General features: G+C 63.0%; 103 protein-coding genes and 1 other RNA gene (1 of these 104 running past the window's edge). 49 read left to right on the forward strand and 55 right to left on the reverse strand.

Annotation, left to right across the window (positions count from 1 at the left end; all coding sequences use genetic code 11):
• Positions 1 to 22: 22 nt before the first annotated feature.
• The 5 genes from KHO33_RS09335 (at position 23) to fumC (ending at position 6,406) form a co-directional block, all read left to right on the forward strand.
• On the forward strand, positions 23 to 241 hold the full coding sequence (locus KHO33_RS09335) for an RNA-binding S4 domain-containing protein (protein ID WP_054036168.1): 219 nt from the start codon (positions 23 to 25) through the stop codon (positions 239 to 241).
• Positions 242 to 486: 245 nt separating this feature from the next.
• Positions 487 to 1,899: an MATE family efflux transporter gene (locus tag KHO33_RS09340; protein WP_054036166.1), complete on the forward strand. Its 1,413-nt coding sequence runs from the start codon at positions 487 to 489 to the stop codon at positions 1,897 to 1,899.
• A gap of 304 nt (positions 1,900 to 2,203) precedes the next feature.
• A complete protein-coding gene (gene panS, locus KHO33_RS09345; RefSeq protein WP_054036162.1) occupies positions 2,204 to 3,163 on the forward strand; it encodes a ketopantoate/pantoate/pantothenate transporter PanS in 960 nt (319 codons plus the stop codon).
• 143 nt (positions 3,164 to 3,306) lie between these two features.
• Positions 3,307 to 4,989 (forward strand): phospholipase D family protein, encoded by a 1,683-nt coding sequence (locus tag KHO33_RS09350; protein ID WP_200564628.1) that lies wholly within the window; start codon positions 3,307 to 3,309, stop codon positions 4,987 to 4,989.
• A 16-nt stretch (positions 4,990 to 5,005) separates the two neighbouring features.
• A complete protein-coding gene (fumC, locus tag KHO33_RS09355; RefSeq protein ID WP_200564629.1) occupies positions 5,006 to 6,406 on the forward strand; it encodes a class II fumarate hydratase in 1,401 nt (466 codons plus the stop codon).
• A 165-nt stretch (positions 6,407 to 6,571) separates the two neighbouring features.
• On the opposite strand, the gene KHO33_RS09360 is transcribed toward fumC, so the two are convergent.
• The 4 genes from KHO33_RS09360 to KHO33_RS09375 form a co-directional block, all read right to left on the reverse strand.
• Positions 6,572 to 7,078 carry an acyl-CoA thioesterase gene (locus KHO33_RS09360; RefSeq protein WP_097390047.1) on the reverse strand — a complete coding sequence of 169 codons (507 nt, stop codon included), beginning with the start codon at positions 7,076 to 7,078 and terminating at the stop codon, positions 6,572 to 6,574.
• A 146-nt stretch (positions 7,079 to 7,224) separates the two neighbouring features.
• Entirely contained in the window at positions 7,225 to 8,286 is a 1,062-nt protein-coding gene (locus tag KHO33_RS09365) for a GlxA family transcriptional regulator (RefSeq protein ID WP_200564630.1), read from the reverse strand.
• Entirely contained in the window at positions 8,286 to 9,566 is a 1,281-nt protein-coding gene (locus tag KHO33_RS09370; protein ID WP_200564631.1) for an MFS transporter, read from the reverse strand. The genes KHO33_RS09365 and KHO33_RS09370 overlap by 1 nt, the downstream gene beginning before the upstream one ends.
• Positions 9,567 to 9,703: 137 nt before the next feature.
• On the reverse strand, positions 9,704 to 9,847 hold the full coding sequence (locus tag KHO33_RS09375; protein WP_172737683.1) for a hypothetical protein: 144 nt from the start codon (positions 9,845 to 9,847) through the stop codon (positions 9,704 to 9,706).
• A 222-nt stretch (positions 9,848 to 10,069) separates the two neighbouring features.
• Between KHO33_RS09375 and KHO33_RS09380 the strand changes: the two genes are divergently transcribed.
• Together KHO33_RS09380 and KHO33_RS09385 are read left to right on the forward strand one after the other, a co-directional pair.
• The gene (locus KHO33_RS09380) at positions 10,070 to 10,783 is read left to right on the forward strand and encodes an ArsR/SmtB family transcription factor (RefSeq protein WP_200564632.1); all 714 of its coding nucleotides are present in this window, start codon (positions 10,070 to 10,072) and stop codon (positions 10,781 to 10,783) included.
• Between the two features lie 182 nt (positions 10,784 to 10,965).
• Positions 10,966 to 13,464 (forward strand): DUF6600 domain-containing protein, encoded by a 2,499-nt coding sequence (locus KHO33_RS09385; RefSeq protein ID WP_200564633.1) that lies wholly within the window; start codon positions 10,966 to 10,968, stop codon positions 13,462 to 13,464.
• A 124-nt stretch (positions 13,465 to 13,588) separates the two neighbouring features.
• Here the strand turns inward: KHO33_RS09385 and KHO33_RS09390 are convergent, their stop codons facing one another.
• Both KHO33_RS09390 and KHO33_RS09395 read right to left on the reverse strand, forming a co-directional pair.
• Positions 13,589 to 14,560, reverse strand: coding sequence for a thymidylate synthase (locus KHO33_RS09390; protein WP_200564634.1), 972 nt, complete (start codon positions 14,558 to 14,560; stop codon positions 13,589 to 13,591).
• A gap of 151 nt (positions 14,561 to 14,711) precedes the next feature.
• Positions 14,712 to 16,106, reverse strand: a complete 1,395-nt coding sequence (locus tag KHO33_RS09395) for a sigma-54 dependent transcriptional regulator (RefSeq protein ID WP_054036150.1) — start codon at positions 16,104 to 16,106, stop codon at positions 14,712 to 14,714.
• Between the two features lie 536 nt (positions 16,107 to 16,642).
• On the opposite strand from KHO33_RS09395, the gene KHO33_RS09400 reads away from it, so the two are divergent.
• From KHO33_RS09400 to KHO33_RS09440, 9 genes are all read left to right on the forward strand, one after another.
• On the forward strand, positions 16,643 to 17,203 hold the full coding sequence (locus KHO33_RS09400) for a RodZ family helix-turn-helix domain-containing protein (RefSeq protein ID WP_200564635.1): 561 nt from the start codon (positions 16,643 to 16,645) through the stop codon (positions 17,201 to 17,203).
• Between the two features lie 62 nt (positions 17,204 to 17,265).
• On the forward strand, positions 17,266 to 17,757 hold the full coding sequence (locus tag KHO33_RS09405; protein ID WP_054036147.1) for a hypothetical protein: 492 nt from the start codon (positions 17,266 to 17,268) through the stop codon (positions 17,755 to 17,757).
• On the forward strand, positions 17,754 to 18,401 hold the full coding sequence (locus tag KHO33_RS09410) for a hypothetical protein (protein WP_054036145.1): 648 nt from the start codon (positions 17,754 to 17,756) through the stop codon (positions 18,399 to 18,401). Before KHO33_RS09405 ends, KHO33_RS09410 begins: the two co-directional genes overlap by 4 nt.
• 29 nt (positions 18,402 to 18,430) lie before the next feature.
• A complete protein-coding gene (locus KHO33_RS09415; protein WP_200564636.1) occupies positions 18,431 to 19,828 on the forward strand; it encodes a hypothetical protein in 1,398 nt (465 codons plus the stop codon).
• Positions 19,829 to 19,997: 169 nt separating this feature from the next.
• On the forward strand, positions 19,998 to 20,612 hold the full coding sequence (locus KHO33_RS09420; protein ID WP_234475438.1) for a C39 family peptidase: 615 nt from the start codon (positions 19,998 to 20,000) through the stop codon (positions 20,610 to 20,612).
• Between the two features lie 6 nt (positions 20,613 to 20,618).
• Positions 20,619 to 21,419, forward strand: coding sequence for a peptidase C39 (locus tag KHO33_RS09425; protein WP_054036137.1), 801 nt, complete (start codon positions 20,619 to 20,621; stop codon positions 21,417 to 21,419).
• A gap of 101 nt (positions 21,420 to 21,520) precedes the next feature.
• A complete protein-coding gene (locus KHO33_RS09430; RefSeq protein ID WP_054036135.1) occupies positions 21,521 to 22,963 on the forward strand; it encodes a hypothetical protein in 1,443 nt (480 codons plus the stop codon).
• Positions 22,964 to 23,149: 186 nt separating this feature from the next.
• On the forward strand, positions 23,150 to 24,595 hold the full coding sequence (locus KHO33_RS09435; RefSeq protein WP_407946170.1) for a sigma-54 dependent transcriptional regulator: 1,446 nt from the start codon (positions 23,150 to 23,152) through the stop codon (positions 24,593 to 24,595).
• Between the two features lie 193 nt (positions 24,596 to 24,788).
• On the forward strand, positions 24,789 to 25,289 hold the full coding sequence (locus KHO33_RS09440) for a dihydrofolate reductase (RefSeq protein WP_074282597.1): 501 nt from the start codon (positions 24,789 to 24,791) through the stop codon (positions 25,287 to 25,289).
• A gap of 148 nt (positions 25,290 to 25,437) precedes the next feature.
• Here the strand turns inward: KHO33_RS09440 and pmbA are convergent, their stop codons facing one another.
• Entirely contained in the window at positions 25,438 to 26,808 is a 1,371-nt protein-coding gene (gene pmbA / locus KHO33_RS09445) for a metalloprotease PmbA (protein ID WP_200564638.1), read from the reverse strand.
• A 234-nt stretch (positions 26,809 to 27,042) separates the two neighbouring features.
• Here pmbA and yjgA point away from each other — a divergent pair, with 234 nt between their 5' ends.
• Both yjgA and mog read left to right on the forward strand, forming a co-directional pair.
• A complete protein-coding gene (yjgA, locus tag KHO33_RS09450) occupies positions 27,043 to 27,654 on the forward strand; it encodes a ribosome biogenesis factor YjgA (protein WP_054036130.1) in 612 nt (203 codons plus the stop codon).
• Positions 27,635 to 28,285, forward strand: coding sequence for a molybdopterin adenylyltransferase (gene mog / locus KHO33_RS09455; RefSeq protein ID WP_200564639.1), 651 nt, complete (start codon positions 27,635 to 27,637; stop codon positions 28,283 to 28,285). Before yjgA ends, mog begins: the two co-directional genes overlap by 20 nt.
• Before the next feature lie 64 nt (positions 28,286 to 28,349).
• On the opposite strand, the gene orn is transcribed toward mog, so the two are convergent.
• Entirely contained in the window at positions 28,350 to 28,958 is a 609-nt protein-coding gene (orn, locus tag KHO33_RS09460) for an oligoribonuclease (RefSeq protein ID WP_200564640.1), read from the reverse strand.
• 159 nt (positions 28,959 to 29,117) lie between these two features.
• Here orn and KHO33_RS09465 point away from each other — a divergent pair, with 159 nt between their 5' ends.
• The 3 genes from KHO33_RS09465 to KHO33_RS09475 are packed head-to-tail and all read left to right on the forward strand — an operon-like array spanning position 29,118 to position 31,666.
• Positions 29,118 to 30,377 carry a M48 family metallopeptidase gene (locus tag KHO33_RS09465; protein WP_200564641.1) on the forward strand — a complete coding sequence of 420 codons (1,260 nt, stop codon included), beginning with the start codon at positions 29,118 to 29,120 and terminating at the stop codon, positions 30,375 to 30,377.
• A complete protein-coding gene (rsgA, locus tag KHO33_RS09470; RefSeq protein WP_054036126.1) occupies positions 30,374 to 31,315 on the forward strand; it encodes a ribosome small subunit-dependent GTPase A in 942 nt (313 codons plus the stop codon). Before KHO33_RS09465 ends, rsgA begins: the two co-directional genes overlap by 4 nt.
• A 30-nt stretch (positions 31,316 to 31,345) precedes the next feature.
• Positions 31,346 to 31,666: a putative signal transducing protein gene (locus tag KHO33_RS09475; RefSeq protein ID WP_054036124.1), complete on the forward strand. Its 321-nt coding sequence runs from the start codon at positions 31,346 to 31,348 to the stop codon at positions 31,664 to 31,666.
• Positions 31,667 to 31,794: 128 nt separating this feature from the next.
• Here the strand turns inward: KHO33_RS09475 and KHO33_RS09480 are convergent, their stop codons facing one another.
• The 6 genes from KHO33_RS09480 to rpsP form a co-directional block, all read right to left on the reverse strand.
• Positions 31,795 to 32,733, reverse strand: a complete 939-nt coding sequence (locus KHO33_RS09480) for a CobD/CbiB family protein (protein ID WP_093640616.1) — start codon at positions 32,731 to 32,733, stop codon at positions 31,795 to 31,797.
• A gap of 115 nt (positions 32,734 to 32,848) precedes the next feature.
• Positions 32,849 to 33,565 (reverse strand): CoA pyrophosphatase, encoded by a 717-nt coding sequence (locus KHO33_RS09485; protein ID WP_054036122.1) that lies wholly within the window; start codon positions 33,563 to 33,565, stop codon positions 32,849 to 32,851.
• Positions 33,566 to 33,658: 93 nt separating this feature from the next.
• Positions 33,659 to 34,048 carry a 50S ribosomal protein L19 gene (gene rplS / locus KHO33_RS09490; RefSeq protein ID WP_012433948.1) on the reverse strand — a complete coding sequence of 130 codons (390 nt, stop codon included), beginning with the start codon at positions 34,046 to 34,048 and terminating at the stop codon, positions 33,659 to 33,661.
• Between the two features lie 155 nt (positions 34,049 to 34,203).
• Positions 34,204 to 34,971 (reverse strand): tRNA (guanosine(37)-N1)-methyltransferase TrmD, encoded by a 768-nt coding sequence (gene trmD, locus KHO33_RS09495; RefSeq protein WP_054036120.1) that lies wholly within the window; start codon positions 34,969 to 34,971, stop codon positions 34,204 to 34,206.
• Positions 34,972 to 34,995: 24 nt separating this feature from the next.
• Positions 34,996 to 35,730, reverse strand: a complete 735-nt coding sequence (gene rimM / locus KHO33_RS09500) for a ribosome maturation factor RimM (protein WP_200564642.1) — start codon at positions 35,728 to 35,730, stop codon at positions 34,996 to 34,998.
• Positions 35,731 to 35,847: 117 nt separating this feature from the next.
• On the reverse strand, positions 35,848 to 36,102 hold the full coding sequence (rpsP, locus tag KHO33_RS09505) for a 30S ribosomal protein S16 (RefSeq protein WP_006476550.1): 255 nt from the start codon (positions 36,100 to 36,102) through the stop codon (positions 35,848 to 35,850).
• 247 nt (positions 36,103 to 36,349) lie between these two features.
• Here rpsP and KHO33_RS09510 point away from each other — a divergent pair, with 247 nt between their 5' ends.
• On the forward strand, positions 36,350 to 37,477 hold the full coding sequence (locus KHO33_RS09510; protein ID WP_407946171.1) for a PQQ-dependent sugar dehydrogenase: 1,128 nt from the start codon (positions 36,350 to 36,352) through the stop codon (positions 37,475 to 37,477).
• Positions 37,478 to 37,680: 203 nt separating this feature from the next.
• Complete coding sequence (locus tag KHO33_RS09515; protein WP_200564643.1) at positions 37,681 to 38,148, forward strand: NINE protein; 468 nt, start codon at positions 37,681 to 37,683, stop codon at positions 38,146 to 38,148.
• A 16-nt stretch (positions 38,149 to 38,164) separates the two neighbouring features.
• On the opposite strand, the gene KHO33_RS09520 is transcribed toward KHO33_RS09515, so the two are convergent.
• Together KHO33_RS09520 and KHO33_RS09525 are read right to left on the reverse strand one after the other, a co-directional pair.
• A complete protein-coding gene (locus KHO33_RS09520) occupies positions 38,165 to 39,310 on the reverse strand; it encodes a PA0069 family radical SAM protein (protein WP_200564644.1) in 1,146 nt (381 codons plus the stop codon).
• 110 nt (positions 39,311 to 39,420) lie between these two features.
• Positions 39,421 to 39,909, reverse strand: coding sequence for an Lrp/AsnC ligand binding domain-containing protein (locus KHO33_RS09525; RefSeq protein WP_054036112.1), 489 nt, complete (start codon positions 39,907 to 39,909; stop codon positions 39,421 to 39,423).
• Between the two features lie 169 nt (positions 39,910 to 40,078).
• Here KHO33_RS09525 and KHO33_RS09530 point away from each other — a divergent pair, with 169 nt between their 5' ends.
• On the forward strand, positions 40,079 to 41,365 hold the full coding sequence (locus tag KHO33_RS09530) for a D-amino acid dehydrogenase (protein ID WP_200564645.1): 1,287 nt from the start codon (positions 40,079 to 40,081) through the stop codon (positions 41,363 to 41,365).
• A 147-nt stretch (positions 41,366 to 41,512) separates the two neighbouring features.
• On the opposite strand, the gene KHO33_RS09535 is transcribed toward KHO33_RS09530, so the two are convergent.
• From KHO33_RS09535 to KHO33_RS09560, 6 genes are all read right to left on the reverse strand, one after another.
• On the reverse strand, positions 41,513 to 43,303 hold the full coding sequence (locus KHO33_RS09535) for an acyl-CoA dehydrogenase (protein ID WP_200564646.1): 1,791 nt from the start codon (positions 43,301 to 43,303) through the stop codon (positions 41,513 to 41,515).
• A 103-nt stretch (positions 43,304 to 43,406) separates the two neighbouring features.
• Complete coding sequence (locus tag KHO33_RS09540; protein WP_093640641.1) at positions 43,407 to 44,342, reverse strand: electron transfer flavoprotein subunit alpha/FixB family protein; 936 nt, start codon at positions 44,340 to 44,342, stop codon at positions 43,407 to 43,409.
• A gap of 13 nt (positions 44,343 to 44,355) precedes the next feature.
• Positions 44,356 to 45,105: an electron transfer flavoprotein subunit beta/FixA family protein gene (locus KHO33_RS09545; RefSeq protein ID WP_200564647.1), complete on the reverse strand. Its 750-nt coding sequence runs from the start codon at positions 45,103 to 45,105 to the stop codon at positions 44,356 to 44,358.
• A 249-nt stretch (positions 45,106 to 45,354) separates the two neighbouring features.
• Entirely contained in the window at positions 45,355 to 46,155 is an 801-nt protein-coding gene (locus KHO33_RS09550; protein WP_200564648.1) for a MetQ/NlpA family ABC transporter substrate-binding protein, read from the reverse strand.
• A 33-nt stretch (positions 46,156 to 46,188) separates the two neighbouring features.
• Positions 46,189 to 46,842: a methionine ABC transporter permease gene (locus KHO33_RS09555; RefSeq protein WP_054037200.1), complete on the reverse strand. Its 654-nt coding sequence runs from the start codon at positions 46,840 to 46,842 to the stop codon at positions 46,189 to 46,191.
• Positions 46,832 to 47,866 (reverse strand): methionine ABC transporter ATP-binding protein, encoded by a 1,035-nt coding sequence (locus tag KHO33_RS09560; protein ID WP_200564649.1) that lies wholly within the window; start codon positions 47,864 to 47,866, stop codon positions 46,832 to 46,834. Before KHO33_RS09560 ends, KHO33_RS09555 begins: the two co-directional genes overlap by 11 nt.
• 251 nt (positions 47,867 to 48,117) lie before the next feature.
• On the opposite strand from KHO33_RS09560, the gene KHO33_RS09565 reads away from it, so the two are divergent.
• The gene (locus KHO33_RS09565; protein ID WP_200564650.1) at positions 48,118 to 49,020 is read left to right on the forward strand and encodes an alpha/beta hydrolase; all 903 of its coding nucleotides are present in this window, start codon (positions 48,118 to 48,120) and stop codon (positions 49,018 to 49,020) included.
• Positions 49,021 to 49,068: 48 nt separating this feature from the next.
• On the opposite strand, the gene KHO33_RS09570 is transcribed toward KHO33_RS09565, so the two are convergent.
• The gene (locus KHO33_RS09570) at positions 49,069 to 49,869 is read right to left on the reverse strand and encodes an enoyl-CoA hydratase (RefSeq protein WP_200564651.1); all 801 of its coding nucleotides are present in this window, start codon (positions 49,867 to 49,869) and stop codon (positions 49,069 to 49,071) included.
• A gap of 63 nt (positions 49,870 to 49,932) precedes the next feature.
• On the reverse strand, positions 49,933 to 50,856 hold the full coding sequence (locus KHO33_RS09575; RefSeq protein WP_200564652.1) for a histone deacetylase family protein: 924 nt from the start codon (positions 50,854 to 50,856) through the stop codon (positions 49,933 to 49,935).
• A gap of 200 nt (positions 50,857 to 51,056) precedes the next feature.
• Between KHO33_RS09575 and mltB the strand changes: the two genes are divergently transcribed.
• Positions 51,057 to 52,286 carry a lytic murein transglycosylase B gene (mltB, locus tag KHO33_RS09580; protein ID WP_200564653.1) on the forward strand — a complete coding sequence of 410 codons (1,230 nt, stop codon included), beginning with the start codon at positions 51,057 to 51,059 and terminating at the stop codon, positions 52,284 to 52,286.
• Positions 52,287 to 52,421: 135 nt separating this feature from the next.
• Here mltB and cysM read toward each other — a convergent pair whose 3' ends face one another.
• From cysM to gyrA, 17 genes are all read right to left on the reverse strand, one after another.
• Positions 52,422 to 53,324: a cysteine synthase CysM gene (cysM, locus tag KHO33_RS09585; protein ID WP_200564654.1), complete on the reverse strand. Its 903-nt coding sequence runs from the start codon at positions 53,322 to 53,324 to the stop codon at positions 52,422 to 52,424.
• Positions 53,325 to 53,598: 274 nt separating this feature from the next.
• Complete coding sequence (locus KHO33_RS09590; RefSeq protein WP_054037207.1) at positions 53,599 to 54,000, reverse strand: ComEA family DNA-binding protein; 402 nt, start codon at positions 53,998 to 54,000, stop codon at positions 53,599 to 53,601.
• A gap of 77 nt (positions 54,001 to 54,077) precedes the next feature.
• Positions 54,078 to 55,070, reverse strand: coding sequence for an ADP-glyceromanno-heptose 6-epimerase (rfaD, locus tag KHO33_RS09595; protein WP_200564655.1), 993 nt, complete (start codon positions 55,068 to 55,070; stop codon positions 54,078 to 54,080).
• 144 nt (positions 55,071 to 55,214) lie between these two features.
• Positions 55,215 to 56,222 (reverse strand): D-glycero-beta-D-manno-heptose-7-phosphate kinase, encoded by a 1,008-nt coding sequence (gene rfaE1, locus KHO33_RS09600; RefSeq protein WP_093639303.1) that lies wholly within the window; start codon positions 56,220 to 56,222, stop codon positions 55,215 to 55,217.
• Complete coding sequence (locus KHO33_RS09605) at positions 56,176 to 57,591, reverse strand: UDP-glucose dehydrogenase family protein (RefSeq protein WP_200564656.1); 1,416 nt, start codon at positions 57,589 to 57,591, stop codon at positions 56,176 to 56,178. Before KHO33_RS09605 ends, rfaE1 begins: the two co-directional genes overlap by 47 nt.
• A gap of 126 nt (positions 57,592 to 57,717) precedes the next feature.
• Positions 57,718 to 58,893, reverse strand: a complete 1,176-nt coding sequence (gene lapB, locus KHO33_RS09610; RefSeq protein ID WP_200564657.1) for a lipopolysaccharide assembly protein LapB — start codon at positions 58,891 to 58,893, stop codon at positions 57,718 to 57,720.
• A gap of 69 nt (positions 58,894 to 58,962) precedes the next feature.
• Positions 58,963 to 59,256, reverse strand: coding sequence for a LapA family protein (locus tag KHO33_RS09615; protein WP_054037219.1), 294 nt, complete (start codon positions 59,254 to 59,256; stop codon positions 58,963 to 58,965).
• 360 nt (positions 59,257 to 59,616) lie between these two features.
• Positions 59,617 to 59,943, reverse strand: a complete 327-nt coding sequence (locus tag KHO33_RS09620; protein ID WP_028200079.1) for an integration host factor subunit beta — start codon at positions 59,941 to 59,943, stop codon at positions 59,617 to 59,619.
• 104 nt (positions 59,944 to 60,047) lie between these two features.
• Positions 60,048 to 61,781, reverse strand: coding sequence for a 30S ribosomal protein S1 (gene rpsA / locus KHO33_RS09625; RefSeq protein ID WP_028200080.1), 1,734 nt, complete (start codon positions 61,779 to 61,781; stop codon positions 60,048 to 60,050).
• A gap of 171 nt (positions 61,782 to 61,952) precedes the next feature.
• On the reverse strand, positions 61,953 to 62,639 hold the full coding sequence (gene cmk / locus KHO33_RS09630) for a (d)CMP kinase (protein ID WP_200564658.1): 687 nt from the start codon (positions 62,637 to 62,639) through the stop codon (positions 61,953 to 61,955).
• A 34-nt stretch (positions 62,640 to 62,673) separates the two neighbouring features.
• Entirely contained in the window at positions 62,674 to 63,978 is a 1,305-nt protein-coding gene (gene aroA, locus KHO33_RS09635) for a 3-phosphoshikimate 1-carboxyvinyltransferase (RefSeq protein WP_200564659.1), read from the reverse strand.
• Between the two features lie 18 nt (positions 63,979 to 63,996).
• A complete protein-coding gene (locus tag KHO33_RS09640; RefSeq protein ID WP_200564660.1) occupies positions 63,997 to 64,938 on the reverse strand; it encodes a prephenate dehydrogenase in 942 nt (313 codons plus the stop codon).
• A gap of 50 nt (positions 64,939 to 64,988) precedes the next feature.
• A complete protein-coding gene (gene hisC, locus KHO33_RS09645; protein ID WP_200564661.1) occupies positions 64,989 to 66,101 on the reverse strand; it encodes a histidinol-phosphate transaminase in 1,113 nt (370 codons plus the stop codon).
• Between the two features lie 62 nt (positions 66,102 to 66,163).
• Positions 66,164 to 67,246, reverse strand: coding sequence for a prephenate dehydratase (gene pheA, locus KHO33_RS09650; protein WP_097393415.1), 1,083 nt, complete (start codon positions 67,244 to 67,246; stop codon positions 66,164 to 66,166).
• 78 nt (positions 67,247 to 67,324) lie between these two features.
• Positions 67,325 to 68,407: a 3-phosphoserine/phosphohydroxythreonine transaminase gene (gene serC / locus KHO33_RS09655; RefSeq protein ID WP_200564662.1), complete on the reverse strand. Its 1,083-nt coding sequence runs from the start codon at positions 68,405 to 68,407 to the stop codon at positions 67,325 to 67,327.
• A gap of 342 nt (positions 68,408 to 68,749) precedes the next feature.
• Complete coding sequence (locus tag KHO33_RS09660) at positions 68,750 to 69,352, reverse strand: DUF2059 domain-containing protein (protein ID WP_054037403.1); 603 nt, start codon at positions 69,350 to 69,352, stop codon at positions 68,750 to 68,752.
• Positions 69,353 to 69,475: 123 nt separating this feature from the next.
• Positions 69,476 to 72,112, reverse strand: coding sequence for a DNA gyrase subunit A (gene gyrA / locus KHO33_RS09665; RefSeq protein WP_128576492.1), 2,637 nt, complete (start codon positions 72,110 to 72,112; stop codon positions 69,476 to 69,478).
• A gap of 492 nt (positions 72,113 to 72,604) precedes the next feature.
• Between gyrA and ompA the strand changes: the two genes are divergently transcribed.
• The 5 genes from ompA (at position 72,605) to KHO33_RS09690 (ending at position 76,080) form a co-directional block, all read left to right on the forward strand.
• Positions 72,605 to 73,252: an outer membrane protein OmpA gene (gene ompA / locus KHO33_RS09670; protein ID WP_054037229.1), complete on the forward strand. Its 648-nt coding sequence runs from the start codon at positions 72,605 to 72,607 to the stop codon at positions 73,250 to 73,252.
• A 219-nt stretch (positions 73,253 to 73,471) separates the two neighbouring features.
• Positions 73,472 to 74,170, forward strand: a complete 699-nt coding sequence (ubiG, locus tag KHO33_RS09675; RefSeq protein ID WP_054037231.1) for a bifunctional 2-polyprenyl-6-hydroxyphenol methylase/3-demethylubiquinol 3-O-methyltransferase UbiG — start codon at positions 73,472 to 73,474, stop codon at positions 74,168 to 74,170.
• 33 nt (positions 74,171 to 74,203) lie between these two features.
• Positions 74,204 to 74,917 (forward strand): HAD family hydrolase, encoded by a 714-nt coding sequence (locus KHO33_RS09680; RefSeq protein WP_054037233.1) that lies wholly within the window; start codon positions 74,204 to 74,206, stop codon positions 74,915 to 74,917.
• Between the two features lie 166 nt (positions 74,918 to 75,083).
• Positions 75,084 to 75,453: a transfer-messenger RNA gene (gene ssrA, locus KHO33_RS09685) on the forward strand.
• Between the two features lie 258 nt (positions 75,454 to 75,711).
• Positions 75,712 to 76,080, forward strand: coding sequence for a COG4315 family predicted lipoprotein (locus KHO33_RS09690; protein WP_054037235.1), 369 nt, complete (start codon positions 75,712 to 75,714; stop codon positions 76,078 to 76,080).
• A 114-nt stretch (positions 76,081 to 76,194) separates the two neighbouring features.
• Here KHO33_RS09690 and KHO33_RS09695 read toward each other — a convergent pair whose 3' ends face one another.
• Together KHO33_RS09695 and KHO33_RS09700 are read right to left on the reverse strand one after the other, a co-directional pair.
• Entirely contained in the window at positions 76,195 to 76,461 is a 267-nt protein-coding gene (locus KHO33_RS09695; protein ID WP_054037237.1) for a hypothetical protein, read from the reverse strand.
• A 109-nt stretch (positions 76,462 to 76,570) separates the two neighbouring features.
• Entirely contained in the window at positions 76,571 to 77,650 is a 1,080-nt protein-coding gene (locus KHO33_RS09700; RefSeq protein ID WP_200564663.1) for a substrate-binding domain-containing protein, read from the reverse strand.
• A 134-nt stretch (positions 77,651 to 77,784) separates the two neighbouring features.
• On the opposite strand from KHO33_RS09700, the gene KHO33_RS09705 reads away from it, so the two are divergent.
• From KHO33_RS09705 to KHO33_RS09720, 4 genes are read left to right on the forward strand one after another with little or no spacing between them, the layout of a single operon-like run.
• Positions 77,785 to 78,270 carry an NAD(P)H-dependent oxidoreductase subunit E gene (locus KHO33_RS09705; protein WP_093639199.1) on the forward strand — a complete coding sequence of 162 codons (486 nt, stop codon included), beginning with the start codon at positions 77,785 to 77,787 and terminating at the stop codon, positions 78,268 to 78,270.
• A complete protein-coding gene (locus KHO33_RS09710) occupies positions 78,267 to 79,838 on the forward strand; it encodes a formate dehydrogenase beta subunit (RefSeq protein ID WP_200564664.1) in 1,572 nt (523 codons plus the stop codon). The genes KHO33_RS09705 and KHO33_RS09710 overlap by 4 nt, the downstream gene beginning before the upstream one ends.
• 14 nt (positions 79,839 to 79,852) lie before the next feature.
• Positions 79,853 to 82,828: a formate dehydrogenase subunit alpha gene (fdhF, locus tag KHO33_RS09715; protein WP_200564665.1), complete on the forward strand. Its 2,976-nt coding sequence runs from the start codon at positions 79,853 to 79,855 to the stop codon at positions 82,826 to 82,828.
• Between the two features lie 8 nt (positions 82,829 to 82,836).
• Positions 82,837 to 83,088, forward strand: coding sequence for a formate dehydrogenase subunit delta (locus KHO33_RS09720; RefSeq protein ID WP_054037242.1), 252 nt, complete (start codon positions 82,837 to 82,839; stop codon positions 83,086 to 83,088).
• Positions 83,089 to 83,161: 73 nt separating this feature from the next.
• Here the strand turns inward: KHO33_RS09720 and KHO33_RS09725 are convergent, their stop codons facing one another.
• From KHO33_RS09725 to KHO33_RS09735, 3 genes are all read right to left on the reverse strand, one after another.
• The gene (locus tag KHO33_RS09725) at positions 83,162 to 84,886 is read right to left on the reverse strand and encodes an FAD-dependent monooxygenase (RefSeq protein WP_200564666.1); all 1,725 of its coding nucleotides are present in this window, start codon (positions 84,884 to 84,886) and stop codon (positions 83,162 to 83,164) included.
• A gap of 68 nt (positions 84,887 to 84,954) precedes the next feature.
• A complete protein-coding gene (locus KHO33_RS09730; protein ID WP_234480524.1) occupies positions 84,955 to 86,283 on the reverse strand; it encodes a cation diffusion facilitator family transporter in 1,329 nt (442 codons plus the stop codon).
• Complete coding sequence (locus KHO33_RS09735) at positions 86,280 to 86,627, reverse strand: ArsR/SmtB family transcription factor (protein WP_128576493.1); 348 nt, start codon at positions 86,625 to 86,627, stop codon at positions 86,280 to 86,282. The genes KHO33_RS09730 and KHO33_RS09735 overlap by 4 nt, the downstream gene beginning before the upstream one ends.
• A 138-nt stretch (positions 86,628 to 86,765) precedes the next feature.
• Between KHO33_RS09735 and KHO33_RS09740 the strand changes: the two genes are divergently transcribed.
• Positions 86,766 to 88,613 (forward strand): tetratricopeptide repeat protein, encoded by a 1,848-nt coding sequence (locus KHO33_RS09740; protein WP_200564667.1) that lies wholly within the window; start codon positions 86,766 to 86,768, stop codon positions 88,611 to 88,613.
• A gap of 103 nt (positions 88,614 to 88,716) precedes the next feature.
• Here KHO33_RS09740 and tcuC read toward each other — a convergent pair whose 3' ends face one another.
• The gene (tcuC, locus tag KHO33_RS09745; RefSeq protein ID WP_054037244.1) at positions 88,717 to 90,018 is read right to left on the reverse strand and encodes an MFS transporter; all 1,302 of its coding nucleotides are present in this window, start codon (positions 90,016 to 90,018) and stop codon (positions 88,717 to 88,719) included.
• Between the two features lie 310 nt (positions 90,019 to 90,328).
• On the opposite strand from tcuC, the gene KHO33_RS09750 reads away from it, so the two are divergent.
• Both KHO33_RS09750 and KHO33_RS09755 read left to right on the forward strand, forming a co-directional pair.
• Complete coding sequence (locus tag KHO33_RS09750) at positions 90,329 to 90,853, forward strand: GNAT family N-acetyltransferase (protein ID WP_200564668.1); 525 nt, start codon at positions 90,329 to 90,331, stop codon at positions 90,851 to 90,853.
• A gap of 280 nt (positions 90,854 to 91,133) precedes the next feature.
• Complete coding sequence (locus KHO33_RS09755) at positions 91,134 to 92,180, forward strand: hypothetical protein (protein ID WP_200564669.1); 1,047 nt, start codon at positions 91,134 to 91,136, stop codon at positions 92,178 to 92,180.
• 134 nt (positions 92,181 to 92,314) lie between these two features.
• On the opposite strand, the gene KHO33_RS09760 is transcribed toward KHO33_RS09755, so the two are convergent.
• From KHO33_RS09760 to KHO33_RS09770, 3 genes are all read right to left on the reverse strand, one after another.
• Positions 92,315 to 93,031, reverse strand: coding sequence for a DUF2968 domain-containing protein (locus KHO33_RS09760; RefSeq protein ID WP_200564670.1), 717 nt, complete (start codon positions 93,029 to 93,031; stop codon positions 92,315 to 92,317).
• A gap of 466 nt (positions 93,032 to 93,497) precedes the next feature.
• Positions 93,498 to 95,009, reverse strand: coding sequence for a gamma-glutamyl-gamma-aminobutyrate hydrolase family protein (locus KHO33_RS09765; RefSeq protein ID WP_200564671.1), 1,512 nt, complete (start codon positions 95,007 to 95,009; stop codon positions 93,498 to 93,500).
• A 127-nt stretch (positions 95,010 to 95,136) separates the two neighbouring features.
• Positions 95,137 to 96,894, reverse strand: a complete 1,758-nt coding sequence (locus KHO33_RS09770; RefSeq protein ID WP_200564672.1) for a cation:proton antiporter — start codon at positions 96,892 to 96,894, stop codon at positions 95,137 to 95,139.
• A 207-nt stretch (positions 96,895 to 97,101) separates the two neighbouring features.
• On the opposite strand from KHO33_RS09770, the gene KHO33_RS09775 reads away from it, so the two are divergent.
• The 10 genes from KHO33_RS09775 to guaD all read left to right on the forward strand — a co-directional run bounded on the left by KHO33_RS09775 (position 97,102) and on the right by guaD (position 110,274).
• The gene (locus KHO33_RS09775; protein WP_054037254.1) at positions 97,102 to 97,788 is read left to right on the forward strand and encodes a DUF2848 domain-containing protein; all 687 of its coding nucleotides are present in this window, start codon (positions 97,102 to 97,104) and stop codon (positions 97,786 to 97,788) included.
• A 7-nt stretch (positions 97,789 to 97,795) separates the two neighbouring features.
• Positions 97,796 to 99,148, forward strand: a complete 1,353-nt coding sequence (locus tag KHO33_RS09780; protein WP_054037256.1) for an MFS transporter — start codon at positions 97,796 to 97,798, stop codon at positions 99,146 to 99,148.
• Positions 99,149 to 99,295: 147 nt separating this feature from the next.
• Positions 99,296 to 99,976, forward strand: a complete 681-nt coding sequence (locus KHO33_RS09785; RefSeq protein ID WP_054037259.1) for a GntR family transcriptional regulator — start codon at positions 99,296 to 99,298, stop codon at positions 99,974 to 99,976.
• Positions 99,977 to 100,085: 109 nt separating this feature from the next.
• Entirely contained in the window at positions 100,086 to 101,465 is a 1,380-nt protein-coding gene (locus KHO33_RS09790) for an amidase (protein WP_200564673.1), read from the forward strand.
• A 136-nt stretch (positions 101,466 to 101,601) separates the two neighbouring features.
• Positions 101,602 to 102,111, forward strand: a complete 510-nt coding sequence (locus KHO33_RS09795) for a disulfide bond formation protein B (protein WP_097390115.1) — start codon at positions 101,602 to 101,604, stop codon at positions 102,109 to 102,111.
• 412 nt (positions 102,112 to 102,523) lie between these two features.
• Positions 102,524 to 104,071 carry a xanthine dehydrogenase small subunit gene (gene xdhA, locus KHO33_RS09800; RefSeq protein ID WP_200564674.1) on the forward strand — a complete coding sequence of 516 codons (1,548 nt, stop codon included), beginning with the start codon at positions 102,524 to 102,526 and terminating at the stop codon, positions 104,069 to 104,071.
• Positions 104,071 to 106,530 carry a xanthine dehydrogenase molybdopterin binding subunit gene (xdhB, locus tag KHO33_RS09805; RefSeq protein ID WP_200564675.1) on the forward strand — a complete coding sequence of 820 codons (2,460 nt, stop codon included), beginning with the start codon at positions 104,071 to 104,073 and terminating at the stop codon, positions 106,528 to 106,530. Before xdhA ends, xdhB begins: the two co-directional genes overlap by 1 nt.
• A 127-nt stretch (positions 106,531 to 106,657) precedes the next feature.
• On the forward strand, positions 106,658 to 107,671 hold the full coding sequence (gene xdhC / locus KHO33_RS09810; RefSeq protein ID WP_054037406.1) for a xanthine dehydrogenase accessory protein XdhC: 1,014 nt from the start codon (positions 106,658 to 106,660) through the stop codon (positions 107,669 to 107,671).
• A 97-nt stretch (positions 107,672 to 107,768) separates the two neighbouring features.
• The gene (locus KHO33_RS09815) at positions 107,769 to 108,821 is read left to right on the forward strand and encodes an adenosine deaminase (RefSeq protein WP_054037269.1); all 1,053 of its coding nucleotides are present in this window, start codon (positions 107,769 to 107,771) and stop codon (positions 108,819 to 108,821) included.
• A gap of 106 nt (positions 108,822 to 108,927) precedes the next feature.
• The gene (gene guaD / locus KHO33_RS09820) at positions 108,928 to 110,274 is read left to right on the forward strand and encodes a guanine deaminase (protein WP_200564676.1); all 1,347 of its coding nucleotides are present in this window, start codon (positions 108,928 to 108,930) and stop codon (positions 110,272 to 110,274) included.
• A gap of 117 nt (positions 110,275 to 110,391) precedes the next feature.
• Here the strand turns inward: guaD and KHO33_RS09825 are convergent, their stop codons facing one another.
• On the reverse strand, positions 110,392 to 111,645 hold the full coding sequence (locus KHO33_RS09825; RefSeq protein WP_200564677.1) for an NAD(P)/FAD-dependent oxidoreductase: 1,254 nt from the start codon (positions 111,643 to 111,645) through the stop codon (positions 110,392 to 110,394).
• A gap of 103 nt (positions 111,646 to 111,748) precedes the next feature.
• Here KHO33_RS09825 and KHO33_RS09830 point away from each other — a divergent pair, with 103 nt between their 5' ends.
• A complete protein-coding gene (locus KHO33_RS09830; protein ID WP_054037271.1) occupies positions 111,749 to 112,477 on the forward strand; it encodes a class I SAM-dependent methyltransferase in 729 nt (242 codons plus the stop codon).
• Between the two features lie 89 nt (positions 112,478 to 112,566).
• Here the strand turns inward: KHO33_RS09830 and KHO33_RS09835 are convergent, their stop codons facing one another.
• The 4 genes in view from KHO33_RS09835 to KHO33_RS09850 are tightly spaced (at most 53 nt apart) and all read right to left on the reverse strand, a layout consistent with a single transcriptional unit that may run on beyond the window.
• Entirely contained in the window at positions 112,567 to 113,010 is a 444-nt protein-coding gene (locus KHO33_RS09835) for an excinuclease ABC subunit A (RefSeq protein ID WP_054037274.1), read from the reverse strand.
• A gap of 53 nt (positions 113,011 to 113,063) precedes the next feature.
• Entirely contained in the window at positions 113,064 to 113,486 is a 423-nt protein-coding gene (locus KHO33_RS09840) for a signal peptidase (protein WP_054037276.1), read from the reverse strand.
• 35 nt (positions 113,487 to 113,521) lie between these two features.
• Positions 113,522 to 114,751, reverse strand: coding sequence for a beta-ketoacyl synthase N-terminal-like domain-containing protein (locus KHO33_RS09845; protein ID WP_200564678.1), 1,230 nt, complete (start codon positions 114,749 to 114,751; stop codon positions 113,522 to 113,524).
• On the reverse strand, positions 114,748 to 115,343 hold the 3' portion of the coding sequence (locus KHO33_RS09850) for a beta-ketoacyl-ACP synthase (protein ID WP_200564679.1). Its footprint extends 631 nt past the window's final position; the window shows 596 of its 1,227 coding nt (coding positions 632-1,227); its start codon lies off the right edge, out of view — the gene reads right to left on this strand; it ends in the stop codon at positions 114,748 to 114,750. Before KHO33_RS09850 ends, KHO33_RS09845 begins: the two co-directional genes overlap by 4 nt.

A 115,343-nucleotide genomic window follows, 5' to 3' on the forward strand; every position in this document is an offset into this window, starting at 1 on the left:
TTTGCTTCAAGGCGCAAACGCCATGCCCAACCTCGATTTCACACTGACCGGCGACTACGTCGAACTGCACAATCTCCTGAAGATAACGGGGCTTGCGGACAGCGGCGGCCAGGCAAAAATGATGGTCGCTGACGGTGCGGTGACCGTCGACGGCCGGGTCGAAACGCGTAAAACCTGCAAAATCCGCGCGGGCCAGGTCGTGCTGCTAGGCGATACGCGCATCGCGGTGCACGAGGCCTGACGCGCCAAGTCCGAAAACTCGGGGGACCGCGCGCACCAAAATCGTGCTTCCTCCATCGACATCCCCACGCCTAAGCAATAAGCTGTCAGTTTCGACAGACAAACAATCGGCTGACAGCCGCCCTACGCTCCGGTGAGCCCGCGCATTTCGTCGCATCGCCGCCTCACCGGCAGCACGCACGCCCCGCGAATCGGCCGGGCTGCGCCCTCCGCCACGCTGTCGCCCCTTCCGCTTCCAAGCGCTCCATGACTCAATCCGGCTTCACCCGGGTGGCTGCCCGGCCGCCGACCCTGACCCGCCACGCTGCCGACACCGCCCGGCTCGCCGCGCCGCTCGCCATCGCGCAACTGTCGCAAATGGCGATGGGTGTCACCGACACGATCCTGCTCGGCTCGCTCGGCCCCGACGCGCTCGCCGCCGGCGGCCTCGGCGCCAACCTGTTCTTCGTCGTGGTCACGCTGCTGCAGGGCGTGCTTACCTCCGTCAGCGTGAGCGTGTCGCATGCGCGCGGCGCGCAGGACGAAGGCCGCGTACCGCATATCTACTGGACCGGCCTCGTGTTGTCGGTGCTGCTGTCGGTGCCCGCGTTCTTCCTGCTGTCGTTCGCCACGCCGATCCTGCTGGCCTTCGGCGAACCCGCGCTGCTCGCGCACAACGTCGGCGAATACGCGGCGGTGCTGCGCTGGGGCTCGCTCGGCAGTCTGATCGGTGTCGGCCTGATGCGCTCGTTCCTGCCGGCCATCGGCGCGGCCAAGCGGCTCCTGTGGGTGTCGCTCGTCAGCGTGTTCGTCAACGGCTTTCTCAACTACGGGCTGATTCACGGCGTCTACGGACTACCCCGCCTAGGCTTTCTCGGTTCGGCGGCGGCCACCTCGATCACCGTCTGGCTGAGTGCGCTCGTGCTGATGGCCTTGTTGCATCTGCGGCCACGCTATAAGCATTTCGTCGTCGCGACGCGGCCGAACGTGCCCTTGATGGGCGAGCTGTTCGGCATCGGCTGGCCGGTCGCGATCACCTATGGCGTTGAATCGACGCTGTTCCTTGCCACCGGCCTGATGGTCGGCCTGCTCGGCGAATCGCAACTGGCCGCGCATCAGATCGCGTTGAACGTCGCCTCGGTGGCCTTCATGGTGCCGCTCGCGATCGGTCAGGCAGCCAATGTGCGGGTCGGCTACTGGTCCGGCGCAGGGCAACCGCTCGCCGCGCGCCACGCGGGGTTCGTCGCGCTCGCGCTCGGCGTCGGCTTCATGACGCTGTCGGGCATCGTGCTGATCGCCGCGCCGCACTGGATCGTCGGCTTGTACCTGCATCTTGACGATCCGGCCAATGCGGCCACGGTGACGTTGGCGAGTTCGCTGCTCGGTGTGGCCGCGATCTTCCAGATCGTCGACGGCATGCAGACGGTCGGCTCAGGCTGCCTGCGCGGCCTGAAGGACACGCGCGTGCCGATGATCGCCGCGACGTTCGGCTACTGGGTCATCGGCTTTCCGACCGGTTACGTAATGGCATTTCACTTCGGGCTGGGCGCGCGTGGTTTGTGGTGGGGACTCGCGGCCGGCCTCGCGAGCGTCGCGCTTCTGATGACGCTGCGCTTTCACAAACTGAGCTTGCGGCGCGTGCCGGTTATGCCCGGCACGCCACCTGCCCCTTCGGCCTGAAGTCACCTGAGTCCGACCTGCGGTCGGCCTCAACCCGGTATTTCGCGGATGGTTGCGCCCGCAACCATCGTTTCCCGGCAAGCGCGCCGCGAACGGTAAAATGCGCCCTCTGGCAAAACCGTGCGCACCCGCGCGATGCCACGCGCGCGCCTCACGAAGGCCCGCGCCGCCTGGCGGCCCGACACCCGCCGCCAGCATCCGCCGCTCCTCGCGAGCAGCGCCCCGAGCATGCACCGCGCCTCGCGTCATGCCACCCGACCGACCGCCGAATCTCGCTATAAAACATAACCAAGGACCACCCGTCATGCTTGCCCGCGTCACCCGTTTATTCCCGCTCTGGGCCGTGCTCGTTTCGATTGCCGCGTACTTCTCGCCCGCCTCGTTCTCCGGCATTGCGCCGCACGTCACCACGCTCCTGACGATCATCATGCTGGCCATGGGCGTCACGCTCTCGGTGGCCGATTTCCAGCGCGTCTTCACGCGACCCGCACCGGTAGTTGCCGGCATCGTGCTGCATTACCTCGTGATGCCGCTCGCCGCATGGGTCATCGCCAAGGCACTGCGCATGCCGCCGGATCTGACCGCCGGCATGGTGCTGGTGGGCAGCGTGGCGAGCGGCACGGCGTCGAACGTGATGATCTATCTGGCGCGCGGCGACGTAGCGTTGTCAGTGACGATCAGCGCGTTGTCGACACTGGTCGGCGTGTTCGCGACGCCGCTGCTCACGCGTCTTTATGTGGACGCATCGATTGCCGTCGACGTGCACGGCATGCTGATGAGCATCCTGCAGATCGTCGCGCTGCCGATCGTGGTCGGCCTCGCCGTCAACCAGTTGTTCAACAAGGCGGTGCGCAAGATCGAACCTATCCTGCCGCTGATCTCGATGGTCGCGATCGTGCTGATCATCGGCGCGGTGGTGGGCGGCACGCAGAAGAGCATCGCGTCGGTGGGCCTCGTGGTCATGCTGGGCGTGGTGCTGCACAACGGTATCGGTTTGCTCGGCGGCTACTGGGGCGGCCGTCTGCTCGGCTTCGACGAAGCCGTCTGCCGCACGCTCGCTATCGAAGTGGGTATGCAGAACTCGGGACTCGCGGCAACTCTCGGCAAGCTGTATTTCACGCCGATCGCGGCATTGCCGGGCGCGTTGTTTTCGGTGTGGCATAACCTGTCCGGTTCGCTGCTCGCGGGTTATTGGGCAGGACGTCCCGCGAAAGGATCGACGCATCCGGATGGCGAGCGCGCCTTGAACGTCGAACGCGGATAATCACGAACCTGCGAAGCGCGTCGTAGCCACACGGAAGATCGAAAGCCCGCACGCCTGATTCCCCTTAGAATGCATTTCTCGACAGCGTAAGCGTGCTACCCACGCTGCCGCGATGAGAAGCGTGCAAACCAGGGAGAGCCAGCGTGTCGTGGCATCAAAATCAAGATCAAGATCAGACCGCATCGCACCGCACGTGCGCGTTCAGCGCGCCCAGCAGGAAGACCTCTTGGGAGACGACGAGACATTTCTTCCTGCTTTGTTGCGCAACGGCATTTCTGACCGCCTGCGCGACCAAGCCACCCGCCACGGCGTTCGACCGTCCGGTCACCCACGCACTGCCCGCCACTGAAACAACGCCGCTTCACACGGCCCTCGCGCCGTTCGAAGCCGCGCATCCGGATCAGACCGGTTTCCGGGTGCTCTCTAGCGGCACCGACGCCTTGCAGATGCGCATTGCGCTCGCACGCGCGGCGACGAAAACCCTCGACATGCAGTACTACATCGCCAACGAGGACACCACCGGCAAGCTGCTGCTCGGCGCCGCGCTCTATGCGGCCGATCACGGTGTGAGAGTGCGCATGCTGGTCGACGATCTGAACTTCAAGGACATCGACCAGACGATGGCGGGGCTGAACTCGCACGACAACATCGAGATCCGTGTTTTCAATCCGTTCGGCAGCGCACAGGAAGGCGTATTCGAACGCACGACGAACGTGTTCACGCAGATCGGCCATTTCACGCGCCGCATGCACAACAAGTCGATGATCACCGACAACCAGTTGGCCATTGTCGGTGGCCGCAATCTCGGCGACGAATATTTCAGCGCGAGCGAAACCTTGCAGTTCCGCGACCTCGACGTGCTGGCCGCCGGCCCGGTGGTCGCCGACGTCTCCGCCAGTTTCGACGACTACTGGAACAGCAGCATCGCCTATCCGCTGCGGGCGCTGAACAAGCAGAAGTTCGACGCGAAGGAACTCGACCAGACGCGCGACGATTTACGCCAGCACTGGCGCACCAACGCCGACCCGTACAACGCGAAACCGCTGAACGCTACGCCGCTCGCCACGCAGATTGCCCAGGATCAACTTGGCTTGACGTGGGCGCCGGCCGAATTCAAGGCGGACCTGCCGGAGAAAATCGAACATCCATCGCCGGATTATGTCAGTCCGCCGATGCAGCGGCTGGGCGAGCTGATGCACGACGCGCAGAAGGATTTTCTGATTATTTCGCCGTACTTCGTACCGCACGAGAGCGGCGTCAAGGCTGCCGGCGAACTGACGCATCGTGGCGTACGCATCGCCGTGCTGACCAACTCGCTTGCCGCGACCGATGCGGTAGCGGTACAAGCCGGCTATAACCCCTTCCGCGTGCCGCTGCTGCAACAGGGCGTGGAATTGTATGAATTCAAACCGCAGCAGAAGGAGCGGCGCGTTGGTTTCGGCGGATCCAGCTCGCGAGCCAGCCTGCACGCAAAGACCTATGTCATCGACCACAAGATTCTGGTGATCGGCTCGATGAATCTCGATCCGCGCTCGGCCAATCTGAACACCGAGCAGACGCTGGTCATCCATAGCCCGGCGCTCGCCGAGCAGGTTGCGCAGATCTTCGAACATGCCATTGCGCCCGAAGCCAGCTACCACGTCACGCTCGCCGACGCGGCGCAACTCGCCTATCTGCGCTCAATCGGTGCGCCCCTCTCGCCGCTCGTCTGGACCGACGTCGAAGACGGCACGCGCCGCACCTATATCTTCGACCCCCAAGCGGGTTTTTACCGGAACGCGCTAACGGGTCTATTCTCCTTATTGCCTGTCAACGCAGAACTTTGAGAAGCGGAGTTGAACCATGACTGAAGACGTACGAATGGAGCACGACACGTTCGGTGAAATCGCCGTACCGAACGCTCGTCTATGGGGCGCGCAGACTCAGCGCTCGCTGCAAAATTTCCGCATTTCGTCTGAAAAACAATCGCCCGAGCTGATCACCGCGCTGGCCGTCATCAAGCGCGCCGCCGCCGAGGTCAACCAGGGTCTGGGTGTGCTCGACGAGAACAAGGCCAAGGCGATCATGCAGGCGGCCGACGAGATCATCGACGGCAAGCACCCTGAAGAATTTCCGCTCGCGGTCTGGCAAACCGGCTCGGGCACGCAGACCAACATGAACCTCAACGAGGTGATCGCGAATCGCGCGAGCGAGCTGCTCGGTGGCGAGCGCGGCGAAGCGCGCAAGGTGCATCCGAACGACGATGTGAATCGCGGCCAGTCCTCGAACGACGTGTTTCCGACTGCCATGCACGTGGCCGCCGCGTATGCGATCGTCAAGCATCTGCTGCCCGCGCTGAAGACGCTGCGCGAGACGCTCGACGGCAAGGCAAAAGCCTTCGCCGATGTCGTCAAGATCGGCCGCACGCATCTGCAGGACGCCACGCCGCTGACGCTCGGCCAGGAGTTTTCAGGCTACGTCGCACAACTCGATCACGGCATCCGTCACGTGGAATCGGCGCTGCCGCATCTGTACGAACTCGCCCAGGGCGGCACGGCGGTCGGCACCGGTTTGAACGCGCATCCGCAGTTCGCCGACAAAGTGGCGGCAGCGATCGGCAAACTGACCGGCTTGCCGTTCGTCTCCGCGCCGAACAAATTCGAAGTGATGGCCGCGGCCGATGCGCTGGTGTTCGCGCATGGCGCGTTGAAGACGGTGGCAGCGAGCCTGAACAAGATCGCCAACGATATCCGCTGGCTCGCAAGCGGCCCGCGTTGCGGCCTCGGCGAACTGTCGATTCCGGAGAACGAACCGGGCAGCTCGATCATGCCCGGCAAGGTCAATCCGACTCAGTCCGAAGCCTTGACGATGCTGTGCGCGCAAGTGTTCGGCAACGACGTCGCGGTGAATATCGGCGGTGCGAGCGGCAACTTCGAGTTGAATGTGTTCCGGCCGATGATTGCGCACAACGTGCTGCAATCGGTCCGTTTGCTCGCCGACGGCGCGCATAGTTTCAACGACAACTGTGCAGTGGGCATCGAGCCGAATCGCGAGCGCATCGATACGTTGCTGAACGAATCGCTGATGCTGGTGACGGCGCTCAATCCGCACATCGGTTACGACAAGGCCGCGCAGATCGCGAAGAAGGCGCACAAGGAAGGCACGACGCTGAAGGCGTCAGCGCTCAAGCTCGGCTATGTCACCGAGCAGCAGTTCGACGAATGGGTACAGCCGAAGGATATGGTCGGGCATTCGGCGGGATGATCGCCGATCGGATCGGCCGGAGCCTGGCCGGTCCGGCAGATTGGCTGACTTGATTGAAAATAGCAGGCCGCGCGGACGCAATGATCGCGCGGCCTGTTGTGCGTGCCGCTGGCAAGCGGCGGCACGTCCCTACAAAAGACGTGCCGATGCCGCCCGAGGCGCCGCTTAAACCTTCCCCTGCGCCACTTCTTCCGGCTTCAGTTCGACGATCGCGTCGAGCGCGTCTTTCACGTCCATCGCGTACTTGGCAAGGCGCTTCTGTTCATCCGTTTCGGGGACGAACGCCGGCACCGGCACCGGGTGGCCGTTCTCATTGACCGCGACCATCACCACCAGGCAGTCCGTGGTTTGCAACAGCTCGCCGCCCTTCGGATCGCCTGCCTGCACCGAGACGTGGATGTGCATGCTGGTACGCCCCGTCGCCACAACACGCGCGCGCAGTTCAACCAGGTTGCCGACGAGGATCGGCCGGCGAAAGCGGATATTGCCGACGCTGACCGTCACGCAGTAGCGCCCCGACCACACCGCCGAGCACGCGTACGCGGTTTCGTCGATCCACTTCATCAACGCGCCGCCATGCACCTTGCCGCCGAAGTTGACCGAGCTGGGCTCGGCGAGAAAGCGGAAGGTGGTTTCGGAACGGTCCAGGGGCGCTAAGGCAGGGGTGCTCATTTTGACTCCGGTCAATCGGACGCATTTAAAGGAGGCGATTATACGAGCGCAATATTGGCTCCGTCGCGGATCGGATGGGGTTAAGTAGCCGAATTTCGATCTGGACGAGCGCAATGCTTTCGTCGCGCTTTCGGTTTGGGACCCACTTAACTCGCCACCGCAACCGCAGAAACCGCCGCGCGCTGCGGCACGACCGCCGACTCGAATCGCTCCCGATACTCCAGCGGCAATACGCCGAAGCGCCGCACGAAGGCTCGCCTCAAATTCTGCTCGCTGCCGAAGCCACAATCGAGCGCAATCCGCTTAAGCGGCCGGCGCGACTCCGCCAGTGCCCGCGCGGCCGCCTCCAGCCGCAGGGCCGACACCGTTTTAGCCGGCGTGCGGCCCACCTCGTCGACATAGCGTCGCGCGAACGTCCGTGGACTCATCTGCGCACGCTCGGCCAGCCGCTCAACCGATAGGTCGTCGCGCAAATGGCCCGCCATCCAGCTATGCAGCGCCTCGAACGGGCCACCCGCCGAAGCCTGTGCAGCCAACGCTGCGCTGAATTGCGATTGACCGCCAGGCCGCTTCATGAACACCACCAGCCGCCGCGCCGCCTGCATCGCGACAGCGTGGCCGACATCTTCTTCGATCAGCGCAAGCGCCAGATCGATGCCCGCCGTCACGCCCGCCGATGTCCAGACGACGCGCTTTCCCTCGCCATGGCCCACGTCGCGGATAAAGATCGGATCAGCGTCGACCTGTACGTTGGGAAAGCGCTGCGCGAGATGCGGCGCTTCCCGCCAATGCGTAGTCGCCCGGCGGCCGTCGAGCAGGCCCGCCGCCGCCAGATAGAAGGCGCCCGTGCAGACCGAGCAGACGCGCCGCGCCTCCGGCGCACGTCGCCTGATCCACGCGACGAGCTCCGGCTGCAACGTGCAATGTTCGTCGATCGGGACGCCAGGGACGATCAGCGTGTCGATCGGCTGGTCGTCGAGCGAATCGAGCCGCTCGGTGACGACGGGTAGGCCTGGAAAGGTTTGCAGCACGCCGCCGTCGATCGACGCGACGGTCGTGCGATAGGCGACCGGCTCGGCGGCGTTGCCGGACTTGCCCGCCGCAGCCGCCATCGTCAACTCCGCGCGCCAAAACGCCTCAAGCGGCCCGCACGCATCGAGCAGCACGAGATCAGGAGCGACCGCGAAAACAACATGACGTGCAGCCATCAGGACACCTCCGCCGCAAGTTGCCGCTTCCGCGACCACGCATACGCCAGCGTGGCCAACGCCGCCATTCCCAGCAGCGGGAAGATCGCGGCATTGATCGTCGCCCAGCCGAAGCGCGCCAGCAATTGCCCGGCGAACAGCGAGCCCAGCGCGGAAAACGCAAACGTCGTGAATTCGCTGGTCGCCTGCGTCTTGGCCCGCTCGGACGGCCGGTACGATTGTGCGAGCAGCGTCGAGCCGCCGACAAACATGAAATTCCACCCCACGCCGAGGCAGGCGAGCGCCGCGTAGAAGTGAGGCAGATCGGTCGAGCGCAGCGCCAACACGCCGCACAGCGCCGACAGCACGATCCCCGCACCGATCACCGGCAACACGCCGAAGCGCCTGATCAGCCGCGCGGAAAAGAGCGACGGCGCGAACATGCCGACGAGGTGCCATTGAATGATCGCCGCGCCGTCGCCGATCGTATGGCCGCAGGCAACAGCCGCAATCGGCGTCGCGGTCATGACGAACATCATCACGGCGTAGCCGAGCGCGTTATTGGCGAGCGCCGCGGCAAAGATCGGCTGCCGCACGATTTCGCCGAGCGGCCGCGCCGGTTCGTGCGTCACGGCCGCGCTCGCGGACGGCGCAGCATCGCGATACAGCAGCGCCAGCATGGCAATCGATACGAGCCCGAAGCCGGTGACCAGCGCATAGGAGCCGGCGAACGCGACCGGCGCAAGCCAGTCCTTGCTCCATGCGGCGAGCAGTGGTCCGCAGACGGCGGCCACCACGCCGCCGGTGAGCACCGTCGAAATCGCGCGGCTTTTGCCTTCGATTCCGACGGCGTCCGCGGCCGCCAGCCGGTAGTACTGCGCGAACGCCTGGAACACGCCGACGGTCGCCGTGCCGGCGCAGAACGCCCAGAAACTGTGATGAAAGATCGCCCACACGGAGACGGCCCCGCCCAGCGCGCCAACGCCCGCGCCGAGCATGAAGCCCGCGCGCCGTCCGATGCGCGCCATCAGGAACGACGCGAAGATGGTGGTCAGTGCGGCGGCGACGGTAATCAGTGAAAACGGCAGCGTCGCGAGCGCCTTGTCGTCGGCAAGCGTGTAGCCGACCAGACCGGTCAAGGTCAGATCGATCGAGACCGATGAGGTATAGAGCGCCTGGCAGACCGCCAGCAAGCGCGCGGCGCGCCGGCTATGAGGGTCGGAGTGGCCGGAACCGGTTTGCGTGGCGGCAAAGGATGAAACGGCGGAAGAAGCGGCAGAGGGAGCAGCAGGTGGCGGCATCGGTAGGCCTCGGACGGCGAAAGTGGCGATGCCTGGATCGTCACACGGCCGGAGGTGGCAGGAATGACAATGATGCATCAATTCCAGCCAGTCGCCGCACTCGTCCACCTGAAAATGTGGCCGCGCGCACCTCGCGCTTACTTGCGGACCGTCACGCCTTCGTCGATCGTGCCGTACATCGTGATGCTGCCCGTGCCCGCACCCGAACTTGAGCCGGAACCGCTCTGCGCACACGCGCTGAATAACAGAACCGCGGCCGCGGCGGCAAAAAGAAATTTCATGACAGCGTGTTCCGGCAAAGACAGGCTTCGATTCTAGCCTGGCGACCCAACGCGACGCCGAAGTGGCATCGCCGCACCGAAGCACCCACCAGCCTGACCTTCCCGCCGGATTTTCGTAGCCACTGCATTCGACGATTCACGCTAAGCTGAAACATCGAATACAGCAGCCAGATACAGTGGACTGCACGGCGCCCTGCCCGCGCCGCCAACCGGAGACGCCTGATGCCCACCATCCTCACAGACGAACAGAATCACTTCCCCGGCTTGAGCCGCATCGGTGCGCTGCTCGCCGATCCCGGCCGCGCCGCGATGCTGTGGTCGCTGATGGACGGCAGCGCCCGTCCGGCCGGTGAACTGACGATGATCGCCGGGCTCTCGCCGTCGGCAGCCAGCGCTCATCTGGCGCGTCTTACCGACGGTGGCCTGCTCGCGCTCGAAGTGCGCGGCCGGCATCGCTATTTCCGGATCGCCTCGCCGGATATCGCTGCCTCCATCGAAGCGCTCGCCAACGTCGCGCAGATCAGCGCGCCGCAACGGGCCGTGCCGCGTCCGGTGCGCACCGTGCCGGTCGACATGCGCTACGCCCGCACCTGCTACGACCATATGGCGGGAGAACTGTCGGTGCGGGTGTTCGAGCGGCTGGTCGAGCGCGGGCTGCTGACGCTGCACGGCTCGTCGCTTGAAGCCACTACCGACGGCGCGGCCCGCTTCGCCGAGTGGGGCATCGACATGTCCACCCAGAAGAGCCGCCGGCGCCGCTTTGCCTGCACCTGTCCCGACTGGAGCGAACGGCGTCCGCACCTGGGTGGCGCGCTCGGCGCCGCACTGCTCGATTCGTGGTCGGCGCATGGCTGGGTCGAACGTACTGAGCGGCCGCGGATTTTGCGGATTACCCCGGCGGGCCATCGCCATTTCGACACGTTCCTGGCCGCTTGAAACACGCTTAACTGGTTGACGCGATTACAGAATTTGCGCATTCAGCTTACGAAATGCCTTATCGAGACCTTTTGTTACACGCTCGTAGGGGAGCCTTACAAAAGTGGGGGCCTTGAAACAAACCGCACGGGTAGAGTGACTCTCACGGATGCCGCACAATGCGCGTCCGTCGGAGAGAAATCATGAGAACAGTGACCACACCCCAACAATCGAAACGCCGGATCACCGGCTACACGCTGATCGCCGCCGCAGCGTTCCTCTTCGCGGCGCAAGCCACCCTCGCGCAGGAAGCCGAACAGGCGCCGCCAGGGGCGGCTTCACAACAGAACACCGATCCGCCTGGGCGTGTTGCGCGTCTGAACTACACGGCCGGCGCCGTGACTACCGAGCCGGCCGGCGCAACCGACTGGTCATACGCACAGATCAATCGCCCGCTCACCACCGGCGATCAACTGTGGAACGATCAGAACGCGCGCTCCGAACTGCACATCGGTTCGACAGCGGTGCGCCTCGACCAGTCCACCAGCCTCGACATCCTCAATCTCGACGACAACAGCGCGCAGTTGAAAGTCGCGCAAGGCACGTTGTCGGCGCGGGTACGCGAACTGGCGCCGGGCTCCTCCTATGAAATCGACACGCCGAATGTGGCGCTCGGCCTGAACGGCCCCGGCGACTATCGCGTCGACGTCGCACCGGACGGCAGCAGCACCACCGTCACCGTGCGCAGCGGCAGCGCGACCGTGTACGGCGACAGCGGCCAGGTGCCGGTCGCGGCCGGCCAGCAGATCCGCTTTGCCGGCACCAACCTGCAACAGGTCGCCGACAACGGCGCGCCTGGTCTCGACGGCTTCGATCAATGGGCAGCAAGCCGCGACGCAGCGGAAGACCGCTCGGTGTCGGCGCGCTATGTGTCGCGCGACATTCCCGGCTATCAGGACCTCGACGCCAACGGTACGTGGCGCAGCAGCCCGCAGTACGGTGAAGTGTGGGTGCCGCGTGCAACCCCCGCAGGGTGGGCGCCTTATCACGACGGCCATTGGGTATGGCAAGCGCCTTGGGGCTGGACCTGGGTCGACGACGCGCCGTGGGGCTTCGCGCCCTACCACTACGGCCGCTGGGCCTACGTCGACGACTCGTGGGCATGGGTGCCGGGACCGGTCGTGGTCAGCGAACCGCCAGTCTACGCACCTGCGCTGGTTGCCTTCGTGGGCGGCGGGGGCGGCGGAGTCGACTGGGGCGTGAGTCTAGCGATTGGCGGCGCGGTCGCGGCCGGCGTCGCGTGGTTCCCGCTGGGCCCGGGCGAACCGTGGCACCCGCACTGGGGCGATCACGATCATTGGAGCCCGGGTTACTACAACCGCGTCAACAACACGACGGTCGTCAACAACTACAACCGCAACGTGACGAACGTGAATGTGACCAACATTCACAACACGTACATCAACTATCGCGCGCCGGGCGGCGTGACCGCGGTGCCGGCGACGGCCTTCGTGCATGGTCAATCGGTGGGCCGCTTCGCGCAGAAGGTTGACCCGCAGCAGTGGCGCAACGCGCGGATCAATCCGGGCGGTCCGGGGATCGCGCCGGTGAAGGAAAGCTTCGGACCGGGCCTGCGTAACGCGAATTACCGTCCGCCGGCCGGCGCGATGGCGCGCCCGGTCGTGGCTACCCGCAGTCCGGCCGTGCCGGCGGCGTATCACGACAGTCTGGCGCAACGTTTTGCGCAGAGCGGCGGACGGGTGCCGGGTGCGGGTGCGCCGATCGTGCGAACCTCGGTGCCGGCTCATATGGCAGGCGGTCCGGGAGCCATGCCGGTGCAGAACGTGCGGGTCGTGCAGTCACATATGGCCGGACGGACACCGGGTGCGGCACCGGGTGCGCCAGGTGTGGCGGGTGCGCCTAATGGCACGCAACAGGCCGGTCAGCGGCCGGGCGAGGCACCGGTCAACGGTCAACCGCAACGTGGCGGCGAACCCCAAGCGCGGCCAGGCATGCCGCCGCAAGTGGCCAACGTGCATCAGCAACCCGCCGAGGCAGCTCATCCGTCCAATGGCGTGCCCCGTCCGCCGCAAGCGAACGGCGCCAATCCGAACGCTTTCGCGCAGCAGCACGGCGCGCCGGTGCAAGCGGGGCAGCAACCGGGCGCAGAAGGACGACACGAGCCGGCATGGACGCAGCCGCATACGCCGATGGCCCAGCAGGCGCAGCAGCACGGTGCCCCGCAGGAACAGGCTCGCCCGGAGCAGCAACAACAGGCGGCTCAGCGCCAGCAGGAAGCGCAGCCGCAGCGCGCGCCTGAAGTGCGTGCACAGCCGCAGGAACCCCGGCCGCAACCTGCGCAGGAGGCGCAGCAACAACCACGTCAGGAAAATCGTCCGCAGCCGCAACAGGAACAGCAGCCGCGTGCGCAGCAAGTGCAGCAGCCACGTCCTGAACCGCGTCCGCAGCAGGTGCAGCAGCCGCGTCCTGAACCGCGTCCGCAACAGGTGCAGCAGCCGCGTCCTGAACCACGTCCGCAACAGGTGCAGCAGCCGCGTCCTGAACCGCGTCCGCAACAGGTTCAGCAGCCGCGTCCTCAGCAGCAACCGCAGCGTGCGGAACAGCCGCATCCCCAGCCGCAACCGCAGCACGCCGAGCAACACTCGGGCGGCGGCAATCGTGACGAGCATCACAAAGGCTAACGGTTACGCCCGCAGCCAGTGTGCTGACCACCTGACGCCCGGAAGCCGGCAAGAAAAAACCCCCGCGATTCGCATCGCGGGGGTTTTTCTTTGAGCAGGCTGCGAGCAGATGCTCAGAGCACGGTCAGACCGCCATCGGCGCTGTGAGCGGCTCGTGATGCCGGTAGCCGATCAGCGAGAAGTCCGAGGGTTCGATCTTCTCCAGCCATTCCGGTTCGTACACGCCGGTTTTCGCATAGTCCGGCACACGGTCCGAGATCGCGAAGGCCGGGCTTTCATATGGCTCGCGCGTGAGCTGTTGCTTCAGCATGTCGAGCTGGTTCTCGTAGATGTGCGCGTCGCCGATGAAGTAGGTGAACCAGCGCGGCGTATAACCCGTCAGCCGGCCGACCAGATGCAGCAACGCAGCGCCTTCGGTCAGATTGAACGGCGTGCCGAGGCCAACGTCGTTGCTGCGAATGTACAAACACAGCGAGATTTCCCGCCGCGCAACATTCGGCAGGAACTGATAAAGCAAGTGACAAGCCGGCAGCGCGATCTGGTCCAGCACGGCGGGGTTCCAGGCATGAAACAAAATTCGCCGGTCGGCCGGGTTCTGCATGATCGTGTCGAGACACTGCCGCAACTGGTCGATTGCCTTGTACAGCAGCACCTTAGGGCTGCCGTCTTCCTCGAATTCCGTCACCACCTGGAAGCCACGAGCCGTGGCGTCGGCCAGCTGCGCGGCGGCGTCTGCGTCCAGCACCTTGTAGGCCGGCCACTGGCGCCACTGCACGCCATACACGTCACCGAGATCGTCCGGGCCCTGGCGATACGGATTGGCGAGCCATTGCGGATTCTGGTTGGCGTTCGCGTCCCACACCTTGCAGCCCAGATCGCGGAAATCCGCGGCGCTGCGCGAGGCGCGCAGAAAGCCGACCAGCTCGCCCACCGCCGACTTGAACGCCAGTTTTTTCGTGGTGACGGCGGGAAAGCCCTGCTGGAGGTCGAAGCGCAACATGGCGCCCGGCATGCTGATGGTGCGGATGCCGGTGCGGTTCTCCTGCCACGTGCCGGTGTCGAGAATCGTGCGGACGAGGTCGAGGTATTGTTTCATGCGGGTTCCTTCGACGCAGCGCGCGCCTGGTCAGGCACACGCGCCACGGAGATTGAGCGGAAAACCCGATTTTAACAAGCGCAGGCGAGCGACGCCCGGTCGAAGCGCGCCGCGGAGAAAATATCGCTGGCTAAGTGGACAACTACGCCCGTCAGAGATGCGGTACCGAGGCCGGCAATTCGCCGTGCGGCGTGACCAACGGTTCGCCTTCCATATGGCGCATGCCGTGCGAGCACAGCAGGCGATACAGCGTCACGCGCGAAATGCCGAGTTCCTGCGCGGCGTCGCCGAGACGGCCGCGATGACGCAGCAGCGCGAGCTCGATGGCCTGGCGTTCGGCCGCTTCGCGCGCCTGGGCGAGCGAGACGGGCACGATCTCCACATACTCGGCCAACTCGAGATCACGTGCCGTGATCGCGCGCCCTTCCGACATCACGATGGCGCGCCGCACGCGATTGATCAACTCGCGCACGTTGCCCGGCCAGCCGTAGTTATGCAGGGCGGCGATGGCGTCGGGCGCGAAACCACGCAGACGGCGGCTTGCATCTTTCTTGAAACGTTCCAGCATGTGCCGCGCAAGCAGTTCGATATCCTTACCACGTGCACGCAACGGCGGTTCGTCGATTTGCAGCACGCACAGACGGTGATACAGATCGGAGCGGAACCGCCCTTCGATCATCGCGGCCGTCATATCTACGTGGGTCGCCGAAATGATGCGCACGTCGACGTCGATTGAACCGTGGCCGCCGAGCCGCTCCACCTTGCGTTCCTGCAGGAAGCGCAGCAGGCTCGCCTGGCTTTCGAGCGGTAGATCGCCGATTTCGTCGAGAAACAGCGTGCCGCCGTTGGCCGCTTCCACGCGGCCGATCTTGCGCTGATTGGCGCCGGTGAACGCGCCGCGTTCATAGCCGAATAGTTCGGATTGCAACAGATGTGGGGGAATCGCGCCGCAGTTGATCGGCACAAAAGGCGCATTGCGGCGCGCCGAGCGTTCGTGGATCGCGACCGCGGTCAGCTCCTTGCCGGTGCCCGATTCGCCTGAGATAAACACCGGCGCGTCGGTCATGGCCACTTTGCGGATCGAGCGGAACAGCGCGAGCATCGCGTCGCACGAACCGACCATTTCGCCTTCGGCGCCAGGCGAACCGTCGTTCGAGGCCGGCTCGCCAAGCGAGATCATGCCGTATGCATGACCGACCGAATCGACGATCCTGTCGCCCGAGTAAGGCACCGTTACATAGTCGAAACAATAGTCCCGCACGAGCCGGCGCAATGCCGCGTCCTGCAACTGTCCAGGCGTGGTTGCCGCGACCCAGCCGACGTTCGGCATGGTCAGGCAGGACTCGAAGGCGGCGATTTCGTGTGGCTGAAAATCACTAGACAGATCGAGCAAGCCGCCCGCCGCCATTCCGGCGCGAACAGCACGGCGCACATCGCGCGCCGACCCCACGACTTCGACATGCCAGCCGCGCTGATGGAAGCGAGTATTCAGTTCCGCGCTCGGATCGCGTGAAACGTAAATCAGTTGCCGCGTTGCGGGTTCCATTATTCAGATCCTCTCGTCAACGAACGTTAAGGATGACGCACGCACCTGAACTTCAGTTCAGACACGCTGACTCGTTCGGGATTCGCGATATAGCAAAAACCGAACGGCCATTCCATTCCGTGCGGACAGCTGATCCCCAAGAAAGCGGCGTGTGTGTTTGAGACGGCCCGTTAGCGGGCTTTTTTAAATCTGAAGCTGTTTTCGAGAGCTTACTATACACGCGCCGCTTGGAAAACAATTATGCGAATTTAATCGGGGACTCCTTGCCCAGCAAGGCCAAGCGGCCGATAAATAGTTATTCAGCTTATGAATAAAAGCATTGTGGAAGCGCTTTTCCTAGCGTTGACCCCAAGGTACTTCATACCGTCGGATTTAACGAATTACAGGTATTTTCTGCCTGCCGTTTCAGTGCTGAAACGTTTTTGTCCGATTTCTTCCCTGTTACTCCGCGGTATGCGGGTCACATCCAGACGCACCAATGGATTGCGACTCATGGCACACGTTTCGCTAAATGCTGTGCACCAAGGAGACACATCATGCGACTCGCTTTCCGCATCGACCTGAGCAGCATTGCACCTTGCACTGCACTATGCGCCGCCGCGGTGACCTTGACCGTGCTGTCCGCTGGCGTCAATGCACAGGAATTCGCACAGCCTCAATCCGCCACGATGGCCGAAACCGCCGATGCCGGTTCCGCCACCCTCGCGAGCACGACGCTCGCAGCGGTGGCCTCGCCGAACCCGACGGTTACGGATGTCACGAATACGGCGAACGTCGCCGCGGTGGACAACACCGTGGCCGCCACGAACGACAGCGCCGCGCCCCGCAGCGATCTGGCCGGCAACGCGCTGAGCATTTCCGCCGACGCCGCGTCTGTGACCGATCTCGTGCTGGACGATCAGGCGCTGTCCCACCAACGCGGCGGCTTTGGCGGCATGTTGATGGTCTCCGCGACGCCGCAACTGATGCGCGGCTTTAACAACAGTGGCAACGGCGTGACGCTGTGGGACGAAATCGCCCCGCCGTCGCAGTTGCCGGTTCCCGTCGACGTCGCCCGCTCCGCTCAAGGCAACGTCACGAGCTACCAGAGAAATTAGCGCAACGAGCCGCTCGCTGCCCAAGACCGCACCGACCGATCGTCCGCCCGCAAGGAACTGACATGAACGCCTCAACCCAGAAGCCGAGCAGCAGCCGCCCCTGCGCAGCCGTGCTGTGCGCGCTGCTCGGCGTGTTCGCTGCCGGCGCCGTGACGAGTGCCACCGCGCAGCAGTTGACCCAGCCGGGCAACCTCGTCATCGAGCGCGACATCACGCCACGCGATGCGTTCGTGCCGGTGCCGAAGAACCAGGACCCGATCGCAGTTCAGGTCCAGACGTTCCCGAGGGCGACCTTCGATGGCGCGATCGGCACGATGGCGAGCGATCTCGACCTGAACGGCGCGCACGGCACGGCCGGTATCGCCGGCAACGGCTACATGCCTGCACTGGTCGGCACCAACGGCATCACACACATGCTGGCAGGCGCCGGCAACAACGTTCCGGTCGGCGCGGGCGCCAGCTTCGGCGGCGCAGGTGGGATCGGCAGCTCGATTGCCCAGTCGGTCAGTGGTGCACTCGCCCCCTTGGGCGCAGCTCTAGGAGCCATGAAATGACAACGTCACGCGCACCGGCCAAGCGCCTTCCGTCACGCAAACAGTCGCGCTGGCCCCTGCTTGCCTGGGCAGTGCTTGGCTGTGCGAGCTTCGCGGTCCATGCCCAATCGCTGCCGGCCCAGATCGACGCGGAGTCGCTGATCGGCAAAGGCGCGGTCAGCGGCAGCCTCGGGGTCATCGCCATCAACGAGACCTCCGGACTCGACAACGCACAAGCGAATCAGGGCGTGTTCACCAACGGACCCACGCCTCTCAACCTGATCGGCAGCTTGCAGGGCGCGGCCACCAACGCCAAGACGGCGGCGGCGAAAAGCACGATCAGCAGTAACGCATTTTCAAACACCTCTGGCCTTATCGAAGTGAATCAGTCGGCGGGTGTAGGGAATCTCCAGCGGAACAGCGCCGTAGTTGGTTCTGGACCGATTGGAGCGGAGATCGTAGCGGATGGGGTGCTATCCGCTACGACCGCCAAGGGCGGTGGCCTGGGAAGGTCTGGCGAAAACCACGACGTACGTGAGGTATCCATCGGTACGGATGCGCTCAAAAACGTCAGTGGGATCGTTCAGATCAACCAGACAGCCGGCTCAGGTAACGTCAGTTCAAACAGTTTTGTGCTCCGTCCCCCGGCGGGCACCTTTTTCTAACGAGCCACACTCTTTATCGGAGCGTCATCATGAAGCGCACTCTCATTGCAGCGGCTGTCCTGTCGACGTTGGCAGCAAGCTCGGCTTACGCCGAATGCACGGCCGGCTGCGACCCGGCTGAGCTCTTTACGGCAACGAATGTCTACACCGACATTGGCGAATTCGGCTTCATCACCCTGCGCGGCCACGTCGATGTGTCGAGCAGCTCCGGCGCCACGGTCAACAACACGCAGAATGTAGACATCGGTGGCGTCAACATGAAGACGCCGCCGCAGAGCTACACCAGCGGCCACGTGACCACGACTATCGACGCGACCAAAGCCTGGTTCAACGGCAGCGGCGGTGGCTCGAACTACGCGGTTCACTCGTCGTACAGCGCGGGCGCGTTTGCTGAAGGCTCGCAAGAACAATCGGCTGCAGCTTACGCACAAGGCCAGAGCTTCGGCGAAAGCAGCGGCTTCTCGCAAGGCTATCAAGCGTCGGTTGCCGGCGGCAGCCACGTCAACACCCACAACAGCGCGAACGGCTATCTGGCAGCCGGCTTCATCGCCGGCATCGGCGGCGGCCATGGCGTGATCTTCGGCGGAGTAGCGGCAGGTTTCGCCGCCGCGCTGAACACGCACTCCTCGGATAACTTCGGCGGCTACTTCGCCGAGCAGTCCTCGGGACACCAGGCCGCATGGGGACAGGAACATTCGTCCGGCTACTTCGCGCAAGCTGCAGAACAAAGCGCCTCCGGCTACTACCAGGCCGGCCATGTCTCAGCGGATGCCAACGCATGGGGCTGGAGCGCGCATGACAACATCAGCGCAGGCACAGTGACTGTCACCGGCAGCATCACCCAGCACATCAACACCGAAAAACCGACGGTGATGTCTGCGGCGATCGGCGACGGCGCATTGCAAACCGCGAACGGCAACATCGGCGTCAACATGGCCACCGGTGTCGACAACGCGCAATCCAATGATGCCGCCCTGTCCAACATGGACGTCGGCCCCGTGTTCGGCACTGCGCAGATCTACTCGACGCAATCGTCGGACGGCAAGGCGAAGATCGGTGACTTCAACTTCACCGCCAGCGTCGGATCCGACGTGCTGAAGGGCGCAACCGGCAACATCGGCGTGAACGTGGCCTCGGGAGTCGGCAACGTGCAAAACAACAGCCTCGCTGCCTCGGCCACGACGGATAGCAGCAGCAGCGGCATGGGCTGGGGTCGTAAGGGCGGCAAGGACGGCGGCGAAGTCATCGCAACCGACCAGAACTGCCAGACCGCAGAAGCAAGCGTCAGCGGCAACTTCACCGGTTCGTCGATGCTCGGTGCAGGCGCCCTGTCTAACGCAAGCGGCAACATCGGGGTGAATATCGCGTCGGGTGTAGGCAACCTGCAACACAACGGCCTTGCAGTCGCCAGCGTGTCGCATCAGTAATTAGAGCTGTATCGCAGGAAGACACCGGTCAGCCTCGTGCTGGCCGGCTGTTTCCGCAGGGGGGGGACATACCATGTTCGGGGTGAGCAGGGTAACGCACGGCTTTTTCCTGACACTCTTCGCTGGACTCGTGCTTTCGCAGACGGGTCACGCGCAGAGTGCTCTTTCCATGAACGCAGCAGCGGGCGTGCCGTTCGACGTGAACGTGCGTTCGATCCGCGAGATCCGCTACAACCACATCGTTTCGCAGCGTTACGACTACAGCTGCGGCTCGGCCGCTCTGGCCACGTTGCTGAAGTACGGCTACGGCATCGACATTCCCGAACCCGAAATGATCCAACGCATGATGGTGTTTTCGACACCAGAGGTGGTGGTCAAGAACGGTTTCTCCATGCTTGACATGAAGAAGTTCGTCGAAACGATCGGTCTGCGTGGCCGCGGTTTTCGCGTGACGCCTGAAGCGCTCTATCACCTGCAGATTCCTGTGCTCGTGCTGATGAACAGCGACGGCTACGAGCACTTCGTGATCGTCAAGCATGCGGAAGACGGCCGCGTCTTCATCGCCGACCCAGCGCTCGGCAACCGCATCGTCATGGAAGACGACTTCGTCAAGAAATGGAACGGCCTCGTGTTCGCGGTCATCGGCAAGCCATTTATGGAGGATTCTCCGCTCTTGCAAGGCAACGAGTCGCTCGCGCTCAAGCTGCGCGAACGTGCACTGGAAAACGGCACGGCTGCGACTCCCTTTGTTGAATACGGTTTGATCAAGGCAGAGTTGTTCTGACTCATCATGGACCGAAACTTACTCACCATCGGCTGTGCGTTGTGTTTCACAACGTGCGGCCTCGCATCAGTCGCACACGCTGCCGAGCAGACATCCACAGTGTTTGAAGACGGCGGCGCCCTCAAGCTGCAACCTGTCGACGACGCCATTCTCGCCAATCAGACCGGCAAAGGCGTTGTCGGGGACGTCATTTCGGGCGTCGTTATCACCCTGCTGTCGCAGTGGCAGTTGCCGAACGGCGCCACCGCTGTCGCCTCGGGCTCGCTCGCCATCGGTACAAACACGTCCAGCCAGCCGAACGTCCAGTTCAATTCAACGGCCTCCGTGACCGGTCCGACCATGAGCGGAGGCAGCGGCGCCAACCGCAACGCCAGCGCGACCGGCGGGCAGAACGTCAACGTCAACGGCATCTCGCAGATTACCCAGGTGGCCGGCAACGGCAACCTCGGCACGAACCAGGCGCTGATCGACTTCGACGCCTCGCCAGCGAGCCTCGCGGGCGGGTCCTATAACAACGCAACGGCGGCCGCCGCAAGCAATGCAAACGGCTCGGTGAAAGCCTCCGTCAGTCTCGCCAACGGCGGCATTTCGATTTCATTGCAGACACCAGGCGGTATCGCCACCCAAACCATCGCGCCGTCCAGTGCTCAACAGGCCGGCATGATCGCTCAACTCTTGCAGATCGCGGGCAATAACCAGCAAGTCGCCAACCAGTTGCAACTGCATTTGCAGACGCAGCCGATGTCGGCCTCGATGCTGCGCCAGATTGGCGTCCTACAAGCCCTGCAAAACACCGTAAGGAGATAACACGGGCCGCCACCCGACCAGGAAGGAGACCGAAGTACCAAACGACCGCGTGCTGCACAAGGAGACATGCGACGCGCAGTCAGAATACCGGGGGAACAAAAATGATCAGATTCTCAAAGACCGGGGCGCCGCGCATGGCGTTAGCGGCTATTCCAGCCGCCGTCATGCTGTTTGCGCTATCGCAGGGGGCCAGCGCGCAGGCGCTCGCCGATCAATCGGTTGAAGAACGGCTGAACACGCTTATGCGTGTCGTCAGCGAGCAGCAAAAGCAGATCATCTCACTCGAACGGCAGGTCACGAACCTCGAAATGTCGCAGCGCGGCCGCGGCGCACCGGGTTACGGTGAGCCGGCCGGCAACGCAGCGGTCGCCGAGCAGCCTGGCGCAGACGGCCTGCCTGTGCCGTTGCCGCCGCTTGCCCAGGTGAACCCAGGTACTCCCGCGCCGGGGGGCGCGACGGGTACCGCGACAGGCGTGCCGGTCACGCCGCCCGTGCCGGAAGGCAGCGGTGGTGGTGGCGGACTGCCTGCCGCGACCGACGGCAGCGGTGCGGTCGGCCAGACGCAGAAGGCCGCGCAACCGGTGCGCACCCAATCGGAAGACGCGGTGGTGCAAAGCCAGCAGCACACGCCTCTGTTCGAGCACAAGCTGACCCTCGACTGGGGTATCAACGATACCTACTACGACCGCCGCCAGTTGCAACTGTCCGGCTTCCTCGCGCTCGATGCGATTTTCCTCGGCAATATCAACCTGGGCGAGACCAAGTCGCACCAGGTGATGGCCGACCTCGACACGCGCTACGGTCTGACCGACCGCATCAGCGTCGACGTCGACGTGCCCTATATCTACCGGCACAGCAACTTCATCGTCGGTGGCGCCGGCGGAGCGGCCAATACGGTCTCGGACGCCTCGGCGAATTCGAGCGACATCGGCGACGTCAACTTTGGGATCTACTACCAGTTCCTGAAGGAAACCAACAATCTGCCGGACGTGGTCGGCAGCCTGCGCATCAAGGCGCCGACGGGTTCGTCGCCGTTCGGCATCAAGCTGGCGCAGGTCGATGCCAACAACACCAACCTCGTCGCCCCCACCAAGCTGCCCACGGGCACCGGCTTCTGGAACATCACGGCGGGCCTGTCGTTGTTGAAGACCTACGATCCGGTCGTGCTGTTCGGCAGCGTTTCGTACACCTACAACATTGCCCGCTCGTTCCAGGACATCTCGTCGGTCATCGGTCAGACCGAACCGGCGACGGTCAAGATCGGCGACGTCGTGCAGTTCGGCGGCGGCGTGGCGCTCGCGTTCTCAGACAAGGATTCCGCCAGCATTTCGTACACCATGGCGCTGGAACCCGAGTCGCAGACCAAGTCGCCAGGCGGAACCTATTCGAAGGTGCCGGGCAGCGAGACCACCGCTGCCGCCTTGACCTTCGGCTTGAATCACGTAGTGAACAAGCACTTGACGATCAACGGTTCGGTATCGGTCGGCCTCACGCCCGACACGCCGAACTTCGTGATCGGTGTGCGCTTTCCCTACACTTTTTGACGTGTCAACGATACGAGGTTGATCGTGCGCGAATCACCCCATTTGAGCAGCGTTACACCGCCCTCCGGCACTCATCTGTCGATTGCCCGAGCGTCGGACGTTTCTGTGACACGGGCAGCGGAAGTCCTCGTGGGGCGGCCGTCGGAAGTTTCTTTGGCGCGACCTCAGGAGGCAGCCGTGGGACGCTTGCACGAGGCCTCCCCCGCCGCGAATGGGAGCGGCCTGCTGCACGCGCGGACCGACCGGTCGCTACTGTATGTGGCGCGCACGCCGGACGAGGCGCTCGCCGCTCATCTGAAGAGCCGCGGCTGGCACGTGATGGTGGCCCGCTCGGCGCACGAGGTCTCGCGCATGCTCAAGCCCGACGTGATATGCGCCGGCATCGTCGACCTGGCCAGCTTTGCGCCACGCGATCTTGGCGGGCTCGAAGCGAGCCTGCGTCAACAGCAGATCGGCTGGATTGCGCTCGCCACTTCGGAACGCCTCGCCGACGCCAACGTGCGGCGCCTGATCCGCCACTACTGCTTCGACTACGTCAAGACACCGGTGGCCAACGCCACGGTCGACTACCTCGCCAGTCACGCATTCGGCATGGTGACGTTGTGCGATGCCGATGAGATTCCGCCTGCCGCGCCCGCTGCCGACGACGAAGATGAAATGGTCGGCACCTGCGAAGCGATGCAGCAACTCTTCCGCACGATTCGCAAAGTCGCCAACACCGACGCCAGCGTGTTCATCTCAGGGGAATCCGGCACCGGCAAGGAACTCACTGCGCTGGCGATCCACGAACGCTCGCCGCGCCGCAAGGCGCCGTTCATCGCCATCAACTGCGGCGCGATTCCGCACCATCTGCTGCAATCCGAACTATTCGGTTACGAACGCGGTGCGTTCACCGGCGCGAACCAGCGCAAGATCGGCCGGGTCGAGGCTGCGGACGGCGGCACCCTGCTGCTCGACGAAATCGGTGACCTGCCGATGGAAAGCCAGGCGAGCCTGCTGCGCTTCTTGCAGGAAGGCAAGATCGACCGGCTCGGCGGCCGCGAATCGATCCCGGTGGATGTGCGAATCATCTCGGCGACCCACGTGGATCTCGAGATCGCGATGCGCGACGGACGGTTCCGCGCCGACCTGTTCCACCGCCTGTGCGTGCTGCGTGTCGACGAGCCGCCGCTGCGCGCCCGCGGCAAGGACATCGAGATTCTTGCGCATCACATCATGCACAAGTTCAAGACCGACAGCGCGCGCAAGATCCGCGGCTTTACGCCGTCGGCGATCGAGGCGATGTACAACTACGGCTGGCCCGGCAATGTCCGCGAGCTGATCAACCGGGTGCGCCGCGCGATCGTGATGGCGGAAAACAAGCTGATTTCCGCCGAGGACCTCGACCTCGCGCAGTTCACCGCGCAGGAGACCATGAGTCTCTCGCAGGCCCGCGACGCCGCCGAGAAACGCGCGATCGAAGCTGCGCTGTTGCGGCATCGTCATCGGCTGAACGAGGCGGCGATCGATCTGAATATTTCGCGCGTCACGCTGTACCGGCTGATGGGTCACCATGGACTGCGCGAATTGGTCGCCGTTGATGACAAAGCGTCGTTCGAACCGAGCGTCGCCGACGAGGCTGCTCACGAATGATGGGGCGCCTGGCGGCGGGGTACCGGCTGCCAGGCCGGTGCCCCGCTGCTCCGTCACGATGCAAGCGTCAACCGGTCAACCGCTTAGGCGGGCGCCCGTGTAGCCGCACGTCGGGACTCCGGTCCGACTTGCATAGCGGTACCCTGTTGCGCCTCAGGTAGAATCATCCTGGTTACGTTCCCCTTTCCATTCGATGACGACGCTCACCCTGATCGTCGCTCGCGCCAATAACGGCGTGATCGGCCGCGACAACCAGTTGCCCTGGCGACTTCCCGAAGACCTCGCGTTCTTCAAGCGCACCACGATGGGCGCGCCCATCATCATGGGCCGCAAGACGCATGAATCGATCGGCCGGCCGTTGCCGGGACGCCGCAACATTGTCGTGACACGGGATGCAGCACGGCGCTTTCAGGGCTGCGACGCGGCCACCACGCTGGAAGACGCGCTGAAGCTGGCCGCCCAGGATCAGGCGCCGGAAGCGTTTCTGATCGGCGGCGCGCAGCTGTACGCGGAAGGTTTGCGTCAGGCGGACAAGCTGATCATCACCGAGATCTCCGCCGACTTCGAAGGCGACGCCACCTTCCCCGAACTCGACGAAAGCGAGTGGGAAGAAGTAGCGCATGAAACGCATCGCGCGGACGCGCCGAATGACTTCGATTACGCGTTCGTGACGTATAAGCGTAAGGGTGCTTGAGGGTGTTGTAGCGCGGGTGGCTGACGGTCTGCGGTTCGCGCATTCGCCGTCAGCCACCACGCACGCATAAAAAAACGCCACGCTTTGCATGCGTGGCGTTTCTGTTTGCAGCGCCGTTGTGCAGCCGGCCAGCGCTTGATCGACCTACTTACTGCCCGGCGATCGTCATCCGTTCGATCAGCACCGAGCCCGTTTCCTTGGTGCCGCGCGTAATCGTATCCGCGCCGATCGCGACGATATGGCGGAACATCTCCTGCAAGGTGCTAGCCACGGTGATTTCCTCGACCGGATACTGGATCTTGCCGTTCTCGACCCAGAAGCCCGACGCGCCGCGCGAATAGTCGCCCGTCACGTAGTTCACGCCCTGCCCCATCAGTTCGGTCAGCAACAGGCCCGTGCCGAGCTTTTTCAGCATTTCTTCGAAGTCGTCTCCCGGGCGCGTCTTCGAGCTGCGCAGCGACAGATTGTGCGAGCCGCCGGCGTTACCGGTTGTCTGCATGCCGAGCTTGCGCGCCGAGTAGGTGGACAGGAAGTAGCCTTCCACCACGCCGTCCTTCACCACCGAACGTTGTTTCGTGCGCACGCCTTCTTCGTCGAACGGCGCGCTGCCCATCGCACGCGCGACGTGCGGATCTTCGACCACCTGGACGTGCGGCGCGAACACCGGCTTGCCGAGGCTATCGACGAGGAACGAGGTCTTGCGGTACAGCGCGCCGCCGCTCGTGGCCTGGACGAACGCGCCGAGAATGCCGGCGGCGAGCGGCGCTTCGAACAGCACCGGCACCTTGCGGGTGTCGAGCCCGCGCGCGCCGATGCGCGACAGCGCCCGTTGCGCGGCGTAGCGGCCCACCGCTTCCGGATCGGCGAGGTCGGCCGCGCTGCGGGTCGACGTGTACCAGTCGTCGCGCTGCATGTTGCGCGCGCTGCCGGCGATCGGAGCGCAAGCGATGTAGTGGCGCGAGTACGGATAGCCGGCAAGGAAGCCGCGCGACGTAGCCAGCACGAATTGCGAGTGCTGCGCCGAGACGCTCGCGCCTTCCGAGTTCTTGATCTGCGGATCGGTGGCGAACGCGGCGTCTTCAGAGCGGCGAGCGATTTCCACCGCTTCGTCGGCCGTCAGATTCCACGGGTGATACAGATCGAGATCGCGCGGCGCGGTTTCGAGCAGGTCTGCTTCGGCGAGGCCCGCGCAGTCGTCTTCCGCGGTGAAGCGGGCGATGTTGTACGCCGCCGCGACCGTGTCCTTCAAAGCTTGCGACGAAAAGTCCGAGGTGCTCGCGTTGCCGCGCTTGTTACCGATGAACACCGTCACGCCGACCATCTTGTCGCGGTTGTGTTCGATCGTCTCGACTTCGCCGCGCCGCACGGAGACGGACAGGCCGTCGCCTTCGGAGATCTCGGTCGCCGCGTCGGTGCCGCCGAGCGACATCGCGTGACGAAGGATGTCCGAGGCGATTTCCTTCAGTTCATCCTGGGTATGCGGAAAAAAGCGCTGCTTGACGTCCATGTCTGCTGCCATTGTCGTTGCCGTCCTGTTCGGGGCCGAGCGGCCCTGTGTGTTCGCCCATGCCACGCACCTGCGTGCGCATTTGCAAGTGCATTTGCGGGCGCGTTTGCGTAGTCACGCATCCCGCGATCATAGCAAGGGTTGCGAAGCCGTACCTGGCATTCGCCGCGTCCGCCGGAGCCGGCGAGTGCACTTGTGCACAGCAGCACGGCGGGTCCGGCGTGCGCGGCACGCTACAATATCGGTATGACACGCAAAACCCGCATTCAACCCATCGAATCCGCCGAGCCGGAAGTCGACGAGAACGGCTACGACCGTCCCAGCAAGTCCCAGCTCAAGCGCGAAATGCACGAGCTGCAGGAACTGGGCTCGGCGCTGATCGCCCTGCCGAAAGACGCGCTCAAGCGCATGCCGATGCCCGAAAAGCTCGACGACGCCGTGCGCGAAGCGCGCCGCATCACCGATCACGAGGGCAAGCGCCGCCAGGTGCAGTACGTCGGGCGCGTAATGCGCTCGCTGCTGGACGAGGAAACCGCCGCCCTGCGCACCGCGCTCGACACCTATAACGGCGTCAACAAGGCGGAAACGGCCAAGCTGCACTGGATCGAACGCACCCGCGAGAAACTGCTCGCCGACGACGCCGCGCTGACCGAATTCATCCGCCAGCACCCGAACGCCGACCCGCAGCAAGGCCGCACGCTGATCCGCAACGCCCGCAAGGAAGCGCAGCAAAGCAAGCCGCCGCGCTACTTCCGCGAGCTGTTCCAGTGGATCAAGAACGCCGACGGCCCGTCTGCCGCCACCGATTCCGATGCAGAAGACGCGCTGGAAGACGACGATGACGACCGCGACGAATAAGGCAACACGTAATCTGGTGCGTGAGCATCCGGACGAAATCGTGATCGGCCTCGTGTCGATCAGCGATCGCGCGTCGACAGGCGTCTACGAGGACAAAGGCATTCCGGCGCTGCAGGAATGGCTCGGCGCCGCCCTGAGCTCGCCGTTCCAGGTGGTCACCCGCCTGATTCAGGACGATGCGCCGACCATTTCCGCCACGCTGATCGAACTGGTCGACGAAGTGGCTTGCGATCTGGTGCTGACCACCGGCGGCACCGGCCCGTCGCGCCGTGACGTGACGCCGGAAGCGACTTTGGCGGTGGCGACCAAGGAAATGCCGGGTTTCGGCGAGCAGATGCGGCAAATCAGCCTGAATTTCGTGCCGACCGCGATTCTGTCGCGCCAGGTGGCGGTGATCCGCGAAACCGCGGATCACGCGGCGCTGATCATCAACCTGCCGGGGCAGCCGAAGTCGATCAAGGAAACGCTGGAAGGCTTGCGTGACGCGGACGGCGCCGTGAAGGTGCCGGGGATTTTCGCCGCGGTGCCTTACTGCATCGACCTGGTCGGCGGCCCGTATGTGGAAACGAACGCCGACGTGGTGAAGGCGTTCCGGCCGAAGAACGCGGTGCGCGCGCCCCGGCAGGGTTGAGTTCAAAGCCGCGGCGACGTTACTCCATTACAGCGCAACCGCTGCCGCAGCAGCCGCAGCTGCGTTACTCCGCCGCCGGCGCTTCCGTCGCCGTCGGAATCAGGAAGTGCTCGCGGTAGTACTTCAGCTCGTCGATCGATTCATGGATGTCGGCCAGCGCCGTGTGCATGGCGCGTTTCTGGAAGCCCTTGTAGATCGCCGGCTGCCAGCGCCGGCACAATTCCTTCAGCGTGCTGACGTCGAGATTGCGGTAATGGAAGAAGCGTTCCAGATCCGGCATCCAGCGCGCCATGAAGCGGCGGTCCTGGCAGATCGAATTGCCGCACATCGGCGATTTGCCCGGCGGCACATATTGTGCGAGAAAGTCGCGAATCTGTTCGGTGGCGTCGGCCTCGCTCACCGTCGACGCCTTCACGCGGTCGATCAGCCCAGAGCGGCCATGCGTGTTCTGGTTCCACTGATCCATTTTGGCAAGCGTTTCGTCGCTCTGATGAATCGCCAGCACCGGCCCTTCGACCAGGCGGTCGAGCGTCGAATTCGTCACGACCACCGCGATTTCGATGATGCGGTCGGTGTCCGGCTCGAGCCCGGTCATTTCCATGTCCAGCCAGACGAGATTCATATCGCTGCGCACGAGCGGCGGCTGTTCGGTGGAGGCGAGGATGTCAGTCATGAAGGCAGCCCTGATGGCCGCGCAGACGGCTTCTCCGGAAGCGCGCTTGCTGCGGCGAATGTTCGTATGAGATTGGTTAAAGCCGGGTTTGATCTTATCCCCCCGCCGCCAGGCGGGAAGAAACATATAATTCTCGCATAGATACCACGGAATCCCCGGATGCCTACCCTGTACTTCACTGTTCTGTTCGTCGTCGCCGTCGTGGCGATGGTCGGCACCAAGCTATGGCTCGCGTCGCGGCAGATCCGCTTCGTCGCCGGCCATCGCGAGCAGGTGCCGAGCCAGTTTGCCGGCACCATCGCGCTCACCGCGCACCAGCGCGCCGCCGACTACACCGTCGAACGCACACGCCTCACCATGATCGAGATCGTCGTCGGCGCGGCTGTGCTGATCGGGCTGACGCTGCTGGGCGGCGTGCAGGCGCTCGATCTGGCGATCTCCGACTGGTTGGGCCGCGGCTACGCCGGCCAGATCGCGCTGGTCGCGGCGGTGATCGTGATCACCAGCGTGATCGATCTGCCGTTCGAGTACTACCGGCAATTCGTGGTCGAGCAACGTTTCGGCTTCAACCGCATGAGCAAGGGCATTTTCTTTCTCGACCGTCTCAAGGGCGTCCTGCTCGGCGCCGCGTTCGGCCTGCCGCTGCTGTTCGTCGTGCTGTGGCTGATGAACCAGGCAGGCAGCCTGTGGTGGCTGTGGACGTGGATCGTCTGGGTCGCGTTCCAGTTGCTCGTGCTGGTGCTCTATCCGTCGTTTATCGCGCCGCTCTTCAACAAGTTCGAGCCGCTCAAGGACGAAGCGCTGAAAAGCCGCATCGAAGCGCTGATGAAGCGCTGCGGTTTCGCCGCCAAAGGCCTGTTCGTGATGGACGGCAGCCGCCGTTCGGCACACGGCAATGCGTATTTCACCGGCTTCGGCGCGGCCAAGCGGATCGTCTTCTTCGACACGCTGCTCGCGCGCCTGTCCGGCAACGAGATCGAAGCGGTGCTCGCGCACGAACTCGGCCACTTCAAGCGCCGTCACGTGATCAAACGGATGGTCGTCATGTTCGCGATCAGCCTCGTGATGCTCGCCCTGCTCGGCTGGCTGACGCAATGCGTGTGGTTCTATGAGGGACTGGGCGTGCGGCCGTCGCTGATCGGCGGCAATAGCGGCCTCGCGCTGGTGCTGTTCTTCCTCGCGCTGCCGGTGTTCCTGTTCTTCGTCACGCCGCTCGGCAGCTTGAGCTCGCGCAAGCACGAGTTCGAGGCCGATGCCTTCGCCGCGACGCAAACCGATGCGCAAGACCTCGTCAACGCGCTCGTCAAGCTGTACGAGGACAACGCGTCGACCCTGACGCCCGATCCGCTCTACACCGCGTTCTATTACTCGCATCCGCCGGCGTCGCAGCGGATCGACCGCCTGCTGCGGCACGCATGACCGGCCGCTCCCCGAAAGCGCCGCGCGCGCCGTCCAGCACGCGCGTAGGCGGCCTGGTGATTGCCGCTCACGGGCGGCACTATCTGGTCGCGCCGGAAGACGGCAGTCCGATGCTTCAATGCTTCCCGCGCGGCAAGCGCAGCGAAGTGGCGGTTGGCGACCGCGTGATTTACGAACCGACTTCGGCGGATCAGGGTGTGATCGTCGAGATCGGCGAGCGGCGCAATCTGCTGTATCGCTCGGATCAGTACAAGTCGAAACTCTTTGCCGCGAATCTCGATCAGTTGCTGATCGTGCTCGCAACCGAGCCGCATTTCAGCGAGGACCTGCTCGGTCGCGCGCTGGTCGCCGCTGAGGCAAACGAGTTGAAGCCGTTGATCGTGCTGAACAAGATCGACGTGACCGGCGCGCTGGAGGGTGCGCGCAAGCGGCTCGAGCCGTACCGCGCGCTCGGCTACACCGTGGTTGAAGTGTCGATCAAGACGCAGCCTGAGGCCGCACGACCCGCTTTGCTCGAGCATCTGCAAGGTCACTCGACGCTGCTGCTCGGCCAGTCGGGCATGGGCAAATCGACGTTGGTGAATCTGCTGATTCCCGATGCCGAAGTCGCGACGCGCGAGATTTCGACCGCGTTGAACAGCGGCCGGCATACCACCACCTTCACGCGGCTCTACCCTTTGCCTGGCGCCGACGGCGGTGCGTTGATCGATTCGCCGGGCTTCCAGGAATTCGGCCTGCATCATCTGACCGAAGGCCGGCTCGAACGCGCGTTTCCCGAGTTCCGGCCGTTGCTGCCGAACTGCCGCTTCTACAACTGCCATCACTTGCAGGAGCCGGGTTGCGCGATTCTCGAAGCGGTCGCCGATGGCCGCATCCGGCGCGAACGGCATGCCCTGTACGCGCAACTGGTGCACGAAGCCAGCCAGATCGTGCGCTAACGCGCGCCGCTGTCAAACCATGGATTCACGATGAAATTGATGCGCGCGCCGAATCTGATCATCGGACAGCATTGGGTCAATGTGCTGGAGACGGCGGGCATCGCTTGCGAGTTGCACAACCGTTATCTGAACGGCGCGCTCGGCGATATTCCGGCGGATCAGTGTGCGCCGGAACTGTGGCTTGTAGATGAGCGCGATGAAGCGATGGCGCGGCGGTTGATCGATGCGGCTTCGCATGGACCGGCGGCGGGGTCGCCTTCGTGGCGGTGCCGTCAGTGCGGGGAAACGCTCGAGGCGCAGTTCACTGTGTGCTGGCAGTGTGGGACGGCGCGGGATCCGCTGGATGGGTGAATGGTTTGGGACTCAGTTACTAAGCGGTAAGGCCACTGCCGCGTGGCCCATGAAAAAAGCCGGGTTCATTCATGACCCGGCTTTTTTTCTGCGTTGCGTTATTGGCGCGCTGACTCAAGCGATCCGCATCAGGCAAGCCACACCGCGATCGTCAGCATCAACAGCAAAATCATCCATAGCACCACCGCACGCCACACGAGACCCACCGCCGATTGCAGCGTGCGTGGCGTGCAGTCGTCGCCGACTTGCATCGGCCCGCCGTCGCCGGTGGTCAGTGCATCGAGGCTCGAGGGTTCGGCAAGCGGCCCGCTCAAGCGCGCGCCCAACGCACCGCTACCCGCAGCCAGCAACACGCCATCGTTCGCATCCGGCCACTGACGCGCATGGTTGCGCCATGCATAAATCGCGTCTTCGAAATTGCCGACAATTGCAAAGCCCAGCGACGTGAGCCGTGCCGGCACCCAGTCGATCACGAAGAAAGCACGTTGCGCGAAGCTCGAAAACGCCGCGGTGCGATCGTCGACCGGCCGTGCCCACGTACGCGCCAGATACTCGGCGATGCGATACAGCACCGCACCCGCCGGCCCGACCGGAATCAAAAACCAGAAGAACACGCCGAACACATGGCGATGCGAGGCGACCACCGCGTGAATCAGCGTATGACGCACGATTTCGCTGACGGGCATATCCACGGTATCGAGCCCGGTCCATTCATTCAGGATTTCACGCGCGCGCGGGACATCGTCGTTGTTCAACGCGAGGTGGATATCCGTGAAGTAATGGCTGAACTGCCGGAAACCGAGTGTGAAGTACAGCACCGCGACGTTCCACAGGAACGCCAGCGCGAAGTGAATGTGATACAGCACGTAGTAGATGAGTGCGACGGCCAGCGTCCAGGGCACTACCACCACCAGCCACGCGAGCAAGCCATGCTTGGGCTTGCCGGCATCGAATCCGTGCGCCGCCGACTCCGCATGGTATTGAAGCAATGCCGCCACCGGATTGTTCAGCGACAGCGCGCGGACCTGTTCAATAATCAGAGCCAGCAATACGGAGAAAAAAGTCATGCGATGCGCCGTGCTTTTCGAGTTTTTACGATTGTTTTATAACGATAGCACAGGGTCGGATGCCACTGAGCACGGACGTTGACAAACACCCAACAAGTGCACAACCCGGGGCGATTCAAGCCGCGAGAAAGCGATAAAAGTTGCGCAGCATTGCCGCCGTCGCCCCCCAGATGAAATAGTGGCCACCCACCTGCCCCTCGCGTTCCGCAGCTTCCGCCGACTCGGCCCGCGGATAAGGCATGGCGAAAAAGCGGCGCTGGCCGCCTTCGTAACGAAACACGCGCTCTTCGTGATGCGCGGGGTTCATCAGGAAAGCGAGCGGCACTTCGAAGACTTCGGCCACTTCGAATGCATCTGCTTTCAACGTGAAGGGTGGATGCACCAGACCGATCACGGGCGTCACCCGAAAACCGGTGCCCGTCAGATAGTCGGGCAACGCACCGAGAATTTCAACGCGCGACGGGTCGAGACCAACCTCTTCCTGCGCCTCGCGCAACGCCGTGGCGGTTGCATCCGCGTCGAACGGTTCATGACGGCCGCCGGGAAAGCTCACCTGGCCGGCGTGGTCGTTCAGGTGGTCGGCACGTTGAGTCAGGAGGACGGTGAGGCCGTTGTCGCGCACGACCAGCGGCACCAGCACGGCGGCAACGCGCGGATCGACGTGCGTATCGCGCCACGGTGCTTCGATAATCGGCTCAGGCGTCCAGCTCAGACGCTGCTCGAAGCGCGCACGCAGACCGTCGGGCGTCAGGCGCCCGGCAACCACCGGTGGCAGATCGGCACCCGTCGCTTCGACAGGCAGAGTTTCAGGCTCAAAGGCGGGGCGGATCAACGGGTCTCTCGGAATGAGCGGTTAGGGGACATTCCGCTATTTTGACCTGGCAAACAAAAAAGCACCCGCGAGGGGTGCTTTTTCTTACAGCTTTTACGCTTCCGGAGCAGCGCGGTCTTTCTTGGCGACCAGCTTTTCCTTGATCCGAGCCGACTTGCCCGAACGGTCGCGCAGGTAGTACAGCTTCGCACGACGCACATCGCCACGACGCTTCACGACGATGCTTGCCAGCAGCGGCGAGTACGTCTGGAACGTACGCTCGACGCCTTCGCCCGACGAAATCTTGCGGACGATGAACGACGAATTCAGACCACGGTTACGCTTGGCGATCACGACGCCTTCGTAAGCCTGAACACGCTTACGCGTACCTTCAACCACGTTCACGCTGACGATCACCGTATCGCCGGGGGCGAATTCGGGAATGGTCTTCTCGCCGAGAGCGCGGCCGATTTCTTCCTGCTCGAGTATTGCAATCAGATTCATCACTGACTCCTAGGTCCATCTTGTCGGCGTTCGTACCTGCCGCGCGCTGGTTTTACCTGTTGCGCTTGGCTACGGCCCCGATAGAGGATGGGTTCACATCTGGCGCCGTACACGCATGTGCGGCACCGCCTATGCCCGCTCGAAAGCCCAAGGCTTCACGCCTTCGACACTTCCTTCGCGAGACTCGTAAGCCATGCCTCGTCGGCACGGCTCAACATCTTGTTCTTTCTGGCCTTCACGATCAGATCGGGCCGTTTGTTCAACGTGTTGCGCAAGGCTTCACGCCGACGCCATGCCTCGATTTCCGCGTGATGGCCGCCAAGCAGCACATCAGGCACACGCACGCCATCGTATTCCTCCGGACGCGTGTAATGCGGACAATCCAGCAGCACGTCAACGAAACTATCCTGCACCGCCGATTGCGAGTCGTTCAGCACGCCGGGCAACTGACGCACCACGGCATCCATCAACGCCATCGCCGGCAATTCGCCGCCTGACAGCACGAAGTCGCCGAGACTGACCTCTTCGTCAACGACACGGTCGAGCAAACGCTGATCGATCGCTTCATAGCGCCCGCACAACAGGATCAGACCGGGCTCGGCCGCGAACTGCATGACACGATCGTGATTCAGCGTGGCGCCTTGCGGCGACATCATCACGACGCGCGACGCGCCGATGCCCTGCTCCGCCTGCGCCGCTTTCGCCGCGCCGATCGCGTCTTCGAGAGGCTTGGCCAGCATGACCATGCCGGGGCCGCCGCCGTATGGGCGATCGTCGATTGTGCGGTAGTTGTCGGTAGTGAAATCGCGTGGATTCCACGTGCGCAACCCGTAGCGCTCCTGCTTCGCCGCACGGCTGGTGATACCCCAGTCGGTCAGCGCACGAAACATGTCAGGAAAGAGCGTCACGACATCGAACTGCATCGCTCTCTCCAGTCAGCGAGTTATTTAGTAATCGGTTTCCCAGTCGACGATGATCTGCTTCGCCGCCTGATCCACCGTTTTGACAAAGACGCCGACGAACGGGATCAAACGCTCGCCGGTGACCGGCTTACCGCTTTTGTCGGTATCCGGATATTCGATGCGCAACACCGAGTGCGCACCGTTGTCGATCATGTCTGCAACCTTGCCGAGGTGGACCCCGGCAACGTTCACCACATCCAGGCCGAGCAGGTCGACCCAGTAGAATTCGTCGGCCCCGAGGGCCGGAAATTCGCTGCGGCTGATATAGACGCGCGTGCCGCGCAGTGCCAGTGCCACATCGCGGTCAGCTACGCCGCCCAGATGGGCAACGATACTGTCGCTATGCGTTTTTGCCTGTAATGACGGCGCCGACTTGCGCTCGTGGCCTTTCAGCAACCACCAGCGCTTCGCGCTTAGCAATGCGTCTCCGCCATGGCCGGCATCCGCATGCGCGGCCACCTTGACCCAACCTTTGAGGCCGTAAGCGTCGACGATTGCACCGACCTCGACCGCATCGGCCGGCCAGCTTTCCACCGTTTCCGCTCGCATTTCTGCTGCGCTGGAAGCGGCGTTCGCAACTTTGGCTTTCGCCTGCCCTTCGGCCGCTTCGACCGGCTTGCGGACGAATGCACCGAACGGCGCCTGACCAGACGTCTTCGCGCGCGGGGCCGCCGCTTTTGCCTTTACGCGACCTGAATTGCCGGAATCACGTTCAGACATAAGAGAACCTCGCTGCCAACTTTGACGTCTGCTTCAGCAAAACTCGCGTATCGGACTGCTCACACAAGCTGCGCGAGCCGCCGGCCGAACCGACGACGATACGCATGCTAGCTACCATTAAGCAGCCGGCTGCGCCTTTTGCGCTTCTTTCACGAGACGCTGAACGGTCGGCGACAGTTGTGCGCCAACACCTTGCCAGTACGTCAGGCGATCTTGAGCGATACGCAGCGACTCACCCTTCGTAGCGACCGGGTTGTAGAAGCCAACGCGTTCGATGAAGCGGCCGTCACGACGGTTACGCGAATCGGTTGCGACGATGTTGTAGAACGGGCGCTTCTTGGAGCCGCCACGAGCCAAGCGGATGATGACCATACTAGAATCCTTGAAAACCGGGGTTCGGAACGACTGAAACACGCGATTATAGCGGGAAACCGACGCCATAACAAACACTTACCGGGATAAACTGCACGACGGGGTTGTGCCCGCCATACAGGCCAAGGCCTCGAAACACGCCGGAACGCCCGAATTACCTGACGGAACGCCCTTGAAACTCCTGCCGCCACCTGCGTTTTTTCTCGCTTCATGCGCCGTCTTTCGGCGAGTTGCCGGCTTTTCGCCGATTACAGGCTTTTTGCGCGCCGCCCGTGTTCAGACCCTGCGAGCGGGCGCAACGTTGTTGCTCGCCGCCACGGCGCTGCCGGTGCTGGCCGCGCTGCCGCTCGAGCGCATCAAACTACCACCCGGCTTCCACATCGAGGTCCTCTCGGACGCCGTACCGAGCGCGCGGGCCATGGCGCTCTCGCCGAAGGGCATTCTTTATATAGGTAGCCTCGACGGCCACGTCTACGCGCTCGAATTGCAGAATGGGCGTGTTACGGCCCGCCACGTAATCGCCTCCGGCCTGGAAACGCCGGCGGGCCTGGCATGGCGGGACGGCAAGCTGTACGTCTCCGCAGTGTCGAAAATTCTACGCTTCGACGCGATCGACGCCCACCTGAATGACCCGCCCAAGCCCGTCGTGGTCACCGACACACTGCCGGCAGAGACCCATCATGGCTGGAAATTCATCGCTTTCGGCCCGGATGGCAAGCTGTACATGCCACAAGGCGCGCCCTGCAACGTCTGCCTGAAAGACCGCGACCGCTTTGGGATGATCGGTCGCATGGACCCGGACGGCAGCCACTATGAAGTCGTGGCGCGCGGCATTCGCAACTCCGTCGGCTTCGCGTGGCATCCGGCGACGCATGAGTTGTGGTTCACCGACAACGGCCGCGACCTGATGGGCGACGATGTACCGGACGACAAACTCAACCGCGCGCCGCGCGCCGGCATGGATTTCGGCTTTCCGTACTGCCATGGCGGCGACACACCCGATCCGGAGTTCGGCAAAGACCATCCATGCAGCGCCTTCACACCGCCAGTTGTCAAACTCGGCGCGCATGTCGCCGCGCTCGGTATGCGCTTTTACAGCGGCTCGATGTTCCCGGCCGCCTATCGCGACAATATTTTTATTGCCGAACACGGCTCGTGGAATCGCAGCAGAAAGGTCGGCTACCGCGTCGTGCGAGTGATCACCAACCCGGACGGCGGAAATGCGCGGCAGGAGGTCTTTGCCGAAGGCTGGCTCCAGCCGGGCGAAGCGGTATGGGGCCGCCCTGCCGACGTGCAACCGATGCCCGACGGCTCACTCCTGATCAGCGACGACTACGCCGGCGCGGTCTATCGCGTGACCTATTCCGCGCCTTAGCCATAACCGCTGTATAGCTGCGCGTGCAGGCCGGCAACACCAGGTTGCATGCATCCAACCTACGACGAACACACGCAGCCGCGACCTCCATGTGGTCTTTCACCGCATGACCGGCACCATGCCGCGTGGCGTAGAATGCGCGTCGGCCCACGCCCACCGACGCCCCGCTCCTTTCGATAGTCAGTCACTCTGCCCTCGCCCACATGTCCACCCTTGCTTCGACTTCCTCGTATTTCAGATCCAAGACGATTACCTCCGCGCTGGCCTTCTTCTTCGGCAGCCTCGGCGCCCACCGCTTCTATCTGTACGGCATGCGTGACATCTACGGCTGGGCGCACCTGCTCGGCACGCTGATCGGGATTCCGGGCGCCATGCTGGTGGTGGCGAGCGAACGGGCCTCGATGCTCGGCTGGGTGCTCGCGTTTTTCGGCGCCGTTTCGCTGCTCTCCGCCTTTCTGGCCGCGATCGTCTACGGCCTGCGTCCGGATGAAAAATGGGACGCGCAGTTCAACGCGCAAGCCCAACGCAAAAGCCGCTCTGGCTGGACCGTCATTTTTATCGTGATCTTTTCACTGCTGATCGGCGCGTTCCTGCTGATGACGGGCCTCGCGATCTCGTTCCAGACTTACTTCGAAGGCCAGGTTCAGGCCGCCAAAGCGCTGTCGCAATGACCCGCTGCGCGCCGCGCTAAAAAAGCCTCAATTGGGGATTGTCGCGCGGCGACGGTTCAGTGCGCACCGGCTCAACCCGGCGAAAATGCGACATATCGAGAATGCCGCGATCACGCCGGTTTAGCCCGAGGCGGCGCGCAGCATTGTGGAAGCGCTGCTTCAGCAGGTCCGCCCACAAGCCTTCTCCCTTCATTCGAGTGGCGAAGTTCGAGTCATAGTCCTTCCCGCCTCGCATATCGCGCACGCGGCTCATCACCCGGTCAGCTCGATCGGGAAAATGCGCCGCGAGCCAATCCTTGAATAGCGGCGCAACTTCCCACGGCAAACGCAGCACGATGTAGCTCGCATTGCTTGCGCCTGCCTCTGCACACGCTTCCAGCACGCGCTCCATATCTGGCTCGGTGACGAACGGAATCACCGGCGCGATGCTGACGCCAACCGGAATACCCGCTTCGCTCAACGTACGGATCGTGCGCAATCGACGCGACGGCGTGGCGGCACGCGGCTCGAGCGTGCGCGCGATATCGGTGTCCAGCGTGGTGATGGTGATCGCCGCCATGAACTGCCCCCGCGCCGCCATAGGCGCGAGCAGATCGATATCCCGCTCGATCAGCGACGATTTGGTGATAGCCGCGAACGGATGGCCGCGCTCGCTGAGCACCTCGACCACGCGCCGCGTAAGGCGCAAATCGCGTTCGACGGGTTGCCAGGCGTCGGTGTTGACGCCAAGCGCGATCGGCTCCGGCACATAAGACTTCTTCGACAACTCTCGCTCGAGCAACTCCGGCGCGTTGACCTTCGCGTAGATACGGCTTTCGAAGTCGAGCCCCGGCGACAGTCCCAGATAACTATGCGTGGGCCGCGCGAAGCAGTAGATGCAACCATGTTCGCAGCCCCGATACGGGTTCAGCGACACGCTGAACGGAATATCCGGCGACGCGTTGCGCGTAAGAATGGTCTTGGCCCGCTCTTCGAAAACCTGCGTGCGCAAGACCTTGGGCTCGCTGTCTTCCTCCGGCGACGCAAGCCAGCCGTCGTCCACCACTTCACGCTGGTCGACTTCGTAACGGCCTTGCAGATTCGTCACCGCGCCGCGCCCCTTGCGAGGCGCGGGCGGAGCAATCAGAAATTCGTTGGCGGAGTGAGTGTCGGAGTCGGTCACGGCTGGAGCACGCAAAAAGCAAAACGGCGAGCAAAACGGCGCAAAATACCTGTATAAATATACAGTGTTTACGCCGTTTGTCGAGCCCAGCTACACAGCTCCCGTGCGAGCTAATCGCCGACCGCAATCGTCAGCGTTTCCTTGATCTCTTCCATCACCACGTAGCTCTTCGACTGCACCGCGCCGGGTAGTTGCAGCAGGATGTCCCCCAGCAGCTTCCGGTAGTCGGCCATTTCGCCGATGCGCGCCTTGATCAGATAGTCGAAGTCGCCCGAGACGAGGTGGCACTCCAGCACCTCGGGGATCTTCTGCACCTCGCGGCGGAACTGGTCGAACATGTTGCCGCTCTTGTGATCGAGCGTGATCTCGACAAATACCAGCAGCGCCGCGCCCAGCTCAGCCGGGTTCACGCGCGCGTGGTAGCCGGTGATCACGCCGTCGCGCTCCATCCGTTTGACGCGTTCGATGCACGGCGTGACGGACAGCCCGACCTGCTCGGCGAGGTCTTTCATCGCCATCCGGCCGTCCTGCTGCAGGAGCCGCAGAATCTTGTGATCGAGTTTGTCGAGAGCCCGGATCGGTTGGCGCTGTGTACGCATGGTGTTTTTGCTGAAAATCTTGAAAATACAATAACAAAACCTACCTGACTGTTAATAGTATAGCGGTTATCACTGGGCGAACAGCGTTACACCTCGTTAATCGAACGAATTCAAACGAATCGACGAGCGCACCGTCCTCAGACCTCTTATTGAACATCCTGGAGCAGCTATGCGAGTCGTCGTTTTGGGCAGTGGCGTTGTCGGTGTGACGAGTGCTTACTACCTCGCGCGCGCCGGTCATGAAGTGACCGTCATCGACCGCGAGGCCGGCCCGGCGCTCGAAACCAGCTTTGCCAATGCCGGCCAGATCTCGCCAGGCTACGCGTCGCCGTGGGCTGCGCCTGGCGTGCCGCTGAAGGCCGTCAAGTGGATGTTCCAGAAACACGCGCCGCTCGCGATCCGTCTCGACGGCACGCAATTCCAGTTGCAGTGGATGTGGCAGATGCTGCAGAACTGCACGTCGGCGCGTTATGCGGTGAACAAGGGCCGCATGGTCCGCCTCGCCGAATACAGCCGCGATTGTTTGCAAGCGCTGCGCGCCGAAACGGGCATCCAGTACGAAGGCCGCACCGGCGGCACGCTGCAGGTGTTCCGCACGCAACAGCAGTTCGACGGCGCCGCGAAAGACATCGCCGTGCTGCAGGAAGCCAACGTGCCTTATGAACTTCTGTCGGCGGCCGAACTCGCGCAAGCCGAACCGGCGCTCGCCGCGGTTTCGCACAAGCTGACGGGCGGCCTGCGCCTGCCGGGCGACGAAACCGGCGACTGCCAGATGTTCACCACGCGCCTTGCCGCGATGGCCGAGCAACTGGGCGTCAAATTCCGCTACAACACGCCGATTGACTCCCTCACCATGGCGGGCGACCGCATCGCCGGCGTCCAGTGCGGCGATGAACTGGTGCGCGCTGACTCGTTTGTCGTCGCGCTCGGTTCGTATTCGACGAAATTCCTGTCCGGTCTCGTGAAGATTCCGGTCTATCCGCTCAAGGGTTATTCGATCACTGCGCCGATCGTCAACGAAGCATCCGCGCCGATTTCGACCGTGCTCGACGAAACCTACAAGATCGCGATCACGCGCTTCGACGACCGGATTCGTGTCGGCGGCATGGCGGAGATCGTCGGCTTCGACAAATCGTTGCGTGAGGCGCGCCGCGAAACGCTGGAACTGTGCGTGAACGATCTGTTCCCGGGCGGCGGCGATACGTCGAAGGCCACCTTCTGGACCGGCCTGCGCCCGATGACGCCGGACGGCACGCCGATCGTCGGCCGCACTCCCGTGCCGAACCTGTTCCTGAACACGGGGCACGGCACGCTGGGCTGGACGATGTCGTGTGGCTCGGGTCAACTGCTGGCTGACGTGATGTCGAGCAAGCAGCCGGCGATCAAGGTGGACGATCTGTCGGTGCATCGCTATCTCGGCGAGACCGGCGGTGCGCATCGTCCGGCTTATGCCTAAGGTTTAATCTTTTAACGCTTCGCGAGCGGTTACGCCGGTTCGTCATCGCAGACAGACCGGCCTGACAAAGACAAACGGCGCCCCACAGGGCGCCGTTTGTCTTTCTACGCGCGAACCCTCACTACCTGGCTCGACAGAAAGGCAACATCAGAACTGATCGTCCGACAACGCCAGCACACTCTCTCCACCCTTCGCGCTAACGATCGAAGCTTCCAACGCCGAAGCCAGCGGCAGCACATGCTCAGCATAGAACTGCGCGGTGGCGATCTTCGCGCCATAGAACGACGGATCTTCAGCGCGCTTTTCAGCCGCCACGAGCAACGCACGCGCCATCTGCCAGCCGCCCAGGACAACGCCCGCCAGCTTCAGATACGGCACGCTGCCGGCGAACACCGCGTTCGGATCACTCTTCGTGTTAGCGACAACGAAATCGACCGCCGCGGCGAGCGAGCGATGACCCTGCGTCAGATACTTCTTCATCGATTCGAACGCAGCACCTTGCTGTGCGCCAAGCGCTTCGATCGTTTCAGCCACGCCGGCCAGCAGCGCCTTCGCCACCTTGCCGCCGTCGCGCACGGTCTTGCGGCCGATCAGGTCGTTAGCCTGGATCGCGGTCGTCCCTTCGTAGATCGGCAGAATGCGCGCGTCGCGGTAGTACTGCGCGGCGCCCGTTTCTTCGATGAAACCCATGCCGCCATGCACCTGCACGCCGAGGCTCGTCACGTCGATCGACAGCTCCGTGCTCCAGCCCTTCACGATCGGCACCAGGTATTCGTAGATCGCTTGATGCTCAGCACGTTTTGCTTCGTCAGGATGACGATGCGCGATATCGCAGTGAGCCGCGGCGACATACGCCAACGCGCGCGACGCTTCGGTGAGACCACGCATCGTGGCGAGCATGCGGCGCACGTCCGGGTGCTGAATGATCGCCACCGATTGCTTCGCGGAGCCATCCACCGGCCGGCTTTGCACGCGATCCTTCGCATACGCCACCGCTTGCTGATACGCACGGTCCGACACGGCAACACCTTGCATGCCCACCGCGAAACGCGCTGCGTTCATCATGATGAACATGTACTCGAGGCCGCGATTTTCTTCGCCGATCAGATGACCGATTGCGCCGCCGTGATCGCCGAATTGCAGCACCGCGGTCGGGCTCGCCTTGATGCCGAGCTTGTGCTCGATCGACACGCAATGCACGTCGTTACGCTCGCCAAGCGAGCCGTCTTCGTTGATAAGAAACTTCGGCACGATGAAGAGCGAAATGCCCTTCACGCCTTCGGGTGCATTCGGCGTGCGCGCCAGCACGAGATGGGCGATATTCTTCGCCATATCGTGCTCGCCCCACGTGATGAAAATCTTGGTGCCGAACAGCTTGAACGAACCATCGCCCTGCGGCTCGGCGCGCGTGCGCACCAGCGCGAGATCGGAGCCGGCCTGCGGCTCGGTCAGGTTCATCGTGCCGGTCCACTCGCCGGAAATCAGCTTGGGCACGTACGTTTGCTTCTGCTCTTCGCTGCCCGCCGTGAGCAGCGCCTCGATGGCGCCGTCCGTGAGCAGCGGGCACAGCGCGAACGACAGGTTCGACGCGTTCAGCATCTCGATACAGGCCGTGGCGATCAGCTTGGGCAGGCCCTGGCCTTCGTAGTCGACCGGATGTTGCACGCCTTGCCAGCCGCCTTCGCCGAACTGGCGGAATGCGTCCTTGAAACCGGGCGTCGCTGTGACCACACCGTCTTTCCAGCTGCTCGGATTGCGATCGCCTTCCACATTCAGCGGCGCCAGCACTTCGCCGCACAGTTTCGCTGACTCGTCGAGGACGGCTTGCGCCGTGTCGAGGTTCGCATCTTCGAAGCCTGGCAGCGTCGCGATATCTTCGAGACCGGCCAGTTCTTTCATCACGAACAGCATGTCCTTGATGGGCGCCGTATAGCTCATTTCAGTTCTCCTCCTGCCTGTCGATATGAAAAAGGGCGTCGGACTTGATAGGTCCCACGCCCTTTGTGTGCTGCCAGACGCCTTTTACACGGCGCTGTGGCTGTTAGCCGAGCTCGCTAACGAGTTCCGGCACGACCGTGAACAGATCGCCCACCAGACCATAATCGGCGACGCTGAAAATCGGCGCTTCCGGGTCCTTGTTGATCGCCACGATGACCTTCGAGTCTTTCATCCCGGCCAGATGCTGGATCGCACCCGAGATGCCGACCGCCACATACAGTTGCGGCGCAACGATCTTGCCGGTCTGGCCGACCTGATAGTCGTTCGGTACGAAGCCCGCATCCACTGCCGCGCGCGATGCGCCCAGCGCTGCGTTCAGCTTGTCCGCCAGCGGCTCCAGAACCTTCGTGTAGTTCTCGCCATTGCCGAGACCACGGCCACCCGAGACGATGATCTTCGCCGAGGTCAGCTCCGGACGGTCCAGCTTCGTCACTTCACGGCTCACGAACTGCGAGAGGCCCGTGTCGGCTGCCGCTTCGATCTTCTCAACCGTTGCGCTGCCGCCTTCTGCTGCCACCGGGTCGAAGCCGGTCGTGCGAACCGTGATGACCTTGATCGGATCTTGAGATTGAACCGTGGCGATAGCATTGCCTGCATAGATCGGGCGCTCGAACGTATCGGCGCTGTCCACTGCGGTGATGTCGCTGATCTGCGCGACGTCGAGCTTCGCGGCGATACGCGGCGCGATGTTCTTGCCGTAGGCAGTCGCCGGCGTGAGGATGTGCGTGTAGTCCTTCGCGATGTTCATCACGGTTGCCTGAACGTTTTCCGCCAGACCCGCTTCGAGTTGCGCGGCGTCGGCCAGCAGGACCTTCGAAACACCTGCAATCTTCGCGGCGGCGTCCGCTGCGGCCTGCGCGTTGTGACCTGCCACCAGCACGTGGATATCGCCACCAATCTTCTGCGCGGCTGCAATCGTGTTCAGCGTCGCGGCCTTGATCGACGCGTTGTCGTGTTCAGCAATTACCAGATTCGTCATTTCGTCCGTCTCCTCACAGCACCTTGGCTTCGGTCTTCAGCTTCTCGACCAGCGTCTTCACATCCGGCACCTTCACACCGGCGGAGCGCTTCGGCGGCTCAACGACTTTCAGCGTCTTCAGGCGCGGCGTCACATCAACACCGAGGTCTTCCGGCTTGATGATTTCCAGCGGCTTCTTCTTCGCCTTCATGATGTTCGGCAATGTGACGTAGCGCGGCTCGTTCAGGCGCAGGTCGGTGGTGATCACGGCCGGCAGGCTCAGCGACAGCGTTTCAGCACCACCGTCGACTTCGCGCGACACCGTAGCCTTGCCGTCAGCGACGACAACCTTCGAGGCAAACGTAGCTTGCGGCAGGTTCGCCAGTGCCGCCAGCATCTGACCAGTCTGGTTCGAATCGTCGTCGATGGCCTGCTTGCCGAGGATCACCAGCCCAGGCTGTTCCTTGTCGACCAGCGCCTTGAGCAGCTTGGCGACGGCCAGCGGCTGCAGGTCCTCGCCCGACTCGATCAGGATCGCACGGTCCGCGCCGATTGCCAGCGCCGTGCGCAGCGTTTCCTGCGCTTGCGTGACACCCGCCGACACGGCGATCACTTCGGTCGCCACGCCCGCTTCGCGCAGACGAACGGCTTCTTCAACCGCGATTTCGTCGAACGGATTCATCGACATCTTCACGTTCGCGATGTCGACGCCCGTGCCGTCCGATTTGACCCGGACCTTCACGTTGTAATCGACCACTCTCTTGACTGGCACCAGGATTTTCATGCACACGCTCCAAAGTTACGAATACGTCAACCCAACGGACATTATAGCGACTGCCCTCATGGCAGCCTGGTCGCGGGCGCTCTAGCAGAAGGATATCGCTCCTCAGCGGCGTGACGGCAATAACGAACGATCGTTCTATTTTAATCTCGAAAAAACCCGGGAGACAACCCCGGGTTAAGACCTACGACTCTAATTTTGCATTGCCGTCGTGTCTTGTCAGGCGAAACGGCCGATAAATCGGCCGCCAACTCACCAGGCGGTGATCACCGCCCCACCAAACTTGCTTTCGACAAACTGCTTCACTTCCGGCGAATGATACGCCGCGACCAGCTTCGCAACCCACGGCTTGCTCTTGTCAGCTTCGCGGATTGCGATGATGTTCACGTACGGACCCTTCGGGTCTTCGATCGCGATGGCGTCCTGCTTGGGCTTCAAACCCGCTTCCATCGCAAAGTTCGTATTGATCGCGGCGGCGTCCACGTCATTCAGCGAGCGCGGGATCTGCGCGGCGTCGAGTTCGACGATCTTCAGCTTTTTCGGGTTGTCGACGACATCGAGCGGTGTCGCCTTGAGACCCGCGTCCGGGCGCAGCTTCAGCAGACCCTGCTTCTGCAGCAACAGGAGTGCCCGGCCGCCATTGGTCGGATCGTTCGGCACCGCGATCTTCGCGCCCGGCTGCAATTCAGCCAGCGTCTTCACCTTCTTCGAATAGATGCCCATCGGGTACGTGACCGTATCGGCGATGCGAATCAGCTTGTAGCCGCGGTCCTTCACCTGGGCCTGCAAGTACGGGTCATGCTGGTAGCTGTTCGCGTCCAGGTCGCCGCCGGCGAGCGCCGCATTCGGCTGCACGTAGTCGGAGAACTCGACGATCTTGATGTTCAGACCGTTCTTCGCCGCGACCGTCTTCACGACTTCCATGATCTGCGCGTGCGGGCCGCCGGTGACGCCGACCTTGATCGTGTCTTCAGCGTGAGCCATGGTGGCGGCAGAGAACAGCGACGCGGCGCCAAGTGTGGCGGCCAGCTTGAGAATGAAACGACGTTGCATGATGGACCTTTCCGAACCTATCGATTCTGTTGTTTACTTATGGCTCAAACGACGCACGAGCCAATCCCCGAACGACTGCACCAGTTGCACGAAGACGATCAGGATCACCACGACCGTCACCATCACTTCCGGCAGAAAACGCTGATACCCGTAACGAATGCCCAGATCGCCAAGCCCGCCGCCGCCGATCGCACCGGCCATCGCCGAATAGCCGACCAGCGAGACGAAGGTGATCGTCAAACCGGCGACCACACCCGGCAGCGATTCCGGCAACAGCACCTTGAAAACGATCTGACTGGTAGTCGCGCCCATCGCCTGCGCTGCTTCGATCAGACCGCGATCGACTTCCCGCAGAGCCGTCTCGACCAGACGCGCAATGAACGGCGCCGCGGCGATCGTCAGCGGCACCACGGCCGCAGCCGTGCCGATCGACGAACCCACCACGAGGCGCGTGAACGGAATCACGGCAACCAGCAAGATGATGAACGGTGTGGAACGCACGGCATTGACGATCACGCCCATCACGCGATTCACGGCGATGTTCTGCAGCACGCCTTGACGGTCCGTCAGATACAGCAGCACGCCAAGCGGCAAACCGACCGCCGCGCCGACCAGTCCGGAGATGCCCACCATCACGAGCGTTTCCCAGAACGACTGGACGAACATATCGAACATTTCACTCAACATACGACAGCTCCTCTACCACCACACCCTGTTCGCGCAGATAGGTCAGCGCCTGTGCGACCTTCGCCGGTTGGCCCCCCGCGAGCACCGCGAGCGAGCCGAACGCCTGCCCCTGGATCTCGTCGATCTGGCCGTGCAGGATGTTGAAGTCGAGTTCGTAGCGGCGAATCGTTTCCGACAGGATCGGCTGATCGACACCCGAACCGGTGAACGCGAGGCGCAGCAAGTGGCCGCTGCCGGTCTTCAGGCGTTCGGCCACGCGCGCCTTCATCGCGGGCGGCAGTTCCTGCGCGATCACGTCGCCGATCAGCGCGCGCGTCACTTCATGATGCGGTTGCAGGAAGACGTCGATGACCTTGCCCTCTTCGACCACACGGCCGGCGTCGAGCACCGCGACGCGGTCGCAGACCTGCTTGATCACGTCCATCTGGTGCGTGATCAGCACGATCGTCAGGTTGAGTTCGCGATTGATACGCTTGAGCAGATCGAGGATCGAGCGCGTGGTTTCGGGATCGAGCGCGGAAGTCGCTTCGTCGGAAAGCAGCACCTTTGGCTTGCTCGCCAACGCACGCGCGATGCCCACACGCTGCTTCTGTCCGCCGCTGATCTGCGCCGGATAACGATCCTTCTGCGCCGACAGGCCGACCAGTTCGAGCAGCGGCAGCACGTTCGCCTCGATCTCGTCGCGCTTCATGCCGGCGAGTTCGAGCGGCAACGCCACGTTCTCGTACACCGTGCGCGACGACAGCAGGTTGAAGTGCTGGAAGATCATGCCGATTTCGCGACGCGCCTCGCGCAATTGCGCGGCGGGCAGCGTCGTCAGATCACGGCCGTTGACAACAATATTGCCTTCGCTCGGACGCGTCAGCAGATTGATGGTGCGCACGAGCGTACTCTTGCCCGCACCGCTGCGGCCGATGATGCCGAACACCTCACCCGCCGGAATCGACAGATTGACGTTGTGCAGCGCTTCGACCCAGCCCCGGGGTCCGGCGAACCGCTGAGAGATATTGCGTATTTCGATCATGGAAAAACGAAACGGCGGAGTTTGCCAACGAGCGTTGTGCGCTCCCGACAAGCGGCCGCCGTTGCTTTTATTGGGATTTGAGGCCGCAATTCTACCGCAGCGTCGTCATTCCCTTTAATAATCAATTTCGATCTTTTCATAACCACAGAGCATTAGAGGCGTGCCCGGCGCGAGATGCTCGCGCGTGCGCGCCCGCTGCGACTATGATCGGGCGAATCGAAATCAGGACCCATCCAGGATAAACGGCCACTATGGAAACAACCCGATCCGGCAATGTGCGTCCCGCAGCGGCCGCTCCGAAAGGCGCCCCCGCGCTGCGCTCCACGGTCACGACGAGCGACGGCGTCGAACTGCCGTTGTATCGCTGGCCCGCCACGACACCTCTGCGCGGCACGGTCGCGCTGGTACACGGGCTCGCGGAGCACGCCGGGCGTTACGCGGCACTGGCGGATCGGCTGAACTCGGCCGGCATCGAACTCGTCGCTATCGATTTGCGCGGACATGGGCATGCGCCGGGCAAACGCGTGTGGGTCGACCGGTTCGACGACTATCTGCTCGACGCCCAGGCCTTGCTCGATGAGGCGGCAACCAGTTGCGCTCCGCTGTTCCTGATGGGCCACAGCATGGGTGGCGCAGTTGCTGCGCTTTACGCAATCGAGCGGCTCGAGGCAAGCGGGCGTCGGTTGAGCGGTCTGATCCTGTCGAGCCCCGCGCTCGCGCCCGGCCGCGATGTGCCGCGCTGGATGCTCAAGGTAAGCCAGGTGATCAGCCGCATCTGGCCGACCTTCCCGGCGATGAAAATCGACGCGGCCTTACTGTCGCGCCTTCAGCCCGTGGTGAACGCCAATCGCAATGACCCGCTGGTTCATCACGGCGCGATTCCCGCGCGTACAGGTGCGGAGTTGTTGCTGGCGATGGCGCGCATCGAACGTGGCCGTGCTGGCCTGCGCGTACCGCTGCTGGTGTATCACGGCACCGCCGACAAGCTCACCGAGCCCGACGGCAGCCGCGATTTCGGCGCGCACGCAGGATCGCCCGACAAGACGCTCACGATGCACGAAGACAGCTATCACGAGACGATGAGCGATCTCGACCGGGACCGGGTGATCGGCGCGCTGATCGACTGGATCGAGAAACGGCTGCCTAAAGTCTGAGTAAGGCCTGAGCGCCGCACGGCGCGCAGAAGGCCAGGAACGGCCCGGCTAGCGCTTCCAGTCGGGCGGTCGTTTGTCGATGAACGCCTGCACGCCTTCGAGCGCGGAGTCGTCCATCATGTTGCAAGCCATGGTCTGGCCGGCTAACTGATACGCCGCTTCGATCCCCATTTCGAGCTGGCGATAAAACAGGCCCTTGCCGGCGCTCACCGCTTCGACGGGTTTCGCGCAGATGCTCTTCGCGAGGCGCGCGACCTCTGCATCGAGCGCGTCCGCCGGCGCAATGCGATTCACGAGCCCTTGCTGCTTCGCCTGGAGAGCGTCGATAAAATCGCCGGTGAGCAGCATTTCGAGCGCCGCCTTGCGCGAGAGATTGCGCGACAGCGGCACCGAAGGCGTCGCGCAGAAAAGACCCAGGTTGACACCCGAGACGGCAAAGCGCGCCGTGTCGGCAGCAACTGCCAGATCGCACATCGCGACCAGCTGACAGCCGGCCGCCGTGGCGATGCCGTGCACACGCGCGATCACCGGTTGCGGCAAGCGCTGGATCGTCAGCATTAGTTTCGTGCAGCGCGCGAACAACGCCTGGTAATACGCAAGCGAGGGCTCCGCGCGCATTTCCTTCAGATCGTGTCCCGCGCAGAACGCGCGGCCCGCGCCGGCGATCACTACCACCCGCGCGTCGGACTCCGCCAGCGCCGTCAGCGCCGACTGCAACGCGTCGAGCAGAGCCTCGGAGAGCGCGTTGAAGGCATCGGGCCGGTTCATCGTCAAACGGACGACGCCCGGCACGCCGTAGGCGTCGTGTTCGATTTCGACCAGCGACGCACTGCGCACCTCGGCATTCATGGCTCGCTCCTCGTTGAATTCGTGCATTTCGCGACGTTGGTGCAGCCTTTGTCGCGTGACAACTCAGATTCCGGCCAGCGAGCGCACGTGCGCCACCACGCTGCGCCCCAATGCCGACAGGTTGTACCCGCCCTCGAGACAACTGACGATCCGTCCCTGCGCATAGCGCTTCGCGATCTCGCGCATCTGATCGGTGATCCATGCGTAGTCGTCTTCGACCAGACCCATGTTGCCGAGATCGTCCTCGCGATGCGCGTCGAAGCCGGCCGAGATGAAGATCATCTCCGGCTTGAAATCATGCAGGCGCGGCAGCCACATCATGTCGACCGCCTCGCGTACCGCCATGCCTTTCGAGCGTGCCGGCATCGGCACATTGCACATGTTGGGCGCCTGATTGTCGGCGCCGCTGAACGGATAAAACGGATGCTGGAAGATGCTGCACATCAGTACGCGCGAGTCGCCCGAAAAGGCTGCTTCGGTGCCGTTACCGTGATGGACGTCGAAATCGATGATCGCCACGCGCTGCAAGCCGTGCACTTCAAGCGCATGACGCGCGGCGATCGCGACGTTGTTGAAGAAGCAGAAGCCCATTGCACGCGCCGGCTCCGCATGGTGGCCAGGCGGGCGCACGCTGCAGAACGCGTTGTCGTAGCGGCCTTCGATCACGGCGTCGGTCGCGGCCACCGCGGCGCCGGCCGCGCGCAACGCGGCCTGCAAGGTGTACGGGTTCATCGACGTATCGGGATCGATTTCGGTGAGACCCTCCACGGGCGAGCGGCTGCGGACGTAATCGACGTGGGCTTGCGTATGCACGCGCAACAGCGCGGCGTCATCGGCGAGCGGCGGCGACTCGCGCTCGATCAGCGAGTCGATGCGGCTCGCGATCAATTGATCTTCGATTGCCTGCAGGCGCGCCGGGCATTCGGGATGCCATTGCCCCATATCGTGCAGCAAACAATCGGCGTGGGAATAGAAGCCTGTTGCCATGATTCTCATCTGCGGCGCGGCGCTTTCAAGGCGCGCGCGGCGTGTCTCCGTCCATGGGCGCACACACTGGGCACGCCAACATTTGCCAAGTTACCACACCATGCGACTGTGACGCGCCAGGCACAGTTTTGCAGAAAGCGTCGGGTATACTGCCCTGTCCGTTTCCCCCTGTCTCTTTCGCACTGCGCCCCCAGCTCACTATGACCGTCAAGCTTGCTCTGTCTGCACGAAACCGGCTACGCATGAAGACCGCAACCGCCGCACTGTCCGTCGCATCGTGCATGTTCATGGCAACCAGTCCGGCGATGGCGCAAAGCGCCGCGAAAAAGCCGCCGGTGCTGCTCGCGCAAAGCCAACCGCAACCGGCGGTGCCGCAAGGGCAAACCTTCGAAGAAGAGATCATTCCGCAGCGCTACGCGAACAACCCGAATGTCGACGCGTTCATCAGCGACATGTCCGCGCGCTATGACTTCGACGAAGCCGCATTGCATGCGTTGTTCGCTCGCGTGAGCTATTCGGCCACCGCGGTCAAGCTCGTCACGCCCGCACCCTCCCCGTCGGTCAAGAACTGGCGCGTATATCAGTCGCGCTTTCTAGACCAGGTGCGCATCAACGCCGGCGTGCGTTTCTGGCGCGCCAACCAGGCCACGCTGCAGCGCGCCTACGAAGAGTTTGGCGTGCCGCCGGAAGTGGTCGTCGGCATCATCGGCGTGGAGACGATCTATGGGCGCTTCATGGGCAACTTCCGCGTGCTCGACGCGCTGACCACGCTCAGTTTCGACTACCCGAACACCGCCAATCGCGCGGATCGCCAGGCGACCTTCCGCAAGAATCTTGAAGATTACCTGGTCTGGACGTGCGATTCGCAAATCGATCCGACCACCGTGCTCGGTTCCTACACTGGCGCGATCGGCATTCCGCAGTTTCTGCCGAGCAGCATCGTGCAATACGCGGTGAGCTACGACGGCAATAAACAGATCGATCTGCGCACAAGCCAGGCGGATGCGATCGGCAGCGTGGCGAATTATCTGCGCCAGAACGGCTGGGAAAACGGCCGGCCGGTGGTGTGGAAGATCGGTACGGACGCCGGCAGCCTGGGCGTGGCGCAAGCGGCCGCCGACGGCAAGCCGGAGCCGCACTGGCCGCTGGACCAGTTGCTGCGTGCCGGACTGCTGCTGAACGAGCCGGGTGTCGATATCGCGTCGGAAGCCGGCACGCCGGTCACCGTAGTGGATCTGCCGTCGCCGGGGCGTGGTACCGAGTTCATGCTGGGCTTGAAGAACTTCTACGTGCTGACGCGCTATAACCGCAGTTTCTTCTATGCGCTCGCGGTTTATCAATTGGGCGAGCGGGTCAAGGCTCAGATGGAAGCAAGCGATGCGGCGAACGCCAGCAGCAATGCTGCGCCGCCGGTTGCCGCGTCGCAATGAGCTGAGCGGCGGCGGTCGTCAGACTCTCACTGCATCACGAGCGGGTAGCAAGCGACATAAAAAAAGCGCCGGTTAAACCGGCGCTTTTTTATTGGCCATCTCGTTCTGAGGGCCACTCAATACGCCGCAGCGCGATCAAGCCGGGAACACACCCGTCGACAGATACCGGTCGCCCCGATCGCAGACGATAAACACAATCGTCGCGTTCTCGACCTGGCGCGCGACGCGCAACGCCACCTCACAGGCGCCGCCCGACGAGATGCCGGCGAAGATCCCTTCGACCGAGGCCATGCGCCGCGCCATCGCTTCGGCTGCGGCCTGGCTCACGTTCTCGACGCGGTCTACACGGCTGCGATCGAAAATCTTCGGCAGATAGGCTTCCGGCCATTTGCGAATGCCCGGAATGCGCGAGCCCTCTTCCGGCTGCGCGCCGATGATCTCGATCGCCTGATTCTGTTCCTTCAGATAGCTGGACACGCCCATGATCGTGCCGGTCGTGCCCATCGACGAGACGAAGTGCGTGATGCGCCCTTCAGTGTCGCGCCAGATTTCCGGACCGGTGCCTTCGACGTGCGCGGCCGGATTGTCCGGGTTCGCGAACTGATCGAGGATGATGCCCTTGCCTTCGCGCTGCATCTGCTCAGCCAGATCGCGCGCGTATTCCATGCCGCCCGTGACCGGCGTCAGTATGATCTGCGCGCCGTAGGCCGCCATGCTCTGACGGCGCTCCACCGACAGGTCTTCCGGCATGATCAGCACCATCTTGTAGCCGCGAATCGCCGCAGCCATGGCCAAGGCGATGCCGGTGTTGCCACTGGTCGATTCGATCAGCGTGTCGCCCGGCTTGATGCGCCCGCGTGCTTCCGCTTTCTTGATCATCGACAGCGCCGGACGGTCCTTCACCGAACCCGCAGGATTGTTACCCTCGAGCTTTGCAAGAATCACGTTATTGCGGCTGCGGATCTCGTCGTCAGGGAGCCGGACGAGTTGCACGAGCGGCGTATTGCCGATCGTATCTTCAATCGTTTTGTAAGCCATATCGGGTCTGGTGCTGTCGATGCGCGGAGTCTTCAATCCATCGATTCTAAACCACCGTGCGCACGGCTGCCGTGCGGCCCTTCTAGCCGCATGGATGCAGGTGCTGACCGACGTGCGCGCATAACGCAAAAAGCCCGCGGCTGAGAACCGCGGGAGCCAGTCATCTGCATGACAGCTGAAGGAGTGTTCTTAACCACTCCGACCATGAAGGGTAACGACGGTAACAGGCCATACGCGCGAGGTGACCCGCCTCACGCGCACGGCCCGCGTCAGGCTATTTCTTCACCGCCACAGTGGCGTTGCTCTTTTGGGTAGTGGCCGCGCTAGTCGAGTTGGCCGCGTTGGCGCCATTACCCGCAGCGGCCGCGCCTTTGCTCTGTGCAGACGCCGCAGCCTGCGGGTTAGCAGCCGCGCCAGCCGGACCGACAGCGAGACCCTCCGCCTGCAGGCGCTCGACGGTATGCCCGCCCATGCCTTTGACGCGCTTGCCGAGATCGGCCGGGTCCTTGAACGGACCATGCGCTGCACGCTCGTCGAGAATGGCTTTCGCTTTGGCAGGACCGATGCCCTTGATGCCGCGCAGCGCATCCTCGTTAGCCGTGTTGACGTCGACCGCCGCGTACGCGTGGCCAAAAGCGGCCAGCATGGCCGCGGTAACCAGAATTTTTCGAAACATATGGAATCTCCCTCGTACAACCGGTTGGCGACCATCACCAACCGGGAGATTCCAGTTTAAAGAGGTATCCGAAAGATTTACACCTGGCCGAATAGCCAACGTACGTAGCGATCGACACCTTCCTGCACGCTCAAGAACGGTGCGTCGTAACCGGCGGCACGCAGCCTGGTCTGGTCGGCCTGCGTGAAGCACTGGTATTTGCCGCGCAATGCATCGGGGAACGGAATGTATTCGATCAAGCCGCGTTGCACCTGTTCCGCGAGCGACAACGGCGGTTCGTTGTTCAACGTGCGCAGCGTGTTGACCACCGTGCTCGCGATGTCGTTGAACGGCTGCGCACGGCCACTGCCCAGGTTGAAGATGCCCGACTTGTCCGGATTGTCGAAGAAGAACAGGTTCACTTTCACCACGTCTTCGACGGAGACGAAATCGCGCGTCTGCTCGCCCGCGGCGTAACCGTTGTATTCGCCAAACAGCTTGACCTTGCCCTCGGCGCGGAACTGGTTGAAGTTGTGAAACGCTACCGACGCCATGCGCGCCTTGTGCGTCTCGCGCGGCCCGTAGACGTTGAAATAGCGGAAGCCGGCAATCTGGCTCTTCGCGGTGGGCAGCACTCGGCGAATCACCTGATCGAACAGGAACTTCGAATAGCCGTACACGTTCAGCGGCTGCTCGACTTCGCGCTCTTCGACGAAGCGGCTGGAGCCGCCATACGTCGCGGCCGAAGACGCATACAGAAACTGGATATTCTGCGCGAGGCAGACATCGAGCACTTCACGGCTATAGCGAAAGTTGTTGTCCATCATGTAGCGGCCGTCGGTTTCCATCGTGTCCGAACAGGCGCCTTCGTGGAAAATCGCGCGCACTTTGCCGAAGTCGCCCCGCTTGAAGCGCTCGACGAATTCGGTCTTGTCGAGATAGTCGTCGATCTCGCAATCGACGAGATTCTTGAACTTGTCCGCGCGCGTGAGGTTATCGACAGCGACGATGCGTTGTTCACCGCGCTCGTTGAGCGCCTTCACGAGATTGCTGCCGATAAAGCCGGCCGCGCCGGTGACGATGAGGGTCATGATGATCCTGCGGTAATGGGCTTTGCATGGGATCGGAGTAAGTGTTTTGCACCAACTCCGATCTACAGCTCAGTTGACGCCTCGCGGGGTCCTCTTATGCGCCGTCGAAACTGGAGCACAAGGCGAGGAACCCGGCGGGCTGCATCAATGAAAAAGTTCGTCGTAGGTGACGGTGGCGGTACCGAGTTTGCCGACCACGATGCCGGCCGCGCGATTCGCGAGCCCGACCGCCTCGACCAGCGTAAGACCCGCGCCGAGCATGGCGGCGAGCGTGGCGATCACGGTGTCGCCCGCGCCCGATACATCATACACTTCACGTGCAACGGCCGATGTATGCAGGATGCCGTCGTCGGCGAAGAGCGTCATACCCTCTTCCGAACGCGTCAGCAGCAAGGCCTTGAACTCGAGATCGGCGCGCAGTTTGGTCACGCGCGCGATCAGATCCTCTTCGGATTTCCACTGTCCGACCACCTCGCGCAACTCGGCGCGATTCGGTGTGATCAGCGTGGCGCCGCGATAGCGCTCCCAGTCGTCGCCCTTCGGATCGACCAGCACCGGCTTACCCGCCGCATGCGCCTTGGCGATCATCTGGGTGACGTGCGTGAGACCACCCTTCGCGTAATCGGACATCAGGATCACGTCGTGCGACGGCAGCAGATCGTCGAAACGCGCGAGCCCCGCGAGCAGCACTTCGTGCGCCGGCGAGTTTTCGAAGTCGACGCGCAGCAACTGCTGCTGACGCGACAACACGCGCAGTTTGATCGTGGTGAGCAAATCCGGATCGCGTTCCAGATGCGGCGCCACGCCACTTTCGGCGAGGAGTTGCACGATGCGCTCGCCGGGCTCGTCATGGCCGACCACGCACAGCAAACCCGCTTGCGCGCCGAGCGCCACCGCATTGCGCGCCACGTTCGCGGCACCGCCAAGACGGTCTTCCTGGCGCTGCACATGCACGACCGGCACCGGCGCTTCCGGCGAAATACGGTTCACGTCGCCAAACCAGTAGCGATCGAGCATCACGTCGCCGACCACCAGCACGCGCGCCGCGCCAAGGCGTTCGCGCGGCACTACGGTCAGTGCGGACGTGGGTGTGGACTGAGCGGCTTCAGGCATTGCTGGAGACATCGGCCGGAAATTCAGAGGGCTGGGCATAAGGTCGTCCAATCGAGTGATAGTCGATGCCGAGTTCGGTCATCGCGTCCGGCTCGTACAGATTGCGGCCGTCGAAAATCAGCGGTGACTTGAGCACCGATTTCAGGTGCACGAAATCCGGGCTCTTGAATTCCTTCCATTCGGTGACGACCACCAGCGCGTCGGCGCCGGTGAGCGTTTCGTCCTGGGTGCTCGTGAACGTGAGACGCGCAAGCTGGTCCGGCGCATCGTGCAGATCTATGGCGAACACACGGCGCGCTTCGGCAACCGCGACCGGATCGTACGCGCGAACCTGCGCGCCACGCGCCAGCAATTCAGCGATCACGCGACGGCTCGGCGCTTCGCGCATGTCGTCGGTATTCGGCTTGAATGCAAGACCCCACACGGCGAACGTGCGGCCGCTCAGATCTTCACCGAGCTTGGCCGTGATCTTGTTCACCAGCACGTCTTTCTGCTTGTAGTTCACTTCCTCGACGGCTTCGAGGATGCGCAGATTGTGGCCGGTTTCGGCGGCGGTGCGGATCAGCGCCTGCACGTCTTTCGGAAAGCACGAGCCGCCGTAGCCCGCGCCGGCATACAGGAAGTGATAGCCGATGCGCGGGTCCGAGCCAATGCCGCGACGCACCGCTTCGATATCCGCGCCGACCCGGTCGGCCAGATTCGACATCTCGTTCATGAACGAGATGCGCGTGGCCAACATCGCATTGGCGGCGTATTTCGTAAACTCAGCCGAGCGCACATCCATGTACAGCGTGCGTTCGTGATTGCGGTTAAACGGCGCGTACAGACGCTTCATCAGCTCGCGCGCACGCAGGCCGGCCTCATCCTCGTCGCTGCCGAGCACGATGCGATCGGGACGCATGAAGTCGTCGACCGCCGCGCCTTCCTTCAGAAACTCCGGGTTCGACACCACCGAGAAGCGGTGCTGTTCGCTATTGGCGAGCCCGCGCTTGGCCAGTTCCTCTTCGACCACCGCGCGCACACGTTGCGCGGTGCCGACCGGCACCGTCGACTTGTCGACGATCACCTTGAAGCCGTTCATCGTGCGGCCGATGTTGCGCGCCGCTTCGAGCACGTATTGCAGATCGGCCGAGCCGTCTTCGTCGGGCGGCGTGCCGACAGCGATGAACTGCACCTCGCCGTGCGCCACGCTCGCTTCGATATCCGTCGAAAACGTGATGCGGCGCGCCGCACGCGTACGGGCGATGATCTCCAGCAAACCCGGCTCGTGGATCGGCACGCCGCCGTTGTTGAGGATTTCGATTTTGCGCGGATCGACGTCGAGACAGAAGACGTCATGGCCGATTTCGGCGAGGCACGCGCCGGTGACGAGACCAACATAGCCCGTGCCGATAATGGTGATTTTCATACGCTTTCCGGTAGAGGGTTCCGGTGAGGGTTTCTCGTAGTGAACAAGGCCGTCATGATCCCACCCGGCCTAATTCGCCTGGCGGGCCGCCGTCGTTGCGGCGCGGCTATGCAATTCCATTCGCTATCAGTTCGACGCCGTGATCGGTTCGACGCGACGCGGCGCATAGGTTTCCCAACCGCTGCAACCCGGACACTGCCAGTAGAACAGCCGCGCCCTGAAACCACAATTCTGGCACGTATACCGTGGCAGATTTTTGGTGCGCTGGCGAATCAGCGTACGCATCAGCTCGAGCTCGCTCTTGCGCGGCTCTTCCGCGACAGCTTCCTGCGCTTCCAGGAGACGCGTCATGCCCGCCAGATTCGGCGACTTCTGCATCTGCGAGCGTGCCAGCGCGTGAGCGGCGTCGGGCCCGCGCACCGCTGCAATGTACTGATAGATCACGTCGAGCAGATCATTCGACGGATAGCGGTCCACCCATGTGATGAGCAGATCGGCGCCATCCTGCGGACGGCCGAGCGCCTCATAGGCCTTCATCAGCTTTTCAGCGACGAGCGGCAGATAGGCGGGATTCTGTTCCTCCACACGCCGCCATTGGACGATCGCGGCCTCTTGTGAACCGGCCGTCGCGTCAACGTCGCCGAACAGTATCGTGGCGCGTACGTTGGTTGGGTTCGCCTTCAATGCAAAGCCAAGCTGCCGGCGCGCCTCGTCTGCGTTTTTCTGCTGAAGCGCTTCCTGCGCGAGCTCGCAATGAAACTGCGCGATGTCCTTGTCGAGCGACTCGGCGCCCATTGTTTCCAGATGGCGCGCGATATCTATCGACTTAACCCAGTCTTTCTCGATCTGGTAGATGGTGAGCAGCGCACGCTGCGCACCCAACGCGTAATTGCCGGTTTCGAGCGAGCGGAAGGTTTCCTCGGCACGATCGAGCAAACCGGCCTTCAGAAAGTCCTGGCCCAGTTCGAACAGCGCGTGATCCCGCTCGGTGACCGGCAGATCGGTGCGGCTCAGCAGGTTCTGATGCACGCGGATCGCACGGTCCGTCTCACCGCGGCGGCGGAACAGGTTACCCAGTGCAAAATGCAACTCGATCGTTTCCGGGTCGAGCTTGACGACTTCGATAAACGCGTCGATCGCCTGGTCGGGCTGCTCATTGAGCAGGAAATTCAGGCCGCGGAAGTACGAACGCGGCAGGTTGGCGCTTTCGGACAGCAGCGTCTTGAGGTCGTAGCGCGCGGCCATCCAGCCGAACGCAAAAGCGACGGGTATGACAAGCAGCCACCAGAAGTCTAGATCCATGCGATTAATGCAAATGTGCGGGAAAGCGGAAGCGGAAAGCCGCGCTTCAGAAGCGCGGCAGAAGACAACTTAGATCAACGGCGGCATGGGCGGTTGTTCGACCACCACCGGAGCTTCGCGCGCCACACGCAACTCACGCTTGAGCCGGCCGTTCTCCATGCGCAGGCGCACCATGCCCGGCATGGACGACACCAGCCCGGCCAGCAGCCCCACCACGAAGAACGCGAGGCCGATCAGAATCAAAGGCGCCGACCACGCGTAACCCGCGAGGAAATTCAGCGTAGCAGTTTGTGTATTGGAGAGTGCGAGCACCAGCAGGAGCACGAACACCAGCACACGGATCAGCCAGACGATAAATTTCATGAATAGGTCTCTTGACGGCAGTTGCGGGGTGACGCCGGCTTGATGACGCGTCGCGCCACGGTGTTGCCCGCGCCGAAGTGACCCGTATTGTAATGGATGCCCTCGCGGCTGGGCAGGAACTGGCTGATAGAGGACTTACGCGAGGTTTACCTTGCCGCAAGCGGATGCATGGGCAGGTGTGTTCGATTGGGGAATGTGCCGGGCTTCAGGAACGAAAAAGCGGACGAAAAAACGGAGAAAAGACGGAGAAAAGATGTGGACGAAAAAAAAGCGCCCGAAGGCGCTTTTTCTGGTCTTTTGCCGTCTGGCTTTGGCCGCTGACGCTACCAATGCCATGCTGCGAACCGCACAGCGAAGCATTTACAGGTCGTCGTCATCCGGCTCGTCGGCCTTCAACGGCTCGCCCGAACGTCGATCTACCCGTTCGCGCAATTCCTTGCCCGGCTTGAAATGCGGTACGTACTTCTCAGGTACCAGCACCTTCTCGCCCGACTTCGGATTACGCCCGACGCGGGAGGGACGACGATTAAGGCCGAAGCTGCCGAAGCCGCGAATTTCAATGCGATGGCCGTTGGCAAGCGCCTCCGACATCGCATCAAGCATCGTCTTCACCGCGAAATCCGCATCTTTAAGTACAAGCTGCGGAAATCGCGTAGCCAGCTGGGCGACCAATTCCGATTTGGTCATACTGCAGCAGACCTCGCAAGAAAACGCCGGGCCGCCCCCATGTTGTTATGCTCCCCCTCGCGGGGGACCTGCCGCTGAGCGACAGGTTTGGGGGCGTTCCTCAATTACTGGTTCTGACCGTCGAGCTTGGCCTTCAGCAGCGCGCCAAGGTTCGTCGTGCCGGTAGCAGCAGAGCTCGAATCCGACGAAGCCAGGCCGCGGATCGCTTCCTGTTGCTCAGCCGAATCCTTGGCCTTGACCGACAGGTTGATACCACGCGACTTGCGATCGATGTTGATGATCATCGCGTTGACCTTGTCGCCTTCCTTCAGCACGTTGCGAGCATCTTCCACGCGGTCTTGTGCGATTTCCGAAGCACGCAGATAGCCTTCGACTTCCGCCGACAGCTGAACCACTGCACCCTTCGCATCTACCGTCTTGACCACGCCGTCGACGATCGAACCCTTGTCGTTCATTGCAACGAAGTTGCTGAACGGGTCGCCTTCGAGCTGCTTGATACCCAGCGAAATGCGTTCCTTCTCGACGTCGATGCCGAGAACGATCGCTTCCACTTCGTCGCCCTTCTTGTACTTGCGAACTGCTTCTTCGCCCGTTTCCGACCACGACAGGTCCGACAGGTGAACCAGACCGTCGATGCCGCCAGGCAGACCGATGAAGACGCCGAAGTCGGTGATCGACTTGATTGCGCCTTGCAGCTTGTCGCCCTTCTTGAAGTTGCGGCTGAAGTCGTCCCACGGGTTCGGCTTGCATTGCTTCATGCCGAGGCTAATACGGCGGCGGTCTTCGTCGATTTCGAGAACCATGACTTCGACTTCGTCGCCCAGCTGAACAACCTTCGACGGTGCAACGTTCTTGTTCGTCCAGTCCATTTCCGACACGTGAACCAGGCCTTCGATGCCCGATTCGACTTCGACGAATGCGCCGTAGTCGGTGATGTTGGTGACCTTACCGAACAGGCGCGTGCCCGACGGGTAACGGCGGGAAATGCCTTCCCACGGATCGTCGCCCAGTTGCTTGATACCCAGCGAAACGCGGTTCTTTTCTTGATCGAACTTGAGGATCTTCGCGGTGACTTCCTGGCCAACCGACAGAACTTCGCTCGGGTGACGCACACGACGCCATGCGATGTCGGTGATGTGCAGCAGGCCGTCGATACCGCCGAGGTCCACGAACGCGCCGTAATCGGTGATGTTCTTCACCACGCCTTCCACGATCGCGCCTTCCTTCAGCGTTTCGAGCAGCTTTGCGCGCTCTTCGCCTTGGGTCGCTTCGATCACAGCACGGCGCGACAGCACGACGTTGTTACGCTTGCGGTCGAGCTTGATGACGCGGAATTCCAGCGTCTTGCCTTCGTACGGGGTCGTGTCCTTGACCGGACGCGTGTCAACCAGCGAACCCGGCAGGAACGCGCGGATGCCGTTGACCATGACGGTCATGCCGCCCTTGACCTTGCCCGTGATCGTGCCGGTCACGAGTTCGTTGTTGTCGAGAGCCTTTTCCAGCGACAGCCACGAAGCCAGGCGCTTCGCCTTGTCGCGCGACAGGATCGTGTCGCCATAGCCGTTTTCCAGCGCGTCGATCGCGACGGAAACGAAGTCGCCCGCCTGCACTTCTACCTCGCCCGCGTCGTTCAGGAACTCTTCGAGCGGGATGTAGGCTTCGGACTTGAGACCAGCGTTGACGACCACGAAGTTGTGGTCAACACGCACGACTTCGGCGGAGATCACCTCGCCAGCGCGCATGTCTTGCTTGGTCAGCGACTCTTCGAACAGAGCCGCAAAAGATTCGGTATTCGGGTTGGAAGTTTGCAGGTCGGACATAAAAATCAAAATTTGCATGGTTCTCGCGGTGCCCGGCTGGCCGGATGGTCAGCAACTTCGGCAAGAAAGCGAATGCCACGCGGGGTTAAGGGGTTAATACACGCTCCACAACACACGCGGAGCACCTACTGACAACGTTACTTCTCACTACTTTTCTACTGCGCCCACTGCTCAGACGCCACTCGGACATCAGGCATGCGGGACCCATGCTTCATACCACTGCACCACCTGTTCGACCGCCTGGTCGACCGACAATGCTGAAGTATCAAGCAGCTTTGCATCCGCTGCGGGCTTGAGCGGCGCGGCCGTGCGCTGACTGTCACGCTCGTCGCGCTCACGCAAATCCCGGAGCAAGTCATCTATATTAGCAGAAAATCCTTTTTGGATCAATTGCTTATGCCGGCGTGCCGCACGGGCCTCGACGCTGGCGGTCATGAACACCTTCAGCACGGCGTCCTGGAAGATCACCGTGCCCATGTCGCGGCCGTCGGCGACCAGCCCCGGTTCCTTACGGAAAGCCCGCTGACGGGCTACCAGCGCGGTTCGCACGGGCGCGTGCACGGCAATCGCCGAGGCCCGGCTGCCGACTTCTTCGGCACGAATGTCGGCGGATACGTCGGCGCCGTCGAGCTGCGCCAGCCCCTCGCGAAAGGTGATGTGCAGGTCGTCGATCAGCTTTACCAGCGCCTCGACGTCATCCGCCACGATGTTGTAGCGCATGCTGGCCAGCGCGGCGAGCCGGTACAACGCGCCGCTATCCAGCAAATGGAAGCCGAGATTCGCGGCAACCAGCGCGGCCACGGTGCCTTTGCCCGAGGCGCTGGGGCCGTCGATCGTAATGACGGGCGTTTGGTGAAAGGGACGGATCGGTTTCATCGAAAAAGTCGCACGTCAGTCGATTCAGAGCGAATCAGGGTTGAGCGAGCGCGGTGAAGCGCTCGAAATAGTCAGGGAACGTCTTGCCGACGCACTTCGGGTCGTTGATCCGGACCGGCACGCCGCCCAGGCTCACGAGCGAGAAGCACATCGCCATGCGGTGATCGTCGTAGGTGTCGATCGAAGCGTTCGGAATCAGCTTTTCAGGCGGCGTGACGACGAGGAAATCCTCGCCCTCCTGCACTTTCGCGCCGACCTTGCGCAGTTCGATGGCCATCGCGGCGATCCGGTCGGTTTCCTTCACCCGCCAGCTCGCGATGTTGCGCAGCGTGGTCGTGCCGTCCGCAAACAGCGCGGCGACGGCGATCGTCATCGCGGCGTCCGGAATCAGGTTGAAGTCCATGTCGATCGGATCGAGCTTGCCGTTATCGTTGCCGACACCGCGCACTTCGATCCAGTCGTCGCCCATCTGCAGGTTCGCGCCCATCTTGATGAGCGCATCGGCGAAACCGACGTCGCCCTGGATGCTGGAGCGGCCCACTCCTTCCACCCGCAGCGGGCCGCCGCCGAGCGCGCCCGCCGCGAGGAAATATGATGCCGACGACGCGTCGCCTTCCACCATGATCGTGCCCGGCGACTGATAACGCTGCCCCGCCGGCACGATGAACCGGTGCCATTCATGGCGCTCGACCTTGATGCCGAAACGCTCCATCAGCTTGATCGTGATCTCGATGTACGGTTTCGAGATCAGCTCACCGTCCACCTGTACGGTCGTTACGCCGCTTTCGGTACGCAACAGCGGCAACGTCATCAGCAGTGAAGTCAGGAACTGGCTCGACACATCGCCGCGTACGCGGATCGGCGCATCAGCCGTGATTTGCGCCGGGCGAATCCGCAGCGGCGGATAGCCTTCGTTCTCTTCGTAGTCGATCTTCGCACCGATCTGCCGCAAACCGTCGACCAGATCACCGATCGGCCGCTCGTGCATACGCGGCACGCCGTGGATACGATAGTCGCCGCCATTCACGGCGAGCGCCGCGGTCAGCGGACGCACCGCCGTGCCGGCATTGCCGAGGAACAGATCGGCCGTGCGCGCCGTGAACGCGCCACGCGTGCCGCTCACGACACAGGTGTCGCCTTCGCGCTTCAGACGCACACCGAGCTTTTCGAGCGCGTCGAGCATCACGCGGGTGTCGTCGGAGTCGAGCAGGTTCGTGATCGTCGTTTCGCCTTCGGCGAGCGCCGCGAGCAGCAGCACGCGATTCGAAATGCTTTTCGAGCCGGGCAAACGAACCGTGCCGGACGCACGAGAAAATGGTCCGAGATCGAGGAATTCCATGATTGAGTCCAGTTCCGGTTATTTCGAAGCGTCGCCGAGGGCGGCCCCTGCACTGCGCTGTTCCTGCCATTCGCTGCGCGCGACGCGCGAGCGCGCGAACACGGCTTCGAGCGCCGCGCCGTCGCCGGCTTCGATCGCCGCGCGCAAGCGCGCGAGCACCGCCGTGTAGGCATCCAATTCGTCGAGCAACGCGGCGCGATTCGCCACGCACACATCGCGCCACATTTCCGGGCTCGACGCGGCGATGCGCGTGAAGTCACGGAAGCCGCCGGCAGCGAATGAAAATTTCAGCGCGGCGTCGGGCGAATTGAGAATCTGCTCGACCAGCGCGAACGACAAAACGTGCGGCAAATGGCTCACCGATGCGAGCACGCGATCGTGCTGCTCGGGCGTCATCTCCCGCACACAGGCGCCGGTTGCACGCCACATCGCGGCAACGCGCTCGACCACTTCCGGCGCGTTCTCCGGCAGCGGACACAAGACGACGTTGCGATTCACGTACAGATCAGGCAACGCCGCATCGGGGCCGCTCGCTTCACGGCCGGCAATCGGATGCCCCGGCACGAACTGGCCGATGCGCGCGCCGAGCGCCGCGCGCGCGGAAGCCACGACGTCCGACTTGGTGCTGCCGGCATCGGTGACGATCGTATTGGTATCGAGAAACGGCGCAATGCGTTCGAGCAGCGGCTGAGTCTGCGCGACAGGTGCGGCAAGCAGCACGAAATCGGCACCGGACAGCGCCGCACGCAACGCCGCGTCGTCACCCAACGCCGCGGTTTCATCAACCACACCCAACTCGAGCGCGCGCGCCGTCGACGCGGACGAACGCCCAACACCAATCACGGTTCGCGCGCCTACCGCCTCGCCTCGTTCACGCAACGCGCGCGCGAGCGATCCGCCGATCAGGCCGACACCGAAAATCACCAGCTTATTAAAAGAAAACGCGGCCACGTCGGTCACTGAAAAAGCGCGCCTTTCATGATTGAGGCGCGCGGGTCAAGGTCAACCGCTTACGCGGTGGCGAGCGTCTTTTCGAGCGCCGCGAGGAACGCTTCGTTTTCTTCCGGCAGGCCGATCGTGATGCGCAGCCACTGCGGCAAACCGTAGTTGCCGACCGGACGAACGATCACGCCCTGCTTGAGCAACGCGAGGTTGACGCGGTTGCCGGCTGCGTCGTCATTGCCGACCCGCACCAGCACGAAGTTGCCGTCCGACGGCACATACTCGAGGCCGAGTTTGTCGAAGGCTTCGGTCAAAAGACGATAGCCTTGCGCATTCAGCGCCGCGCTCTTTTCCAGAAACGCCTTGTCGTTCAGCGCTGCGATCGCCGCGGCCTGTGCCAGCGTGTTCACGTTGAACGGCTGACGCAGACGGTTCAGCAGATCGGTCAATTCAGGCTGCGCGATCGCAAAGCCGACACGCAGGCCGGCCAGGCCAAAAGCCTTCGAGAAGGTGCGCGAGACCAGCAGGTTCGGATAACGGCGCACCCACGCGATCGAGTCGTAGCGTTTCTCTTCCGGCAGATATTCCGTGTACGCCTCGTCGAGCACGACGACCACGTTGCGCGGCACCTTGTCGAGAAACGCTTCGAGCTTCGCGCCTTCGATAAACGTGCCAGTCGGGTTGTTCGGGTTGGCGACGAAGATCAGGCGGGTGTCGTCCGTGATCGCGGCGAGCATCGCGTCAAGGTCGTGGCCGTACTTGACGGCCGGTACGACGATTGCATTTGCGCCCACGCCTTGCGTGGCGAGCGCGTAGACCGCGAACGAGTATTGCGCGTAGACGATCGACTGTCCCTTCTCCACGAACGCATGCGCGGCAATTTCGAGAATGTCGTTGCTGCCGTTGCCGAGCGTGACCCAGTCGGCCGGCACGCCGTAGCGCTCGCTCAGCGCTGCCTTCAGTTCGAATGCATTCGCGTCCGGATAGCGACCGAGTTCGCTGGCCGCCTGGGCCATGGCGCGTTGTGCCGATTCCGGCATGCCCAGCGGATTTTCGTTCGACGCGAGCTTCACGATGGTCGCTTCGTCGAGGCCAAACTCGCGAGCGACTTCCGAAATCGGCTTGCCGGCGATGTAAGGCGCGATCGCGCGCACATAGGAAGGACCGAAGGACGTTGTCATGAAAATCTCCGAACGACTAATTAGTAGTAAGTGGACCTGCGACAGGCGCGCCTGGGCCGACATCAACGGGCGCGCGGATACGAGCCGAGTATCTTCAGGAACGCGGCCTTCTGACCGAGTTCGGTGAGTGCGGCGGCAACCGCCGGCTCGTCGCGATGACCTTCGACGTCGATATAGAAGTAGTACTCCCACGTGCCGACGCGCGCCGGGCGCGACTCGAAACGGGTCATGGACACGCTATGGCGCGCCAACGGCTCCAGCAACTTGAACACGGCACCGGGCTCGTTCGCCACCGAAACGATCAACGACGTCTGATCGTGCCCGCTGACGCCAGTGCGCTCCTTGCCGATCATCACGAAACGCGTGCGGTTGTGCGGGTCGTCCTGGATCAGGGCGTACGCGACTTGCAGACCGTAATGAGTCGCCGCGCGGTCGCCTGCGATGGCGGCAACCGTCGGATCTTCCGCCGCCATGCGCGCGGCTTCGGCATTGCTCGACACCGCCTGCCGTTCGAGATGCGGCGCGTTGGTCGCAAGCCAGCGCTGGCACTGGGCGAGCGCCTGCGCGTGCGCGCACACCCTGGTCACGCCAGTGAGGCCGCCGTTCAGCGTCAGGAGATTATGGTGAATCGGCAGGGCCAGTTCGCCGCCGATCGTCAGTTGGGTTTGCAACAGCAGATCGAGCGTGCGCGACACCGCGCCTTCGGTCGAATTCTCGACCGGCACGACGCCAAACTCGGCTGCACCTGCTTCGACCGAGCGAAATACTTCGTCGATCGACGGGCACGGCAGACCTTCGATCGACTGACCGAAGTACTCGTGCATCGCCTGTTCGCTATACGTCCCGACCGGGCCGAGATACGCGGCCTTGATGCTCTTTTCGAGCGCGCGGCTCGCAGCCATGATCTCGCGCCAGATCGCGCTGATATGCTCGCTGGCCAGCGGGCCGTCGCTCATATCCTGCAAGCGCGCGATCACCTGCTGCTCGCGCTCGGGGCGGAACACCGGTGCGTTGAAATGCTTCTTCACCTCGCCCACTTCGAGCGCCACCGCGGCACGCTGATTGAGAAGCGCGATCAGCTGCGCGTCGAGCGCGTCGATGCGTTCGCGGAGGGGTTTGAGTCGGGTATTGAGTTCGTCGTCCATGCGTGAAAACGGCCCTGCCGGTAGCTGCTGCACAAATGCGTGCTGGAAAGGATGCGCGTGCCTGAATATCGAAGACGATCAGGCGCTGCGCTGTTCGAATTCCTTCATGTATTCGACAAGCGCTTTGACGCCTTCGAGCGGGACGGCGTTATAAATCGACGCCCGCATGCCGCCGACGGACTTGTGGCCCTTTAGCTGCACCATTCCCCGCGCTTTCGCGCCGGCCAGGAAATCTTCGTTGCGCGACTCGTCGGCGAGGAAAAACGGTACGTTCATCCGCGAGCGCGAGCCACGCTCGACCTTGTTCAGATAGAAGCTGCTCGAATCGATCGTGTCGTACAACAGCTTCGATTTCTCGAGGTTACGCGCTTCCATCGCGGTAAGGCCGCCCTGCTTCTTCAACCACTTGAACACCAGCCCTGCGATGTAGATCGCGTACGTGGGCGGCGTGTTGTACATCGAATTGTTCTCGGCGACGGTTTTCCATTCGAACGCCGATGGGCAGATCGCCTGCGAGCGGTCCAGCATGTCTTCGCGGACGATCACGACGGTCACACCCGCCATGCCGATGTTCTTCTGCGCGCCGCCGAACAGCACGCCATATTTGGCGATGTCCATCGGGCGCGACAGGATGTGCGACGAGGCGTCCGCCACCAGCGGAATATCGCCGAGGTCGGGAATCTCGAACGTTTCGACGCCGTGAATCGTTTCGTTGGTGCACAGATGCACGTACGCGGGATCGTCCGACAGTTGCCATTCCGAGCGCGCCGGCGCGCGAGTGAAGCCCTCTGCCGTCTGGCCGCTCGCCGCCAGATGCACCGTGCCGTACTTTTGCGCTTCTTTCAGCGACTTTTGCGACCAGGAACCCGTCACGACGAAATCCGCGCGCGGTTTCGCGCCCATCAGATTCATCGGCACGATCGCGTTTTCGCCCAGGCCGCCGCCTTGCAGGAACAGGATGCGGTGGCTGGCGGGCACCGCGAGCAAGTCGCGCAGATCGACGAGCGCTTCCTCGTGGATCGACATGAATTCTTTGCCGCGATGGCTCATTTCCATCACGCTCATGCCACTGCCCTGCCAATCGAGCATCTCGTCGGCTGCCTGACGCAGCACTTCTTCGGGCATGGCAGCCGGGCCGGCAGAGAAATTAAAGACGCGCATCGTGAGATCCTGGAAGCTGGCGCGAAAAACGAACAGATCGCGCAAAAATCGGCGAAGTTGGCAGCCGCGAAGGCAGCCATTGCAAAGTTTGCGACGCGAAACTCGACAACGCGAGTTTCGCGACACGCGTCTGGCAACACGCGTTTGACAACATTTCCGCGCCCAAAAAGAAAATGGCCGTCTGCGCGTGTGCGCAAACGGCCATTATCGCATTGTCACCGCCAACCCGCCAAACCCGGCACGCCATATGGCTTACCGAGCGGCGGGTAACGCGATGTCAGCGCAGCCTTTCGACCTTTTGACTCAACTCGCTGGCTTATTTAGCCAACTCATTTAACCAATTTACTTAGCCGGCTTGACCGAAGCGACTTCCTTGTCAGCCTGGTCGCGCGTTGCCTTGATCGATTGCGGCATGTACTTTTGCATCAGGCCATTCACGACGTCGCGGCCAACCTGGTCTTGCACCTGGATGAACTTGCGGCCGGTCGGGCTCTTGTAGAACGCGGTCAGATCCTTGATTTCCGACGTGCTGTAGTACTTCGCGTAAGCGTCGTACTGAGCTTGCATCGCGTCCTGGCGGAAGCTGTCCGTTGCGAACACTTGACCTGCACCGTCAACCAGCTTCGGCACTGCGTTCTTTTGCAGCGTCGGGACGGAAGCCTGCTTCTGCTTGTCCGTCATCGTCTTGTTTTCGCTCAGGGCGTCCGACAGGATAGCCGGAACCAGCTGCTTGGCTTGCATCTGGGCGCTGTTGCCGATCGCGCCGACGAGCTTCTGCGCGTCGATTGCGTCCAGCAGGTCCTTGATTGCAGCCTGCTTGGCCGGATCAACCGGTGCAGCGGCAGCAGCCGGAGCCGCCGGGGCCGGGCTCTGAAGCGCTTGAGCCATAGCGAAGGTCGGCACGAGAGCAGCCAGCAACATCAGTTGTTTGAATCGTTTTTGCATCATTACTCCCTAAGAGAAATTAACTTGAACTGCAAGCTGCGCGGGATGCGTATCGGCCCGACACGCCATTGTTCCCTGCGCAGCTTTCAACCAATAACTGAGACTGAAAGCTGCCGACGCGAATCAGGCCGCACCACCGTCTTCACTGCCGTTGTCGCCTTCGGCAGGACCTTCGGTGTCGCCTTCCACATCGATATCTGCTTCCGCCTCAGCAACCTGTTGCAGACCTGAAAGCTTGGTCCCTTCGTCAAGGCTGATGAGTGTAACACCTTGGGTTGCGCGCCCCATTTCGCGGATTTCCGATACGCGAGTACGAATCAGCACGCCCGTATTGGTGATCAGCATGATCTGCGCTTCCTGATCCACCAGCGTCGCGGCGACGACCTTGCCGTTACGCTCCGACGTCTGGATCGCGATCATTCCCTTGGTGCCGCGCCCGTGACGCGTGTACTCGATGATCGGCGTGCGCTTGCCGTAGCCGTTTTCGGTTGCAGTCAGCACCGACTGCTGCTCGTCGCCGGCCACCAGCAACGCAATCACACTCTGACCGTCTTCGAGTTGCATGCCGCGTACGCCACGCGCCTCGCGGCCCATCGGGCGCACGTCGTTCTCGTCGAAGCGAACTGCCTTGCCCGAATCCGAGAACAGCATCACGTCATGCTGACCGTCTGTGATCGCGGCGCCGATCAGGTAGTCGCCGTCATCCAGGCCGACCGCAATAATACCCTTGCGCAACACGCGGCCAAAGGCTTCTAGCGGCGTCTTTTTTACGGTTCCTAACGCGGTGCCCATAAAGACGAATTTGTCAGCCGAAAATTCCTTGACTGGCAAGACAACCGTAATCTTCTCGCCGTCCTGCAGCGGGAAGATATTGACGATCGGACGGCCGCGCGAGTTCCGCGAACCTTGCGGCACTTCGTAGACCTTCACGCTGTAGACGCGACCACGATTCGAGAAGCACAGAATGTGATCGTGCGTGTTCGCGATGAACAGCGTGTCGATCCAGTCGTCTTCCTTCATCGCCGTGGCCTGTTTGCCGCGGCCACCCCGCTTCTGCGCACTGTATTCGGACAGCGGCTGCGATTTCACATAGCCCGCGTGCGACATGGTCACGACCATCTCCTGCGGCGTGATCAGGTCTTCGGTGTTCAGTTCGGTTGCGTTCAGCTCGATCTTCGAGCGGCGCGCGTCGCCGAATTCGGCTTTGATCGACGTCAGTTCCTCGACGATGATCGCCGTGATGCGTTCCGGGCGAGCCAGAATGTCCAGCAGGTCGGCGATTTGCGCCATCACTTCGCGGTACTCGCCGATGATCTTGTCCTGCTCCAGACCCGTCAGGCGTTGCAGACGCATCTGCAAGATTTCCTGAGCCTGGGTGTCGGACAAGCGGTAGAGGCCGTCGGACTGCATACCGAACGACGGATTCAAACCGTCAGGGCGATACGCCTCACGACCACCGGCCGACGCGTTTTCCGTCTCGGCGCGCGACAACATTTCGCGCACCAGCGACGAATCCCACGGACGCGCCATCAATTCCTGCTTGGCGATCGGCGGTGTCGGCGCAGCCTTGATGATCGCGATGAACTCGTCGATGTTGGCGAGCGCGACAGCCAGACCTTCGAGCACGTGACCGCGTTCGCGGGCCTTGCGCAGTTCGTATACAGTGCGCCGCGTCAGCACTTCCCGGCGATGCGACAGGAAGCACGCCAGCATTTCCTTCAGGTTCAGCAGTTTCGGCTGGCCGTCGACCAGCGCGACCATGTTCATGCCGAAGGTGTCCTGAAGCTGGGTCGCCTTATACAGATTGTTGAGAACGACTTCCGGCACTTCGCCGCGCTTCAACTCGATCACGACGCGCATGCCGCTCTTGTCGGATTCGTCGCGGATGTCGGAGATGCCTTCGAGCTTCTTCTCGTTGACCAGCTCGGCGATGCGCTCAAGAAGTGAGCGCTTGTTCACCTGGTACGGCAGCTCGTCGACGATGATCGACATGCGCTGACCGCGGTCGATTTCCTCGAAGTGGGTAAGCGCGCGCATCACAACGCGGCCGCGGCCAGTGCGATAGCCGTCGCGAACGCCGGCCACGCCGTAGATGATGCCGGCGGTCGGGAAGTCAGGCGCCGGAATGATCTCGATCAGTTCGTCGATCGTGGCTTCCGGGTTTTTCAGCAGATGCTGACATGCGTCGACAACCTCGTTGAGGTTGTGCGGCGGGATGTTGGTCGCCATGCCGACCGCAATACCGGACGAGCCATTGATCAGTAGATTGGGAATACGCGCCGGCAGGATGGCCGGTTCGTTTTCACTGCCGTCGTAGTTCGGCGTGAAATCGACGGTTTCCTTGTCGATATCGGCCAGCAGCTCGTGGCCGATCTTTGCCATGCGGATTTCGGTATACCGCATTGCCGCGGCGTTGTCGCCGTCGACCGAACCGAAGTTGCCCTGACCGTCCACCAGCATGTAGCGCAGCGAGAAGTTCTGCGCCATCCGGACGATGGTGTCGTAAACAGCCGTGTCGCCGTGCGGGTGATATTTACCGATGACGTCGCCGACAATACGCGCCGACTTCTTGTACGCCCGGTTCCAGTCGTTGTTCAGTTCGTGCATCGCGTACAGCACGCGCCGGTGCACCGGCTTCAGGCCATCGCGAACATCGGGAAGCGCACGCCCCACGATCACGCTCATCGCGTAATCGAGATACGAACGGCGCATTTCCTCCTCTAGGGAGATTGGCAGAGTCTCTTTGGCGAATTGATCCATTATCCGTATCTTTTACGTGCCAAGGCGACGGCGTGAAGCTGACCTCACCTCGCCGCGCCTTCGCGTAAGCATTGCAGGCGCAACGCATCACGCGATTCTAACATGCCGCGCATCCGCCCCCGGCTGGGGTACGTATACCTATTAGCAGACGAGAGGGAACGGCGCCTGAACGCCCCATGATGAAGTCGGGGCAGGCTCGATTTGTGCGTGGGGCAATTCGCCGCTCAGCCATGACTGGCGGTGCCTACAGCGGATTGCTTCTGTTGCGCATGCACCACAATTGGAGGGCGATTTGATCGGGGGCAGATTTTTTTATCGTTGGAAGGGAACGATATGGCAAAATGCCAACGCACAAAGAGTTAGACACTGCTCGAAGTCTACACAGCACGTTTTTTGTTCTACACCGATGTTATACTTCGAGCAATGTATGACTTGTCTTCGTCAACAGGCTCGCAGTAAACCTGCGGTAATCTCAATTTCGAGAGGAGAAATATGAATAAACTTTCAAAGCTCGCGTTCATTGCAGCTACCGCAGTTATGGCTGCATCCGCCATGGCGCAATCGGTGCCGGCGTCGCGACAAGCTACGAACGACAACTGGGTGAATGGTACCGGCGAATACGTGTGGATGAACGGCACGAACGAGCTTTGCTGGCGCGATGCATTCTGGACGCCGGCAACGGCCAACGCTAAGTGCGATGGCGCCCTGGTTGCCCAGGCTCCGACCCCGCCGGCTCCGGTCGCACCTGCACCGGCTATTACGAGCCAAAAGATTACGTATCAAGCTGACGCTCTGTTCGACTTTGACAAGGCTATCCTGAAGCCGGCTGGCAAGGAAAAGCTGGACGATCTGGCATCGAAGGTCGGCTCGCTGAACCTGGAAGTCATCGTTGCAACGGGTTACACGGACCGTATCGGTTCGGACAAGTACAACGACCGCCTGTCGCTGCGCCGTGCTCAAGCAGTGAAGTCGTACCTCGTGAGCAAGGGCATCGAATCCAACCGTATCTATACGGAAGGCAAGGGCAAGCGCAACCCGGTCACGACCGGTTGCAACCAGAAGAACCACAAGCAACTCGTGGCTTGCCTCGCACCGGATCGTCGCGTGGAAGTCGAAGTTGTCGGTACTTCGAAGCAGTAAGCTACAAGTTACCGCAGTATCAAAGCCCCGCTTCGGCGGGGCTTTTTTTATGCCACAACTGCGGGCGCCGCTCGCCTTCTCCTCCGAGTACGCGCCCGACCTGCCGGAACAGGACGCGCCAGCCACCGCGCGGCATTTTGCCGCCCCGTCGCCCGGCCTATATACTCAGGGTTTATCCTCGAGCGCCCGCTCAACGCTCTCATCGAGGCAGCTTCCGCTATGACCAACGCCGATCCCCACGAACTGCAGAAATTTAGCGACCTCGCGCATCGTTGGTGGGACCCGAACGCCGAATTCAAACCGCTGCATGAACTCAACCCGATTCGCCTGAGCTGGATCGACGCACACGCGCATCTCGCCGGCAAAACCGTGTTGGATATCGGCTGCGGCGGCGGCATTCTGTCGGAGTCGATGGCGGGATTGGGGGCGCATGTGAAAGGAATCGACCTGTCGACCCAAGCGCTCGGCGTCGCAGATCTTCACAGCCTTGAAAGTGGTGTAACCGTCAGTTACGAAGAAATCGCCGCCGAAGCGCTCGCCGCCCGCGAACCCGGCACGTACGACGTCGTCACCTGCATGGAAATGCTCGAGCACGTGCCCCAACCGGCCGCCATTGTCGAAGCATGCAAAACGCTCGTGAAACCCGGCGGCTGGGTGTTTTTCTCCACGCTGAACCGCAATGTGAAGTCGTATCTGTTTGCGGTGATCGGCGCCGAATATATCGCGCGGATGCTGCCCAAGGGTACGCACGACTACGCGCGCTTCATCCGCCCTTCGGAATTGGCGAGCTTTGTGCGCGCCGCCGACCTGCGCACGGCCGACATCAAAGGTATCGTTTATAACCCGCTCAGCAAGCATTTCACGCTGTCCGCCGACACGAGCGTGAACTACATGCTCGCCTGCCGCCGCGACGTCTGATCCGCCCCGACCTGCCCGGACTCAATCCAATCAATGAGCGATCCCACGCCCCTGCCCCAACGCGAAGATAACGACGACGCGCTCGGTCTTTGCCAGGCTGTCCTGTTCGACCTCGACGGCACGCTGGCCGACACCGCCCCCGATCTGGCGGCTGCCGTCAACAAAATGCGCCACGATCGCAGCCTCGAGATGGTGCCGCTCGAAGATCTGCGGCCGCTCGCGTCCGCGGGCGCACGCGGGCTGATCGGCGGGGCGTTCGGCATCGGTCCGGAAGATCACGAGTTCGCGTCGATGCGCGAGGAGTTTCTCGCCAACTACGAAGCAGACTTGTGCATCGAGACCACGCTGTTTCCCGGCATCCCCGAATTGCTCGACGATCTCGACGCGCGGGGCGTGCGCTGGGGCATCGTGACGAACAAGGTGGCTAGGCTCACCGAGCCGCTGATCGCTCAACTCGGCCTCGAAGAACGCGCCGGCTGCGTGGTAAGCGGCGACACGACTCCGCATTCGAAGCCACACCCCGCGCCGCTGTTGCACGCCGCGCGTGAGCTGGATGTGGTGCCGGAGCGCATCGTCTACGTCGGCGACGACCTGCGCGACGTGCAGGCGGGTTTTGCGGCCGGCATGAAGACCATCGCGGCCGCCTACGGTTACTGCGGCAACGACATTCCGCCGACGCAATGGCACGCGCAGCATGTCGTGCACTCGCCCGCGGAATTGCAGAAGCTGCTGCGCGATATCGGCTGAACAGCTGAACGCATACAGCGAACACCGCAGACACACCACACGCAACGCATAGCTTCGGATCGACAGCGCACCCGCACGGCCAGCCATCAAGCCAATCACCCAGGACGTGGCCGTCAAACTATTGTAAAATCTCCGTCTGGCCCAGATATTTTGGGCAACGAACCGCGGGGGCGACCTGGTTTCGACAGGGGTTGCGAAGCGGCTAGGGCATACCGAGGACCCGTCACCTCGTTAATCAATGGGAAAAACGTAACTGCAAACGACGAAACGTTCGCACTGGCAGCCTAAGGGCCGCCGTCCTCTGCCTAGTTCACTGACGGGCTAGAGTCGCAAGACCGGTAGCAATACCGACAGAGGTCATATACGTCAGTTAAGTCTTGGTGGCGTCACGACGCCAAGGTCGAAAATCTAGTGAATCGCCGTCACGCAGCGTGTTCGTCCGCGTCGTGGTGGTTAAATCAAATGACAGAACTAAGTATGTAGAACTAGTCGTAGAGTGCTTCTGGACGCGGGTTCGATTCCCGCCGCCTCCACCAGAACATTGTTTGAAGCAGCACCATCAAGACTCACTCAAAACCCGTAAGCGGCCTGCTGCTTGCGGGTTTTTTGTTGCCTACGCATACAACAGAAGGCCCGCTCATCGAGCGGGCCTTTTTGCTGGCGGGTATGGCGGGTGTCAAAGAAAGCCGCATGAGGCCAAGGGAATAAACGCATCCGTCCAATCGTTTATTCCCCACGCACGACCGCACACTGCGTTCCGCGTGAGACCAACATCAAAACCAGGAGCCGACATCATGCGCAAGACTCTCTTATGCCTCACCACGCTGACTCTCCTCGCACTGCAACAGACGGCTTTTGCCGAGGCCCCAAAGATCGTCGACGGCCGCTTCGTCACCGCGGACGGCATGACGCTCTATACCTTCGACAAAGACACCAAGCCCGGCATGAGCGCCTGCACCGGCGGCTGCATGACTAACTGGCCGGCGGCCATGGCGAGCGCGTCGGACAAGCCCTCAGGCGACTGGACCGTGATTCCTTCGGCCGACGGCAAACAGCAATGGGCTTATAAAGGCCATCCGCTGTATCGCTACGCGGCCGACAAGCAAGCGGGCGACATGAAGGGAGACGGCTTCAAGGACATGTGGCACACGGCGAAGCCATAACCGCACACCGCTGAACGACGGGCCAGAACCGAGAGACCTTATAAAAAACTCAAACGAAAAACGCCGGCTGCAAGCCGGCGTCTCGAACGAATACAAAACGGAAGACGAAAGCGCTTATTCGTCTTTAGGACACTGCAAATTACACCCGTTCGGATCGCCATTGTCGCCGCGCTTGCGCATGGCTGACTTTTTGTTGGACTGGTATTTGTCCGAGGGCGCGGACGCCGCAAACGGCATCTGCGGATGCTCGGCAAGACGGAACTGATCTTGCAGGATCCCGCCCGGCACACCCGGGGAATTCTGTGCGAAAGCAACCGAGGCGGTCGCGAGAAGCACCCCGGCCGTCGCTGCCGCAGCACATGCGTGAAGAAGAACTTTCATATCGGTTCAGCGCGGCGTAGCGCGCGGTTAAGGCGTAAGCGGAAGGATAGAGATTATCCCAAACAAACGCCGCTCGCAGCGGCGACGGCACCAATTTGTTTACAGTCGCTTACACCGCACCAGGGCCAAGCCCCGCATCGAGATCGAGCAGCTTGCCGCAGTCGCGTGGATCGTAACCTTCGAGCTGTTCGACGCTATGCCGAAACGCCGCGCCGCGCAGCAAGCCGATCACTGTTGCGAGCGGCGCGCGCTCCAGCCGGGCGCGGTCGCAGGCGAAGTAATAGTCTTCGTCGACGATCGGAATGAAGTCGAGCCCGAAGTGATGCGCCGCCGGCTCGACGCCGAAACCCACATCTGCCATGCCGCTTGCCACGAACGCCGCGATCGCCGAGTGCGTGAGTTCCGCCGATGCATAGCCGTTGACCCGATCCGGATCGACTCCGACTTTTCGTAGCGCGAGATCGAGCAGCATGCGCGTGCCGGAACCAGGCTGACGATTGACGAAGCGAATGTCGTCGCGCGCAAGATCGCTCAGGCCGCCGATTCCCTTTGGATTCCCCTTACCGAGAAAGAGGCCCTGCTTGCGCTTCGTCAGATGCACGAGTACATGACGCTGCGGATCGAGCCAACGCCGATAGGTATCCGCGCAGGCCGCGCGAAACTCGCCTAGCGGCAAGTGAAAGCCGGCCAGATCACATTCGCCGCGGGCGAGCGCGCTCACCGCGTCCGCGCTGTCGCGGTATTTGATATCGACCGGCAGGTCATTCGCGACCAATGCCGTCACCAGCGCCGCCACGGCATAACCGTGCGACGCGTAGATGCGGACGTCGTCGGCGGCCGGCGCGAGCCAGCGGTTCAATTCGCTGGCGACTTCGCTCGCGAGCGCCTGCATGTTGCCGTCGAGCCGCTCGCCGCACAGGCGCTGCGCGCGCAACACAGCCTGACCGAGTTCGGACAGCACCGAGCCGCGCCCACGCTCCTTCGCGATCAGCGGACCACCCAAACGCTCCTCGATGCTGCGCAACAAACCCCACGCGTGACGGTAGGACAAACCCTTAAGCGTCGCCGCCTGCGCGATGCTGCCGGACTCGTCCACCAGCGCGAGCAGCGGCACGACGTCCGACAGGCTTGCCTCACGGCCATCCGGGCCCTTCACGACCAGCTGCGCCTGGCACTCGATCCTGATCATATATGTTCAACTCTTTCCTATTGCACGAGGCGTATCACCCGCCTATTGTTCGGCTATCCCATATCGAATATACGAAGCATAAGTGCACGCATTATGAATAACAAGTGCATATATGACTTTGGAGGAGCCCCCACTTGGACGATTCCATCGCCGTCGCGCCGGAGCAGTTGGTGCAGCGTCACGCGCAACCGGGCAGGTCGCTGCTAGCGGTGCTGCACGCCATTCAGGACGAACTCGGCTACGTGCCGCCCGACACGGTTGCGCCTCTCGCGCGTGCCATGAACCTGTCGCGCGCGGAAGTGCATGGCGTCATCACCTACTACCACCATTTCCGCACGCAGCCCGCGGCGCCCGTCACGGTGCAACTGTGTCGCGCTGAAGCATGCCGCAGCATGGGCACCGAGGCGCTCGCGCAGCATATCGAGGCGCACACCGGCTGCCGTTTTGACGCGGAGCATCGGCATGGTGAGACGGTCGAACTGGAATCGGTGTATTGCCTCGGCCAATGCGCACTGTCGCCGGCGATGATGGTCAACGGCACGCTGCACGCGAAAGTGACGCCACAAAAATTCGACGCGCTCTTCGCCGCCGCCAGCAAATGCGTGGAGGTAACGGCATGACGCGCATTTACGTTCCCTGCGATTCCTCGGCGCTTGCGCTCGGCGCCGATGCTCTCGCTCAATCGATCGAATCCGAAGCCGCACGTCGCGGCATTGCAATCGAACTGGTTCGCAACGGTTCGCGCGGTTTGCTGTGGCTTGAACCGCTCGTCGAAGTGGCAACGGCTGAAGGCCGCATCGGTTATGCGAACGTCGAAGAGAGCGACGTTGCCGCGCTGTTCGACGCCGGCTTTATCGAGGGTGGCGAGCACGCCAGCCGTGTCGGTGTGGTCGATGACATCCCGTACCTGAAGAAGCAGCAGCGTCTGACCTTCGCGCGCATCGGCATCACCGATCCGCTTTCCGTCGACGACTACGTCGCTCACGGCGGCCTCGAAGGTCTCAAGCAAGCCCTGCAAACCGACGGCGACGCCGCCTGCGAAGCACTGATCGAATCCGGCCTGCGCGGCCGCGGCGGTGCAGCCTTCCCTGCCGGCATCAAATGGCGCACGGTGCGCGGCGCCAAAGCGGCGCAGAAATACATCGTCTGCAATGCGGACGAAGGCGACTCCGGCACCTTCTCCGACCGTCTCGTGATGGAAAGCGACCCGTATGTGTTGATCGAAGGGATGATCATCGCGGGCGTCGTGACCGGTGCGACAGTCGGCTACATCTACGTACGCAGCGAATATCCGCACTCGATCGCGACGCTCGAAGCCGCGATCGCCAAAGCACGTGCCGCCGGTTGGCTCGGTGATAGCGTGCTCGGCTCGGCGGTGCATCGCTTCGAACTGTTCGTGGCGAAGGGCGCGGGCGCCTATGTGTGCGGCGAGGAAACCGCGTTGCTCGAATCGCTCGAAGGCAAACGCGGCATCGTGCGCGCGAAGCCACCGGTGCCAGCGCTGGTCGGCCTTTACGGCCAGCCGACGGTGATCAACAACGTCATCACCCTCGCGACGGTGCCGATCATCTTCGCGCGTGGTGCGGCGTTCTATAAAGACTTCGGCATGGGCCGTTCGCGCGGCACGCTGCCGTTCCAGCTCGCCGGCAATGTGAAGCAAGGCGGTCTGGTCGAGCTGGCGTTCGGCGTCACGCTGCGCGAATTGCTCTACGACTACGGTGGTGGCACGGCAAGCGGACGCCCGGCGCGCGCCGTGCAGGTTGGCGGCCCGCTCGGCACGTATCTGCCGGAAAGCCAATGGGACATCCCCATGGACTACGAAGCGTACGCGGCCGTCGGCGCGGTGGTCGGCCACGGCGGCATCGTCGTGCATGACGACACGTCGAATCTCGCCGAACTCGCGCAATACGCGATGCACTTCTGCGCGCTGGAATCGTGCGGCAAATGCACGCCGTGCCGGATCGGCTCGACGCGCGGCGTCGAAGTGATCGGACGGATCCGCAACGGCGATACGTCCACGCGGCAAGTGCAGTTGCTGCGCGACCTGTGCGACACGATGGTATCCGGTTCGCTCTGCGCGATGGGCGGCATGACGCCGTTCCCGGTGTTGTCCGCACTTGACCATTTCCCCGAAGACTTCGGTCTCGATAACGTACACGACCTCGCGCCCAAAGCGGCTGCGGCCTGACCCAGGAGCCTCACATGTCCGATGTGCTCAACTCCCCTGCCGGCGCCCCGAAGGAAGTCCCCTTGGGCGGCGGCTGCGGCTCCGGCAACTGCGCGTGCAAATCGCAAGCACAAGCGCAACGTGCGCCCAGTTCGTTCTTTGACGACACCGACTACGGCACACCCGCGCGTCATGCCGACGTCGACGTCACGCTGGAAATCGACGGCCAGTCAGTGACGGTTCCGGCCGGCACGTCCGTGATGCGCGCCGCCGTCGAAGCCGGCGTCAACGTGCCGAAGCTCTGCGCGACCGATTCGCTCGAACCGTTCGGCTCGTGCCGTTTGTGCCTCGTCGAGATCGAAGGCAAGCGCGGCTACCCCGCTTCGTGCACGACGCCTGTCGAAGCCGGCATGAAGGTCCGCACGCAAACCGATCGTCTGCAATCGCTGCGCCGTAACGTGATGGAGCTCTACATCTCCGATCACCCGCTCGACTGCCTGACCTGTCCCGCCAATGGCGACTGCGAATTGCAGGACATGGCCGGGGTCACCGGCCTGCGCGAAGTGCGCTACGGCTTCGATGGCGCGAACCATCTGAAAGACAAGAAGGACGAATCGAATCCGTACTTCACGTACGACCCGTCGAAGTGCATCGTCTGCAATCGTTGCGTGCGCGCGTGCGAAGAAACGCAAGGCACGTTCGCGCTGACCATCGCCGGGCGCGGTTTCGAATCGCGCGTCGCCGCGAGCGAAAACAAGCCATTCATGGAATCGGAATGCGTGTCGTGCGGTGCATGCGTCGCCGCGTGCCCGACCGCGACTTTGCAGGAGAAAACCGTCATCATGCTCGGCCAGGCCGAGCATTCGGTTGTCACCACGTGCGCGTATTGCGGCGTGGGCTGCTCGTTCAAGGCCGAGATGAAGGGCAACCAGGTCGTGCGGATGGTGCCGCACAAGAACGGCCAGGCCAACGAAGGCCACGCATGCGTGAAGGGCCGCTTCGCCTGGGGCTACGCGACGCACAAGGACCGCATCACCAAGCCGATGATCCGCGCGAAAATCACGGATCCGTGGCGTGAAGTCAGTTGGGACGAAGCACTCACGTACGCGGCGTCGGAATTCCGCCGCATTCAGGCGAAGCACGGCCGCGATTCGATCGGCGGCATTACGTCGTCGCGCTGTACGAACGAAGAAACGTATCTCGTGCAGAAGCTCGTGCGCGCCGCCTTCGGCAACAATAACGTCGACACCTGCGCGCGTGTGTGTCACTCGCCGACCGGCTACGGTCTGAAGACCACGCTCGGCGAATCGGCCGGCACGCAAACCTTCGCCTCGGTCGACAAGGCCGACGTCATCATGGTCATCGGCGCCAATCCGACCGACGGCCACCCGGTGTTCGGCTCGCGCATGAAGCGCCGCATCCGTGAAGGCGCGAAGCTGATCGTCGTCGATCCGCGCCGCATCGATATCGTCGATACGCCGCACGTGAAGGCCTCGCATCATTTGCAATTGCGTCCGGGCACCAACGTCGCCGTGGTCAATGCGCTCGCGCATGTGATCGTGACCGAAGGCTTGCTGAACGAAGCGTTCATCGCCGAGCGCTGCGAAACGCGCGCGTTCGAGCAATGGCGTGCGTTCGTCGCCCTGCCCGAGAACGCGCCGGAAGCGACGGAAGAACTCACCGGCGTGCCCGCTGCATCCATCCGCGAAGCCGCGCGTATCTATGCGACCGGTGGCAACGCCGCGATCTATTACGGCCTCGGCGTCACCGAACACGCGCAAGGCTCGACCATGGTGATGGGCATCGCGAATCTGGCGATGGCGACCGGCAACATCGGCCGCGAAGGTGTTGGTGTCAATCCGTTGCGTGGCCAGAACAATGTGCAGGGTTCGTGCGACATGGGCTCGTTCCCGCACGAGCTGCCGGGCTATCGCCACATCAGCGATTCGATCACGCGCGCCTTGTTCGAGGAAGCATGGAACGTCACGCTGCAGCCTGAACCAGGCCTGCGCATTCCGAACATGTTCGATGCGGCCGTGCATGGCACCTTCAAGGGCCTGTACTGTCAGGGCGAAGACATCGTGCAATCCGATCCGAACACGCATCACGTGTCGGCGGCGCTGTCGTCGATGGAATGCATCGTCGTGCAGGACATTTTCCTCAACGAGACCGCGAAGTACGCGCACGTCCTGCTGCCGGGTTCGTCGTTCCTCGAAAAGGACGGCACCTTCACCAACGCGGAACGCCGCATCTCGCGCGTGCGCAAGGTGATGCCGCCTGTGCCGGGTTACGCCGACTGGGAAGTCACGGTGATGCTCGCGCGCGCGCTCGGTTATGAAATGGACTACGCGCATCCGTCGCAGATCATGGACGAGATCGCACGTCTCACGCCGACCTTCCATGGTGTGTCGTACAAGAAGCTCGACGAACTCGGCAGCATCCAGTGGCCGTGCAACGAGGACGCGCCCGACGGTACGCCGACCATGCACATCGACACCTTCGTGCGCGGCAAGGGCAAGTTCGTGATCACGAAGTTCATCGCCACGCCGGAAAAGGTCACGCGCAAGTTCCCGCTGCTGCTCACCACGGGCCGCATCCTGTCGCAGTACAACGTCGGCGCACAGACACGCCGCACCGAAAATTCGCGCTGGCATGACGAAGACCGTCTCGAGATCCACCCGCACGACGCGGAAGAACGCGGCATCAGGAATGACGATTGGGTCGGCATCGAATCCCGCGCGGGACAAACCGTGTTGCGCGCGAAGGTGACCGAGCGGATGCAACCGGGCGTCGTCTACACGACGTTCCACTTCCCCGAATCGGGCGCAAACGTGATCACCACCGATAGCTCGGACTGGGCCACCAACTGTCCCGAGTACAAGGTGACCGCGGTGCAGGTGATGCCGGTCGAACAGCCGTCGCAATGGCAGAAGGACTATTCGCGCTTCAACGCGGAGCAGCTCGATCTGCTGAAGCAGCGCGAGTTGTCCAACGCAACGTCGGGTAAGTGAGGCAAGCCATGGACAGTCAGAATCTGATCGACATGGCGAACCGGATCGGCGATTTTTTCGATTCGATGCCGGACCGTGAGGAAGCGCTCGCCGGCATCGCCGATCATATCCGTCGCTTCTGGGAGCCGCGCATGCGGCGCGCTTTACTGGCGGCGCTCGATGAGCCGGATGCGAGCGGTGTCGAGATGTCGGGCATCGTCAGGGAAGCGCTCGTCAAGCATCGTGACAGCTTGACGCCCGCTGCGGCGGCTGCGGTTTAAGCGAAATCCGGTCAGCCGGCGGATACGACGCGCGCGAGGCGCGTTCGTGTCAGTGCCGCCTCACAGCACCTCCTCACAGCGCCGCCTGCTCCGGTATCACCCCACCCACGGCGAACCACGCTTCGCAGTGCCGCAGCAAGCCGTGCAGGTCGGACCCCGTGCGTCCGCGCGCGCTGATGTAGCCGTCCGGCCGCACGAGATAGAACGACGGCCGTGTGCGTCCATACGATTCGGACAGCGCCGGACCGCCCTCGCCGCTCGTATCGGTCACGCGCCAGATGCGCACCGCGCCCGGCAGCAATCTCTCGACTTCTACAGCCAGCCGCTCCAGTTCCGGATCCGGCGTCGGCGCGTGCTTCGCGGCCGGATCGAGCGGTGTGTCGTCGACGGCCAGCGGCGGGACCAGCAGGAACAACGAGAAAAACGCCGGATCGTGCAGATCGAAAATGCAACCGACGCCCGGCGCACGGCCAAGCGGCCCATCCACCACATGCACCAGCGCATCCGGCGCGCGCTCGCCGGCACGCGGGCCGCCATCGAGCAGGCGCTCGAGCGTTAGTGGACTGCGCCGATACTGCACCGACAACTCGCTGATCGTCATACGCGCCGCATCGCGCAGCGGACCGAGCGCGGCCAGCACCGGCATGACGCGCTCGCGCAGCAACTTCAGCGGTCCATGATCGGCCTCGGCCATATGCGTGATGAAGCCCGTTTGCCGCAGCACGTCGCGTTCGATCGGATGCCGTTCATTGTGGTACGTGTCGAGCAGACGGTCAGGCGCCGCGCCTTTCAGAACGCGCGCGATCTTCCAGCCGAGATTGAAGGCTTCCTGAATGCCCGTGTTCATTCCTTGCGCGCCGGCCGGGCTGTGTACGTGAGCCGCGTCCCCTGCGAGGAAGATGCGGCCGACGCGCAGCCGTTCCACCATTCTGCTGTTCAGATGAAAATACGACGACCATGCCAGATCCGACACGTCGACGCGTTCCCGCACGCGCCGGGTGATCAGCGCCTTGCATTCTTCGAGCGATGGCGGCGAGACGTGGTTGAGTGGCGGCTCGCCGAGCACCGCGGGCGTGGCAGGCGGCGGGACCGGGGTCGGTTCGACCGGATGGTCCGCAATCAGACGATGACGGCCATGACCCATCGGAAACAGCGCGACGAGACCCTCGCCCGACGCGAAGATATGGAATTCGTCCTCGGGCCAATCGGTTTCGGCATGCACATCGGCCAGCAGGAACGTCTGCTCGAAGGTGCTGCCCGCAAAGCTCAGGCCGAGCCGGTGGCGGATCGTGCTATGCGCGCCGTCAGCCGCGATCACGTACGACGGGCGCAGGGTCTCGGTATGGCCGTCCGCGCGGCGCAACGTCACCTGAATGCTGGCGGAACCCTGCACGAACATCATCAGTTCAACGCCGCGTTCGACTGTCACGCCGAGCGTCGCGAGATGCTCCGTCAGCAAACGTTCGGTCACGGATTGATCGAGAAACAGCAGATAGGGATAGCGTGTGCGCAGCGGATCGAAATCGAGGCGCGCGAGACGCATGCCATTGGAAAAAAGATTGGCGATGCGCGCGCGATGACCGAGGTCGAGAAACGGCTCGATCAGGCGATGCTGTTCAAACAGTTCGAGCGTGCGCGCCTGAATGCCGATGGCCCGTGAATACGGGTTCGGTTGCAGCGCTTTGTCGATCAGACGCACGGGGATGTGGGCACGCGCCAGACTCATTGCCGCGGCGAGCCCGGTCGGACCCGCCCCAACGATCAGCACCGGCGACGCATCGTGTGCGGCAGCGTCCATACGGGACTCCGGAGACAACAGACCGTTCTAGTGTACGCCGCCGATAACCCGCTCAACGGTGCGCTGCATCAATCGTGGGGATGATCCAGCGCGCATCGATGCTCGGTGGTGCCGAGATCGACTTGCAGCGTAGCGTGCTGCATCGAAAAACGTTCGCGCAGTGTGACGACGATGGCGTCGATCGACTCGTCGCCGGGATGACCTGCCGGCATCACCAGATGCGCGCTGAGCGCATTGCCGGTAGTCGACAAGGCCCAGACGTGCAGGTCATGCACGTCGGTGACGCCAGGCTGCCCGGCGAGATAGTCGCGGATATCCTGCAGGCTGACGCCGGGCGGCACGGCGTCGAGCGCCATGCGCACCGAATCGCGCAGTAGACCCCACGTGCCGACCACCACCACCGCGACCACGAAGAGGCTCATCACCGGGTCGAGCCACGTCCAGTTGGTATAGAGAATCACGAGACCGCTGATCGCGACCGCGGCCGAGATAGCGGCGTCCGCAGCCATATGCAGGAACGCGCCGCGAATGTTCAGATCTTCCTTCTGGCCGCGCATGAAGAGCCACGCCGAGAAGCCGTTCACGACCACGCCGACCGTCGCGACGACGAACACCACCAGTCCCGCAACGGGCGCCGGATTCATCAGGCGCCCGATTGCCTCGGCGACGATCACGCCGCACGCGAACAGCAGCAACCCCGCGTTGGCGAGCGACGCCAGAATCGACGAACTGCCGTAGCCGAAGGTGTAGCGTGCTGACGGGCGACGCGCGGCGAGCCAGGTTGCGCCCCAGGCGAGCAACAGGCCGAGCACGTCGGAGAGATTGTGGCCGGCGTCGGCGAGCAGCGCGGTGGAATGCGCGATCACGCCGTAGACGGCTTGAACCACCACGATTGCTACGTTCAGCCCGACGGCGAGTGCGAAGGCGCGGCCGTGGCCTGGGGCGGGTGCGTGGGCGTGGCTGTGGCCGGAATGGCTGTGGCCGCTGTGACTGTGGCTGTGGCCGGCGTGGCTGCCGTGGGCGTGGTCGCTGTGACTATGGTCAGCATGACTGCCGTGGTTGTGGCCGGCGTGGCTGTCGTGACTATCAGCGCTGTGGCTGTGGCCCGTGCCGTGATCATGCGCGCTCTGCTCACTCAGACCGTGCGTGCTTGCCTCGCGCTCGTGCGCTTCGTGCCCCTGCGTGCCGTGCCCCCGCAAACCGCCCTCACGCGCATCACCCGCCCCGGGACGCCCCGCGCCGTGCCGAAGCTCACCCTGATCGCGAGAATCGCCTCCCTTCCCTTCGCCCGGCGCATCTTCCCCATCGACGCCATCGAATTCCCCCTCGAGCCACACTGGCGCGTGGTCGTCCTCGCGCTCTTCGGCGGCCCGGTGCGGGGCGGTGATGTTCTTCATGACGCGTCCAAAGAAAATTCGCCGACCGGCTCAGCGACATGCTCGAGCATGCCGGCCAGCATCGCGCTGATGTGGCGGTCGGCGGCAAGATAGAACACCTGCTTGCCCTGCCGCTCCGCGCGCACGATCCGAGCCGCGCGCAGCAGCCGCAAATGGTGGCTCACGAGCGACGGCGACAAACCCAGCCCCTGGGCGATCGCACCGACCGCGCGCCGCTCGTCGACACACGCGAGCACGATGCGCAAACGCGTCGGATCGCCAAGCAGGCGAAACAGGTCGGCCAGCGGCACGATCGTCTCCACCGGACGGTCTTCGAAACTGACAGGCGAGATAGCGGAAGCCATGGCAGGCGGCATCATTGACATACATATGAACAAGTATTCATATGTTATAGATATCGGGACAACAGGTCAAATTGGAGGGCGGCCCGGCGAGTGTGGGAAAATGCGGCCTCTGCCTCACCCGAATGCCACCCCTCCGTCATGCAACAAGTATTTGACCGCGCCTTCGCGGCGCATCGTGACGGCCGCCTCGACGACGCCGAACGCGGCTACCGCGCGACGCTCGACGGCAATCCCGCGCACGTCGATGCGTTGCACCTGCTGGGCGTCCTGCGCCACCAGCAGGGTCAGCACGCCGAAGCCGCCGAGCTGGTACGGCGCGCGGTGAACCTGCGCCCGGAAGACGCCGCGCTGCAGTTGAACCTCGGCAATGCGCTGAAGGCGCTTGGCCAGATCGACGACGCCATCGAACAGTTCCGCAATGCGCTGACGCTGGCGCCGTCTTTTCCGATGGCGCACTACAACCTGGGCAATGCGTACGCGTCGGTAGGCCGCCACGAAGACGCCGCCGACGCGTTCGAGAAGTCGCTGCGCCTGCAACCGAACGACCCGTCTTCGCATAACAATCTCGGCAATGCATTGCACGCGCTCGGCCGGCATACGGAGGCGATCGCGTCGTTCCAGCGCGCGCTCGAACTGCGCCCTGGGCATGCGGGTGCGCTCAACAACATGGGCATGTCGCTGAACGCGCTTGACCGCGCGGACGAGGCGATCCCGCGCTTTCAGGCGGCACTCGCGGCCGAACCGCGCTTCGTCGCCGCGCACTTCAATCTCGCCAATACGCTCGACGCCACAGGCCGCCACGCAGAAGCGGTCGCCTCGTTCCAGGCGGCGCTCGCCTTGCAGCCGAACCTGCCGCCCACCATCTTCGGGCTCGGCAACGCGCTCGCGGCGCTGGGACGCCATGCACAAGCACTGCCGTATCTCGAGCGCGCGGTGGGTCTCGATCCGCAGTTCGCGCTCGCATGGCTGAGTCTTGGCACAGCACACCAGGCACTGGGCGCGCACGCCGCGGCAGTGCGAGCCTTCGATCAGGCGCTGCGCTTGCGCCCCGATCTCGCCTCCGCGCACATGAACCGCGCGCTCGCCTGGCTCGCGTTACGCGATTTCGCGCGTGGGCTGCCGGAATACGAATGGCGGCTGCAAACCACCGCGCAGCCAGTCATTCAGACGTTGCCGCGCTGGCACGGCGAGCCGATCGAACAACGCACGCTCCTCGTTCACGCCGAGCAGGGTTTCGGCGATACGCTGCAATTCGTCCGCTTCGTGCCACTGGCCGCGCAACGAGCCGCGCGCGTTGTGCTCGAAGTACAACCGCAACTGCTGCCGCTGCTTGCACCGGCCGCGCAAGCGTGGCGCGTCACGCTAATCGCCCAGGGCACGCCGCGCCCAGTGGCGGATCTGCAATGCCCGCTGCTGAGCTTGCCGCTCGCGCTCGGCACAACCTACGACACGATTCCCGACCGCACGCCCTACCTCAGCGCACCGCCGGCTTACGGCCGCAAATGGCGCGGCTCGCTCGGCGGTCACGCGAAGCGCAAAATCGGCATCGCGTGGTCAGGACGCATCCAGCAGAACGAAACCCGTTCGATGCCGCTCGCCGCGCTCGCTCCGCTGTTCGCGCTCGAAGGGATCGACTGGATCGTGCTGCAACCTGAACTGAGCGCCGAGGAACACGCGGCGCTCGACGCACATCCGCACGCGGCGTCGATTCATCGCTTCGATAAGCGGATCGGCGATTTTGCGGATACCGCGGCGATTATCGAGCGGCTCGACGCCGTCGTGTCGATCGATACGTCGATTGCTCACCTCGCCGGCGCACTGAAAAAGCCGCTATGGCTGATGCTGCCGTTCGCCGCGGATTGGCGCTGGTTCGTCGGCGAGTCACGCAGTCCGTGGTATCCGGGCGCAACGCTGCTGCGCCAGCCGCAACCCGGCGCGTGGGGCGATGTGGTGGAGGCTGTGGCGAACGAATTGCGTCGCGGCTAGCCGGGCGACATTCAGCGAAATCGGTCGCCGACGCAACGTTCAAGAAAAAACCCCGCGCTCTCACGAGCGCGGGGTTTTTATTTGTCCGGCTAAAAGGTGACGCTTAAGCCGCTCGATACTGATTGCGTGACTCCGGCGTGCGATACAGCACCAGCGTCGCGATCAGCCCGCAAATCGCCGCAACACCCAGGAACAGACCAGGCGCGGCCTTGTTGCCGGTGGTATGAATCAGCAACGTGGAGATGGCCGGCGTGAAGCCGCCGATCGTCGTTGCCAGGCTGTAGGCCAGCGAGAAACCTGCGGTCCGCACTTCGACCGGCATCACTTCGGTCAGCGCCACCACCATCGCGCCGTTGTAGCTGCCGTACAGGAACGACAGCCACAGCTCGACGGCCAGAAGGCGAGCGAACGACGGCTCAGCGACCAGCCATTGCAGCGCCGGGTACGCCGTGATGATCGTCAGGATCGTAAAGGCGATCAGCACCGGACGACGGCCGACGCGATCCGACAACGCGCCGGCGAGCGGCAGCCAGATCAGGTTCGACAAACCAATACAGACGGTGACGACGAGCGTATCGATCGACGACAGCTTCAGCACTTCCTTGCCGAAGGTCGGCGTGTAGGCCGTGATCATATAGAACGACACCGTGGTCATGATGACCATGCCCATCCCGCCCAGCACGATGCCCCAGTTCGCGGCCATCGTCTTCATGATCTCGCCCATGCTCGGACGATGCTTGCGCGCCTTGAACTCCTCGGTTTCCTGCAGCGAACGGCGGATCAGGAACAGGAACGGCACGATCAGGCAGCCGATCAGGAACGGCACGCGCCAGCCCCAGGCGGTCATCTGGTCAGCCGGCAGCACCTTGTTGAGCACCACGCCGATCAACGCGGCGAACACCACGGCAACCTGCTGGCTGCCCGACTGCCATGCGCAATAGAAGCCCTTGTTGCCCTTGGTGGCGATCTCCGACAGATAGACCGACACGCCGCCCAGTTCGACCCCGGCGGAGAAGCCTTGCAGCAGCCGGCCACCCAGCACTAGCACGGGCGCTAGCACGCCGATGGTCGCGTAGCCTGGTATCGACGCGACCGTGAGGGTGCCGAGCGCCATCAGGCCGAGGGTAAGGATCAGGCCTTTGCGCCGGCCGTGATGGTCGATGTAAGCGCCCAGCACGATTGCGCCAAGCGGCCGCATCAGGAAGCCCGCGCCGAATACCGACAGCGACAGCATCAGCGAGGCGAATTCGTTACCACTCGGGAAATAGGTCTTGGCAATCGCGGACGCGTAATAGCCGTAGACCATGAAGTCGTACATCTCAAGAAAGTTGCCGCTGACCACGCGGAAAACTGTCTTGAACTTGGATTCTTCGGATGAGGAAGTGGCGTGTGACGCAGTAGACATGACATTCTCTGATAAGCCTGTCGCCACGCAGACGGGCGGCGCTCAGGCAGTTGAAACGATCCACTGCGTTCGGCAAGCGGATGCCGCGGGCAACTCAATTATTAGAACGCGCCGGGGGCGCTGCATTTTCATACTGAACACATTTGTGCGGTATCAGGGTAAACGTTGTGAAATACCCGGAACCCGCAACACGTAATGTTACCGTTCCTGGCGCTGTCGCGCATTCCATACAGTTTCATTACAGACAACATCGGATCACCCTTGCGGTAGACTTTTCGCAGTCAGGCCATTCCCGTTGACCACCATCCCGATGCAAACCTCCCAAGCACTTTCACTGCGCCCTGCGACCGTCGCGGATGCGGCGCTGATCGCCTCGATTCATAGCGCCAGCTGGCAGGCGACCTATCGCGGCCTGCTGCCGGATGCGTTCCTTGACGGCGAGGTGACGCGGGAGCGCGCCGCCTATTGGGAAGCGCGCCTGCGCGCACCGGGCGGCGAGCGCCGCATGGTGCTGATCGCCGAGCTGGCGGGCGAGCCGATCGGTTTCGTCTGCGTCGAACGACAGCCGGAGTCCGCGTGGGGTGTCCTGCTCGACAACCTGCATGCGCTGCCGGGGCACCAGGGCATCGGCGCTGGCAAGCTTTTGATGCGTGCTGCCGAAGACTGGGCGCGCGCGCAAGGCGAGACGCAGTTGTATCTCTACGTGCTCGAAGGCAACACGCCGGCGATCGGTTTTTATGAACGGCAAGGCTGGCAATTTGTCGGCGCCGAACCGGATCAAATGGGCGGCGTGGATATTACTGCGCTGCGTTTTGTGTACCAGCTGGATCGATGAAACACTTGCGTCCCGTTTGATCATCGTCCAAAACGAGTCTGACTCAGGACGGAACGGCGCGTTTTTTTCGGAACAATCCGATCGTTAGTTCAGCCTCATCCGGGCATCATCTTCCGCACCCCGATGGCTTCACAGTGACCTTTCATGCGCTGGCGTGCTCGACCTGAGTACGCCAATTCCGCATGGCGTTGCACACAGCGTTTTCATGCGCATCGCTCCGAAGCCAGAGCTCCTGAGCCGCCAGTCCGGGGCCACTTTTCGAGGCGCTGCGAAGAAACCGATGTCGACCACCATCCCCCTCACCCTGATCGAAGGCCCCATGGCTTTGCCGTGCGTGTCATCGTTCGGTCGCCTGCTGCCCCCGCCTTTCGGCCGGGATTGGGCACTGCTGCCGCCGGTCCGCAGTTTGCGGGCGGAACTCAAGGCACTGTATGCCGCCATGCTGCGTACCTTTTGCATCAGCCAGCAGGCCATCCATTCGTTCTGCAAGTGGGAGCCGTTGAGAGAATGGGCTCCGGCGACGGCTGCGACGGCAACAGTGTTCGGCGTGTCTGTCGATGAGGCAGCGCAAACGTCCGCTGAAGCCGCAGCGTTCGCGCCGGTCAGCGCGCCTGCTGAGGCAGCGCCGCGCGGCACGTCGAAGCACTGGGGTGCGCTGGCGGGTGGCGCCTGTGCACTCGGCGGCGCCGCGATGCTTGCCTGGATTGCGTTCGGTCATCTGACGCAGCGTCATTCGAATAGCGAGCTCAAAACAGCCGGCAAGGTTCCGGTGCGCCAGGAGGCGCAGTTGGCGAATCGTCACTCGTTTGATGCCGCTGTGACGCCCGATGCAACTGCCAACAACCGTGCATCGGCACTTGCGCCGAGCGCCGTGAAAATCGTCAAGCCGTCCACGGCAACGCCAGCGCGCGCTCCAGCCGATAACACCGTGTCGCGTTACCGCGATAAGCAACGCAAAGGCGCCGTCACCTCTCGCGAAAGAAGTGGCCGCAGTTCGCAGCCCACCATCGCGACGCAGTCATCACGGCAGTTGTCACACATCGAGCCGTCGAATTACGAAGTGCCACAGTTTGCAGCGCTGGCAAATGCACAACGAACTTCACCGAAACCATCATCGGCGGGTCCGTACTCGCCACTCGCGCCGTCCCGACTCGGCACCGATGAATATGCGGCGATGACCCTGTCTGCCGGCACACATCTGCGCAAGATTGCGCCGCCATCGCGTCCTGCTTCGTCGACCAATCCTTCTGAAGTCAGCGGGACAGAATGGATCAATCACATGTCACAGCGTCGCGTGACTGAGGTTCCCGATCAGTTCACGAAGTAAGCGCGCCGCCACCGAAACACCGCAAAATCGGGTCGCGAAAAAAAACAAAACCCCACGCTCCGAAAAACGTGGGGTTGACCAGTAAGCAGTTTGAGCCCGGCCCTTCACGGCCGGGCTTTTTTACGCTTGTACGCTTACTTCTGTGTCGGCAATCCGAACTCGGTCTGCCGCTGCAACTGCATCACTTCGCCCTGCACCTGACGCAACTGCGCCTGTGCCTTTTCCTTTTCCGCGTGCAGCGCCACCGCCTCGCCTTGCGCCTGCCGCTGGTAGTCGTTGACCTTGGCCTGCTGCGTGCGCGCGACGTCGAGATCGGCCTGCAAGCGCTTCGCGCGATCTTCCGATAACGCGATGATGTCTTCGATATACGCCTTCTGCGCCTGCAACTGCGTACGGCGAATCTCGATGTCCGCGAGTTGCGCCGTCTGCTGGACGAAGCCCGCATAGACCGCTTCGGCACGGCCTACGTCCTCCGACTTGATTACGCGCCAGAAATGCTTGTCCTGAAAAAGCGCGACGTAGTACGTCATTTCCTGCGGATAGAAAAACAGACTCGCGCCGTAACTACCGTTATACGTGGTGCGCAATTCGCTCAGCTTGGCGTCGTGAATCATCTGCATCAGTTCCGCGACGTTGCCTTGCGCGTCACTGGCGGTAGCCGGCGTGGCTGATGCCGCACTACGCAGCGCAGCGGCGACCGGTTGCGGCGTGAGCGTGTTGATGGCCGGCCGCGTGCCGACCAGAGGCGCGGTCTCGCCGCTTTGCGCTGCCAGTACGAAACCACCATGCTGCAACAGCGCACACGAGGCCGCGAGCAACATGGCGCGCCGTACAATTAAGGGGTACTTCATACGTGCATGCTCCATGCAAATCCAAAATAGCCTCGGATTATCGCGCGGATTAGCCGTTAAGCGAAGCATTCAAGTGTCACGCTGACGGACTTTAAATCGAGATAAATCGATAGCAAATGATTTGGCCGGATGGACGGACCCGTCGCGAAATAAAAGATTTCAGATAAGACGAAAACGCAACAATTTGACTCGCGCATGACTCATGCGGACATTTCCCAATCTGCATGGCGTTCGCGTGAATCCAACATCAAGAAGAGCGGAAATATGGAGATAGGTAGCTTGATAGCGCGCCGTCGATGACCCGCGCACAACCCGTTGCTACGCTGACAGCGGAGCAAAGACAAACGTAAAGCCGAAGTGGGAAAACAACCGCGCGGGCGCCGCCGCCAAACATGGCGGCGGGCCGTGACAATCGTGCTTGAAAGACCGGACTCGAAACTCGGGAACGCAGCTTAAAGGCGCGCCCTTAAAACCGCGTTTCGCGCGCCACCCGCAGGAAGGTATCGAGCAACGGCGTGCAATCAAGCAGCTCCGGACCGCCCGCGCGATGAAACTCCGGATGCCATTGCACGCCCATCACAAACGGCGCACGCCGATAGCGCACGGCCTCGATGATGCCGTCCGACGCCGACACCGCCTCGATATTCAGATCGCGGCCGAGCGTCTTGACCGCCTGATGGTGAATCGAGTTGACGATCGCCTCGCGCTGGCCCGGAAACATATTGACCAACGTCGAGCCATCCGGAAAGTGAATGCCGTGCCGATGCTGATCGTAGTGCTCGTTGACGTGCGCGCCGGCGGTCGGCACTTCGGTGGCGATATCCTGGTACAAGGTGCCGCCGAACGCCACGTTGATCAACTGGCAACCGCGGCACACGCCGAGCACCGGTTTGCCCGATTCGATGAACTCATGCAGCAGTTCAAGTTCGTACATGTCGCGCACGCGATCACCCGGCCACTCGGGGCTCGTCGCCTGTTCCGCGTACGATTGCGGCGAGACGTCCGCGCCGCCTTGCAGCAGCAGACCATCGAGATGCTTCGCGTAGTCGCGCAAACGGATATTGCTCGGGTGCAGCATGCCCTGATGGCCGACCGTCGGAATCATGAACACCAGCACGTCGCGCGACATTACCCAATGCGCAATCGATTCCTCGAGGTATTGCAGCGTCTTACCCCGCAGTCCCTTCGCGCCCGGCTCCGGGTGAAAGATACGCGCCGACACGCCGATGCGCAGCGTGCGCTGCGTGATCCGTTGGCCCGCGCGATCGAACAGCTGACGCGCGCGCGCCGCGATGATGCGGCCGAACACGGTCCACGCCGAATCGCTTTGCTTCAGATAGCGCGGCGGCGAAGGCGGCAACGCATTCGGCGGCGGCGGGTTCGTTGCGGTGAAGTCAGGTGCGGCGCCGAAACCCGGCGGTGGCGAGCCGGCCCGACGGGCGCTAGCGGCCGCTTCTTCCGTCGTTTCCTCGTTTGCGGTGAGGGCAGCTTCGTCGGCCGGAGCGCTCAATTCGCCCGCTAGCGGTTCGCTGCTCCCGAGCGTGCTGGGGCGTGTCGCTGGAGTCTTGTAGGCCTGTCCCGCCTTGCGTGCGGCGCGCTCGTGAACCTCAGCCTCCTGCTGTGCAGTCGATGCAGCCGCTGAACTGCGTGCTTCAGCCGCGTCGCGTTGCCGCGCCGTTTGCGCATCGGTAGGGGTGACGGTGGATGCGCTGTCAGGGTCGTCGGTCGACGATCTCGCCGCGGCCTCCTCGGCAGCAGGCGATGCAGCCGACGGCGTGACGACGTCCTTGATCGGCGACTGGATGGAATCTTCGTGGGAAAGCGGTAACGTGACCGTCGGCTCAGGCGGCAAGACGTCGGGCTTCGACGCGCCGGGAGTTGCGCCGGACGGTGTTGACGACGTTGAGGGCGTTGGCGTCGCCGAAGGCGACGATGGGCTGCCGGGCTTACCGGCGTTTTCAGGTTTGTTTTCGCTCATGACAGTCAGACAGGCGCCTTCCACGCGAACGAATGAATATGCCCTGATTATCCGCTAGCGCGGCAAGCCCGGCAAACCCGCACACAATTGCTCACATTGTTGCGGTTCAAGACGCAGATCGTCTAACTTAGGGATCCGGTTGTTCTTCGAACGTTTCGCGCAGGGCGATCTGCATCGCCGCGTGGATTTTCACGCACCAGCGCCACACCAGCGCCAACAGTAGCGCAGCGCACACCAGCACCACGGTCAGGAGGCCCGTCGGCGGCAAGATGCTGCTGGAGAGCGCCGCGACCAGCAAAAATACGCCAACCATCGAGACCACCGGCACCAGGTCGGAGATCGCGTAACGGATCGCACTGGTAAAGCGCCCCGCTATTGCCGGCTGCACGCTCACCTCGGCGAGCAGCAACGCAAGCGACTTGGTCTTGCGATAGACCGCAACCAGGAAAGGCATCGACAGCACCAGCGCGACGCTCCACAGCACGACTCGCTGCATCGGCTCGGAGCTCATCCAGTGTCCGAGCCAGGTGCTGGTGTACGGCGCGCTATACGACACGATCAGGAAAATCGCCGCGACCAGCGCGAGATTGACGGCGATCTGCAAAATGATCCGCCGCGTCATGCTGAACAGCGTCGGCTCGCCGGTTCCCGTGCTCAAACTACGCAGCCACTGCCCGTACATGCCGAACACGTTGACGAGCGTGCGTGGCATCGCCTGCCCGAGACGCTGCGTCAGCGGATCGGCGGCACGAATCAGATACGGCGTGAAAAGCGTGGTCAACGCGGAGACGGCCACCGCGATCGGATACAGAAACGCGCTCGTCACCTTCAAAGTCAGACCGAGCGACGCGATGATGAACGAGAACTCGCCGATCTGCGAAACGGTCATGCCGACCCGCATCGCCGTGCGCCCATCCTTGCCGGCGAGAAAAGTGCCGAGTCCGCACGACACGATCTTGCCGATGATCACCGCCACCGTAATCACCGCGATCGGCCAGGCGTAGTCGACCAGCACGGCCGGGTTCAGCATCAGCCCGATCGTCACGAAGAAGATCGCGGAAAAGGCGTCGCGCAGCGGCGCGATCAGGTGCTCGATACGATGCAGATGGCGCGACTCGGCCATGATCGCGCCGATCAGGAACGCGCCGAGCGCAATGCTGTAATCGAGCTTCACCACCAGCAGACAGAAGCCGAAACAGAAGCCGAGCACCGACACCAGCAGCATTTCGTCGCTCTTGGCGCGCGCCACGTAGTTCAACGCGCGCGGCACGACCAGAATGCCCACCACTAACGACACCGTCATGAAGAGCAGCAGCTTGCCGAGCGTCACAACGGCGACGCCCGCGCTCAACTTCCCCGTCTGCGCAATGCCGGAGAGCAGCACCAACATCGCGATGGCGAGAATATCCTCGACGATCAGAATCCCGAACACCAGTTGCGCGAAGCTCTCGCGCTTGAGACCCAACTCGGAGAGGGCCTTGACGATAATGGTCGTCGACGAGATCGCGAGGATTGCGCCGAGGAACAGCGAATCCATCGAACTCCAGCCGAACGCGCTGCCGATCTCGTAGCCGATCCATAGCATCAGCACGATTTCGGAGAGCGCCGCGACGATCGCCGTCGCGCCGACCTTGAACAGCTTGCGCAGGCTGAATTCGAGTCCGAGCGAAAACATCAGGAACACCACGCCGAGTTCACCGAGCGTCTGGATGGTCTGCTCGTCATGGATCAATTGGAACGGCGGCGTGTACGGCCCGATGATCACGCCCGCGGCGATGTAACCCAGCACCACCGGCTGTTTCAGGCGATGGAACAGCACGGTGACGACGCCGGCGAGCGCCATCACGACCGCCAGATCCTGAATAAAGCCGATGCCGTGATGCATAAACGCGTTCCTTACAAAAAGTAATCTCAAAAACGCAGTGTAACGCACCCGTGCGACGCGCCGAATCGCGCAAACGTCGAAAGGACGTGGGATTGGCCGGATCACGAGCCTCACGGCGGAACCGTTGACCCGAAACTTTTTTGACACGCTGGACACCTGTGAAATATCACAATAATATTTGCTGCATATTTTCTTTGGAGTCGAGTGATGCAGGTGTCCTTCAATGTTGTAGATCGTTCCGGCGACAGTCGCGCCGATATCGCCGAAGTGAATCGTCTGACGATCGCCGGCTGGGCCGGGCGCGATCAGGCTGCGATCGAGCATCACATCGCCGAACTGGCGGAACTCGGCGTGAAGCGCCCGTCGACCACGCCCTGCTTCTACCGCCTCGGCGCTGAACTGCTGACGCAGGCCGAACAGATTGATGTGGTTGGTGTGAAGTCGAGCGGTGAAGCCGAGTGCGTGCTGGTGCGCTCGAAAGCGGGCTTGCTTGTCACCATCGGCTCCGACCATACCGACCGCGAAGTCGAGGCCTACGGCGTCACCGTCTCCAAACAGGTCTGCCCGAAACCGGTCGCACGCGACGCATGGCGTTTCGACGATGTCGCCGGTCACTGGGATCAACTCGAACTGCGTGCCTTCGCGGTGACAAAGAACGGCGAGCGGCGCGTCTACCAGCAAGGCAGCGTCGCGTCGCTGCTGCCGGCCGCCGATCTGCTCGAACGCGCGCCCGTGGCAGAAGGCGCCGCGATGTTCTGCGGCACGCTGGCGGTACAAGGCGGCATCGTCGGGATGGCCGACGGCGACGCGCTCGAACTCGAACTGCACGACCCCATCCTGAACCGCACGCTGCGCCACGCCTACCGCGTGCACGCGTTACCTATCGTCGAATGAGGCATCCATGAATCCCCCTTCGCTATCCGCCAACGCCGACGCGTCTTCCGACGCGTGGCTCGAAGCCGTCGCCCTGCGCAAGATCACCTGGCGCATCATGCCGTTCCTGTTTCTCGTCTACGTGCTGTCGTACCTGGACCGCGTCAACATCGGTTACGCGAAACTGCAGTTCACCGGCGACCTCGGCCTGTCGAACGCGGCGTACGGACTCGGCGCGGGGATCTTTTTCTTCGGCTATTTCGTGTTCGAAGTGCCGAGCAATCTGCTGCTGAAGAAGTTCGGCGCGCGCGCCACCATCGCCCGCATCACGATGTTGTGGGGGCTGCTGTCGTGTCTGATGATGTTCGTACGCTCGGAAACGATGTTCTACGTGCTGCGCTTCTTCCTCGGCGTCGCCGAGGCCGGCCTGGTGCCGGGCGTGGTGCTGTATCTGACCTTCTGGTTTCCGTCCGACCGGCGCGCCCGGATGGTCGCCGTGTTCATGGCGGCAATTCCGGTGGCAGGGATCATCGGCGCGCCGTTGTCGGGCTTTCTGATGTCGGCGCTGCATGAAGCGCACGGCTTGCGCGGCTGGCAGTGGATGTTCCTGATCGAAGGCATTCCGTCGATCCTCGCCGGCTTCTGGGCGCTCGCCGTGTTGCGCAATACGCCCGCCGAAGCCGCCTGGCTCACCGACGATGAAAAGCGCGTGATCCTCGCCCGCCTCTCGCGCGAAAACACGGCGGCGGCAGCGGCCGGCGCCGAGCAGAGTCTGGCGGTTGCATTGCGCTCGGGCCGCTTCTGGCTGCTGACGCTGATCTACTTTTGTCTCGTTACCGGCAATGCGGGTTTTTCGTTCTGGCTTCCGCAGATCGTCAAGGACCTCGGCGTCACGAATCTCGTCACGAACGGCTTCGTCACTGCGATTCCGTATCTCGCGGCGGGCATCGGCATGATCCTGATCGGCCGCTCGTCGGATATCACTGGCGAGAGGCGCTGGCATTACGCCGTGTGCTGCTTCATCGGCGCGGCGGGCCTGCTCGGCAGCGCCTCGGTGACCAATTCGATTCCGCTCGCCGTCACCGGTTTATCGATCGCCTATATTGGCATTCTGGCGGGCTTCGGCATCTTCTGGTCGATGTCCACCACGTTCCTGCAAGGCACCGCAGCCGTGGCCGGCATCGCCGTGATCAACTCGATTGCGAATCTGGCCGGCTATGTAAGCCCGTACGTGCTCGGCATCGTCAAGGATGCGACGCATAGCGTGACCTTCGGACTGGTGCTGATCGCGGGAGCATTGATCGTCGGCGGCCTGGTCACGTTGATGATGCCGCGCGTCAAGGTGCAGCATGCCGCGGCGGTGACGCCGAGGAGCGCCTGACACGCCAGGATTTCCGTGATTGCTGTGACGTGTGAGAACTAACTACGCGTCATGCGCAAGCGGCGCCGGTGAGCAACCGCCCACCCGGCGCCGTCCGCGTAAAACCTTGCTCTACAATGCGGACGACACCGCCCGCACCTTCTTCACATGACGCTTTTGCAGACTGCCCGCCGTTCCAGTGCCCCCCGCGAAACCGCCTCGGCGAGTCTCGCCGAGCAGGCCTATGCCTTCGTCAAGCGCGAGATCATCACGATGCGTTTGCGGCCGAGCGAGGTGCTCAACGAAGCGGAATTGATGGTGCTGACGGGCATCGGCAGAACGCCGGTGCATCAGGCGCTGCACCGGCTGGTGCACGAAGGCATGCTCACCATCATGCCGAGAAAAGGCATCATGGTCCGCCCAGTTTCGCTCGACGACGTGCTGGCGATCATCGACGTGCGGCTCGTCAACGAAAGCTACTGCGTCGAACTGGCCGCACGCCACGCGCAGCAACACGATTTCGACGCGATGCAGGCTTTGCTGGACCGCTCGTCGGTATGCGTCGCCGCGCATGATATCGAGGGCATGATGGATATCGACCGCGAGTTTCATCTGGCAATTTCGGCGGCGTCGCGCAACCCTGTGCTGGCCGACATCCTGCGGGGGCTGCACGAGCGCTCGCTGCGCTTCTGGTTCATCTCGCTGTCCGAGCCGCATCATCTCGAAGACGTCCACGAAGAACATCTGGAGCTGTTTCGCCTGCTGCGCGAACGCGATGCCGAAGGCGCCCGCCAATCGGTGCAAAAGCATATCGAAGCGTTCCGCGCGACATTATTCAACCGGATTTGACTGACCCCGAACGCGGGCCCGGCTGCGCAGTCAGCGGGAACCCGCTACAAAGTGATCTCAAGCTAACCGCGCATTTAACCGCGCATCTAACCTGGTCCTTCCCGACATCATGGCCACCGAATTCACGCCCTTCCCGCCGCTAGCCCAGCTTGCCGCCGACCTCGCCGCCGGCCGCACCACCAGCCGCGCGCTCGTTGAAACCGCGCTCGAACGGATCGCCGATCCGGCCGGCCAGGGTGCGGTCGCCTTCATGCACGTCGACGCCGACAGCGCCCGCGCCGCCGCCGATGCGCACGACCGCCTGCGCGCCGCCGGCACCGTGCTCTCGCCGCTCGCCGGGATTCCGGTGTCGGTCAAAGATCTGTTCGACATCGAAGGCCAGCCGACCCGAGCGGGTTCCGTGGTGCTGGCCGACGCGCCCGCCGCCAAGGCGGACGCGGTCGCGGTTGCGCGCCTGAAACGGGCGGGCGCGGTGATCGTCGGGCGTACCAATATGAGCGAGTTCGCGTTTTCCGGACTCGGCCTGAACCCGCATTACGGGCATCCGCTGTCGCCGTATCAGCGCGGCGCGAAGGGCGACGAGCGGATTTCGGGCGGTTCGTCGTCGGGCGCGGCGGCGTCGGTCGCGGACGGCATGGCGGCCGTCGCGCTCGGCACCGATACCGGCGGTTCGATCCGTATTCCGGCTGCGCTGTGCGGCCTGACAGGCTTCAAGCCGACCGCTGATCGCATTCCGAAGCAAGGCGGCGTGCCGCTTTCTTCCACCCTGGATTCGTTCGGGCCAATCGGCGTCTCGGTGGCGTGCTGCGCGCTGGTCGACCGGATGCTGGCCGGACTCGAGCCGCGCATTCCGGCGGCCCGGCCGCTCGAAGGCGTGCGCCTTGGCGTATTGACCAATTTCGTGACCGACGGCGTCGAGCCGGCAGTCGCCGCCGCGATCGATACTGCCCTCAAGCATCTGGAAGCGGCCGGTGCGATCGTCACGGAAGTGCGCTTCGCGCCACTCGACCGTCTGCCCGAGATCAACCGCTTCGGCTTTTCGCCGATCGAAGCTTATGCATGGCACCGTCCGCTGCTGGAAAAGCACCGCGACCTATATGATCCGCGCGTGCTGGTGCGCATCCTGAAAGGCCAGCCGGCCAGCGCCGTCGACTATCTGGACCTGCTCGCCGAGCGTCAGGCCATGCTCGACGAAGCCGCGCGCACGCTGTGGCAGCGTTTCGACGCGGTCGTCGCACCGACCGTGCCGGTCGTGCCGCCGCGCGTGGCCGACCTGATCGACGATGACGACGCATTTGGCCGCACCAATGCGCTGATCCTGCGCAACCCGAGCGTGTTCAACTTCCTCGACACCTGCGCGCTGTCGCTGCCTTGCCATCTGCGCGGCGACGCACCCGTTGGCCTAATGCTGGCAGGCGCCCCGCACACCGACGACGCCTTGCTGGCCATCGGTCGCGGCGCCCAGGCGGTGCTCAACGCGATTCGCTGAGGTGGGGCGCTGAACGGGACAGGGAGCCGACACTGAGCGGGAATTGCGGCTTAAAAGTGCGATAAGCGCCAGGGCGGGGGTTCGCGCTAGAATCGCGGGCACCCGCCCTTTCCGTTTCCAGACAGCCACACGACCCATGAATAACGACAATGCGATGCTGCGCCGCGAGCGCTCCCTGCTGGTTCTGCTTGGCCTGATCTGCGTCGGCCTCGTCGCCGGCGCGCTGTATCTGCAATACGGCTTGCACGAAGACCCGTGCCCGCTGTGCATCATCCAGCGCTATTTCTTCCTGCTGATCGCGATTTTTGCGTTCCTCGGCGCGCGCTTTAACAGCTGGCGCGGTGTGCGCTTGCTGGAAGTGCTGGCGGCTCTGTCAGCATTGGGCGGCATCGTGACCGCCGCGCGGCACGTGTATGTGCAGGCCAATCCGGGCTTCAGCTGCGGCTTCGACGCGCTGCAACCGGTGGTCGACAGCTTGCCGCCCGCGCAGTGGCTGCCGGGCGTCTTCAAGGTCGCCGGCCTCTGCGAAACGGCCTATCCGCCGATTCTCGGCCTGTCGCTGCCCACCTGGTCGCTGGTGGCTTTCGTCGTGGCCTTCGTGCCGCTGGCGCTGAGCCTGGTCAAGAATCGCCGCCGGATCGCCTGAACCGGCTGTTCCGGCCGCTCCGATCGGAATAGCCGGCCTCACGTCGGCCTTTGCCCCGCCTGCCAGGGCGGTGAGAAGGCCGACGTTTTCACATCCGCTCCGGCCCCGTAAATTCGGCCTGCCCCTCTTCCCGGCGGCCCGCGAGTCAGCACCCGGCCTCCGTCATTCTCCGCGCTGCCCCACCCTGCCTGGTTTTCCCCGATCCGCCACGCTTTAAGCAACTTCCCGCCCTGGCGCGAATCGTACTTGTCTCATGACCGCTTCCGAATAAGCTTCATGCGGGTTGGGAAATCTTTTCGGGACAAGGTAGTGCTATCTTCGGAACTGGATGGCGATCTACGTGCGCGAGGCCGGCTTTGGCGCGACCCCATGCGTAACGCGCGCCCGGTCCGCACTGTCTTTCGGATTCGCCATGACAACGCAAACCATCCGCTTTTATCACCAGGGGTCCGTCCGTGAGGTCGCGGGCGTCCCAGCGACGCGCACCGTGCTGCAGCACCTGCGCGAGGATTTGCATTGCACAGGCACCAAGGAAGGCTGCGCGGAAGGCGACTGCGGCGCCTGCACGGTAGTGATCGGCGAACTGGATGCGCAAGGCGGGCTCGCGCTGAAAGCGGTCAACGCCTGTATTCAGTTCCTGCCGACGCTCGACGGCAAAGCCCTTTTCACCGTCGAGGACCTGCGTGCCGCCGACGGCGCCCTGCACCCCGTCCAACAGGCCATGGTCGATTGCCACGGCTCGCAGTGCGGTTTCTGCACCCCCGGCTTCGTGATGTCGATGTGGGCGTTGTATGAAAACCAGCCGGCCGCCGCCGGCCTGCCCACCCGTGATGAGATCAACGCGGCGCTATCCGGCAATCTGTGCCGCTGCACCGGCTACCGGCCGATCGTCGACGCGTCGCAAAAGATGTTCGACTATCCGCAATATCCACGAGTGACGCTGGACCGCAAAGCGGTCGCCGACAAGCTGCGTGAGATCCAACGCCGCGACACCTTCGAATACAGCGCGCCCGATACGCGTGGCGCCGCGTTCGGCTCTCTCACGTTCCATGCACCGGTCTCGCTCGACGCGTTCGCCAAACTGCGCGCCGCGCATCCGCAAGCGCGCCTGTTGGCCGGCAGCACCGACGTCGGCCTCTGGGTCACCAAGCAGTTCCGCGATCTCGGCGACATCCTGTATATCGGCAACGTCGCCGAATTGAAGACGATCGAGCGCGACGCGCAGACGCTGACGATCGGCGCAGCCGTCACGCTCGAAGACGCCTACGCGGCGCTCGCCGCCGATTACCCCGAACTGGCCGAACTGTGGACGCGCTTTGCGTCGCTGCCGATCCGCAATGCCGGCACACTCGGCGGCAACGTCGCGAATGGCTCACCGATCGGCGATTCGATGCCGGCGCTGCTCGCGCTCGACGCCGAAGTCGTGCTGCGCCACGGCGCCAAAACTCGCGCGCTGAAGCTCGACGCGTTCTACCTCGGTTATCAGAAAACCGCCCTCGCGGCAGGCGAATTCGTCGCCGCGCTGCGCGTGCCGCGTCCGGCGCGCGACTTGCGCTTCCGCACGTACAAAGTGTCAAAGCGTTACGATCAGGACATCTCCGCGGTGTGCGCCGCATTTGCGCTGCACATCGGCGAAAACGGCGCGATCAGGGACGCCCGCATCGCATTCGGCGGCATGGCCGCGACGCCCAAACGCGCCGCGCAAACCGAGGCCGCGCTGATTGGCGCCACATGGAACGAAAGCACCGCGCGGCAAGCGATGAACGCACTCGTCGCCGATTACCAGCCGCTCACCGACATGCGCGCCTCGAGCGCCTACCGACTGAAGGTGGCACGCAATGTGTTGTGGCGCTTCCACCTCGAAACGCGCGATGACGCGCCGCTCGCCCTCTTCGACGTGAATGCGTTCGCGTACGAAGCCGGCGCGCCCGACGCGGCCGTTGCGAAGGAGTCGTCGTGATGAACCGGACCGATGCTTTCGTCGAACATGCTGCGCACCAGGGTGACAAGCACGCCGCCGCTCAGGAGAGCGAGACGGCGATCGGCATCTCGTTGCCGCATGAATCGGCTGCGCTGCATGTGAGCGGCGAGGCCACCTACACCGACGACGTCCCCGAATTGCAAGGCACGCTGCACGCGGCGCTTGGACTGTCGCGGCATGCGCACGCGCGGATCGTGTCGCTCGATCTGGACGCTGTCAGAAAAGCGCCTGGCGTGATCGCCGTGCTGACCGCCGAAGACATCCCTGGCGAGAACAATTGCGGACCTGTGCTGCACGACGATCCAATTCTCGCTGTAGACGAAGTGCTGTATCTCGGCCAACCGGTGTTCGCGGTGATCGCCGAAAGTCATGAGCTCGCGCGGCGCGCCGCAGCGCTGGCTAAAAGCGATGACGTCGTGCGATATGAGCCGCTCGAAGTCGTCCTCACCCCAGCCGAAGCGAAAGTCAAAAAGCAGTTCGTCCTGCCGCCGCTGCATCTGAGGCGCGGTGACCCCGATGCGAAAATCGCCGCCGCGCCGCATAAGATCCGCGGCACGTTCGAAGTCGGCGGCCAGGAACAGTTTTATCTCGAAGGCCAGATCGCCTACGCCGTACCGAAGGAAATGGACGGCATGCTCGTCTACAGTTCGACGCAGCATCCGAGCGAAATGCAGCAGGTCGTCGCGCATATGCTCGGCTGGCCGGCACACAACGTCGTGTGCGAATGCCGGCGAATGGGCGGCGGCTTCGGCGGCAAGGAATCGCAATCGGCGGTGTTCGCATGCGTGGCATCGTTGGCGGCGAAACTGCTGCGCCGGCCGGTCAAACTGCGCGCCGACCGCGACGACGATTTCATGATCACCGGCAAGCGGCACGACGCGGCCTACGAGTACGAAGCAGGCTTTGACGATAGCGGCCGCATCCTCGGCGCACGCGTCGAAATTGCCTTGAGAGCCGGCTATTCCGCTGACTTGTCCGGTGCGGTCGCGACCCGTGCCGTCTGTCACTTCGACAACGCGTACTACCTGTCCGACGTCGACATCGTCGCGCTGTGCTGCAAGACGAACACGCAATCGAACACCGCATTCCGCGGCTTCGGCGGCCCGCAAGGCGCGCTGGTGATGGAAATGATGCTCGACAGCATCGCGCGTCAATTGCACTGCGATCCGCTCGACGTGCGCCTTGCCAACTACTACGGCATCGGCGAACGCAACACGACGCCGTACGGACAACGCGTCGACGACAACATCATCGCGCCGCTAACCGATGAGTTGCTTGCAACCAGCAACTACCGCGCGCGCCGCGAAGCGATCGCCGCATTCAATGCAAAAAGTCCGGTGCTCAAACGCGGCCTCGCGTTTTCGCCGGTGAAGTTCGGTATCTCGTTCAACGTGCCATTTCTGAATCAGGCCGGCGCGCTGGTGCACGTGTACAAAGACGGTTCCGTACTCGTCAATCACGGCGGCACGGAAATGGGTCAGGGGCTGAATACGAAGGTCGCGCAAGTCGTCGCGAACCAGCTTGGCCTGCCGCTTTCGCGCGTGCGCGTGACGGCCACCGATACGTCGAAGATCGCCAACACCTCGGCGACCGCCGCCTCCACCGGCAGCGACCTGAACGGCAAAGCCGCCGAGGCCGCTGCGCGGACCATTCGCGGCAGGCTCGCCACACTCGCGGCGAAGCAACTCGGCGGCACCGCCGATGCAGTGGAATTCGCCAGCGGTGAAGTGTCGGTGAATGGCGGCGCGATGCCATTCGAGCAACTGGTCGCCGCAGCGTATCTGGCGCGCGTGCAGTTATGGTCGGACGGGTTCTACACGACGCCGAAAGTGCACTGGGATGCGAAAACGCTGACTGGTCACCCGTTTTATTACTTTGCGTACGGTGCGGCCGTGTCGGAAGTGGTGATCGACACGCTGACCGGCGAATGGAAACTGGTGCGCGCGGACGTGTTGCACGACGCCGGCCAATCGATCAATCCGGCGATCGATCTCGGCCAGGTGGAAGGCGGCTTCATTCAGGGCATGGGCTGGCTCACCACCGAAGAATTGTGGTGGAACCGCGATGGCCGCCTGATGACGCACGCGCCGTCGACGTACAAGATTCCCGCCGTCAGCGATACGCCCGCGGCATTCAATGTGCGGCTTTACCAGAATCAGAACGTCGAGCCGACCGTGTTCCATTCGAAGGCGGTTGGCGAGCCGCCGCTGCTGTTGCCGTTCTCGGTGTTCCTCGCGATTCGTGACGCGGTTGCCGCCGCGGTGCCGGGTGCGGAAAACGCACCGCAGCTTCGCGCACCGGCGACGCCCGAAGCGATTCTCGACGCGCTGGACGCATTGCAATCGCCGGTGACGACGACGGAGCCCGCGACAGGACAACCGGCGGAACAAGCAACGGCAGCGGCAGTCACAGCCACAACCGCCACCACACCGGTTTAGCAATTTGATGAAGCGTTGAACGACGTTAAGCAACTTAAAGCCTGGGCCCGACGCGACACGAACGCGTTGCGCCACACTCAACCGGCCGCACGGACACCCCGCGCGGCCACGTATGGAGAACCGCCGGATGCAAGCCTGGCTACCTGACCTGCAACAACTGCTCGCGCACGGCGACGCCGCCGTGCTGGTGACGGTCGCACGCGTCGAAGGGTCGGCGCCCCGCGAAGCCGGCACCAAGATGATCGTCACGCGCGATTCGGCCAAGCACACGATCGGCGGCGGACACCTCGAATGGAAAGCCATCGAGACCGCACGCCAGGTGCTGCGCGACGGCATGCGTTCACCGCATATGCGCCGCCTCGAACGTTTCGCGCTCGGCCCGAGTCTCGGACAGTGCTGCGGCGGCGCCGTGATTCTCGCCTTCGAGCGCCTCGACATCGGCGACCTCGGCTGGATCACCTCGCTCGCGAAACGCGTGGCCGCGGGCCTTTCGACGGTGCGTAGCGTATCATTCGGCCCCGCACCGGATGCGGTGATGCTGTCCGACCCCGAGCCGGGTGTCGATGCCTCCGACTGCCTGCTGTGGGACGGCGCCGGCTTCGACGACAGCGGCGCGCTGCTCACCGAGATCATCGCACCAGGCGACTTCCAGGTCGTGCTGTTCGGCGCCGGTCACGTGGGCGCGGCGCTGGTTCGCGTGCTGGCCACGCTGCCTTGCACCGTGCGCTGGGTCGACGAGCGCGACGCGCAGTTTCCGCCCGTGGAAACGCTGCATGCGCCAAACGTGAAGATCGATCCGAACGACGCACCCGACGAAGCCATCGACCAGGCCGCGCCGCACACGTACTTCATCGTGATGACGCACAACCATGCGCTCGATCTCGAGTTGGCCGAGCGCATTCTGCGGCGTGGCGATTTCGCGTTCTTCGGCATGATCGGCTCGCACAGCAAGCGCAAGCAGTTCGAACACCGGCTGGCCGCGCGTGGCATCGATCCTTCGCAGATTGCGCGGATGAAGTGCCCGCTCGGCGTCGACGGTATCGTCGACAAGTCGCCGGAGATCATCGCGATCTCCGCGGCGGCTCAAGTGTTGCAGGCAGTGGAGGCGAATGCGGGCGCGCACGCGGCGCAGACGGTCTGATTTGCCGCACAATCGACCTGCCGCCTCACAGCGATCGCACCCTGTCCCGCATCCCGCATCCGGCGCGAACCGACTCCAAACTAAATGCTGACCGACCATGAATACAACAACCGCTACCCCCACGGCACTCATTGAGAAAGCCGCTCGCGCCCCGAAGGCCGAGTTGCACATCCATATTGAAGGCTCGCTCGAACCCGAGCTGATCTTTGCGCTCGCCGAACGCAACGGCGTGAAGCTCGCATACGAATCGATCGAAGCGCTGCGCGCCGCGTATGCGTTCACCGATCTGCAATCGTTCCTCGACATCTACTACGCCGGCGCGAGCGTGCTGCTGCACGAGCAGGACTTCTACGACATGACAACGGCGTATGTCGAACGCTGCCTCGCCGATAACGTGATTCACAGCGAAATCTTCTTCGATCCGCAGACGCATACGGAACGTGGCGTGCCGGTCGCCACCGTCGTCGCCGGCATTGATCGCGCGTTGGCCGATGCGGAAAAGCGCGGCATGACGAGCAAGCTGATTCTGTGTTTCCTGCGCCACCTGTCGGAAGAAGACGCACTCGCCACGTTTGAAGAAGCGCTGCCGCTGTTCGAGCAGTACAAGCATCGCCTGATCGGCGTGGGTCTCGATTCGTCGGAACGCGGCCATCCGCCTTCGAAGTTCGAACGTGTCTTCGCCAAGGCGCGCGCGCTCGGTCTGAAACTGGTCGCGCATGCGGGCGAAGAAGGCCCGCCGTCGTATATCTACGAAGCGCTCGATCTGCTCAAAGTGGATCGTGTCGACCATGGCGTGCGCAGCATCGAAGATCCGGCGCTCGTCACGCGCCTCGCCGATTCGCGCGTCGCGCTGACCGTGTGCCCGTTGTCGAACCTCAAGCTCTGCGTGTTCGACGACATGACCAAGCACACGCTGAAGGACCTGCTCGATCGCGGCGTCGCCGTCACGGTGAATTCCGACGATCCGGCTTATTTCGGCGGTTACGTGAACGCCAACTATTTCGCCACGATCGACGCGTTGAAGCTCAACGATGCCGAGGTCTACACGATCATCCGCAACAGCTTCGAAGCGTCGTTCGTCACGCCCGAGCAACGCAGCGAACTGATCGCGAAGCTCGACGCGCACTGGCACCCAGGCGGCCCGCACTGACGGGCCAATGAATGGCAGCCGGCGGCGGCACGGGTTCGTTTCACACCTGGAATCAAGCCGCCGTCTGCGCTGTTTAGCTCCTCACAAATACGGAGACGGTTTTTCCATGACTCAACCGACACAATCAGCGTTCCGCGCGCAACTGCTGACCTTCAACGGCGATCCTGCGCAATCGCCCAACGCGGCGGTCTTCAACGAGGACGGTTTGCTGATCGTCGAAGACGGCCATGTTGTCGCAGCGGGCGCGTATGCAGCGCTCGCGTCGCAACTCGCGCCGGGCACCCATGTGCAGGAAATGCGCGACAAGCTGATCGTGCCGGGTTTCATCGATACGCACATTCACTATCCGCAGACAGACATGATCGCGTCGCCGGCGCCGGGTCTGCTGCCGTGGCTCGACACGTACACGTTCCCGACCGAGCGCCGCTTCACCGATCCGGCGTATGCACGCGACACGGCGAGCTTCTTCGTCGAAGAACTGCTGGCTTGTGGCACGACCACCGCGCTCGTGTATTGCACGGTCCACAAGGAATCGGCCGACGCCCTCTTCACCGAGAGCGAAGCGCGCAATCTGCGCATGGTGGCCGGCAAGGTGCTGATGGACCGCAACTGCCCCGAGTTTCTGCGCGACACCGCGCAATCGGGTTATGACGACAGCGCCGAGCTGATCGGCCGCTGGCACAACCGTGGCCGCCAGATGTACGCGCTCACGCCGCGTTTCGCGCCGACCTCGACCGAAGCGCAGCTCGAAGCGTGCGGCGTGCTGGCCGGCAAGCATCCGGACATTTTCATCCAGAGCCACGTTGCCGAGAATACCGACGAAGTGAAATGGGTCGCCGATCTGTTCCCGGGCCACCGCAGCTATCTGGACATTTACGATCACTACGGCCTGCTGCGCCGCCGCGCGGTGTACGGCCATTGCATCTACCTCGACGAGGAAGATCGCAAGCGCATGGCGCAAACCGGCACGGTCGCCTCGCATTGCCCGACCTCGAACCTGTTCCTCGGCAGCGGCCTGTTCGACTTCGACAAGGCCGACGAAGCCGGCATGCCGATCGCGCTGGCGACGGACGTCGGCGGCGGCACCTCGTTCTCGATGCTGCAAACGATGAACGAAGCGCATAAGGTCGCGCGTCTGACGGGCCATCATCTGACGGCCACGCGCATGTTCTATCTCGCCACCGCAGGCGCCGCTGAAGCGCTCGATCTGGCCGACAAGGTCGGCACGCTGAAGCCGAAGTCGGAAGCCGACTTCGTCGTGCTCGATCCGCAAGCCACGCCGCTGCTCGCGCGCCGGACCGCACGCACCGAATCGCTCGAAGAACTGCTGTTCGCGTTTGCGCTGCTCGGCGACGACCGCGCGATCTATGAAACGTATGCCGCGGGCAAGCGCGTGCATCGTCGCGACGACGTGCGTCAGCATGCGCCGCGCGCGGCGAAGATCGCGGCCTGATTGGATTCGTAAGCCGACGCCTGAACTAATTCAGGCGGTTGAATAAAAAACGGCGCTTCCTTGAGGAAGCGCCGTTTTCATTTGCCCGTGCCGTGCGGCCCGATCAATGGCCAGGAGTCAACGGTGGGTGCACACGTCGTGCAACGCATTCAGACGGCGCACCGGATCGGCGACATAGGGATTCGACTCATCCCATGCATAACCCGCCAGCACCGCGCTGATCATGCGGCGGATCGACGGCGTCTGGTCCGGATAGAAAATGATGTCCTGCAGCTCGCCCGTGTACCAACGTTCGACAAAAGCGCGGAACGTATCGATCCCCTTACGCAACGGTACGTCGTAAGCGGCCGACCAGTCGACCTGCTCGCCATTCAGTTGCCGGTTCAACGTCTGCACCGCGAGATGCGCGGAACGCAACGCAATCGTCACGCCGGACGAGAACACCGGATCGAGAAATTCGCCTGCGTTACCGAGCAGCGCATAGCCGGGTCCATGTAGACGCTCGACATTCGCCGCGTAGCCGCCGATATGACGCACCGGCATCAGAAACGGTGCATTGCCGATCAAAGGCCCGAGCGTCGGCTCCTGCTGGATCAACGCGCGCAATTTCGCGTCGCGCTCGGCTTCCGGCACATCGAGGAAACTCGCCTCGGCAACGCAACCCACCGACGAACGGCCGCCCGCTAGCGGGATCATCCAGAACCACACGTCGCGGCGCTCCGGGTGCGTCGCCACGCAGATCTTGTTGCGATCGGTCGCGCCGACCGGAATGCCATCACGTACGTGCGTAAAGATCGCGGCACGTGTCGGCATGCGCGTAGGCGCTTCGAGGTTCAGCAAGCGTGGCAACACGCGGCCGAAGCCGCTCGCGTCGAACACGAAGTGCGCCTCCACTTCATACGCGTTTTCCGCTTCGTCAATCACGTCGAGCACCGGCTTGTTGCCGTTTTCACCGGTTTGCATCGCCCGCACCGTATGGCCGAAGCGCACGTCCGCGCCCTGCTCGGCCGCGCAGCGAATCAGAATATCGTCGAACACCGCACGCTCGACCTGGTACGTGGTGCCCCACCCCGGCGAATGCTTGTCGCGGAAGTCGAACGCCGACGACTGGCCACGGTAGGTGAAATGCGCGCCGTTCTTGTACTGGAAGCCAGCTTCGACCACCGCCTGCAGCATGGCCGCCTCTTCGAGGTAGGCCATGCTCTGCGGCAGCAGACTTTCGCCGATCGAGAAGCGCGGAAAATGCTGGCGCTCCAGCACCAGCACCGAACGGCCCGCGCGGCGCAAAAGCGCCGCCGCGACCGCGCCTGCCGGACCCGCGCCGATGATCGCTACGTCGACGGTTATGCGCTTTGACGAATGTGTACTCAAGGTTGCCTCAATCGTTTGCTTGCACGGAACAGCGATACGCTGCATCCTTACTTTTCGTTACAATTACGCTTCACAGCAAGAACAAATTTCGTCGGAGTCCAGCGTGTCGCCATCCGAAACATCCCGTGTGCCTTTCGTGCCGGAAACGGCCTTCGGAATCTGGTTCCTGCGCACCTACACGTGGGAACACCACGTCCTGCGAGTCGCGATCAACGACCTCAAACGCCTGATCGACGCGCCCTTGCCTGCCGCGCCGGTGATCGTCGACGTCGGCTGCGGGCAAGGCATTTCGTTCCGCCTGCTGGCCGAGGCGTTCAAGCCGCGCCGCCTTGTCGGCGTCGATTTTCACGAACCGTCACTTGCGCTTGCCGCGAATGCGGCCCGCGCGTGCCACGACAAGCTCGCCGATATCGACGTGCTGCACGGGGACTGCGCGCAATTGCCGCTTCCCGATGCCAGCGCCGACATCGTGTTCTGTCATCAAACCTTCCACCATCTCGTCGAGCAGGACCGCGCGCTCGCCGAATTCCGCCGCGTGCTCAAACCAGGCGGCATCCTGCTGTTCGCCGAATCCACCGACGCGTACATCAAATCGTGGGTGATTCGGCTGTTGTTCCGTCATCCCATGCATGTGCAGAAAAGCGCCGACGGCTACCTCGACATGATCCGCCGCGGCGGTTTCCGCTTCGAGCAGCGCAACATCTCGCTGCCATACCTCTGGTGGAGCCGCGCGAAAGACTTCGGCCTTCTCGAGCGCCTCGGCCTGACCCACCCGCAGCCTGGCAAGCGTCGTGAAACGCTGGTCAATGTCGCGGCAGTCAAGGCAGATTGAATTTCGCCAGGGCGGTAGCATGCCACCGCCCTCTGGCAAGCATCACAGCGCGCTGACTAGCACGCTGACTTGCACGCTTACTTGCACGCTTATTTGCGCAACGTCACCACATCGCCCTTCAGCGCCACACCAGCAATTACCGCACCTGCGCCACACGTGAACTCCGTCGCGCTCTCACGCACTTCATTCTTGTAGTTGCTCTTGATGTTGATCACGGCGTTCCCGCCTTCCTTGCGCGCGCGTTCCTGCAACTCGATCACGGCCGAAAGGAACACGTGCTGGCACGCCGCCAGGTCGCTCTTGCCGAAGGCATTAGTCTTCTTGTTGGTCGCGAATTCGCCGATCGTTTTGACCACGGCCGGGTGCTGCTGGCCCGCAAAATACAACGCGATGTCGTCACTGACCTTGCCCGGTTCGCTTTGCAGCGCCGGTGCAACCGGATAGTTGTCGACCGTGTCGCGGGCAAAAGCCTGAGTAGCGCTCAACGTGGCGAGCGAAGCGAACAGCGCGGCAAACAGCAGATTGCGTTTCATCGAAACTCCTGAGTGGTTTTTGTTGCTTTAGTGAGTTCTGACTTCGATTCGACCTAGTTCGCTTCCAGCACGACGAGTTGACCGCTCACCGCGATGGCGGCCGCGCTCGGGCTCACGCCGCAGGTGAAGTCGGTCGACGAGTTGCTCTGGGTGCTATGAAAGCGTGTCGATACGTCGATCACGGCATTGGCGTTGCGTTCGCGAGCTGCCGCGCGCAGCTTCTGCACGGCTTCGGCAAGCGCTTCGTGGCATGCATCATCGGGGCTCGCCACCTTGCGCGCGATCCGCACCGAGTAGGACACGTCACCCAATCTGGCCGTCACCGCCGGGTGGCTCTGCTCGCCGAAATACACCGGCACGCCGCCGCGCGACTGACCGCCGGCCGCCGCGAGCGGCACCGATTTCACGTCCGTGGCGCATCCCGCTTGCGTCAGCACCACCGCCGCCAGCGCTCCCAGCACAAAAACTCTTTTCATTTTTATTGCCCTCGTTTTTTAAAATCGCGGCCGGTTCAACCGCCCTGCCACCCTTCAAATATCAGGCTTGCGCAACTGCCGCCGAACCCGAATGAAATCGACATTGCCGAACCGATGCGTGCGTCGCGCGTCGTGCGCACGAGCGGCATGCCTTCGGCGCCCGGCTCCAGCGTCTCGATGCCCGCCGTCCCCGCGATGAAACCGTCACGCATCATCAGCAACGTGTAGATCGCCTCGTGCGCGCCGCATGCGCCGAGCGGATGCCCGGTCATGCCTTTAGTCGACGAAAACGCGGGGACTTCCCCGCCAAATACGTCAATCAAGGCGCGCAATTCCTCGACGTCGCCAAGCGGCGTCGACGGGGCGTGCGTGTTGACGTAGTCCGGGCGCTTGCCCGCTTCGTCCAACGCGCCACGCATCGCCCGCGCGATGCCTGCCGCATGCGGCGTGACCATGCCCGCGCGGTCCGTGCAGTCGCCGAAGCCGGTCAGTTCGGCGTAAATGCGGGCTCCACGCGCCAACGCATGATCGAGCGATTCGAGCACCAGCACGCCGCCGCCCGAGGCGATCACGAAGCCGTCGCGCGCCGTGTCGTAGGGACGTGAAGCGCGCTGCGGCGTCTCGTTGAAGTTGCGCGACAGTGCGCCCATCGCGTCGAACATCAGCGTCATGTTGTCGTGCAAGGACTCGCTGCCACCGGCCAGCACGATGTCCTGGCGACCGGTCTGGATCAGTTGCATCGCCTGGCCGATGGCGAGCGCCGAGGTCGTGCATGCCGACGATGGCGAATAGCTCACGCCCTCCAGTCCAAACACCTGCGCGACGTTGGCCGACGCGGTGCTGCTCATCGCATGCGGAACCGTATACGGCGGCACTTTATCGACGCCGCGGGTATTCGCAATCGACATGGACACGTCGTAACTCGACATCGTGCCGACGCCCGAACCGATCACCGTGCCGGCGCGCGGCGAGCGCAACGCGGCGAGGTCGAGCCCGGCATCGCCGATCGCTTTCTTCGCCGCGTGGCACGCAAAGCGCGCGGTGTCGCCCATGAAGCGTTCGAGCTTGCGATCGAACGGCCGCTCCTCGGCAACCGATGCGACGCCCGCCACCTGCGAACCGAAACCGCGCTCACGCCACGCGTCGATCCGCTCGATACGCGAGCGGCCCACGCGCAATGCGGCGGACACGTCGTCGAGCGTATTGCCGAGGCACGACACGATCCCCATGCCGGTGACGACCACGCGTTGCAGCGGCACGCTCATCGAACGCGCCTGAAAATCAGCGACGTGTTGATGCCGCCGAATGCAAAGTTGTTGCTCATCACATGTTCGGCGTCGATCTCACGGCCCGTGCCGACGATGTAGTCGAGCGGCGCGCAGGCCGGATCGACGTTCTCCAGGTTCAAGGTCGGCGCATACCAGTTGCGCTTCATCATCTCGATGGTCCACCACGCCTCCAGCGCACCGCATGCACCGAGCGTATGGCCGACATAGCTCTTGAGCGAACTGATCGGCATGCGCGCGCCGAAGGTCTGCGCGGTCGCATGACTTTCGGCGATGTCGCCGCGGTCCGTGGAGGTGCCGTGCGCATTCACGTAGGCAATCGCTTCGGGCGGCAGTTGCGCATCTTTCAGTGCAAGCTGCATAGCCAGCGCCATGGTTTCGGTGGTCGGCTGGGTCATATGCGCGCCATCCGAATTGCAGCCGAAGCCAACGATCTCCGCATGAATCCGCGCGCCGCGCGCCACCGCGTGTTCGTATTCTTCGAGCACCAGCGTCGCCGCGCCTTCGCCGACCACGAGGCCGTCGCGCGCGGCGTCGAACGGGCGCGGCGTGAGATGCGGCTCGTCGTTAC

The sequence above is a fragment of the Paraburkholderia nemoris genome (assembly GCF_905221015.1).
Lineage (GTDB): Bacteria > Pseudomonadota > Gammaproteobacteria > Burkholderiales > Burkholderiaceae > Paraburkholderia > Paraburkholderia nemoris.

Coding starts and splice junctions, on each gene's coding strand:
- KHO33_RS09365 (WP_200564630.1), bottom strand. CDS start 8,286: ATGGCTGCACGTCATGTTGTTTTCGCGGTCGCTCCTGATCTCGTGCTG.
- serC (WP_200564662.1), bottom strand. CDS start 68,407: ATGCGCGTCTTTAATTTCTCTGCCGGCCCGGCTGCCATGCCCGAAGAA.
- KHO33_RS09395 (WP_054036150.1), bottom strand. CDS start 16,106: ATGGAACCCGCAACGCGGCAACTGATTTACGTTTCACGCGATCCGAGC.
- KHO33_RS09535 (WP_200564646.1), bottom strand. CDS start 43,303: ATGAGCTATACGGCGCCCATCAAGGACATGCTGTTCGTGATGAAAGAA.
- lapB (WP_200564657.1), bottom strand. CDS start 58,893: ATGGATCTAGACTTCTGGTGGCTGCTTGTCATACCCGTCGCTTTTGCG.
- trmD (WP_054036120.1), bottom strand. CDS start 34,971: ATGCAGTTCGATGTCGTGACGCTCTTTCCTGACATGTTTCGTGCGCTG.
- KHO33_RS09560 (WP_200564649.1), bottom strand. CDS start 47,866: ATGATCGAAATACGCAATATCTCTCAGCGGTTCGCCGGACCCCGGGGC.
- KHO33_RS09835 (WP_054037274.1), bottom strand. CDS start 113,010: ATGAAACGCAATCTGCTGTTTGCCGCGCTGTTCGCTTCGCTCGCCACG.
- cmk (WP_200564658.1), bottom strand. CDS start 62,639: ATGAAACCGATCCGTCCCTTTCACCAAACGCCCGTCATTACGATCGAC.
- xdhB (WP_200564675.1), top strand. CDS start 104,071: ATGAACCGGACCGATGCTTTCGTCGAACATGCTGCGCACCAGGGTGAC.
- fdhF (WP_200564665.1), top strand. CDS start 79,853: ATGTCCGATGTGCTCAACTCCCCTGCCGGCGCCCCGAAGGAAGTCCCC.
- KHO33_RS09530 (WP_200564645.1), top strand. CDS start 40,079: ATGCGAGTCGTCGTTTTGGGCAGTGGCGTTGTCGGTGTGACGAGTGCT.
- KHO33_RS09840 (WP_054037276.1), bottom strand. CDS start 113,486: ATGAAAAGAGTTTTTGTGCTGGGAGCGCTGGCGGCGGTGGTGCTGACG.
- rfaE1 (WP_093639303.1), bottom strand. CDS start 56,222: ATGCCCAGCCCTCTGAATTTCCGGCCGATGTCTCCAGCAATGCCTGAA.
- KHO33_RS09730 (WP_234480524.1), bottom strand. CDS start 86,283: ATGAAGAACATCACCGCCCCGCACCGGGCCGCCGAAGAGCGCGAGGAC.
- yjgA (WP_054036130.1), top strand. CDS start 27,043: ATGACACGCAAAACCCGCATTCAACCCATCGAATCCGCCGAGCCGGAA.
- KHO33_RS09385 (WP_200564633.1), top strand. CDS start 10,966: ATGAGAACAGTGACCACACCCCAACAATCGAAACGCCGGATCACCGGC.
- KHO33_RS09660 (WP_054037403.1), bottom strand. CDS start 69,352: ATGCAAAAACGATTCAAACAACTGATGTTGCTGGCTGCTCTCGTGCCG.
- KHO33_RS09555 (WP_054037200.1), bottom strand. CDS start 46,842: ATGTTGAGTGAAATGTTCGATATGTTCGTCCAGTCGTTCTGGGAAACG.
- KHO33_RS09575 (WP_200564652.1), bottom strand. CDS start 50,856: ATGGCAACAGGCTTCTATTCCCACGCCGATTGTTTGCTGCACGATATG.
- KHO33_RS09780 (WP_054037256.1), top strand. CDS start 97,796: ATGAATCCCCCTTCGCTATCCGCCAACGCCGACGCGTCTTCCGACGCG.
- ompA (WP_054037229.1), top strand. CDS start 72,605: ATGAATAAACTTTCAAAGCTCGCGTTCATTGCAGCTACCGCAGTTATG.
- orn (WP_200564640.1), bottom strand. CDS start 28,958: ATGACTGACATCCTCGCCTCCACCGAACAGCCGCCGCTCGTGCGCAGC.
- KHO33_RS09725 (WP_200564666.1), bottom strand. CDS start 84,886: ATGGACGCTGCCGCACACGATGCGTCGCCGGTGCTGATCGTTGGGGCG.
- KHO33_RS09615 (WP_054037219.1), bottom strand. CDS start 59,256: ATGAAATTTATCGTCTGGCTGATCCGTGTGCTGGTGTTCGTGCTCCTG.
- rfaD (WP_200564655.1), bottom strand. CDS start 55,070: ATGACCCTCATCGTCACCGGCGCGGCCGGCTTTATCGGCAGCAATCTC.
- KHO33_RS09710 (WP_200564664.1), top strand. CDS start 78,267: ATGACGCGCATTTACGTTCCCTGCGATTCCTCGGCGCTTGCGCTCGGC.
- KHO33_RS09740 (WP_200564667.1), top strand. CDS start 86,766: ATGCAACAAGTATTTGACCGCGCCTTCGCGGCGCATCGTGACGGCCGC.
- KHO33_RS09695 (WP_054037237.1), bottom strand. CDS start 76,461: ATGAAAGTTCTTCTTCACGCATGTGCTGCGGCAGCGACGGCCGGGGTG.
- KHO33_RS09700 (WP_200564663.1), bottom strand. CDS start 77,650: ATGATCAGGATCGAGTGCCAGGCGCAGCTGGTCGTGAAGGGCCCGGAT.
- KHO33_RS09770 (WP_200564672.1), bottom strand. CDS start 96,894: ATGCATCACGGCATCGGCTTTATTCAGGATCTGGCGGTCGTGATGGCG.
- KHO33_RS09620 (WP_028200079.1), bottom strand. CDS start 59,943: ATGACCAAATCGGAATTGGTCGCCCAGCTGGCTACGCGATTTCCGCAG.
- rpsP (WP_006476550.1), bottom strand. CDS start 36,102: ATGGTCATCATCCGCTTGGCTCGTGGCGGCTCCAAGAAGCGCCCGTTC.
- KHO33_RS09390 (WP_200564634.1), bottom strand. CDS start 14,560: ATGAAACAATACCTCGACCTCGTCCGCACGATTCTCGACACCGGCACG.
- KHO33_RS09680 (WP_054037233.1), top strand. CDS start 74,204: ATGAGCGATCCCACGCCCCTGCCCCAACGCGAAGATAACGACGACGCG.
- rpsA (WP_028200080.1), bottom strand. CDS start 61,781: ATGCAAATTTTGATTTTTATGTCCGACCTGCAAACTTCCAACCCGAAT.
- KHO33_RS09590 (WP_054037207.1), bottom strand. CDS start 54,000: ATGTTTCGAAAAATTCTGGTTACCGCGGCCATGCTGGCCGCTTTTGGC.
- pheA (WP_097393415.1), bottom strand. CDS start 67,246: ATGGACGACGAACTCAATACCCGACTCAAACCCCTCCGCGAACGCATC.
- KHO33_RS09605 (WP_200564656.1), bottom strand. CDS start 57,591: ATGAAAATCACCATTATCGGCACGGGCTATGTTGGTCTCGTCACCGGC.
- KHO33_RS09750 (WP_200564668.1), top strand. CDS start 90,329: ATGCAAACCTCCCAAGCACTTTCACTGCGCCCTGCGACCGTCGCGGAT.
- tcuC (WP_054037244.1), bottom strand. CDS start 90,018: ATGTCTACTGCGTCACACGCCACTTCCTCATCCGAAGAATCCAAGTTC.
- panS (WP_054036162.1), top strand. CDS start 2,204: ATGCTTGCCCGCGTCACCCGTTTATTCCCGCTCTGGGCCGTGCTCGTT.
- rimM (WP_200564642.1), bottom strand. CDS start 35,730: ATGTCTGAACGTGATTCCGGCAATTCAGGTCGCGTAAAGGCAAAAGCG.
- KHO33_RS09735 (WP_128576493.1), bottom strand. CDS start 86,627: ATGGCTTCCGCTATCTCGCCTGTCAGTTTCGAAGACCGTCCGGTGGAG.
- KHO33_RS09795 (WP_097390115.1), top strand. CDS start 101,602: ATGAATAACGACAATGCGATGCTGCGCCGCGAGCGCTCCCTGCTGGTT.
- KHO33_RS09370 (WP_200564631.1), bottom strand. CDS start 9,566: ATGCCGCCACCTGCTGCTCCCTCTGCCGCTTCTTCCGCCGTTTCATCC.
- guaD (WP_200564676.1), top strand. CDS start 108,928: ATGACTCAACCGACACAATCAGCGTTCCGCGCGCAACTGCTGACCTTC.
- KHO33_RS09480 (WP_093640616.1), bottom strand. CDS start 32,733: ATGACTTTTTTCTCCGTATTGCTGGCTCTGATTATTGAACAGGTCCGC.
- KHO33_RS09410 (WP_054036145.1), top strand. CDS start 17,754: ATGACAACGTCACGCGCACCGGCCAAGCGCCTTCCGTCACGCAAACAG.
- ubiG (WP_054037231.1), top strand. CDS start 73,472: ATGACCAACGCCGATCCCCACGAACTGCAGAAATTTAGCGACCTCGCG.
- KHO33_RS09775 (WP_054037254.1), top strand. CDS start 97,102: ATGCAGGTGTCCTTCAATGTTGTAGATCGTTCCGGCGACAGTCGCGCC.
- KHO33_RS09690 (WP_054037235.1), top strand. CDS start 75,712: ATGCGCAAGACTCTCTTATGCCTCACCACGCTGACTCTCCTCGCACTG.
- KHO33_RS09425 (WP_054036137.1), top strand. CDS start 20,619: ATGGACCGAAACTTACTCACCATCGGCTGTGCGTTGTGTTTCACAACG.
- KHO33_RS09440 (WP_074282597.1), top strand. CDS start 24,789: ATGACGACGCTCACCCTGATCGTCGCTCGCGCCAATAACGGCGTGATC.
- KHO33_RS09550 (WP_200564648.1), bottom strand. CDS start 46,155: ATGCAACGTCGTTTCATTCTCAAGCTGGCCGCCACACTTGGCGCCGCG.
- KHO33_RS09540 (WP_093640641.1), bottom strand. CDS start 44,342: ATGACGAATCTGGTAATTGCTGAACACGACAACGCGTCGATCAAGGCC.
- KHO33_RS09565 (WP_200564650.1), top strand. CDS start 48,118: ATGGAAACAACCCGATCCGGCAATGTGCGTCCCGCAGCGGCCGCTCCG.
- KHO33_RS09380 (WP_200564632.1), top strand. CDS start 10,070: ATGCCCACCATCCTCACAGACGAACAGAATCACTTCCCCGGCTTGAGC.
- KHO33_RS09375 (WP_172737683.1), bottom strand. CDS start 9,847: ATGAAATTTCTTTTTGCCGCCGCGGCCGCGGTTCTGTTATTCAGCGCG.
- KHO33_RS09760 (WP_200564670.1), bottom strand. CDS start 93,031: ATGAAGTACCCCTTAATTGTACGGCGCGCCATGTTGCTCGCGGCCTCG.
- pmbA (WP_200564638.1), bottom strand. CDS start 26,808: ATGGCAGCAGACATGGACGTCAAGCAGCGCTTTTTTCCGCATACCCAG.
- xdhC (WP_054037406.1), top strand. CDS start 106,658: ATGCAAGCCTGGCTACCTGACCTGCAACAACTGCTCGCGCACGGCGAC.
- KHO33_RS09845 (WP_200564678.1), bottom strand. CDS start 114,751: ATGAGCGTGCCGCTGCAACGCGTGGTCGTCACCGGCATGGGGATCGTG.
- hisC (WP_200564661.1), bottom strand. CDS start 66,101: ATGACAACGTCCTTCGGTCCTTCCTATGTGCGCGCGATCGCGCCTTAC.
- KHO33_RS09360 (WP_097390047.1), bottom strand. CDS start 7,078: ATGAGCACCCCTGCCTTAGCGCCCCTGGACCGTTCCGAAACCACCTTC.
- gyrA (WP_128576492.1), bottom strand. CDS start 72,112: ATGGATCAATTCGCCAAAGAGACTCTGCCAATCTCCCTAGAGGAGGAA.
- aroA (WP_200564659.1), bottom strand. CDS start 63,978: ATGGAATTCCTCGATCTCGGACCATTTTCTCGTGCGTCCGGCACGGTT.
- rsgA (WP_054036126.1), top strand. CDS start 30,374: ATGACCGGCCGCTCCCCGAAAGCGCCGCGCGCGCCGTCCAGCACGCGC.
- KHO33_RS09420 (WP_234475438.1), top strand. CDS start 19,998: ATGAACGCAGCAGCGGGCGTGCCGTTCGACGTGAACGTGCGTTCGATC.
- KHO33_RS09400 (WP_200564635.1), top strand. CDS start 16,643: ATGCGACTCGCTTTCCGCATCGACCTGAGCAGCATTGCACCTTGCACT.
- KHO33_RS09335 (WP_054036168.1), top strand. CDS start 23: ATGCCCAACCTCGATTTCACACTGACCGGCGACTACGTCGAACTGCAC.
- KHO33_RS09545 (WP_200564647.1), bottom strand. CDS start 45,105: ATGAAAATCCTGGTGCCAGTCAAGAGAGTGGTCGATTACAACGTGAAG.
- KHO33_RS09720 (WP_054037242.1), top strand. CDS start 82,837: ATGGACAGTCAGAATCTGATCGACATGGCGAACCGGATCGGCGATTTT.
- xdhA (WP_200564674.1), top strand. CDS start 102,524: ATGACAACGCAAACCATCCGCTTTTATCACCAGGGGTCCGTCCGTGAG.
- KHO33_RS09815 (WP_054037269.1), top strand. CDS start 107,769: ATGAATACAACAACCGCTACCCCCACGGCACTCATTGAGAAAGCCGCT.
- mltB (WP_200564653.1), top strand. CDS start 51,057: ATGACCGTCAAGCTTGCTCTGTCTGCACGAAACCGGCTACGCATGAAG.
- rplS (WP_012433948.1), bottom strand. CDS start 34,048: ATGAATCTGATTGCAATACTCGAGCAGGAAGAAATCGGCCGCGCTCTC.
- KHO33_RS09430 (WP_054036135.1), top strand. CDS start 21,521: ATGATCAGATTCTCAAAGACCGGGGCGCCGCGCATGGCGTTAGCGGCT.
- cysM (WP_200564654.1), bottom strand. CDS start 53,324: ATGGCTTACAAAACGATTGAAGATACGATCGGCAATACGCCGCTCGTG.
- KHO33_RS09755 (WP_200564669.1), top strand. CDS start 91,134: ATGTCGACCACCATCCCCCTCACCCTGATCGAAGGCCCCATGGCTTTG.
- KHO33_RS09415 (WP_200564636.1), top strand. CDS start 18,431: ATGAAGCGCACTCTCATTGCAGCGGCTGTCCTGTCGACGTTGGCAGCA.
- KHO33_RS09790 (WP_200564673.1), top strand. CDS start 100,086: ATGGCCACCGAATTCACGCCCTTCCCGCCGCTAGCCCAGCTTGCCGCC.
- KHO33_RS09465 (WP_200564641.1), top strand. CDS start 29,118: ATGCCTACCCTGTACTTCACTGTTCTGTTCGTCGTCGCCGTCGTGGCG.
- KHO33_RS09340 (WP_054036166.1), top strand. CDS start 487: ATGACTCAATCCGGCTTCACCCGGGTGGCTGCCCGGCCGCCGACCCTG.
- KHO33_RS09765 (WP_200564671.1), bottom strand. CDS start 95,009: ATGAGCGAAAACAAACCTGAAAACGCCGGTAAGCCCGGCAGCCCATCG.
- KHO33_RS09475 (WP_054036124.1), top strand. CDS start 31,346: ATGAAATTGATGCGCGCGCCGAATCTGATCATCGGACAGCATTGGGTC.
- mog (WP_200564639.1), top strand. CDS start 27,635: ATGACGACCGCGACGAATAAGGCAACACGTAATCTGGTGCGTGAGCAT.
- KHO33_RS09785 (WP_054037259.1), top strand. CDS start 99,296: ATGACGCTTTTGCAGACTGCCCGCCGTTCCAGTGCCCCCCGCGAAACC.
- KHO33_RS09405 (WP_054036147.1), top strand. CDS start 17,266: ATGAACGCCTCAACCCAGAAGCCGAGCAGCAGCCGCCCCTGCGCAGCC.
- KHO33_RS09515 (WP_200564643.1), top strand. CDS start 37,681: ATGTCCACCCTTGCTTCGACTTCCTCGTATTTCAGATCCAAGACGATT.
- fumC (WP_200564629.1), top strand. CDS start 5,006: ATGACTGAAGACGTACGAATGGAGCACGACACGTTCGGTGAAATCGCC.
- KHO33_RS09525 (WP_054036112.1), bottom strand. CDS start 39,909: ATGCGTACACAGCGCCAACCGATCCGGGCTCTCGACAAACTCGATCAC.
- KHO33_RS09570 (WP_200564651.1), bottom strand. CDS start 49,869: ATGAATGCCGAGGTGCGCAGTGCGTCGCTGGTCGAAATCGAACACGAC.